This window comes from Pseudomonas sp. RIT-To-2, assembly GCF_029623465.1.
Lineage (GTDB): Bacteria > Pseudomonadota > Gammaproteobacteria > Pseudomonadales > Pseudomonadaceae > Aquipseudomonas > Aquipseudomonas silvicola.
Genome location: NZ_JAPYKM010000017.1, coordinates 1 through 111,835, shown reverse-complemented (window position 1 = coordinate 111,835; position 111,835 = coordinate 1). Strand labels below are relative to the sequence as shown.

112 protein-coding genes and 1 riboswitch (1 of these 113 cut by a window edge) are annotated in these 111,835 nt (G+C 62.8%); of the genes, 55 read left to right on the top strand and 57 right to left on the bottom strand.

Features of this window, described 5'->3' with window-relative positions:
• Positions 1–127, bottom strand: partial view of a 1-acyl-sn-glycerol-3-phosphate acyltransferase gene (locus QBK88_RS17055; RefSeq protein ID WP_268145483.1) — the 5' end (the start) only. Its footprint begins 1,040 nt before the window's first position; 127 of the gene's 1,167 nt are visible here — the first part of the coding sequence; the start codon lies at positions 125–127; its stop codon lies off the left edge, out of view.
• 102 nt (positions 128–229) lie between these two features.
• Between QBK88_RS17055 and QBK88_RS17050 the strand changes: the two genes are divergently transcribed.
• Genes QBK88_RS17050 through QBK88_RS17040 form a run of 3 tightly spaced genes read left to right on the top strand, consistent with a single transcriptional unit; the run spans position 230 to position 1,333 of the window.
• The gene (locus QBK88_RS17050; protein ID WP_268145481.1) at positions 230–418 is read left to right on the top strand and encodes a CPXCG motif-containing cysteine-rich protein; all 189 of its coding nucleotides are present in this window, start codon (positions 230–232) and stop codon (positions 416–418) included.
• The gene (locus tag QBK88_RS17045) at positions 418–678 is read left to right on the top strand and encodes a putative signal transducing protein (RefSeq protein ID WP_158153604.1); all 261 of its coding nucleotides are present in this window, start codon (positions 418–420) and stop codon (positions 676–678) included. The genes QBK88_RS17050 and QBK88_RS17045 overlap by 1 nt, the downstream gene beginning before the upstream one ends.
• Before the next feature lie 34 nt (positions 679–712).
• A complete protein-coding gene (locus QBK88_RS17040) occupies positions 713–1,333 on the top strand; it encodes an SOS response-associated peptidase (protein WP_268145478.1) in 621 nt (206 codons plus the stop codon).
• Positions 1,334–1,434: 101 nt separating this feature from the next.
• On the opposite strand, the gene QBK88_RS17035 is transcribed toward QBK88_RS17040, so the two are convergent.
• The 3 genes from QBK88_RS17035 to QBK88_RS17025 form a co-directional block, all read right to left on the bottom strand.
• Complete coding sequence (locus QBK88_RS17035) at positions 1,435–2,022, bottom strand: TMEM165/GDT1 family protein (RefSeq protein WP_268145477.1); 588 nt, start codon at positions 2,020–2,022, stop codon at positions 1,435–1,437.
• 88 nt (positions 2,023–2,110) lie between these two features.
• Positions 2,111–2,234, bottom strand: a riboswitch (yybP-ykoY riboswitch).
• 39 nt (positions 2,235–2,273) lie between these two features.
• Entirely contained in the window at positions 2,274–3,272 is a 999-nt protein-coding gene (locus QBK88_RS17030; RefSeq protein WP_277962956.1) for a class I SAM-dependent methyltransferase, read from the bottom strand.
• A 51-nt stretch (positions 3,273–3,323) separates the two neighbouring features.
• Complete coding sequence (locus QBK88_RS17025; protein WP_277962955.1) at positions 3,324–4,289, bottom strand: 2-hydroxyacid dehydrogenase; 966 nt, start codon at positions 4,287–4,289, stop codon at positions 3,324–3,326.
• 200 nt (positions 4,290–4,489) lie between these two features.
• On the opposite strand from QBK88_RS17025, the gene QBK88_RS17020 reads away from it, so the two are divergent.
• The 6 genes from QBK88_RS17020 (at position 4,490) to QBK88_RS16995 (ending at position 11,329) form a co-directional block, all read left to right on the top strand.
• Positions 4,490–5,854, top strand: coding sequence for a glutamine synthetase family protein (locus tag QBK88_RS17020; protein WP_277962954.1), 1,365 nt, complete (start codon positions 4,490–4,492; stop codon positions 5,852–5,854).
• Positions 5,855–5,961: 107 nt separating this feature from the next.
• Positions 5,962–6,591 carry a LysE family translocator gene (locus QBK88_RS17015; RefSeq protein WP_268145469.1) on the top strand — a complete coding sequence of 210 codons (630 nt, stop codon included), beginning with the start codon at positions 5,962–5,964 and terminating at the stop codon, positions 6,589–6,591.
• Between the two features lie 120 nt (positions 6,592–6,711).
• Positions 6,712–8,394 (top strand): fatty acid--CoA ligase, encoded by a 1,683-nt coding sequence (locus QBK88_RS17010; protein WP_277962953.1) that lies wholly within the window; start codon positions 6,712–6,714, stop codon positions 8,392–8,394.
• A 113-nt stretch (positions 8,395–8,507) separates the two neighbouring features.
• Positions 8,508–9,713, top strand: a complete 1,206-nt coding sequence (locus tag QBK88_RS17005) for a T6SS phospholipase effector Tle1-like catalytic domain-containing protein (protein ID WP_277962952.1) — start codon at positions 8,508–8,510, stop codon at positions 9,711–9,713.
• Between the two features lie 184 nt (positions 9,714–9,897).
• A complete protein-coding gene (locus QBK88_RS17000; protein WP_268145463.1) occupies positions 9,898–10,539 on the top strand; it encodes an MBL fold metallo-hydrolase in 642 nt (213 codons plus the stop codon).
• Between the two features lie 103 nt (positions 10,540–10,642).
• Complete coding sequence (locus QBK88_RS16995; protein ID WP_268145461.1) at positions 10,643–11,329, top strand: OmpA family protein; 687 nt, start codon at positions 10,643–10,645, stop codon at positions 11,327–11,329.
• Between the two features lie 36 nt (positions 11,330–11,365).
• Here QBK88_RS16995 and QBK88_RS16990 read toward each other — a convergent pair whose 3' ends face one another.
• The 3 genes from QBK88_RS16990 to QBK88_RS16980 are packed head-to-tail and all read right to left on the bottom strand — an operon-like array spanning position 11,366 to position 14,636.
• Complete coding sequence (locus tag QBK88_RS16990) at positions 11,366–12,253, bottom strand: acyltransferase (protein ID WP_277962951.1); 888 nt, start codon at positions 12,251–12,253, stop codon at positions 11,366–11,368.
• Positions 12,250–14,361, bottom strand: a complete 2,112-nt coding sequence (gene pta, locus QBK88_RS16985) for a phosphate acetyltransferase (RefSeq protein WP_277962950.1) — start codon at positions 14,359–14,361, stop codon at positions 12,250–12,252. Before pta ends, QBK88_RS16990 begins: the two co-directional genes overlap by 4 nt.
• Positions 14,362–14,420: 59 nt before the next feature.
• Complete coding sequence (locus QBK88_RS16980; protein WP_268145455.1) at positions 14,421–14,636, bottom strand: DUF3565 domain-containing protein; 216 nt, start codon at positions 14,634–14,636, stop codon at positions 14,421–14,423.
• A 91-nt stretch (positions 14,637–14,727) separates the two neighbouring features.
• On the opposite strand from QBK88_RS16980, the gene QBK88_RS16975 reads away from it, so the two are divergent.
• The 3 genes from QBK88_RS16975 (at position 14,728) to QBK88_RS16965 (ending at position 17,073) form a co-directional block, all read left to right on the top strand.
• On the top strand, positions 14,728–15,213 hold the full coding sequence (locus tag QBK88_RS16975) for an FKBP-type peptidyl-prolyl cis-trans isomerase (protein WP_268145453.1): 486 nt from the start codon (positions 14,728–14,730) through the stop codon (positions 15,211–15,213).
• Between the two features lie 159 nt (positions 15,214–15,372).
• A complete protein-coding gene (locus tag QBK88_RS16970; RefSeq protein WP_277962949.1) occupies positions 15,373–15,855 on the top strand; it encodes a glutathione peroxidase in 483 nt (160 codons plus the stop codon).
• A 114-nt stretch (positions 15,856–15,969) separates the two neighbouring features.
• The gene (locus QBK88_RS16965) at positions 15,970–17,073 is read left to right on the top strand and encodes an NADH:flavin oxidoreductase (protein ID WP_277962948.1); all 1,104 of its coding nucleotides are present in this window, start codon (positions 15,970–15,972) and stop codon (positions 17,071–17,073) included.
• Here the strand turns inward: QBK88_RS16965 and QBK88_RS16960 are convergent.
• Positions 17,042–18,244, bottom strand: a complete 1,203-nt coding sequence (locus QBK88_RS16960) for a glycosyltransferase family 4 protein (protein ID WP_277962947.1) — start codon at positions 18,242–18,244, stop codon at positions 17,042–17,044. The two genes, QBK88_RS16965 and QBK88_RS16960, sit on opposite strands and share 32 nt — an antisense overlap.
• Positions 18,245–18,367: 123 nt before the next feature.
• Here QBK88_RS16960 and QBK88_RS16955 point away from each other — a divergent pair, with 123 nt between their 5' ends.
• Entirely contained in the window at positions 18,368–18,943 is a 576-nt protein-coding gene (locus QBK88_RS16955) for a hypothetical protein (RefSeq protein WP_277962946.1), read from the top strand.
• A gap of 24 nt (positions 18,944–18,967) precedes the next feature.
• Here QBK88_RS16955 and cysZ read toward each other — a convergent pair whose 3' ends face one another.
• Positions 18,968–19,696: a sulfate transporter CysZ gene (cysZ, locus tag QBK88_RS16950; RefSeq protein ID WP_277962945.1), complete on the bottom strand. Its 729-nt coding sequence runs from the start codon at positions 19,694–19,696 to the stop codon at positions 18,968–18,970.
• Between the two features lie 235 nt (positions 19,697–19,931).
• Between cysZ and QBK88_RS16945 the strand changes: the two genes are divergently transcribed.
• Positions 19,932–20,531 carry a peroxiredoxin gene (locus QBK88_RS16945; RefSeq protein WP_158153622.1) on the top strand — a complete coding sequence of 200 codons (600 nt, stop codon included), beginning with the start codon at positions 19,932–19,934 and terminating at the stop codon, positions 20,529–20,531.
• 121 nt (positions 20,532–20,652) lie between these two features.
• Entirely contained in the window at positions 20,653–21,615 is a 963-nt protein-coding gene (gene trxB, locus QBK88_RS16940) for a thioredoxin-disulfide reductase (RefSeq protein ID WP_277962944.1), read from the top strand.
• Positions 21,616–21,702: 87 nt separating this feature from the next.
• Here trxB and QBK88_RS16935 read toward each other — a convergent pair whose 3' ends face one another.
• The 6 genes from QBK88_RS16935 to QBK88_RS16910 all read right to left on the bottom strand — a co-directional run bounded on the left by QBK88_RS16935 (position 21,703) and on the right by QBK88_RS16910 (position 24,686).
• A complete protein-coding gene (locus tag QBK88_RS16935) occupies positions 21,703–22,044 on the bottom strand; it encodes a HopJ type III effector protein (protein ID WP_268145438.1) in 342 nt (113 codons plus the stop codon).
• Positions 22,037–22,333, bottom strand: coding sequence for a DUF1244 domain-containing protein (locus QBK88_RS16930; RefSeq protein ID WP_268145436.1), 297 nt, complete (start codon positions 22,331–22,333; stop codon positions 22,037–22,039). The genes QBK88_RS16935 and QBK88_RS16930 overlap by 8 nt, the downstream gene beginning before the upstream one ends.
• An 11-nt stretch (positions 22,334–22,344) precedes the next feature.
• Positions 22,345–22,716 (bottom strand): dihydroneopterin triphosphate 2'-epimerase, encoded by a 372-nt coding sequence (gene folX / locus QBK88_RS16925; RefSeq protein WP_268145434.1) that lies wholly within the window; start codon positions 22,714–22,716, stop codon positions 22,345–22,347.
• A 2-nt stretch (positions 22,717–22,718) separates the two neighbouring features.
• Positions 22,719–23,279: a GTP cyclohydrolase I FolE gene (gene folE / locus QBK88_RS16920; RefSeq protein WP_277962943.1), complete on the bottom strand. Its 561-nt coding sequence runs from the start codon at positions 23,277–23,279 to the stop codon at positions 22,719–22,721.
• A gap of 26 nt (positions 23,280–23,305) precedes the next feature.
• Complete coding sequence (gene folM, locus QBK88_RS16915; RefSeq protein ID WP_277962942.1) at positions 23,306–24,010, bottom strand: dihydromonapterin reductase; 705 nt, start codon at positions 24,008–24,010, stop codon at positions 23,306–23,308.
• 118 nt (positions 24,011–24,128) lie between these two features.
• Positions 24,129–24,686 carry an antibiotic biosynthesis monooxygenase gene (locus QBK88_RS16910; RefSeq protein WP_277962941.1) on the bottom strand — a complete coding sequence of 186 codons (558 nt, stop codon included), beginning with the start codon at positions 24,684–24,686 and terminating at the stop codon, positions 24,129–24,131.
• Between the two features lie 215 nt (positions 24,687–24,901).
• Between QBK88_RS16910 and QBK88_RS16905 the strand changes: the two genes are divergently transcribed.
• Entirely contained in the window at positions 24,902–25,855 is a 954-nt protein-coding gene (locus QBK88_RS16905; protein WP_277962940.1) for a MerR family transcriptional regulator, read from the top strand.
• A gap of 6 nt (positions 25,856–25,861) precedes the next feature.
• Here QBK88_RS16905 and QBK88_RS16900 read toward each other — a convergent pair whose 3' ends face one another.
• Both QBK88_RS16900 and QBK88_RS16895 read right to left on the bottom strand, forming a co-directional pair.
• The gene (locus QBK88_RS16900) at positions 25,862–26,467 is read right to left on the bottom strand and encodes a PilZ domain-containing protein (RefSeq protein WP_277962939.1); all 606 of its coding nucleotides are present in this window, start codon (positions 26,465–26,467) and stop codon (positions 25,862–25,864) included.
• Between the two features lie 62 nt (positions 26,468–26,529).
• On the bottom strand, positions 26,530–26,988 hold the full coding sequence (locus QBK88_RS16895; RefSeq protein WP_277962938.1) for a PAS domain-containing protein: 459 nt from the start codon (positions 26,986–26,988) through the stop codon (positions 26,530–26,532).
• A gap of 156 nt (positions 26,989–27,144) precedes the next feature.
• On the opposite strand from QBK88_RS16895, the gene QBK88_RS16890 reads away from it, so the two are divergent.
• The 6 genes from QBK88_RS16890 (at position 27,145) to QBK88_RS16865 (ending at position 35,171) form a co-directional block, all read left to right on the top strand.
• On the top strand, positions 27,145–27,603 hold the full coding sequence (locus QBK88_RS16890; RefSeq protein ID WP_277962937.1) for a flavodoxin: 459 nt from the start codon (positions 27,145–27,147) through the stop codon (positions 27,601–27,603).
• A 257-nt stretch (positions 27,604–27,860) separates the two neighbouring features.
• Positions 27,861–28,754 (top strand): alpha/beta fold hydrolase, encoded by an 894-nt coding sequence (locus tag QBK88_RS16885; protein ID WP_277962966.1) that lies wholly within the window; start codon positions 27,861–27,863, stop codon positions 28,752–28,754.
• A 123-nt stretch (positions 28,755–28,877) separates the two neighbouring features.
• The gene (locus tag QBK88_RS16880; RefSeq protein WP_277962936.1) at positions 28,878–29,783 is read left to right on the top strand and encodes an SDR family oxidoreductase; all 906 of its coding nucleotides are present in this window, start codon (positions 28,878–28,880) and stop codon (positions 29,781–29,783) included.
• 391 nt (positions 29,784–30,174) lie between these two features.
• Positions 30,175–31,866, top strand: a complete 1,692-nt coding sequence (locus QBK88_RS16875; RefSeq protein ID WP_445764954.1) for a DUF1302 domain-containing protein — start codon at positions 30,175–30,177, stop codon at positions 31,864–31,866.
• Positions 31,867–32,016: 150 nt separating this feature from the next.
• Positions 32,017–34,758, top strand: a complete 2,742-nt coding sequence (locus tag QBK88_RS16870; RefSeq protein ID WP_277962934.1) for a hypothetical protein — start codon at positions 32,017–32,019, stop codon at positions 34,756–34,758.
• Positions 34,734–35,171, top strand: coding sequence for a hypothetical protein (locus tag QBK88_RS16865; protein WP_277962933.1), 438 nt, complete (start codon positions 34,734–34,736; stop codon positions 35,169–35,171). The genes QBK88_RS16870 and QBK88_RS16865 overlap by 25 nt, the downstream gene beginning before the upstream one ends.
• 27 nt (positions 35,172–35,198) lie before the next feature.
• Here QBK88_RS16865 and QBK88_RS16860 read toward each other — a convergent pair whose 3' ends face one another.
• On the bottom strand, positions 35,199–35,981 hold the full coding sequence (locus QBK88_RS16860) for an IclR family transcriptional regulator (RefSeq protein WP_277962932.1): 783 nt from the start codon (positions 35,979–35,981) through the stop codon (positions 35,199–35,201).
• A gap of 140 nt (positions 35,982–36,121) precedes the next feature.
• Between QBK88_RS16860 and hmgA the strand changes: the two genes are divergently transcribed.
• Genes hmgA through maiA form a run of 3 tightly spaced genes read left to right on the top strand, consistent with a single transcriptional unit; the run spans position 36,122 to position 39,352 of the window.
• Positions 36,122–37,432 carry a homogentisate 1,2-dioxygenase gene (gene hmgA / locus QBK88_RS16855; RefSeq protein ID WP_277962931.1) on the top strand — a complete coding sequence of 437 codons (1,311 nt, stop codon included), beginning with the start codon at positions 36,122–36,124 and terminating at the stop codon, positions 37,430–37,432.
• Positions 37,429–38,715, top strand: a complete 1,287-nt coding sequence (gene fahA / locus QBK88_RS16850; protein ID WP_277962930.1) for a fumarylacetoacetase — start codon at positions 37,429–37,431, stop codon at positions 38,713–38,715. Before hmgA ends, fahA begins: the two co-directional genes overlap by 4 nt.
• Positions 38,716–38,725: 10 nt before the next feature.
• Positions 38,726–39,352, top strand: a complete 627-nt coding sequence (gene maiA, locus QBK88_RS16845; protein ID WP_277962929.1) for a maleylacetoacetate isomerase — start codon at positions 38,726–38,728, stop codon at positions 39,350–39,352.
• Between the two features lie 2 nt (positions 39,353–39,354).
• Here maiA and QBK88_RS16840 read toward each other — a convergent pair whose 3' ends face one another.
• Positions 39,355–40,176 carry a transglutaminase family protein gene (locus tag QBK88_RS16840; protein WP_277962928.1) on the bottom strand — a complete coding sequence of 274 codons (822 nt, stop codon included), beginning with the start codon at positions 40,174–40,176 and terminating at the stop codon, positions 39,355–39,357.
• A gap of 116 nt (positions 40,177–40,292) precedes the next feature.
• Between QBK88_RS16840 and QBK88_RS16835 the strand changes: the two genes are divergently transcribed.
• From QBK88_RS16835 to QBK88_RS16820, 4 genes are all read left to right on the top strand, one after another.
• Complete coding sequence (locus QBK88_RS16835; RefSeq protein WP_277962927.1) at positions 40,293–41,312, top strand: Glu/Leu/Phe/Val dehydrogenase dimerization domain-containing protein; 1,020 nt, start codon at positions 40,293–40,295, stop codon at positions 41,310–41,312.
• Between the two features lie 103 nt (positions 41,313–41,415).
• Positions 41,416–42,513: a pyruvate dehydrogenase (acetyl-transferring) E1 component subunit alpha gene (gene pdhA / locus QBK88_RS16830; protein ID WP_277962926.1), complete on the top strand. Its 1,098-nt coding sequence runs from the start codon at positions 41,416–41,418 to the stop codon at positions 42,511–42,513.
• The gene (locus QBK88_RS16825; RefSeq protein WP_277962925.1) at positions 42,506–43,492 is read left to right on the top strand and encodes an alpha-ketoacid dehydrogenase subunit beta; all 987 of its coding nucleotides are present in this window, start codon (positions 42,506–42,508) and stop codon (positions 43,490–43,492) included. Before pdhA ends, QBK88_RS16825 begins: the two co-directional genes overlap by 8 nt.
• 10 nt (positions 43,493–43,502) lie before the next feature.
• Complete coding sequence (locus QBK88_RS16820) at positions 43,503–44,609, top strand: dihydrolipoamide acetyltransferase family protein (protein ID WP_277962924.1); 1,107 nt, start codon at positions 43,503–43,505, stop codon at positions 44,607–44,609.
• 101 nt (positions 44,610–44,710) lie between these two features.
• On the opposite strand, the gene QBK88_RS16815 is transcribed toward QBK88_RS16820, so the two are convergent.
• Positions 44,711–44,974: a YebG family protein gene (locus QBK88_RS16815; protein ID WP_158154560.1), complete on the bottom strand. Its 264-nt coding sequence runs from the start codon at positions 44,972–44,974 to the stop codon at positions 44,711–44,713.
• Between the two features lie 243 nt (positions 44,975–45,217).
• Here QBK88_RS16815 and QBK88_RS16810 point away from each other — a divergent pair, with 243 nt between their 5' ends.
• Complete coding sequence (locus QBK88_RS16810) at positions 45,218–45,706, top strand: phosphate-starvation-inducible protein PsiE (protein ID WP_268145402.1); 489 nt, start codon at positions 45,218–45,220, stop codon at positions 45,704–45,706.
• On the opposite strand, the gene QBK88_RS16805 is transcribed toward QBK88_RS16810, so the two are convergent.
• The 7 genes from QBK88_RS16805 to QBK88_RS16775 form a co-directional block, all read right to left on the bottom strand.
• Complete coding sequence (locus QBK88_RS16805; protein ID WP_268145400.1) at positions 45,703–45,987, bottom strand: immunity protein Tsi6 family protein; 285 nt, start codon at positions 45,985–45,987, stop codon at positions 45,703–45,705. The genes QBK88_RS16810 and QBK88_RS16805 overlap by 4 nt on opposite strands.
• Positions 45,984–47,453, bottom strand: a complete 1,470-nt coding sequence (locus tag QBK88_RS16800) for a polymorphic toxin type 46 domain-containing protein (protein ID WP_277962923.1) — start codon at positions 47,451–47,453, stop codon at positions 45,984–45,986. The genes QBK88_RS16805 and QBK88_RS16800 overlap by 4 nt, the downstream gene beginning before the upstream one ends.
• An 88-nt stretch (positions 47,454–47,541) precedes the next feature.
• Positions 47,542–47,862, bottom strand: coding sequence for a DUF3509 domain-containing protein (locus QBK88_RS16795; RefSeq protein WP_268145396.1), 321 nt, complete (start codon positions 47,860–47,862; stop codon positions 47,542–47,544).
• Positions 47,863–48,124: 262 nt separating this feature from the next.
• A complete protein-coding gene (locus tag QBK88_RS16790; RefSeq protein ID WP_268145394.1) occupies positions 48,125–48,529 on the bottom strand; it encodes an HPF/RaiA family ribosome-associated protein in 405 nt (134 codons plus the stop codon).
• Positions 48,530–48,723: 194 nt separating this feature from the next.
• Entirely contained in the window at positions 48,724–51,060 is a 2,337-nt protein-coding gene (gene fecA / locus QBK88_RS16785; RefSeq protein ID WP_277962922.1) for a TonB-dependent Fe(3+) dicitrate receptor FecA, read from the bottom strand.
• A gap of 98 nt (positions 51,061–51,158) precedes the next feature.
• Entirely contained in the window at positions 51,159–52,103 is a 945-nt protein-coding gene (locus QBK88_RS16780) for a FecR family protein (protein ID WP_277962921.1), read from the bottom strand.
• On the bottom strand, positions 52,100–52,603 hold the full coding sequence (locus QBK88_RS16775; RefSeq protein WP_445764953.1) for a sigma-70 family RNA polymerase sigma factor: 504 nt from the start codon (positions 52,601–52,603) through the stop codon (positions 52,100–52,102). Before QBK88_RS16775 ends, QBK88_RS16780 begins: the two co-directional genes overlap by 4 nt.
• Positions 52,604–52,778: 175 nt before the next feature.
• Here QBK88_RS16775 and QBK88_RS16770 point away from each other — a divergent pair, with 175 nt between their 5' ends.
• From QBK88_RS16770 to QBK88_RS16760, 3 genes are read left to right on the top strand one after another with little or no spacing between them, the layout of a single operon-like run.
• A complete protein-coding gene (locus QBK88_RS16770) occupies positions 52,779–53,081 on the top strand; it encodes a DUF3649 domain-containing protein (RefSeq protein WP_268145390.1) in 303 nt (100 codons plus the stop codon).
• On the top strand, positions 53,078–54,631 hold the full coding sequence (locus tag QBK88_RS16765; protein ID WP_277962920.1) for a PepSY-associated TM helix domain-containing protein: 1,554 nt from the start codon (positions 53,078–53,080) through the stop codon (positions 54,629–54,631). The genes QBK88_RS16770 and QBK88_RS16765 overlap by 4 nt, the downstream gene beginning before the upstream one ends.
• Positions 54,628–54,957: a DUF3325 domain-containing protein gene (locus QBK88_RS16760; protein ID WP_445764952.1), complete on the top strand. Its 330-nt coding sequence runs from the start codon at positions 54,628–54,630 to the stop codon at positions 54,955–54,957. The genes QBK88_RS16765 and QBK88_RS16760 overlap by 4 nt, the downstream gene beginning before the upstream one ends.
• A gap of 39 nt (positions 54,958–54,996) precedes the next feature.
• Here the strand turns inward: QBK88_RS16760 and QBK88_RS16755 are convergent, their stop codons facing one another.
• Together QBK88_RS16755 and QBK88_RS16750 are read right to left on the bottom strand one after the other, a co-directional pair.
• Positions 54,997–55,971 (bottom strand): 2-hydroxyacid dehydrogenase, encoded by a 975-nt coding sequence (locus tag QBK88_RS16755; protein WP_277962919.1) that lies wholly within the window; start codon positions 55,969–55,971, stop codon positions 54,997–54,999.
• Positions 55,972–56,099: 128 nt separating this feature from the next.
• On the bottom strand, positions 56,100–57,047 hold the full coding sequence (locus QBK88_RS16750; RefSeq protein WP_277962918.1) for a LysR family transcriptional regulator: 948 nt from the start codon (positions 57,045–57,047) through the stop codon (positions 56,100–56,102).
• A gap of 187 nt (positions 57,048–57,234) precedes the next feature.
• Between QBK88_RS16750 and QBK88_RS16745 the strand changes: the two genes are divergently transcribed.
• From QBK88_RS16745 to QBK88_RS16730, 4 genes are read left to right on the top strand one after another with little or no spacing between them, the layout of a single operon-like run.
• The gene (locus QBK88_RS16745) at positions 57,235–58,746 is read left to right on the top strand and encodes an efflux transporter outer membrane subunit (RefSeq protein ID WP_277962917.1); all 1,512 of its coding nucleotides are present in this window, start codon (positions 57,235–57,237) and stop codon (positions 58,744–58,746) included.
• Positions 58,747–58,756: 10 nt separating this feature from the next.
• Complete coding sequence (locus tag QBK88_RS16740; RefSeq protein WP_277962916.1) at positions 58,757–60,937, top strand: FUSC family protein; 2,181 nt, start codon at positions 58,757–58,759, stop codon at positions 60,935–60,937.
• Between the two features lie 3 nt (positions 60,938–60,940).
• Positions 60,941–61,141 (top strand): DUF1656 domain-containing protein, encoded by a 201-nt coding sequence (locus QBK88_RS16735; protein WP_268145378.1) that lies wholly within the window; start codon positions 60,941–60,943, stop codon positions 61,139–61,141.
• A gap of 10 nt (positions 61,142–61,151) precedes the next feature.
• On the top strand, positions 61,152–62,021 hold the full coding sequence (locus QBK88_RS16730; RefSeq protein ID WP_277962915.1) for an HlyD family secretion protein: 870 nt from the start codon (positions 61,152–61,154) through the stop codon (positions 62,019–62,021).
• Positions 62,022–62,114: 93 nt separating this feature from the next.
• Here QBK88_RS16730 and QBK88_RS16725 read toward each other — a convergent pair whose 3' ends face one another.
• The 17 genes from QBK88_RS16725 to yaaA form a co-directional block, all read right to left on the bottom strand.
• Positions 62,115–62,456, bottom strand: a complete 342-nt coding sequence (locus tag QBK88_RS16725; protein WP_277962914.1) for a type II toxin-antitoxin system HicB family antitoxin — start codon at positions 62,454–62,456, stop codon at positions 62,115–62,117.
• 96 nt (positions 62,457–62,552) lie between these two features.
• Entirely contained in the window at positions 62,553–63,365 is an 813-nt protein-coding gene (locus QBK88_RS16720; protein ID WP_277962913.1) for an SDR family oxidoreductase, read from the bottom strand.
• A 46-nt stretch (positions 63,366–63,411) separates the two neighbouring features.
• Positions 63,412–63,876 (bottom strand): multidrug transporter, encoded by a 465-nt coding sequence (locus tag QBK88_RS16715; RefSeq protein WP_277962912.1) that lies wholly within the window; start codon positions 63,874–63,876, stop codon positions 63,412–63,414.
• 135 nt (positions 63,877–64,011) lie between these two features.
• Complete coding sequence (locus QBK88_RS16710; RefSeq protein ID WP_277962911.1) at positions 64,012–64,536, bottom strand: hypothetical protein; 525 nt, start codon at positions 64,534–64,536, stop codon at positions 64,012–64,014.
• 207 nt (positions 64,537–64,743) lie between these two features.
• The gene (locus QBK88_RS16705; protein ID WP_268145367.1) at positions 64,744–66,195 is read right to left on the bottom strand and encodes a mannose-1-phosphate guanylyltransferase/mannose-6-phosphate isomerase; all 1,452 of its coding nucleotides are present in this window, start codon (positions 66,193–66,195) and stop codon (positions 64,744–64,746) included.
• A gap of 110 nt (positions 66,196–66,305) precedes the next feature.
• Entirely contained in the window at positions 66,306–66,956 is a 651-nt protein-coding gene (locus QBK88_RS16700) for an alginate O-acetyltransferase AlgF (RefSeq protein ID WP_268145365.1), read from the bottom strand.
• Positions 66,957–67,002: 46 nt separating this feature from the next.
• Positions 67,003–68,151 (bottom strand): alginate O-acetyltransferase, encoded by a 1,149-nt coding sequence (locus QBK88_RS16695; protein WP_277962910.1) that lies wholly within the window; start codon positions 68,149–68,151, stop codon positions 67,003–67,005.
• A gap of 11 nt (positions 68,152–68,162) precedes the next feature.
• Positions 68,163–69,713: an MBOAT family O-acyltransferase gene (locus QBK88_RS16690; protein WP_268145359.1), complete on the bottom strand. Its 1,551-nt coding sequence runs from the start codon at positions 69,711–69,713 to the stop codon at positions 68,163–68,165.
• 126 nt (positions 69,714–69,839) lie between these two features.
• On the bottom strand, positions 69,840–70,967 hold the full coding sequence (locus QBK88_RS16685; RefSeq protein WP_277962909.1) for a mannuronate-specific alginate lyase: 1,128 nt from the start codon (positions 70,965–70,967) through the stop codon (positions 69,840–69,842).
• Between the two features lie 8 nt (positions 70,968–70,975).
• Positions 70,976–72,424 carry an alginate O-acetyltransferase gene (locus QBK88_RS16680; RefSeq protein ID WP_277962908.1) on the bottom strand — a complete coding sequence of 483 codons (1,449 nt, stop codon included), beginning with the start codon at positions 72,422–72,424 and terminating at the stop codon, positions 70,976–70,978.
• An 11-nt stretch (positions 72,425–72,435) separates the two neighbouring features.
• A complete protein-coding gene (algG, locus tag QBK88_RS16675; protein WP_445764951.1) occupies positions 72,436–74,028 on the bottom strand; it encodes a mannuronan 5-epimerase AlgG in 1,593 nt (530 codons plus the stop codon).
• Positions 74,029–74,054: 26 nt separating this feature from the next.
• Positions 74,055–75,533 carry an alginate export family protein gene (locus QBK88_RS16670; RefSeq protein ID WP_277962907.1) on the bottom strand — a complete coding sequence of 493 codons (1,479 nt, stop codon included), beginning with the start codon at positions 75,531–75,533 and terminating at the stop codon, positions 74,055–74,057.
• Positions 75,530–76,948, bottom strand: coding sequence for an alginate biosynthesis TPR repeat lipoprotein AlgK (gene algK / locus QBK88_RS16665; protein ID WP_277962906.1), 1,419 nt, complete (start codon positions 76,946–76,948; stop codon positions 75,530–75,532). The genes QBK88_RS16670 and algK overlap by 4 nt, the downstream gene beginning before the upstream one ends.
• A gap of 22 nt (positions 76,949–76,970) precedes the next feature.
• Positions 76,971–78,134 (bottom strand): alginate biosynthesis protein Alg44, encoded by a 1,164-nt coding sequence (locus QBK88_RS16660; RefSeq protein ID WP_277962905.1) that lies wholly within the window; start codon positions 78,132–78,134, stop codon positions 76,971–76,973.
• Between the two features lie 35 nt (positions 78,135–78,169).
• The gene (gene alg8 / locus QBK88_RS16655; protein ID WP_445764950.1) at positions 78,170–79,651 is read right to left on the bottom strand and encodes a mannuronan synthase; all 1,482 of its coding nucleotides are present in this window, start codon (positions 79,649–79,651) and stop codon (positions 78,170–78,172) included.
• A 72-nt stretch (positions 79,652–79,723) separates the two neighbouring features.
• Positions 79,724–81,040 (bottom strand): UDP-glucose dehydrogenase family protein, encoded by a 1,317-nt coding sequence (locus QBK88_RS16650; RefSeq protein ID WP_277962904.1) that lies wholly within the window; start codon positions 81,038–81,040, stop codon positions 79,724–79,726.
• An 830-nt stretch (positions 81,041–81,870) separates the two neighbouring features.
• Positions 81,871–82,650: a peroxide stress protein YaaA gene (yaaA, locus tag QBK88_RS16645; RefSeq protein ID WP_277962903.1), complete on the bottom strand. Its 780-nt coding sequence runs from the start codon at positions 82,648–82,650 to the stop codon at positions 81,871–81,873.
• Positions 82,651–82,880: 230 nt separating this feature from the next.
• Here yaaA and QBK88_RS16640 point away from each other — a divergent pair, with 230 nt between their 5' ends.
• The 5 genes from QBK88_RS16640 (at position 82,881) to moaE (ending at position 87,042) form a co-directional block, all read left to right on the top strand.
• Entirely contained in the window at positions 82,881–84,005 is a 1,125-nt protein-coding gene (locus QBK88_RS16640) for a polysaccharide deacetylase family protein (RefSeq protein ID WP_277962902.1), read from the top strand.
• A 358-nt stretch (positions 84,006–84,363) separates the two neighbouring features.
• The gene (locus tag QBK88_RS16635; protein ID WP_277962901.1) at positions 84,364–85,758 is read left to right on the top strand and encodes a PhoH family protein; all 1,395 of its coding nucleotides are present in this window, start codon (positions 84,364–84,366) and stop codon (positions 85,756–85,758) included.
• Positions 85,759–85,868: 110 nt separating this feature from the next.
• Complete coding sequence (gene moaC / locus QBK88_RS16630) at positions 85,869–86,342, top strand: cyclic pyranopterin monophosphate synthase MoaC (RefSeq protein ID WP_277962900.1); 474 nt, start codon at positions 85,869–85,871, stop codon at positions 86,340–86,342.
• Positions 86,339–86,584 carry a molybdopterin converting factor subunit 1 gene (gene moaD / locus QBK88_RS16625; protein ID WP_277962899.1) on the top strand — a complete coding sequence of 82 codons (246 nt, stop codon included), beginning with the start codon at positions 86,339–86,341 and terminating at the stop codon, positions 86,582–86,584. Before moaC ends, moaD begins: the two co-directional genes overlap by 4 nt.
• Before the next feature lie 2 nt (positions 86,585–86,586).
• Positions 86,587–87,042, top strand: a complete 456-nt coding sequence (gene moaE / locus QBK88_RS16620) for a molybdopterin synthase catalytic subunit MoaE (RefSeq protein WP_277962898.1) — start codon at positions 86,587–86,589, stop codon at positions 87,040–87,042.
• Between the two features lie 84 nt (positions 87,043–87,126).
• On the opposite strand, the gene rhlB is transcribed toward moaE, so the two are convergent.
• A complete protein-coding gene (gene rhlB / locus QBK88_RS16615) occupies positions 87,127–88,593 on the bottom strand; it encodes an ATP-dependent RNA helicase RhlB (protein ID WP_277962897.1) in 1,467 nt (488 codons plus the stop codon).
• Between the two features lie 155 nt (positions 88,594–88,748).
• A complete protein-coding gene (locus QBK88_RS16610; protein WP_277962896.1) occupies positions 88,749–89,405 on the bottom strand; it encodes an alpha/beta hydrolase in 657 nt (218 codons plus the stop codon).
• A 477-nt stretch (positions 89,406–89,882) separates the two neighbouring features.
• Here QBK88_RS16610 and QBK88_RS16605 point away from each other — a divergent pair, with 477 nt between their 5' ends.
• The 7 genes from QBK88_RS16605 to QBK88_RS16575 all read left to right on the top strand — a co-directional run bounded on the left by QBK88_RS16605 (position 89,883) and on the right by QBK88_RS16575 (position 96,680).
• Positions 89,883–90,911 (top strand): amino acid ABC transporter substrate-binding protein, encoded by a 1,029-nt coding sequence (locus tag QBK88_RS16605; protein ID WP_268145333.1) that lies wholly within the window; start codon positions 89,883–89,885, stop codon positions 90,909–90,911.
• A gap of 69 nt (positions 90,912–90,980) precedes the next feature.
• Positions 90,981–92,159 (top strand): amino acid ABC transporter permease, encoded by a 1,179-nt coding sequence (locus tag QBK88_RS16600; protein ID WP_277962895.1) that lies wholly within the window; start codon positions 90,981–90,983, stop codon positions 92,157–92,159.
• A 10-nt stretch (positions 92,160–92,169) separates the two neighbouring features.
• Positions 92,170–93,270 carry an amino acid ABC transporter permease gene (locus QBK88_RS16595; RefSeq protein WP_277962894.1) on the top strand — a complete coding sequence of 367 codons (1,101 nt, stop codon included), beginning with the start codon at positions 92,170–92,172 and terminating at the stop codon, positions 93,268–93,270.
• A gap of 10 nt (positions 93,271–93,280) precedes the next feature.
• Positions 93,281–94,045: an amino acid ABC transporter ATP-binding protein gene (locus QBK88_RS16590; RefSeq protein ID WP_158157103.1), complete on the top strand. Its 765-nt coding sequence runs from the start codon at positions 93,281–93,283 to the stop codon at positions 94,043–94,045.
• Positions 94,046–94,203: 158 nt separating this feature from the next.
• Positions 94,204–94,860 (top strand): FadR/GntR family transcriptional regulator, encoded by a 657-nt coding sequence (locus QBK88_RS16585; protein ID WP_277962893.1) that lies wholly within the window; start codon positions 94,204–94,206, stop codon positions 94,858–94,860.
• A gap of 15 nt (positions 94,861–94,875) precedes the next feature.
• Positions 94,876–96,102, top strand: coding sequence for a CynX/NimT family MFS transporter (locus tag QBK88_RS16580; RefSeq protein WP_277962892.1), 1,227 nt, complete (start codon positions 94,876–94,878; stop codon positions 96,100–96,102).
• A gap of 104 nt (positions 96,103–96,206) precedes the next feature.
• Positions 96,207–96,680 carry a nuclear transport factor 2 family protein gene (locus QBK88_RS16575; RefSeq protein ID WP_277962891.1) on the top strand — a complete coding sequence of 158 codons (474 nt, stop codon included), beginning with the start codon at positions 96,207–96,209 and terminating at the stop codon, positions 96,678–96,680.
• Here the strand turns inward: QBK88_RS16575 and QBK88_RS16570 are convergent, their stop codons facing one another.
• Positions 96,681–97,592, bottom strand: a complete 912-nt coding sequence (locus QBK88_RS16570) for a hypothetical protein (RefSeq protein WP_277962890.1) — start codon at positions 97,590–97,592, stop codon at positions 96,681–96,683. It lies immediately after the preceding gene.
• Positions 97,593–97,792: 200 nt separating this feature from the next.
• On the opposite strand from QBK88_RS16570, the gene QBK88_RS16565 reads away from it, so the two are divergent.
• Together QBK88_RS16565 and QBK88_RS16560 are read left to right on the top strand one after the other, a co-directional pair.
• Complete coding sequence (locus QBK88_RS16565; RefSeq protein WP_277962889.1) at positions 97,793–98,104, top strand: GIY-YIG nuclease family protein; 312 nt, start codon at positions 97,793–97,795, stop codon at positions 98,102–98,104.
• Between the two features lie 64 nt (positions 98,105–98,168).
• Complete coding sequence (locus tag QBK88_RS16560; protein ID WP_277962888.1) at positions 98,169–99,104, top strand: glutathione S-transferase family protein; 936 nt, start codon at positions 98,169–98,171, stop codon at positions 99,102–99,104.
• A 173-nt stretch (positions 99,105–99,277) separates the two neighbouring features.
• Here QBK88_RS16560 and QBK88_RS16555 read toward each other — a convergent pair whose 3' ends face one another.
• From QBK88_RS16555 to yejK, 3 genes are all read right to left on the bottom strand, one after another.
• Positions 99,278–99,880 carry a hypothetical protein gene (locus QBK88_RS16555; RefSeq protein WP_277962887.1) on the bottom strand — a complete coding sequence of 201 codons (603 nt, stop codon included), beginning with the start codon at positions 99,878–99,880 and terminating at the stop codon, positions 99,278–99,280.
• Positions 99,881–100,116: 236 nt separating this feature from the next.
• Positions 100,117–100,470, bottom strand: a complete 354-nt coding sequence (locus QBK88_RS16550; protein WP_277962886.1) for a glutaredoxin family protein — start codon at positions 100,468–100,470, stop codon at positions 100,117–100,119.
• Positions 100,471–100,474: 4 nt separating this feature from the next.
• A complete protein-coding gene (yejK, locus tag QBK88_RS16545) occupies positions 100,475–101,482 on the bottom strand; it encodes a nucleoid-associated protein YejK (RefSeq protein WP_268145306.1) in 1,008 nt (335 codons plus the stop codon).
• A gap of 409 nt (positions 101,483–101,891) precedes the next feature.
• Here yejK and QBK88_RS16540 point away from each other — a divergent pair, with 409 nt between their 5' ends.
• The gene (locus QBK88_RS16540; protein ID WP_008371316.1) at positions 101,892–102,173 is read left to right on the top strand and encodes an HU family DNA-binding protein; all 282 of its coding nucleotides are present in this window, start codon (positions 101,892–101,894) and stop codon (positions 102,171–102,173) included.
• A gap of 162 nt (positions 102,174–102,335) precedes the next feature.
• Here QBK88_RS16540 and rlmF read toward each other — a convergent pair whose 3' ends face one another.
• The 5 genes from rlmF to QBK88_RS16515 all read right to left on the bottom strand — a co-directional run bounded on the left by rlmF (position 102,336) and on the right by QBK88_RS16515 (position 108,754).
• Positions 102,336–103,277 (bottom strand): 23S rRNA (adenine(1618)-N(6))-methyltransferase RlmF, encoded by a 942-nt coding sequence (gene rlmF / locus QBK88_RS16535; RefSeq protein ID WP_277962885.1) that lies wholly within the window; start codon positions 103,275–103,277, stop codon positions 102,336–102,338.
• Between the two features lie 127 nt (positions 103,278–103,404).
• Entirely contained in the window at positions 103,405–106,251 is a 2,847-nt protein-coding gene (locus QBK88_RS16530; RefSeq protein WP_277962884.1) for a valine--tRNA ligase, read from the bottom strand.
• A gap of 132 nt (positions 106,252–106,383) precedes the next feature.
• The gene (locus tag QBK88_RS16525; protein ID WP_277962883.1) at positions 106,384–106,764 is read right to left on the bottom strand and encodes a DNA polymerase III subunit chi; all 381 of its coding nucleotides are present in this window, start codon (positions 106,762–106,764) and stop codon (positions 106,384–106,386) included.
• Between the two features lie 7 nt (positions 106,765–106,771).
• Positions 106,772–107,200 (bottom strand): DNA polymerase III subunit chi, encoded by a 429-nt coding sequence (locus QBK88_RS16520; protein WP_277962882.1) that lies wholly within the window; start codon positions 107,198–107,200, stop codon positions 106,772–106,774.
• Between the two features lie 63 nt (positions 107,201–107,263).
• A complete protein-coding gene (locus tag QBK88_RS16515; RefSeq protein WP_277962881.1) occupies positions 107,264–108,754 on the bottom strand; it encodes a leucyl aminopeptidase in 1,491 nt (496 codons plus the stop codon).
• 306 nt (positions 108,755–109,060) lie between these two features.
• Between QBK88_RS16515 and lptF the strand changes: the two genes are divergently transcribed.
• The 3 genes from lptF to QBK88_RS16500 all read left to right on the top strand — a co-directional run.
• Entirely contained in the window at positions 109,061–110,176 is a 1,116-nt protein-coding gene (lptF, locus tag QBK88_RS16510) for an LPS export ABC transporter permease LptF (RefSeq protein ID WP_277962880.1), read from the top strand.
• Positions 110,169–111,230 (top strand): LPS export ABC transporter permease LptG, encoded by a 1,062-nt coding sequence (gene lptG, locus QBK88_RS16505; protein WP_268145292.1) that lies wholly within the window; start codon positions 110,169–110,171, stop codon positions 111,228–111,230. The genes lptF and lptG overlap by 8 nt, the downstream gene beginning before the upstream one ends.
• Before the next feature lie 363 nt (positions 111,231–111,593).
• On the top strand, positions 111,594–111,835 hold a 242-nt coding region (locus QBK88_RS16500), incomplete at its 3' end, for a hypothetical protein (protein WP_277962879.1).

Here is a 111,835-nt window from a genome sequence, read left to right as displayed (position 1 = left end):
CGGCCATGCGCGGAAAGCGGAAGTGGGTGAGGATATCGAGGAACGCCGGGTCGCTCAGCAGGCGTGCCAGAACGGCAGGGACCTCGGCGTCGTCGTACGGTCGGATGGCATCGAATTCGCCCATCATGCTCTCTTGTTGGAAACGGCTAGGGTAATAAGGTAAGGGTCTAGCGATAGCCCTTCAAATAGACCGGCGATTATACGCACAAGTCACCACGGGGAGACGGCCATGCTGTTTCAGGAAAGTGAAGACATCGAATGCCCATACTGTGGTGAAACGATTCCGGTGTTATTGGACCTGTCCGGCGGCGATCAGGAGTACATTGAAGATTGTTCGGTATGCTGCAAGCCGATCCGTTTCGTCTTGCAGGTGCACGACGATGAATGGATGCTGGATGTGAAAGGCGAGAACGATTGATGCAGAGAATCTACGACCCGGAGAGCCTGCTGGAAGCCGAAATGCTCATCGGCATGCTGGACAGCGAAGGCGTGGCGGCTCACCTGGTGGGGCGCGATCTGGTGGGCGGCATCGGTGACCTGCCAGCCATCGGCCTGCTGGGCCTGACCGTGGCCAATGACCAGGCCGATTACGCACGCCAGCTCATCGCCGCGTACAATGCCGCCTTGCCGCTGCCGGGCGAAGAACCGGAAAGTTTCCAGGGCGTGCTGGTCTGTTGAGCCATGCGCCCGTCATCTGAAGAGCTTTTGCCCCATGTGTGGACGTTATGCGCTGTTTCGCTGGTCGCCGTCTTTTGCCGCGCTGCCAGGCTTTCCTGCCGGCCAGCAGGCGCAATGGAATATTTCCCCCGGTGACTCGGTGCTGATCCAGCGTCACCTGGAGGGCCGCTTGCAGCTCGATCGCGCGCGCTGGGGGCTGACCCCACCGTGGTTGACCGACCTGTCGCGTACCCCTGCCCATGCCCGTGCCGAGACGGTGGCCGAACAGCCGATGTTTCGCGAGGCCCTGCGGTTGCGGCGTTGCCTGCTGCCGGCGAATGGTTTCTATGAATGGCGGGGCAATGTGCGCAAGCGGCCGTTCTGGCTGACGCCGGGGGAGGGTAGTTCGCTGTTCTTCGCGGCGGTATGGGAAGCCTACCCGGTGCAGGAGCAGGTGTGGCTGAGCACCGCGGTGGTCACCCAGCCGGCCATGAATCAGCGTCGCCCGCTGATCCTCGATGCGGCCGGCCAGCAAGCCTGGCTGGACCCTGAGACACCGTTGCCGGTGTTGCAGTCCTTGCTGGCCAGCAACCCTGTCGCGTTGCGCGAAAGGCCGCTGGCCAACCTGGTCAATGACCCGAAGCTCAATGCCCCGGAATGCCTGACCCCGGCATGACCCAACGCCCGTAGCCGCGGACCCGGCGCGTCGAGTGCGCCGCGCAGTAACAGGCACAGCGCAGGTGTCCCGACGCGGCCAGGTCCGCTGCTACGGCGCGGTCAGCCTACCCAGCCGCTGACCTGCATGGCCTTGTAAACGGCCACCACCGCCAGCACGAAGAACGCCGTGGCCGCCAGGCGACGAATCAGGGTCAACGGCAGTTTCTCGGCGGCGAAGTTGCCCGCCAGTACCACCGGCACGTTGGCCAGCAGCATGCCCAGGGTGGTACCCAGGATCACCAGCAGCAGGTGCGGGTATTGCGCCGCCAGCATCACCGTCGCCACTTGGGTCTTGTCACCGATTTCCGCCAGGAAAAAGGCGATCAGGGTGGTCAGGAACGGGCCGAATTTGCGCTTGGTGCTGGCTTCGTCGTCATCCATCTTGTCGGGCACCAGGGTCCACAATGCCGTCGCCGTGAAGCTTGCGGCCAGGATCCAGTGCAACGTCGCATCGGAAAAGAAACTGCCAAACCAGGCCCCCACCGCACCAGCGGCAGCGTGGTTGGCGAGCGTGGCGGCGATGATACCGGCGATGATTGGCCAGGGCTTGCGGAAGCGAGCGGCGAGGATCAGCGCGAGCAGTTGGGTCTTGTCGCCGATTTCCGCCAGGGCAACGATCGCGGTAGGGACAAGAAGTGATTCCAGCATCAGGGTTTCCTATGGGGGCGGGTCGACACGGCTATGACACGTACAGCCTCCCCGCCCCGGGTAAGGTGTGCGTGTCATAGGTCTTGTCAAACCCTGAGCCCGTCTGATGCGGACTGTGGGTCGCATGCGCCATGGTCTGTGGACCAAGTATGTTGACGCATGCCATGCGAGCAAGTGGCTCGGCGGGAGACTACTCCCCTAGGACGGAGCGGATTCTGCCTAGGGTTTTTCGTTTGGGCAAGCGAAGTTTTTCAGCCACGTTTGGCTCGGTAGATTCTGAAACCCTGCCCCTCGGCGCGTACCGCGCACACGCCCAGATGCTCTTCGATCAATGGCTGGTAGCGCAGGAAGCTGTTGGCGACGATTCGTAGTTCGCCACCTTTTCTCAGGTGCTTCGCCGCTTTTCGCAGCAGGTTTTCCGAAGCCTGATAGTTGGTGTGCACCCCCGTATGGAAGGGTGGGTTGCTGACAATGGCATCCAGATGAAGGGGCGCGGCGTCAATCCCGTCGCCGGTGATGACGTCGGCTTCCAGACCATTCGCCTCAAGGGTCATGCGACTGCTTGCCGCGGCAAAAGCGTCCACGTCAAGCAATGTCAGCTGGCTTTGAGGGTAGCGGCGCTTGAGGCTGGCACCCACTACCCCAGCACCGCAACCGAAGTCCAGGACCTGGCCGCCGGGCAGGCCGTCCAGGTGTTCCAGCAGCAATGCGGTGCCACGGTCCAGGCGGCCATGGCTGAACACGCCCGGCAGGCTGATGACGGTCAACGGGCCGTCGGCCAGGGCCAGTTCGTAGCGCTGGGCCAGGCTCGCCAGGGGCACGGCGGCAGGGGCGGAATCGACCGTGACCTGCCACAGCTGGCAATGGCGGGCGCTATCGAGTTTGCGCGGCTTGCCCAGGGTGTGCAGTTGCTTGGCCGCGCCCTCGATGCCGCCGCGTTTTTCGCCTACCAGGTACAGGTTCTTGCCCGCCAAACGCGAGGCCAGGGCATTGAGCAGGTAGTTGGCCAGCTCTCGGGACTTCGGCAGGAAGATCACCGCGGCGTCGAAATCCGCCTGTGGCGCTTCGGTGCCGAAGTGGCTGCGTTCACCAAAACGAGCCGCCAGGGCCTGCTGGTCCCCCGCATGCCAGCACCAACCCTGGGCTTCGGGCAATGTGCCCAGCAGGTCGTCGGCGGGCAGGCCTGCCAGCAGCAGGCGGCCCTGGAACAAGTCGGCCTGGCGAAGCAGCACTTCACTGCGCGGGTCCATGGTGGGGGCTCCTGGTCAAAAAAGCGCCCATTCTACCAGAGCCTCCGGCCCTCAGTTGACCTGGCGTACCGGCGTGCCGTTGAAATGCCCCTGGGCGTTCTCGGCCACCTGGGCGACGATGCGCTGGCGCGCCTCGCGGCTGCCCCAGGCACTGTGGGGCGTGACGATCAGGCGCGGAATGTCACCGGCCAGCAGCGGGTTACCGTTCACGGGGGGCTCGACGCTGAGCACATCGGTGGCCGCGCCGCCCAGGTGCCCGGCCCGCAACGCGTCGGCCAATGCCTGCTCATCCACCATGCCGCCGCGGGCGGTGTTGACCAGGAAGGCACCTGGTTTGAGCAACGCCAGTTCAGCGGCGCCGATCATGTTGCGGGTGCTGTCATTGAGCGGGCAGTGCAGGGTCAGGGCATCGACCTGGGGTAGCAACTGCGCCAGCGGGATACGATCTTCTCGCGGCGGCCTGCCGGGGACCTGGCCCAGCAGCACGCGCATGCCGAAGGCTTCGGCCAGGCGCGCCACCGCGCCGCCCAGCTCGCCATGGCCCAGCAGGCCCAGGGTCTTGCCTTCCAGCTCGACGATGGGAAAATCCAGCAGGCAGAACTGGCTGGAGCGCTGCCATTGGCCGGCGGCGATGGCTTTCTGGTAATCCGCCAGGCGCGTGGCCAGGGCCAGCAACAGCATCAAGGTGTGCTGGGCCACCGACGGTGTGCCGTAACCCTGGCAATTGCACACGGCGATACCGCGGGCGCGGGCGGCGGCCAGGTCGACGTTATTGGTGCCGGTGGCGGTGATCAGAATCAGTTGCAGCTGCGGGCAGGCGGCGATGGTGTCGGCGTCGACCACCACCTTGTTGGTGATGATGACCTGGGTATCGCGGCAGCGCTCGATCACTTGCTGCGCGGTGGTGGAGGCGTGCAGGTCCAGGGGGCTGAAGGCCTGGTGCAGCGGGCCAAGGTCGAGGTCACCCAGGTCCAGTGAGCTGTAATCGAGAAACACGGCGCGGCGCGGATCGGTCATCGGGGCAGACTCCTTGTGATTGGCGAAAAAGCCTACATGAAATTTGGGCGTGTGGGCGTCCTTCCGGCTTTCCTGGCCCGCCTCCATGCCCTGCACCAGGTGCGCGGGGTCCCCGGTTTCACTGCCGGTGCTACATTGGGTGCACCGGGCCGTGGTCCGTCAGTTGGCGCGCGCGCTTTGTCGTCTTTCAGGATTACACCATGAACAAGCAGTCTTCGAACTCCCCGGCCTACCCCGACCTGTTGAGTGAGGTCCGCGCCTTTCGCGCCGCCCACCCGCAGGTGCGTTACGTCGACCTGATCGCCCTGGACATTCCCGGGCATTTCTACGGCAAGCGTTACCCGGTCGAGATGCTCGAGAAAGTGGCCGCTGGCAGCCCCCTCAAACTGCCGCAGAACTGCGTCTTGCTCGGCGCCCAGGGTGGGCTGCACCCCATTGGCGACTACTGCTTCAACGATGGCGACCCGGACGCGCCACGGCGCTTGATACCTGGCACGCTCAAACCCGTGCGCTGGGAAGGCCAGCCGCTGGGGCAAATGCTGATCAGTTCGGACGGTACCGCCGCGCCCATCGAATTCGAGCCGCGTGAAGTGCTGGCGCGGGTGCTGGAGCGGCTGGCGCGGCGCGGCATCCGGCCGGTGGTGGCCTTCGAACTGGAGTTCTACCTGTTCGACCGCACGCTGGACAAAGGCCTGCCGCAGTTTCCCCGGGATGGTCTGAGCGGCGATGAAGATGACCAGCCCAACATGCACATCGAGCGCTTGTCACGTTTTTCCCCGGTGCTGCACGAAATGGTCGAGGCCGCCAATGAGCAGGGCGTGGAAGCCAACGTGATTACCGCGGAATTGGGCCCTGGCCAGTTCGAGATCAATTTTGCCCATTGCGACGACGGCCTGCGCGCTGCCGACTGGGCAGCACTGTTCTGCCGCAGTACCCGCGGCGTGGCGCTCAAGCACGGCCACCGCGCCAGTTTCATGAGCAAGCCCTACCTGAATGCCCCGGGCAGCGGCATGCATGTGCATGTCAGCCTGTACGACGAAGCCGGCCACAACGTTCTGGCCGCCGACGATCAGCGGCCGCTGCGCCACGCCGTCGCGGGCTGCCTGGCGTTGCTGCCCCACTGCATGCCGATCTTTGCCCCCAACCACAACGCGTTTCGCCGCTACGGGGCGATGGTCAACGCGGCCAGCCGTGCCAGCTGGGGGTTCGAGGACCGTGACGCCTGCATCCGAATTCCCGAGTCCGACCCGCGCAATTTGCGCATCGAACACCGCTTGGCCGGAGCCGATGCCAATCCTTACCTGGTGCTGGCGGCTATCCTGAGCGGTATGGAGCACGGCCTGGACACTGGCCTTGAGCCCATCGCCCCGCTCAACGAAAACCGCCACAGTGGCATCGACTTCCCCAAGGACATGCTCGAGGCCGTGCGGCACATGCAAGGCGACCCCGCGGTGCGCCAGGGGTTGGGTAGCGAGTTCGTGATGGTCTATTGCGAGAACAAGCGCCATGACCACCTGGCGTTCCTCGATGAAATCAGCGCCCGGGAGTATCGCTGGTTCCTCTGAACCTGAGCCTGCCGGGCTGGGCGAGCAGAAGCAACCCACACACCCCGCGCAGCTTTGGTAAGGTAAGCGTCTTGTAACTGCCAATGACAATGCCCTGGGAGGCGCCCATGTACTGGACGGAGTTCTTGACCGTTGCCCTGATTCACCTGCTCGCCGTGGCCAGCCCCGGCCCCGACTTTGCCGTGGTAGTGCGCGAAAGCGTGGCCCATGGCCGTCGCGCCGGCACATGGACCGCCTTGGGCGTGGGCACGGCCATTTTCCTGCATGTCGGGTATTCGCTGCTGGGCATCGGCCTGATCGTTTCCCAGTCCATCGTGCTGTTCAACGCCCTGAAATGGCTGGCCGCGGCTTACCTGCTGTACATCGGCTTCAAGGCCATTCGCGCCAGGCCAGCGGCGGCCGGCGCTGAAACCTTGAAGGCTGAACCGGTTGAGCGCACAGCCAAAGGTGCCTATGTGGCCGGTTTCATGACCAATGGCCTCAACCCCAAGGCCACGCTGTTCTTTTTGTCGCTGTTCACGGTGGTCATCAACCCGCACACGCCGCTGTGGGTACAGGCCAGTTATGGCCTATATCTGGCGTTCGCCACCGCCGCCTGGTTCTGCCTGGTGGCCATGCTGTTCAGCCAACACCGCGTGCGCGCGGGCTTTGCGCGCATGGGGCACTGGTTCGATCGCACCATGGGCGCCGTGCTGATCGCGTTGGGCGTAAAGATCGCTTTCACGGAAATGCATTGAGGATCAAAGGGTAACGGGGCTGGCAACATCGCAAATCATTTGTCCGATGAATGCTCTGCGCCAGAGGGTCTAAAGTGTGAAAGTATTTGCCATGCTTTTGCACTCATCAAAGGGATCCTCATGATGCAGACTCGCGTTATTCCGCCGGCCGAAGGTGCGTATCAATACCCTCTGTTGATCAAGCGGCTGCTGCTGTCGGGCAGCCGTTACGAGAAAACCCGCGAGATCGTCTACCGGGATCAGCTGCGCTACACCTATCCCACCCTGTCCGAGCGTATCGCGCGTCTGGCCAATGTGCTGACCGAGGCCGGGGTCAAGGCGGGAGATACCGTGGCAGTGATGGACTGGGACAGCCATCGCTACCTGGAAGCGATGTTTGCCATTCCAATGATTGGCGCGGTGGTGCACACGGTCAACGTCAGGCTTTCCCCGGAACAGATCCTGTTCACCATGAACCACGCCGACGACAAGCTGGTGCTGGTCAACAGCGATTTCGTCGGCCTGTACCAGGCCATCGCCCCGCACCTGACCACCGTCGAGAAGACCTTGCTGCTGACTGACGGGCCGCAGAAAACCGCGGAACTGCCCAACCTGGTGGGCGAGTATGAGCAATTGCTGGCCGCCGCCAGCCCTGCCTATGATTTCCCTGATTTCGACGAAAACTCCGTCGCCACCACTTTCTACACCACCGGTACTACCGGCAACCCCAAGGGGGTGTATTTCACCCACCGCCAACTGGTGCTGCACACCCTGAGCCTGGCCACTGTCACCGGCAGTGTCGACAGCACCCGCTTCATGGGCACCAATGACGTCTACATGCCCATCACCCCCATGTTCCATGTGCATGCCTGGGGTGTGCCCTATGTCGCCACCATGCTGGGCATCAAGCAGGTCTACCCAGGGCGCTACGAGCCGGACATGCTGGTGCAACTGTGGAAAACCGAGAAGGTTTCGTTCTCCCACTGCGTGCCGACCATCCTGCAGATGCTGCTCAACTGCAAGAACTCCCAAGGGGTGGATTTCAAGGGCTGGAAGATCATCATTGGCGGCAGTTCGCTGAACCGCGCCCTGTATGAGGCGGCCAAGGGTCACGGCATCCAGCTGACAGCCGCCTACGGCATGTCCGAGACCTGCCCGCTGATTTCCGCCGCCCACATCAACGAAGAGCTGCTGGCAGGCCTGGAGGACGACCGCACCACCTACCGCATCAAGGCCGGCGTGCCCGTGCCGCTGGTGGAGCCTGCGATCATCGACGCGGAGGGCAACTTCCTGCCCGCTGACGGTGAAACCCAGGGCGAACTGGTACTGCGCGCCCCGTGGTTGACCATGGGTTATTACCGCGAACCGGAGAAGGGCGCGGAACTGTGGAAGGGCGGTTGGTTGCACACCGGCGACGTGGCGACGCTGGACGGCAATGGCGCGATCGATATCCGCGACCGCATCAAGGACGTGATCAAGACCGGGGGCGAGTGGGTGTCGTCACTGGAGCTGGAAGACCTGGTCAGCCGCCATGCGGCCGTGCGCGAAGTGGCAGTGGTGGGCATCCCCGATGCCCAGTGGGGCGAGCGGCCTTTTGCCCTGCTGGTGGCACGCGAAGGGCAGAGCGTCGACGCACGGGGTATCAAGGCGCACCTGCAGCCATTTGTCGAGTTGGGCCATATCAACAAGTGGGCCATTCCGAGCCAGATCGCCGTCGTGAGCGAGATTCCCAAGACCAGCGTCGGCAAGCTCGACAAAAAGAAAATCCGCCTCGACATTGCCCAATGGCAGGCCGAGAACAGCAGCGTGCTGTCCAGCTTGTGACGCTCGGCTACAGCCTGCGCCCCTGAGGCCTACAGGTCAGGGGCGCGAGGCTGACATACGGCCGGGGGCGGCCAACCCTAGAGTGCATTTCTTTGCCAGGCAAAGGAATGCACATGACTCTTCAAACCACTCATCCCGCTCAGGCATTGCGCATTGGGCTGTTCTTCGACGGTACCGGCAACAATGCCGCCAACGCCCCCTTCGACGACGTCGCGGCGATGGAAAAAGGTGGCAGCCATGCATCGGCACTGACCAACGTCTACAAGCTGTATCAGCTCTATGGGGGCCCCCAGGGTAACGGCACGCTGGCCATTTATGTCCCAGGCATCGGCACCGAGGCGGGTGCAACCGATAGCCTGGTGGGCAGTGCCCTGGGCCGTGGGCGCACCGGGGTGCTCGCGCGGGTCGACTACGCGATTGCACGGGTACGCGAAGCCTTGATGGCCAACGGCGGGCAAGCCCCGATGACGGTCGACCTGTTCGGCTTCAGCCGCGGCGCGGCGGCGGCACGGCATTGCGCCAACCAGCTGCTGCGCCTGCCGGGCGTGCAGGTCGGCTTCATCGGTCTGTTCGACACCGTGGCTGCCGTGGCGGGCGCGGTCAAGCTGGATCTGGCCCTGGACCCCGCGCACTTCCCGCAGGTTGTGCACCTGGTGGCCCGGGACGAGCGACGGCGCAATTTTGCCTTGGCCCAGGTTCACCCCTTCCACACCGAAATCGAGTTGCCGGGAGCGCATGCGGACATAGGCGGCGGCTACCTGGGCCAGATGCGCGAGCAGGTGCTGGTCTGGCCGATGCAGGCCCTGACGGTGGCCAAGGGCGCCAAGGTGGAGACCACCTCCATCTACCAGCACGCCGAACAGGAACGGCAACTGTGGTTGGCCAGAGGCTGGCCTGGGGCGTGGCTGAAGATCGTGACCCCGGCCCCGACCCTGGTGATGGAGCGCACGCCGGTTCCACAGCAGCAGGTGTACGCCGCCCTGCAACTGGAACGGGACGTTCGCGGCGAGCTGTCGCGGGTCTACCTGCAGGTCATGCACGGATTGGCGCTGGCCCGAGGGGTACCGATGCTGCCGGTACCCGCCACCGGGGATTGCGCCCTGCCGGCCGAGCTTGAGCCACTGTGCCAACGGTTCCTGCAAGGCGATTACCGCGTCAGCCCCGAGGAGGACAGCCGTCTGCGGCTGGGATACATCCATGTGTCGGCCCACTGGACACCGCCTGAAGGGCTGCAGGGCAGCCAGCCACGGCTTGGCAGCCGGGTGCTGTACATCAACGCGCCGGCTGCCGATGGCGTGCGGGAACGCTATCGTTGCTGAGGCGCTTGCCATGGCACCGGCCGAGGCTCGAGAGTCGGCATCGCACAGCCACCGAGCGCGCGCGGTATTCCTTCCCCGAGCTTTGCCCGGTCCCGTAGCGGGCGCGCCTGCGTTTGCACGGGTCGCATTGGCGTGCCATTCGCACGACAATGGTGCCATTCATGATTGTTCAGGAGCTGATTCGATGACGGCGACCCCCACCCTCATCCGTGAAACCTTCCCCGTCGGCCCGCTGCAGTGCAACTGCACCATCATCGGCGACCCGGTCAGCAAGAAGGCCATCGTGGTCGACCCTGGCGGCAACCCCGAGCAGATTCTGGCGCGCCTGGAGGCCCATGGTCTCAAGGTGGTGAGCATCATCCATACCCATGCCCACCTCGACCACTTCCTGGCCTCTGGCAAGCTCAAGGAACTGACCGGTGCGACCCTGCACTTGCACAAGGAAGACCAGTTCCTGTGGGACAACCTGGAAATGCAGTGCCAGATGTTCGGCGTGCCTTACACGCCGGTGCCGCCGCCGGACCGCTGGCTGGCCGACGATGAAGAGCTGGCCTGTGGCTGTGGCGTGGCGCTGCACACGCCAGGGCACACCCCAGGGTCGATGAGTTTCTGGTTCGCCGAGGCCAAGTTGCTGGTGGCAGGCGACACGCTGTTTCGGCGGGGCATTGGCCGCACGGATTTGTGGGGTGGCGATCAGCGGACTATCGTTCGTTCTATCAAGGAACGGTTGTACCGCCTGGATGAAGACGCCACGGTGGTGACCGGCCATGGTCCGGACACTCGCCTGGGTGATGAGATGCGTGAAAATCCATTCGTTCGTAACTGAATGTATCTTCACTGAATTTCTGGCCGCGACGAGGTCTAATCGTCGCAGCAGTCCGTTCGCCAACAGCCGCTGCTTCACAACTGTAAGTACAGGAGTTTCCTGAATGTCGCGTCGTCTGATTATCGCCGCCACTGCCGTTGCCCTGCTGGCCGGCTGTGCGTCACAAAACCCCTATGACAACCAGGGCCAGGGCTCTGGTGTGAACAAGACCGCCACCTACGGTGGCCTGGGCGCCCTGGCGGGTGCCGTGGCTGGTGCCGCCATCGACCACAACAACCGTGGCAAGGGCGCGCTGATCGGCGCGGCACTGGGCGGTGCCGGCGGTGCCGGTTATGGCTACTACGCCGACAAGCAGGAAAAGGCCCTGCGTGCGTCGATGGCCAACACCGGTGTGCAGGTGCAGCGCGAGGGTGACCAGATCAAGCTGATCATGCCGGGCAACATCACCTTCGCTACCGACTCGTCAGCCATCGCACCCAGCTTCTACAGCCCGCTGAACAACCTGGCCGGCTCGTTCAAGCAGTACAACCAGAACCTGATCGAGATCGTCGGCTACACCGACAGCACCGGTAGCCGCCAGCACAACATGGACCTGTCCCAGGCCCGTGCGCAGAGCGTGGCCACCTACCTGACTTCCCAGGGCGTGGACCCGTCCCATGTATCGGTACGCGGTGCCGGTCCTGACCAGCCGATCGCCTCGAACGCCGACGCCAATGGCCGGGCCCAGAACCGCCGCGTGGAGGTGAACCTCAAGCCGTTGCCGGGTGCCACCTACCAGCAACAGCAGTAAGCACCCCGGCTCTGCAGCGGCCACGGCCGCTGCAGGTCAGCCTTTCATGTGGTCGAGCAGGCTATCCTTGGCCACCCACAGCTCGTTGACCCACTGCTGAAACTGCGCCCGATACTGCACGTCCTGGTCATAGCTGCGGCCAATGAACGCCGCCGGTATGGCAACCTCTTCGAACTGCACCACCACCTTGCGCACGCGCCCGCACAGCAGGTCCCAGAACCCTGGGCGGCCGTCGGGATAGTTGAGCGTCACGTTGACGATCGACTCCAGTTGCTCGCCCATGGCATCCAGCACAAAGGCAATGCCGCCGGCCTTGGGCTTGAGCAGGTGGCGGAAAGGCGACTGCTGCTGCGCGTGCTTGGCCGGGGTGAAGCGCGTGCCCTCGGCGAAGTTGAAGATGGCCGTGGGTTTGCCAGCGAATTTCGCGCAGGTGCGGCGGGTGGTTTCCAGGTCCTTGCCCTGTTTTTCGGGGTGCTTGGCCAGGTAGGCCTTGGAGTAGCGCTTCATGAAGGGGAACCCCAGGGCCCACCACGCCAGGCCGATCACCGGTACCCAGATCAGCTCCTGCTTGAGGAAGAATTTCAGCGGGCGGATGCGGCGGTTGAGCACGTACTGCAAGGCCAGGATATCGACCCAGCTCTGATGGTTGCTGGTCACCAGGTACGAGTGCTGGTAATCCAGGCCCTCGAGCCCCGAGACCTGCCAACGGGTACCCGTGAGCAGCTTCATCCAGCCTTTGTTCAATGTGATCCAGAGCTCGTGAATATGCCGCAGCAGCTCGTCACAGACCTTCTGCGCGGCGGGGAAGGGCAGGCACAGCTTGAACAGGCTGACGATGAACAGCGGGGTGCAACACAGTACGGTATTGCACGCCAACAGCAGCGAAGCGGTCACGCCTCGCAGTGGCGGTAAAAAGTCCTTCATGGGGTTTCCTGGTTGGCCACGCTTCGGTGAGCCTGAATGGCGGTGAGGGCGATGGTGTAGACGATATCGTCGACCTGGGCGCCACGGGGCAGGTCATTGACCGGTTTGCGCAGACCCTGCAGCATCGGGCCCAGGCTGACGCAGTCGGCGCTGCGCTGCACGGCCTTGTGGGTAGTGTTGCCGGTGTTGAGGTCGGGGAACACGAACACCGTGGCACGGCCGGCCACTTCACTGTCGGGCGCCAGTTGCCGGGCGATGGTTTCGTTGGCGGCGGCATCATACTGCAGCGGCCCGTCGATCAGCAGGCCCCGTTGGCTTTCGCGGGCCAGCTGGGTTGCCTCGCGCACCTTCTCCACGTCTTCGCCGCTGGCCGAATTACCGCTGGAATAGCTGATCATCGCCACCCGCGCCGGTATGCCGAACGCCTCGGCGGAGTCAGCGCTCTGGAGGGCGATTTCCGCCAGTTCCTCGGCGCTGGGGTGCGGGTTCATCACGCAGTCGCCGTATACCAGCACCTGGTCGGGAAACAGCATGAAGAACACCGACGACACCAGGCTGCAACCCGGTGCGGTCTTGATCAGTTGCAGGGCCGGGCGAATGGTATTGGCGGTGGAGTGCACCAGCCCCGAGACAAGGCCGTCGACCTCGTCCAGGGCCAGCATCACGGTACCGATCACTACCGGGTCTTCCAGTTGCTGCTCGGCCATGGGGGCGTTCAGGCTCTTGCTCTTGCGCAAGGCCACCATGGGTTCCACGTAGCGCTCGCGGATGACCTCCGGGTCCAGGATTTCCAGGCCTTCGGGCAACACGATGCCCTGGGCGCTGGCTACCGCATGGACGTCCTCGGGCTTGGCCAGCAATACGCAGCGGGCGATACCCCGCGCCTGGCAGATGGCTGCGGCCTGCACGGTCATGGGCTCGGCGCCTTCGGGCAGCACGATACGCTTGTTGGCTTGCTGGGCGCGCTGAATCAGCTGGTAGCGGAACACCGCTGGCGACAGGCGTAATTCGCGCGGTGAGCCACAGCGCTGGTGCAGCCAGTGCGCGTCCAGGTGGCTGGCGACGAAGTCAGTGATGATTTCCGCGCGCTCGCGGTCATCAATGGGAATTTCATTGTTCAGCTGGTTCAAGCGCGTGGCGGTGTCATAGGAACCGGTGCTCACCGACAGCACTGGCAGCCCGGCCTGCAGGGCGCCACGGCACAGCTCCATCAGGCGCGGGTCGGGCACCGTGTCGCTGGTCAGCAGCAGGCCGGCCAAGGGCACGCCGTTCAGGGCCGCCAGGCTCACGGCCAGAATGATGTCGTCGCGGTCGCCCGGGGTCACCACCAGCACGCCCGGCTTGAGCAGTTGCAGGGTGTTGAGCACGGTACGCGCGCAGATGATGATCTTCGACATGCGCCGGGTTTCGTAGTCCCCGGCGTTGATGACCTGCGCGCCCAGCAACTCGGCCACGTCACGGGTGCGCGGCGCGTTGAGGTCGGCTTGGTAGGGAATGCAGCCCAGCAGGCGGAAGTCGCCGCCACGCAGCAGCGGGGAGTGTTCCTTCAAGCGCGCGGCGAAGGTTTCCAGGCTCTCGTCGGTACGCACCTTGTTGAGGATCACGCCCAGCACCTTGGGGTCGCGCGGGCCGCCGAACAACTGTGCCTGCAACTCCACGCGGCCGGACAGCTCGGCCAGCACTTCGGTCTCGCTGGCCGCCGACACCAGGATCACATCGGCGTCCATGCTCTTGGCCAGGTGCTGGTTGACCCGCGCGGCGTAGCTGGCGTGGCGGGTGGGCACCATGCCTTCGACGATCAGCACGTCCTTGCCCACCGCAGCCTGCTGGTACAGGGTGATGATCTCTTCCAGCAACTCATCGAGCTGGCCGTCGCCGAGCATGCGCTCCACGTGTGCCAGGCCCAGCGGCTTGGGCGGGTTGAGGCCGTGGGTACGGGCCATCAGTTCGGTGGAGCGTTCCGGCCCGGTGTCGCCGGGGTGCGGCTGGGCAATGGGCTTGAAGAAACCCACGGTCAGGCCGGCACGCTCCAGGGTGCGCACCAGGCCCAGGCTGATGGAGGTAAGGCCGACGCCGAAATCAGTTGGCGCGATAAAAAATGTCTGCATGCGAGCTTCCCGAAGTGAGCACTGCAAGGGCCTCGGCCTATGGCTGGCCGATGACGAAATCAAGCGCCAAGGGTATCGTTAACCGCCCCTTGTGCGCACCAGCCACAGTGAAAGGTTTTGCCCACCATGGCGGCACGCCTGGCCGGGTCCAGCACCCAGGGGCGTGACTGCCAGGGCGGCTGATGGCGCAGGTGCTGGGTATGCCCGCACGCCAGCACGGCCACCCAGTGGCCGTGCTCGTCGCGGATGAAATCCTGGATGAAGGTGTTTGCCATCGGGTCCGTTTGTCCGGGTTGCGTTCGCTTTCGGGCGGCGCGTTGGTTACACTTGTTCGTTCTACATACTTATGCAAAAAGGTGTCGCCCCATGCCGATCGCTGCCAACAAGGCTGTCTCCATCGACTATACCCTGACCAACGACGCTGGTGAGGTCATCGACAGCTCCGCCGGCGGCGCGCCGCTGGTGTACCTGCAAGGCGCAGGTAACATCATTCCTGGCCTGGAAAAGGCCCTGGAAGGCAAGGACGTCGGTGAAGAACTGACCGTTGCCATCGAACCTGAAGAAGCCTATGGCGAGTACTCGGCTGAGCTGGTCAGCACCCTCAGCCGCAGCATGTTCGAAGGCGTCGACGAGCTGGAAGTGGGCATGCAGTTCCACGCTTCCGCGCCGGACGGCCAGATGCAAATCGTCACCATCCGTGACCTGGACGGCGACGACGTCACCGTCGACGGCAACCACCCGCTGGCCGGCCAGCGCCTGAACTTCCAGGTCAAGATCGTTGCCATCCGTGATGCCAGCCAGGAAGAAATCGCCCACGGCCACGTGCACGGCGAAGGTGGTCACCACCACTGATCGGAGCGCTTGAGCCCGGTTAGCCAAGGGGCGCCCGTTCAAGCAGGATGAAATCTCCACACGGGGATCATCTGGCTTGGACGGGCGCCTTTTTTGTCTGCTAGTGTTCCACTCGCAGAGCGCTTTCGCGCCACAGGGATATGGATAGGGGAGTCCGTCATGAGTATTTTCCACGACCTTAAACTGCAGGCGCTCGATGGCCAGGAATTGCCCCTGGCGCCCTTCAAGGGCAAGGTGGTGCTGGTGGTCAACGTGGCGTCCAAGTGCGGCCTGACGCCGCAATATGCCGCGCTGGAGAACCTGTATAACACCTACAAGGACAAGGGCTTCAGCGTGCTGGGCCTGCCTTGCAACCAGTTCGCCGGGCAGGAGCCTGGCAGCGAACAGGACATCCAGCAGTTCTGCAGCCTGAACTACGGGGTGACCTTTCCCTTGAGCAGCAAGCTTGAGGTCAACGGTCACGGCCGTCACCGCCTGTATCAATTGCTGGCGGGCGAGGGCGCCGAGTTCCCCGGCGATATCACCTGGAACTTTGAAAAGTTCCTGGTGGGCAAGGACGGCCGCGTACTGGCACGTTTCTCGCCGCGTACTGCCCCTGACGACCCCACTGTGGTGCACGCCATCGAAAAAGCCCTGGCCTGATCCAGGCTTCGCCGGGCCCTGCGCCCGGCATCACGCAAATCAATAGTGCTGGGCCGCGCCCTGCCGGCGTTTTATGCTGCGGATCTTTGAGCCAACCCTTCAGAGGATCTGCACATGTCGGTCAACGCTCTGTTCAAGCCATTTCAGTTGGGTGCCCTGCGGCTGCCGAGCCGCGTGGTCATGGCGCCCATGACCCGCTCGTTTTCTCCCGGTGGCATTCCTGCCGCCAAGGTCATCGAGTACTACCGCCGCCGTGCGGCCGCGGGTGTCGGCCTGATCATCACTGAGGGCACCACCGTGGGCCACAAGGCTGCCAATGGTTACCCCCATGTACCGCGTTTCTACGGCGTCGATGCCCTGGCCGGCTGGAAGAAGGTAGTGGATGCCGTGCATGCCGAGGGCGGCAGGATCGTCCCGCAGCTGTGGCACGTAGGCAATGTACGCCGCCTGGGCACCGAGCCCGATGGCAACGTCCCCGGCTATGGCCCGATGGCCAAGGTCAAGGATGGCAAGGAACTGGTCCATGGCATGAGCCATGAGGACATCGCCGAAGTGATCCAGGCGTTTGCCCAGGCGGCTGCCGACGCCAAGGCCATTGGCATGGACGGCGTGGAAATTCATGGCGCCCACGGCTACCTGGTCGACCAGTTTTTCTGGGAAGGCACCAACCAGCGTGACGACGAATACGGTGGCAGCCTGGCCAAGCGCTCGCGTTTTGCCATCGAGCTTATCCAGGCAGTGCGAGCGGCAGTGGGCGAGGGTTTCCCGATCATTTTCCGCTTCTCCCAGTGGAAACAGCAGGACTACAGCGCCCGCCTGGTGCAAACCCCCGAAGCGCTCGGGGAGTTCCTGCAACCGCTGGCCGATGCCGGCGTGGACATTTTCCACTGCTCCACCCGGCGCTTCTGGGAGCCGGAGTTCGAAGGCTCCGCCCTTAACCTGGCCGGTTGGACCCGCGAGCTGACCGGCAAGCCGACCATTACCGTGGGCAGCGTCGGCCTGGATGGCGAATTCCTGCAGTTCATGGTCGATACCGACAAAGTCGCGCAGCCGGCCAGCCTGGAAAACCTGCTCACGCGCCTGGAGAACGACGAGTTCGACCTGGTGGCTGTGGGCCGTGCGCTCCTGGTTGACCCGGACTGGGCCGCCAAGGTGCGTGACGGCCATGAGCAGGATATTCTGCCTTTCAGCCGGGAAGCGTTGACGACCCTGGTTTGAGACCAAAACCCCCCATGCGCTGTGCGGCGGCCTGGCAGGCGCCGCGCAGCTGGGTCTCGAACTGCTCGATGATCGCGCCCCAACCCTGGCGGCTGGCGTGCTGGCGGGCATTGAGGCGGATGCGGCGCAAGGTTTCGCTGTCCTCCAGCAGCCAGCCGGCGGCGTCGATGAACGCTTCTTCGTCGCCAGGCATGGCCAGTGCGCCGTTGTGGCCGTGGCGAATGTGCTGGCCGGCGGCAGCCTCGTCATAGGCCACAACCCCAAGCCCCGAAGCCAGGGCTTCGAGTACCACGTTGCCGAAGGTCTCGCTCAGGCTGGGAAACAGGAAGATATCGCCACTGGCGTAGTGCGCCGCCAGTTCTTCGCCGCGCCTGGCACCGCAGAAAATCGCCTCCGGCATCGATTGCTCCAGTTGCAGGCGCTGGGGCCCGTCACCGACGACAATCAACTTCAAGCGTTGCAGCGGATAGTGCAGTTGCAGGGTGGCCAGGGTCTGCTTGAGCAAACCGAGGTTTTTTTCCGGGGCCAGCCGGCCCACATGGATCAGGGCGATATCGTCGGGGTCCAGGCCCCAGCTGTCGCGCAGCGCCTGGTTGCGGCGGGCGGGGTGGAACAGTTGGCTGTCCACGCCCCGGGACAGCAGCGCCAAGCGCTCGAAGCCACGCCGCTCCAGACTGTGCCGCTGGGTCGCGCTGGGCACCAGTGTCAGTTGCGTGCGGTTGTGGAACCAGCGCAGGTAACCGGTCAGCACGCGCGTCAACAGGCCCAGGCCGTAGTCGCGGGTGTATTGCTGGAAGTTGGTGTGGAAACCGCTGACCACGGCGATTTTCAGGCGCCTTGCCGCGCGCAGGGCATTGAGCCCCAGCGGGCCTTCGGTCGCTATGTACAGCACGTCGGGCCGGGCCCGGCGCCAGCGCCGCAACAGCTTGTGCATCGACGCCTGGCCCCATTGCAGCCCCGGGTAGCCCGGCAGTGGCCAGCCGCGGCACAGCAGCAGTTGGTCGTCTGCCGCGCCGCGTTCGTCGGCGCTTTGCCGTGGGCGCACAATTTCTACCTGATGGCCTCGGGCGCGCAGGCCTTCGCTCAGGCGGCCAAGGGTATTGGCCACGCCGTTGATTTCGGATGGGAAGGTTTCGGTAACCAGGGTGATGCGTAGCGAGGGCTCTGTCATGGAACCAGTGTCGGATCAACCGATTGCGACTATGTGTCATAGCAATGACGAATTAATGACGCGCTCCGGGCCGCTGGAAATCGCCTACCGTAAAAGGACCACCTGCGCGCCTGGGTAATGGCCATGTCCGATAACCTCTACGCACCGCCTCAGGCGGACCTGCGTATGCCAGCGGTCAGGGAGCCCGCGTTCTACACCGTTTCAGAAGGAAAGTTCTTCACCTTGTTTTTCGCCAGTCTGGGCCTGTACCTGGTGTATTGGTCGTGGAAGCACTGGCGCCGTTACCGACAGTTCACCGGGGCGGATGTGTCGCCCCTGGCGCGGGGTTTGTTGCCGGTGTTCTTCACCCATGCCCTGTTGTTCTGTGCCCAGGACCTGCTGCACCAGCGCGGCCTGCATTACAGCGAGCCGCCCCAGCGCTGGGCGAACCGGTTCGTGCTGTCCACGGTGTTGGGGCTGGTGTTCAATGCCATGGCCCGCAACGACATTGGCTACCCACTGACCGACCTGGGTTGCCTGGCGATGCTGGTGGTGCAGGGGCTGGCGGCGTGCAAGGGCCAGCAGTTGCTCAACTTCGCCGCCGACGACCCGCTGGGGGAAAGCAATGCCCGGTTGGGCTGGGTGGACTACCTGTGCCTGGTACCAGGGTTGCTGGTGTGGGTATTCATCCTGCTGGTGTACTGGGCCGACGCGGCCTGACGGCCGCTGTCACCGGCCCCGCGCTCAACCCCGCTCACGCACCCAGAACAGCGTGGCGCCGGCCACGGCGGCGGGCATCATCAGCAGGTTGACCACCGGAATCAGCAGTACCAGGTAAACGATGCCGCCAAAGCCCAGGCTCTGCCAGCGCTTCTGCCGCAGCCAGGCCAGCATGTCGGGCCAGCTCATCTTGTGGTTGTCGGCCGGGTAGTCGATATACTGGATGGCCATCATCCAGACGCCGAACAGCAGCCATAACGGCGCGGCAATGACGTTGACCACGGGGATCAACGACAGCACGAACAACGCCAGCGTGCGCGGCAGGAAATACCCCAGCTTGCGCATCTCGCGGTTCAACGTGCGTGGCACTTCGCGGCTCAGCTCGCTCCACTTGAACGGTGGGAAATCGTCCTTGCCGCGCACCACAACTTCCACTTTTTCGGCCAGGAAACTGTTGAACGGCGCCGAGACGATGTTGGCCACCAGGGTGAAGCAGAAGAACACCATCAGCACCACCAGCGCCACGAACAGCGGCCAGAGGATGTAGCTGAGGAAGCTCAGCCACGACGGCAGCGTGGGCATCAGGTGGTTCACCCATTGGCTGAACGCGTGGCCGGCGAAGTAGATCAGCGCGGTGAACAACACCAGGTTGATCGCCAGCGGCAGCAGGACAAATAGCCGCAGGCCAGGGCTAAGGACCAGTTTGAGGCCTTCGCGCAGGTATTGCGGGCCGGACAGGACAGGGGCTTGCATGGTGTGCTCCGTGTAGAAAACCCGCCGACATTAGCGCCTTTGCCGCCTGCGGGAAAGTGAACCCTGCACGCCGAAATGCACTGTAACAAAGCCACTGATCGACACCGTGCATAGGGATAGAGGTGGCCTATGAGGTGGATTGTGAAACGATATTTCCTTACCCTTGGCCACCTCGCTACAGTGCGCACATCAAATTTCAAACCCTTCCCAAGTCTTCAGCTTCAAGGAGTTCCCCATGAGCATTCTGGTCAACAAGCAGGCCCCCGACTTCGACGCCCCGGCTGTGCTGGGTGATGGTTCGATCGTCGACAGCTTCAAGCTGTCCTCGCTGCATGGCAAATACGTGGTGCTGTTTTTCTGGCCACTGGACTTCACCTTCGTGTGCCCGTCCGAGATCATCGCCCACAACAACCGCATCGCCAAATTCCGCGAGCTGGGCGTTGAAGTCGTCGGCGTTTCCGTCGACTCGCAGTTCACTCACTACGCCTGGCGCAGCACGCCGGTGGAGAAGGGCGGTATCGGCGAGGTCGAATTCACCATGGTGGCCGACGTCAAGCACGAGATCACCCGTGCCTATGGCATCGAACATGAAGACGGCGTAGCCCTGCGTGCCTCGTTCCTGATCGACCAGAAAGGCGTTGTGCAGCACCAGGTGGTCAACAACCTGCCACTGGGCCGTGAAGTCGACGAGATGGTACGCCTGGTCGAGGCGCTACAATTCACCGAGCAGTATGGCGAAGTCTGCCCGGCGGGCTGGCGCCCAGGCCAGAAAGGCATGAAGGCCGACGCCAAGGGCGTGGCTGACTACCTGGCCGAGAACGCCACCAGCCTGTAACGGTTTCCAGGACGGGTGAGCAATAGCCTTCCCCAAGGTTTCAGCCGTCCTTTTTTAATTCCAGCCGGTTCGCCGGCACTGCGACCCTGGCGCTACAATGGCCGGTCCAAAGGAGTCAGCCATGTCTGAAGCACGTCATTCCCGAGTGATCATCCTCGGTTCCGGCCCTGCCGGTTACAGCGCAGCCGTCTACGCGGCCCGCGCCAACCTCAAGCCACTGCTGATCACCGGCATGCAGGCCGGCGGTCAACTGACCACCACCACCGAAGTCGACAACTGGCCGGGCGACGTCCATGGTCTGACCGGCCCGGTGCTGATGGAGCGCATGCGTGAGCACGCCGAGCGTTTCGAGACCGAGATTGTCTTCGACCACATCAACTCGGTTGATCTGGCCGGCAAACCGTTCTCGCTGACTGGCGACAGCGGCACCTACACGTGCGACGCGCTGATCATCGCCACAGGCGCCAGCGCCCGCTACCTGGGCTTGCCGTCGGAAGAAACCTTCATGGGCAAAGGCGTTTCGGCCTGCGCTACCTGCGACGGTTTCTTCTACCGCAACAAGCCGGTAGCCGTGGTGGGCGGTGGCAACACCGCCGTGGAAGAAGCACTGTACCTGGCCAACATCGCCAGCAAGGTGACCCTGGTGCACCGCCGCGAGACGTTCCGCGCCGAGAAGATCCTGATCGACAAGCTGCACGCCCGTGTCGCCGAAGGCAAGATCGAACTCAAGCTCAACGCCACCCTGGACGAAGTGCTGGGTGACAACATGGGCGTCACCGGTGCCCGCCTGAAGAACAACGATGGCAGCTTCGACGAGCTGAAAGTCGACGGCGTGTTCATCGCCATCGGCCACACGCCGAACACCGCTTTGTTCGAAGGCCAACTGGCACTGAAGGACGGCTACATGGTGGTCAGCGGCGGCCGTGAAGGTAACGCCACCGCCACCAGCGTGGAAGGTGTGTTCGCCGCCGGCGACGTGGCCGACCATGTTTACCGCCAGGCCATTACCTCGGCGGGCGCTGGCTGCATGGCGGCGCTGGACGTGGAACGCTACCTGGATGGCCTGCAGAACGCTTCGTTCTGATAGGCCTTGCATGGGCCCGGTCCTGCGAAGGACCGCGCCAGGCACAAAAAAACCGGCTACTCAGGCCGGTTTTTTTGTGCCTGGGTTTCAGGCCTTGCGGGTCAGTGGTTGCCCGGCAAACTTTACCCCGGCCAGGCCGTGGGCGATCAGGTTGCGGATGTTGCCGTGGTCAGTGCCCTCGGGGGTGGCCACCACCGAGCGGTAGTGCTCGCCGAACGCCAGCAGCACGTGCTGGTCGCTCAGGCCTTCCAGCACGGCCAGGCCGATGGTCTTGCAAGAGCCTTCGTTCTGGCCGGCGGCGTTTTCCACGTCACCGTTGGTGAAAGCCTGGGGCTGGTAGTCATAGTGCGCCGCCACGAACGCCAGGGTATCGGCGAACGCGTGTTCGCCGCTGTCGAGGCTGGCGCGCAGGGTGTTCAAGTCAGTCATGCTGTTTTCCTTTGGCGAACGCCGCTTGCTGGTCGGCGCTGGCTTCTTTCTGATAGAGATTTTTCCACTCGCTGTACGGCATGCCGTACACCACTTCGCGGGCGTCATCGAGGCTGACCTCGATCTGGCGCTCATCGGCCTCGGCCTTGTACCACTTGGACAGGCAGTTGCGGCAGAAGCCGGCCAGGTTCATCAGGTCGATGTTCTGCACGTCGGTGCGTTTGCCCAGGTGCTCCACCAGGCGGCGGAAGGCCGCGGCTTCGAGTTCCAGGCGTTGTTGCTCGTTCATGTTCATTCCTGTCAGCGGCGCCCGGCGAGGGTGATCGACACCGACTCGGCAAAGCGCAGGGCATGGGGTTTGTCGACTTCGACCTCGGCGTAGCGCACGGCTTCGTTGGCCATGACCAGGTCCAGCAACTCCTGGGTCAGGCGTTCGAGCAGGGCGAAGCGGTTGCCCTCGACATGCTGGATCACCGCCTTGGTGATGGTGCGGTAGTTCAGCGCGTGGTCGATGTCGTTGTCACGCACCGCTTCCTGGGCCGCGTAGAGGATGGTGAGGTTGATCAGCACATCCTGCTTGTTGAGGATCTCTTCCTCGTTGATTCCGATAAACGTGCGCAGGCGCAGGTCCTTGACCCGGATGCGCGCGGTTCCTGGCTCCAGTTGTGGCATTGCTACTTGCTCCGTCCAATCAATTGCAGGAATTCCTGGCGGGTAGTGCTCGAATCGCGGAAGGCGCCGAGCATGACCGAGGTGTTCATCACCGAGTTCTGTTTTTCCACGCCGCGCATCATCATGCACATGTGCTGGGCCTCGATCACCACGGCCACACCGGCGGCCTGGGTCACGTCACGCACTGCCTCGGCGATCTGGCGTGTCAGGTTCTCCTGAATCTGCAGGCGACGGGCGAACATGTCGACGATGCGCGCGATCTTCGACAGCCCCAGCACTTTGCCGGTGGGGATATAGGCCACCTGGGCCTTGCCGATGAAGGGCAGCAGGTGGTGCTCGCACAGGGAGTACAGTTCGATGTCCTTGACGATCACCATTTCGTCGTTGTCCGAGGCGAACAGGGCGCCGTTGACGATTTGTTCCAGTGTCTGGTCATAACCATGACACAGGTACTGCATGGCCTTGGCGGCACGCTTGGGCGTGTCCACCAGGCCTTCGCGGTCCGGGTCTTCACCCAGGTCCTTGAGGATTTCGCGGTAATGCTGCGGCAGGCTTGAACTCATGAAGGCTACTTCCTCGCGCCAAGCGCTTATTTTACGTGCCGGCCGCCGTTGACGGTCAAGGTAGTGCCGGTGACATAGGGGTTGTCTATGAGGTAACGCAGGCTCTGGTAGACCACCTGCGGTCCGGGCTCGATGCCCATGGCCGATTTGGCCAGGGTCTTGGCGCGGTACGCCGCGTCGTCGTCTTCGTTGAACATCAGCAGCGCTGGGGCGATGCCGTTGACCTTGATGCGCGGCGCGTATTTGGCTGCGAACGACAGCGTGAGGCTGTCCAGCCCTGCCTTGGTCGCGCAATAGGCGATGTGCTTGCTGCTGCCCTTGCGGGCCACGTCGTCGCTGATATGCACGATGTCGGCCTGCGGGCTTGCGTGCAGCAGGTCGGCGCAATGGAGGTTGATCAGGTACGGCGCCAGCATGTGCACGCTGACCATCTGCGCGAATGCCTGGGCCTCTTGCCCGGGCGTGTCGGCCTGCCAACTGGAAGCATTATGAACGATGGCGCGCAAGGCGTCGGTGTGTTTCTTCAGCACGGCGATGAACGCCAGAATGCCGGCCTCGTCGCTGAAGTCGGCGAACAGGGTCAGCGCGCCCCGTTCCCGCAGGCGCTCAAGGCCTTCGCGTTCGCTGCGGTAGCTGATGATCACCGGGTGGCCGTCGTCCAGCAGGCGTTCGGCGCAATGCAGGCCGACGCGCTGGCTGGCGCCGGTGATCAGAATGGGGGCTGTAGGCATGCGGAAGCTCGTGGCAGGGGGCTACCGGGAACTTATACCAGTGGGCCCTCAAGCACAACGCATCACCGGTGTGGGAGCTGGCTTGCCCGGAGCTGTCGCGGACCGCCAAGCGCCGAGTTCAGCGTGGCTGCGCGGCGAACGGGCGCTGAGGTGTCGCATGCAGCCACGGGTGCAACAGGCGCGTGGACAACGGAATGAAGAAATACACCATGATCGGCGTCAGGGCCAGGGTGCTGACAAAGATGCGCGGTAACAGGCTCAACTCGTTCAGAAGTGGTCCCAGCAGGAAGTTGAACAGCAATGAGACCGGGAAAAATGCGACCCAGATCGCCACTGCCTGCTTCCAGCGTGGCGGGCGAGCGTGGCTGGTGTCGCCGAACCAGCCGTCGATGCCGCTGACCCGATGCTCGTGGGGTTGGGCGAACAGGCCGCGGCCACGGGCAAGCCAGGCGCTGCGCGAGGCCGAATGTTCCCAGGCGTGCAGAGTGGTTTCGTCGACGAAGCGGAAGATGATCTGAAACTCATCATCATCGGGGGGCGGGGCCAGCACGCCCGAGCCCAGGTAACCGGGAAAGTCGGTGGCCAATTGTTCACCTTCACGCAGCCAGGCGATCAGGTCATGGTAGCGGCCGTGGGCGACGCGGCGCGCAACCATCAGGGTGACGGGAGCAGACATTGTATATCTCCGTGCAAAAACGGCTTCCCGGGTAGGGCATGCCTCTGAGATGCAGGCCGGGGTGTTGGTCTGCATGGAAGAACAAGCAAGGATTATTCCTGTTCGGCGAAATTACGCCAGCGTTGTTTTCGTGGCGCCATTTTTTCAACGCCTTGGGTGCTTGCCATCATGCGCGGTACACTATCGGGATATTCCCCAAGCCCCGGCAACCAACGATGTCAGATACCGTTCCAGCTTCCACCGCTGCCAGCGAGTTTTCGCGCCAGGAGCTGTTTCCCATTCGTGAAGTGGCGCGATTGACTGGCATCAACCCGGTAACGTTGCGTGCCTGGGAGCGCCGTTATGGGCTGGTCCAGCCCACGCGCACTGAAAGTGGGCACCGGCTCTATTCCCAGGCTGACATCGATGAGGTGCGCAGCATCCTTGGGTGGATCGAGCGCGGCGTGGCCGTCAGCAAGGTCGGCAAGATTCTGGCGCGCAGCCAGGCGTTGAAGGTGCAGGACGCGCCGGTGCAACGCCAGCCGGTCAGCAGTGAATGGGGAGAGTGGCAACAACAGGTACGGCGCGCCGTGAATGCGTTCGATGAGCGCCGGCTGGAACAGATCTACGGGCAGGTGTTCTCCAGCTACCCGATGGTGGTGGTGTTTCAGGACATATTGATGCCGGTGTGGCACGAGCTGCTGGTGCGCCAGGAGGCGTTCGGCCAGACCAGCGAATGGCTGCTGCTGGACAACTTCCTGCGGGCCCGCACGCTGCAGCGCCTGCAATTGGTGCAAGGTCAGGCGCAGGATTGCACGGTGTTGCTGGCGGCGGTGCCGGGGCAGTGCCGTGAGCTGGAGTTGCTGGTGGCGGGGTTGCTGATGGCCAGCAACGACATTGCCGTTCAGGTACTGGCTCTGGGGCAGCCGCTGGATGAATTGAGCCTGGTGGTCGAGAAGCGTGCGCCGCAAGCCGTGGTGCTCTATTCCAACCATCCGCCGGCCGTGGACATGCCCAGGCGCCTGCGCAAACTGGGCTTGGGCCTGGATTGCCCCTTGATGGTGGCCGGTGACGCCAGCGACCTGATCCAGGACGCCTTGGCCGGTAGTGAAATAGCCTGCCTGGGTAGCGAGGGGCGGCTCATGCAGCGCCGGTTGCAACAATACCTGGCCGGGCACCTGGACACCTGAGCAGGGTCAGGCGTGCATTTGCGGGTGCGTGCGGCGGTGCTGGGCGAGGATGTACTGGCGCAGCCGTTCGGTTTCCTGCAGGTTGTCCTGGCTCAACTGGTAGGCGTAGTGGCCTTGCTCGGTCTTGCGGCGCAGGGTGCCACGCAACGGCATGGGCTCATGGCCTGCCGGGCTGAACCACAGTGAAAAGCGCCGTGGCGGCCGCTGTCCGTTGCGCATTTCCAGCAGCACGCCTTCGAATGAGATTTCCCGCACCCAATAGTTGCTGATCTGGCCCTTGTCGTTTTCCAGCACCACCGGCTCATTGAGCGTCAAGCGCCAGGGGCGAACCATGGGGCCGTCTTCATAGATGCTCGGCGCACCGAGCTGCAAGTGCAGCGCGTGAAATTCGTCTTCCACCAATTGCAACGGGAAGCTCATCTGCTGATTCTCGAACTGAGCTTGGAGGGTGACCTGTTCATTGGCCGCCAGGCGAGTCAGCAGGTCGCGAACCTGGGTGCCGCCATTGACCAGCAGGCTCGCGGTAGTGTCGCGAACATTGAGCTGCGGGTTGTGCTGCATCGTTCGAATGAAGTCCAGCTCATCCTGGGTCAGGAGGGCATCAACTGGCATGATCGGGCTCGAGGTTTAAAAAAACGGTTGTTCGGAAGGTAGACCACGCAAAACCGCTTTAGTTACCGCCGTTGGTCGTTTTCCAGAGCAAGAATACGCGCCCGTGCTTCACCCAACTGCCGTTGCAACTCGGCCACGCGTTCCTGGGCTTCAACCTGCTCGGTGACATCCTTCTGGATGCCGATGAAATAGGTGAGCTTGTCCGTATCGTTGTACACCGGAGTGATCGACAGTTCGTTCCAGAACGGCGTGCCGTCCTTGCGGTAATTGCGCAGGCGTTGGCGGCACGGCTGGCCACTGGCGATGGCCTGGCGGATCAGTCGCAGCGCCGGCTCGTCACGATCGCCATTTTGCAGAAAACGGCAGTCCTGGTAGAGAATTTCATTGGAGCTGTAGCCCGTCAGGCGTTCAAACGCACTGTTGACGTAGATGAGGATGGTGTCATCGCCTTCCTGTTCGGCCACGACGATTCCGTCGTCTGAAGCGTCCACCATCCGTTGCAGCAGCTTGGCGTTGATCATTACTAGGTATTCCACGGCAGTCCAACTGCCATTCTAGAGCATCGCCAACCGTTGGCACATCCCTCTCAGTGGCAGTTTGCCATTGGGTGGCGCGACTGCGTGGTCGGCGCTTGCCTGATATCATCGGCCTTTCAAGCCATGCTCAGGATTCTCTCGATGAAAGTTGCCTTGCTATCAGGCTCCGTATACGGCACCGCCGAAGAAGTTGCTCGCCATGCCAGGCAACTGCTTGAGGACGAAGGTTTCGAGACCTTCTACAACCCCCGCGCCAGCCTTGATGAGCTGCTGAAGGCAGCGCCGCAGGCGTTGTTGGCGGTGACCTCGACCACCGGCATGGGCGAGTTGCCCGATAACCTCATGCCGCTGTATTCGCAGTTGCGTGACCAGCTGCCGGCGGCACTGCGCGGCCTGCCAGGCGCCGTCATCGGCCTGGGCGACGCCAGCTATGGGGATACGTTCTGCGGTGGCGGCGAGCAGGTACGCGAGTTGTTCGCGGAGTTGGGCGTCGACGAGGTGCAGGACATGCTGCGCCTGGATGCCAGCGAATCGGTCACGCCTGAAAAGGACGCCGAACCCTGGCTGGCCGAATTCAGCGGCCGCTTGCAGAAGCGTTGATTGCGGCGGGGTTGCGTATGGCGGGCTGATTGTTCATGCGTCTGACTCGCAAGGCCAATAAGCTGGCTGCCAATGCAATTACTCCCGAGCGAGGGGCTGGTTAGACTGCTCCCCAGAGAGCACGAGACAGTGCCGAGGGAATTACCGTGACCATAGCCCCTGTTCCGTCCACCGCCGTTGGCCTTGACCGGGTCCAGCGTACCGCCTGCGTGGCGCAGGTCGCGGACCCGGCGCTGGCACCTCGCCCAGCCACCTCGCTGAGTGAAATACCCCTGAGTGTGTGGCGCAGTCGTGGCCAGACCTTCGACTTCAAAGGCCATGCCATTCGCTACTGGGTGGCCGGGCAGGGCGAACCCTTGTTGCTGGTGCATGGTTTCCCCACTGCCAGTTGGGACTGGCATTACCTGTGGCAGCCCCTGGCGCGCCACTACCGGCTGATCGCCTGTGACATGCTCGGCTTCGGCGACTCCAGCAAACCGGTGCACCATACCTACAGTCTCCTGGAGCAGGCAGACCTGCAACAGGCGTTACTGGCGCACCTGCGGGTCGAGACCCCCGTGCATGTGCTGGCGCATGATTATGGCGACAGCGTAGCCCAGGAGCTGCTGGCGCGGCATCGCGACGGCCAGGCACGTATCGCCAGTTGTGTATTCCTCAACGGTGGCCTCTTCCCGGAGGCGCACCATGCAGTGCTGATCCAGAAGCTGTTGATCAGCCCCTTGGGCTGGCTGGCCGCCCGCACGTTCACTCGCGATACCCTGGTCAACAGCGTGGCCCTCATCTACGGGCCGGCCACCCGCCCCAGTGAAAGTGCGCTGGACGACTGCTGGAGCCTGATCCAGAGCAACCAGGGCACACGGGTGCTGCACCGGCTGGCTACGTACCTGATCGAGCGTCGCCTGCGGCGCGACCGCTGGGTGACCGCCATGCAGCATGCCGGCGTGCCCATGCGGTTCATCAATGGCGGGCTCGATCCCGTTTGCGGGAAGCCCATGCTGGTCCGCTACCGCGAACTCATCTACCGGGCCGACACGGTATTGCTGGCGGACATAGGCCATTACCCGCACACCGAGGCGCCGGTACAGGTGCTGCGCCATTACCTGGCCTTTCGTGCGGGGCTGCAGCCTGCGGCGATCTCGCACGCAGGTTGACGTACCGCCGGGTCATCATCCCAGGGCCTTATCACCCCTTATTCATCATCCAGCCCATGATTGTTCCCGGCAACGGCGTACCGGAAACTGCCCCCATGACCTAACCTGGCCGGGAGTTGCAGCATGAGCGATGCCATCCGTTTCGAAGATAAAGTGGTGATTGTCACGGGCGCTGGTGGCGGTCTGGGGCGGGCCCACGCGCTGTTGTTCGCCCGCCACGGCGCACGGGTGGTGGTCAATGACCTGGGCGGCGCGGCCAATGGCCAAGGTGCCAGCGCCTCGGCCGCCGATCAGGTGGTGGCGCAGATTCGCGAGGCCGGCGGTACGGCCGTGGCCAGCCATGACTCGGTGACTGCCGGCGACAAGATCGTCCAGCAGGCCCTCGACACCTTCGGCCGTGTCGACGTGCTGGTCAACAACGCCGGTATCCTGCGCGACAAGACCTTCCACAAGATGGATGACCATGACTGGGAGCAGGTCTATCAAGTGCACGTGCAGGGCGCTTACAAACTCACCCATGCGGCTTGGCCGCATTTGCGTGAACAGAACTTCGGCAGGGTGATCTTCACGTCGTCCACCTCTGGCATCTATGGCAACTTCGGCCAGTCCAACTATGCGATGGCCAAATTGGGCCTTTACGGGCTGACCCGCACGCTGGCCCTGGAAGGGCGCCGCCATGACATCCTGGTCAACGCCATTGCACCCACGGGGGGCACACGCATGACCGAAGGCCTGATGCCGCCCGAAGTCTTCGCGCTGCTCAAACCGGAACTGGTCAGCCCCTTGGTGGTGTACCTGGGCAGTGAACAGTGCCAGGACACTGGCGGCCTCTACGAAGTGGGCGGTGGCTGGGTGGGCAAAGTGCGTTGGGAGCGCAGCCTGGGCGTGGGGTTCGACCCGCACCAGGGCATGAGCGTCGAAGCAATTGCCAAAGAGTGGGCGAATATCGGCAACTTTGATGATGCAGTGCACCCGCGCGATAACGTGGAAGCCCTGGAACAAATGATGGTTAACCTGAAGAAATATTAAGATAATCGCTTCAACTGTCCAGGCAACTGTCTTGCGTGGCAGCTGGGGGCGCCGAGCGCCCACAGTACCTGTAGCCGTCCCGGCCGCCGCGGTAGGCTTGAGCCCCACGCGGCCGGCCCGTTGAGCAGGCATAAAAAAGGCCGCTGTAACACAGCGGCCAAATAAGACGTTAGATCAAGGAGCTTCAAATCAACGTCGGTGAACAGGGTGTCGCCAGGCCAGGCAGGCCGGGGATATGCAACGGACAGTACACAGTGAAGATTAACTCAACATTAACCTTTGGGGTTCAGGTTAGTTCCCTGGGCGACTGAATAAATAATAAGCGCCAGGTGTGGATTGAAAAATAGCAGTTTGCGACAATGACTATTACCGTCACTGTAATAGTCCTGACATGTTGCCTAATCGACCGCCGTTCAGTCCCCGCGTTCTCGCACTCATCGTGGCCGCTACCGTTGCCCTGCCCGGGGCGGCGTACGCGCTGCCCTTCAACGTAGGGGACGTGGAAGGGCAGATCGATACCTCGCTGACCTTCACCACCCAGTGGGGGACCGCCAAGCGTGATTCGCACCTGGTGGCCGCCGCCAACGGCGGCAGCGGCCAGTCCAGCCTGGGGGATGATGGGCGGCTGAATTTCGATCGGGGCCAGGCGTTCACCAAGCGGCTGCAGGGCGAGCATGCCCTGACCCTCACCTATGGTGACAGCGGCGCTTATGTACGTGGCCGCTACTGGTATGACTTCGCCGAGCAGGACGGCAGCCAGCATTTCAAGTCGATCAGCGACGATGGCCGCGACGAGGGCGCCCGCGCCGCTGGCGGTGAGTGGCTGGACGCCTACGTTTATCACCATTACGACGTCGGCGGGCAGCCCGGTACCGTGCGGGTCGGGCGCCAGGTGGTCAACTGGGGTGAAAGCCTGTTCATCGGCAACTCCATCAACAGCATCAACCCGGTGGACCTTTCCACGCTGAACCAACCCGCGCAAAAGGTCAGTGACAGCCTGCTGCCGACCAACCTTGTGTATGTGTCACAGGCGCTGGGCGACACCCTGACCCTGGACGCTTTCTACCAGTTGCAGTGGGATGCCTCCCAGGCGGAAAACTGCGGTACGTACTTCGCCGATGACGTTACCGCCCGAGGCTGCAGTGCCGGTTTCACGGTTGCGTCGCCGCTGTCGCCGCAGGCAGGGCAAGGCTACCAGGTCACTTCCGAGGGGGTAGTGGTTCCCCGTGGCCATGATCAGCGCGCCCGGGACGGTGGGCAATGGGGCACGGCATTGCACTGGCTGGCCGGGGATGTGGATTACGGGCTGTACTTCATGAATTACCACAGCCGCCAGGCCTTCCTGCAAACCCACGCGGCCAGTGCCGCGACCGTGGGCAGCCTGGCCGTCATCCCCGACCGTGCCGTGGCCGATGCCACCCTGCTGGGCGGGAGCAGTTACAACCTGCAGTACCCGCAGGACATCCAACTGTACGGGGCCAGCTTCTCTACCACGCTGGCGGGCGGCGCCCAGTGGCGGGGGGAGTTCAGCTACCGGCCCAATGCCCCTGTGCAACGCAACCTGGCAGAGTTGACCCAGGCGTTGCTCGCACCTGCGGCCGGTCAGATTGAAAACGGCTACGAGCGCAAGGCCATCAGCCAGTTGCAAAGCAGCCTGGCATGGAACTTCGACCAGGTGCTGGGCGCCGAACGCCTGACCCTGGCCGGTGAGGCGGCGTGGGTGCATGTAGACAGCGTTTCAGCCGACGACCGCCTGGGGCGCGACGCTGTGTATGGCACCACTGGCAACAAGGGTCATGTGACCCCGAACGCCTGGGGCTACCGCGCGAAGGCTGAGTTGAATTACCCCGATGTCTACGCCGGTGTGACGCTCAAACCCAGTGTGGCCTGGGCGCAGGACGTCAGCGGCTACGCGCCCAATGGCGAGTTCAACCAAGGGGCAAAAGCCGTGACCGTGGGACTTGGGGCGGACATGCAGGGTTTGTACAAAGTGACGTTGGCCTACACCGATTTTTTTGGGGGTCGCTATAACGTGATGACAGATCGGGACTACCTGACCCTGGCGTTGGGTGTGCAGTTTTGACCGCCGGCAGCGCCTGTACGCATGAATAGCGTATCCTGACATTTCCTTATAAATAATTATCGTGTTCCAACGGCCTGTAACTTGTCTGATGGCGTTCCTCTCTGCTGTAGCTGCAGAGTTGTTTTCGTTTAATTAGACAAGGATGCCTTTATGCGTGCACATCATGTTTCTCCAGCAGGTGCAGAGCTGGATCTGATCCAAAGTTTCACTTCTTTTACGGCGTTGATGTTATCAATGCCCGCCCCGTCGGAGCACCCACCGGGCGAATACGACGCTACCTTGAAATCGTTCTGGGCAGAGGACTGCCCGGCCATTGGGTCATTGCACACCGGTACGGCGCGCGAAGTATTTGCGAAGTTGCTGCGCGATAGCGTATTGGCCGAAGTGCAAGTATTGCGAAGCAACCGTGAAATGTCATGGGAGCAAGCCAGCGCGCTGGACACGCTGTTGGAAGACCGCCCCGATAGTCCTGCGTATGGGATTGCCTCACAGGTTGGCCAACAATATGTTTATTGGCCCTTTGATGTGCTGGTCACGGCGGCTGAGCGGCCGAGCGACCCGGCGCATGGGTACTGGGTGCTGTCCGCGGACAATGTCCTGCAACGGTTCGGCACGGACCGGGATGTGGTTCGGTCCATGCACTTGGCTTTTGCAGACCCCGATAAGCGGCAGGCCATCATCCGTCTGCTTCCTCACCCCCAACAAGCGCTGGTAAATACCTGGGTGCAGGGGGGCGCTGCACCTGAATTCGAACTGAGGGCCACCCCTGGAAACCTCTTTACCCGTCAGGTAAACCGCTTGCTGGAGGCGCAGGAACGCGAAGCGGCCAACCTGGCGCAGGGCAGCGGCGAAGCGAGCATTGCCACGCTTGGAGGGTTCACGGTCGCGCGCTCCATGAAGCTGGAGCAATGGCTGGGGCGCTTGCGCCGTTCCCGTACGCCGGACTGGTTGAAGGAGGCGGATGAACAAACCAGGCAAGATTTCGCCGCGCGCGGTACCTCCCTGGCGCAGTGCATCGGTTCGCTGGATAACCTGCTCAGTCCCTTGGGCACTTACCAGGCATTTGCCCAGGCCCATCTCAGAGAGGCATTGGGCTCACGCGGTATCGACCTTGACCCGGCCGAGATCGAAGTGACGCGTGATTGCAGCTTCAGGTTACAGGACAAATCGTTTTCGCACCTTGAGCGCCTGCCTTTGATCCAGCTTGCGTTTACTGGGCTGTTCGAGGGCCGGGATGGGCTTGGCGTCGAGCTCAGCGTGGATGAAACGACTAGCGCCGCGGGGCTGACGCCGCAATTGGTTGCGCAACTGCTCGGCAGCGCTGATCTGCGGGTCAGCTACACCCGGCAGTTGCGTGACCGGTATTTCAGCGCTCCGGTTTTGCAGGCCGTTGTCGATCTGGAGAGTGCGCGACTCGGCACCAGCCTGTTCGCCGCCAGCCATCAGGGTGTGCTCACTGCTTCCTTGCTGGCTGATCTGGACGGCTTGCGAAACGCCATGGACCGGCCCAATACCGCTGGGGTGAAGGCTTACAGTGTGGCGTTGGACAATGGCGGGTTCGTGCTGACCGATGTCCTGGTGTTGAGTTACCGGGATGACGGCAGTGAAAGTTTTCTGCTGTATGCTCCCCAATCCCCCACGGGCAGCGACTGGCTGAGGTGCGCAGGCAGCCGCCAGGTTCGCCATGAAATCGGCGGCTGGATCGCCAGCGAGCAAGGCCGTCATTATTTGCTGGACCAAGTCTCGGCGTCTCAACGTGAACCCCTGAGGCTGTTGCTCGAGCACCTGCGCAACAAAGCTCACCTTATCACCGAGCAAATGCTCGCCATCGAGGCGCAGCCCAGCACAACCTGGCGTGAGATGGTCAACGCCGTGGCGCTTCGACAGGTGGAGCGGCGCGTGGAAGCCAGCTGTATTCTCACACCCAACTGGTACGCTGCCGCGGCTGTGGAAGACCAGTGGCAGTTGGCTCGCCTGGATACTGAAATCGCCGCCATGACACGGGAATATCGGGCGATCGCCGACATACCGATATTTGCTGCCTTTTCCCGCAATCGTTTGCAGGCCTGGTTTGACAGTGCCCGCCCGCACGACCGGTCCCGGCGTAACGTGGACGATTACGCCGTGACACTGGACGGCCAGCGGCGCAGCCTTGTCTGGCTGGCGATGCACGGCGTGGACCGCGGTACGGACGTGAGCGCGCTCCCGGTCAGGGCGGGTCGTGCACTGTCCCAGGAGGAGGGCGAAATCGTTACCGACCTGATGGCCCGTTTTTTCGACGCCCACGATATCCCGACCGAGTTTACCCAGGCGTTGCAGGCATCGTTCCTGGCGCCGTCCAGCGATCAGAAAGCATGGCGCGAAACTCTGCATTTGCGTATCACCCAGTTGGAGATGCAGCGCGCCTGCCTGCAACTGAAGCTGGACCCTGTGGCGAGGAAAGCAGCCGGTCCCGGAACGGTTGCCGTGCTGGAACATATTGCCGACAACCTGAGCCTGCCCTACGGCGGCAACCGCACCTATGAGGGCTTCAACCAGAAAGGCCTCTACCACCTGCAGATCAAGGGCGAGAAACTACGAGGTGTGTACGTGTGCCGCAACATCGACAAGGGCAAGCCTGTCGACATGCTCTATACCCCCAGGCGCCCGATGGCATCTGGTACCGGCCTATCGAGCAGATTGGCGCAGCCATGCGGGACGGTGGCCTTGGCCCCTACCTGCGCGACCGCACCCCCTACAGTCACCTGCCCCGTTTCGACCGGTTTGTCGAGAAGCTCGAGGGCGCAGGGTATTCTGCGCAGTTCACGTCGAGCCGCGTGGGTGCCCACTCCCTGGTCAAGCATTTTTCGAAGGAACATGACGCACTCGTGCATGCCATCCTGGAGGATGTAGACGCCAGCACGGTAAGCAAGGCCGAGCGTTTGTCAGCCCTGATGATCGAACGTGGCCTGCAAGGGCTGAGCGTATTGACGTTGCTGTTCCCCCCCGCACGCCCTGTGGTGGGGGCACTTCAGGTATTCAAATCCCTGTATGAGGCCGCCGTATCCTATCGCGCCGGTGACAGCGCCCAGGCCGCCTGGCATTTCCTGGATGCCGCGCTAAAGGTCGCTTCGCTGACGGGTGTCGCGAGCAAACCGCAGGATGCGTTGCTCGCCAGCATTTTCAAGGGCCCGCCGCCGAAGCTGGCGGAAAAGATGATCGACAAGTTTTCCGACCGCTTGACGGGTGAGCTGGACAGTTACCTGCGCTCGGTGACGATTCCCGAGAAGGGCGACATGCCCAGCCATGGCTGGTTGAAGGGCTGATACCCGGTCATGGGCGTGCATTGATCATCATTGCTCGTAGCCCATGCGCCAGCTTATTGCCTTGCTGGTAGCCAACAGCTGCCTGGCCGCTGGCCCATGCGCGTCGGCGTGAAACATCGAGGTGGGGCCGACCACGGTCAACACCGCCACGATGCGGCCCAACGCGTCAAAGATGGGCGCAGACAACGCGTCGACGCCGGGCAGTAGCAGGCCGTGGACATAATGCAGGCCATTTTCGCGAATTTGCGCGAAGGTGGCCTGTACCTCATCGATGCGGGTCCGGCCTTTCTCGGCAATTTCCTCGTCTATCAGATCAAGGCATTCGCGCTCGGGCAGGTAAGCGCCGAATACCAGGCCGGTGGATGAGCTGAGCACAGGCAATACCGAACCCACCTGCGTGACCACCGTGACCGCGCGCACGGCTGTTTCGATCTGCACGACCGTTGCCCCACGGTTGCCCCACACCGCCAGGAAGCACGTCTCGTTGAGTACGTCGCGCAACTCCGACAGCGGCATGGCCGCCAGTTTCAGTACGTCCATGCTGCCGAGCGCCGCCAGGCCCACCCGCAATGCTTCGCGCCCCAACCCATAGTGGTTGGTGGCAGGGTTCTGTTCGGCGAAGCCACTGGCGATCAGCGCCTGCAGGTAGCGGTGCACCTTGCTGGCGGGCATTTGCACATGGTCGGCCAGGCGCGACAGCGACGTGGAGGGCGAGAGCTCGGCCAGTGCCTTGAGAATGTCGGTGCCGACCTCGGCCGAGCGGACTTTCTGCTTGTTGGTGCCTTCGGCGGGCGGGGTGGGGGCTCGCATGGTCGCGGGATCTCGGAAACAGGTGGGCGCCTTTATAGCTTGACGGCCTGGGGCAATCAAATTACGTTATTCGTAATTGGATTACGATAAAAATAATAGCAGCCTATTCTTTGATAAGGGCTGCGCAACTCGGAGGTTTCATGGACGTTGATCCTGGCACCGTCGCGCCCCGCTACCAGAGCGGCTTTGGCAACCAGTTCAGCAGCGAGGCGTTGCCTGGCGCGCTGCCGGTGGGGCAGAACTCCCCGCAGAAGGCCCCTTACGGGCTGTACGCCGAGCAATTTTCCGGTACTGCGTTCACCGTTCCGCGCCATGAGGCCCGGCGTACCTGGGTGTACCGAATCCGCCCATCGGCCTTGCATCCGCGCTTCGAACCCTTGGGGCGTCAGCTGCAAGGCGGTCCGCTGGGGGAGCCAACGCCCAATCGCCTGCGCTGGGACCCGCAACCCTTGCCTGCGACCCCCACCGACTTCATCGACGGCTGGGTGGCCATGGCGGCGAATGCCGCCCCCGACCAGCCGGCTGGCTGCAGCCTTTACCATTATGCCGCCAACCGTGATATGGCCCGGGTGTTCTACGACGCCGACGGCGAACTGCTGCTGGTGCCGGAACTGGGACGTTTGCGCCTGGTGACCGAGCTGGGGGTACTGGAGGTCGAACCGCTGGAAATCGCGGTAATCCCCCGCGGGCTGAAATTCAGTGTGCACCTGCCCGACGGTCAGGCCCGCGGTTACCTGGCGGAAAACCACGGCGTGGCGCTGCGCCTGCCCGACCTCGGGCCCATCGGCAGCAATGGCCTGGCCAACCCCCGGGACTTCCTGACGCCCGTGGCGCAGTACCAGGACAGCAGCGTGAGCACGGTTCTTGTGCAGAAATTCCTGGGCCGCCTGTGGGCCTGCGAGCTCGGGCATTCGCCCCTGGACGTGGTGGCCTGGCATGGCAACAACGTGCCGTACAAGTACGACCTGCGCCTGTTCAATACCCTGGGTACCGTCAGCTACGACCACCCGGACCCGTCGATCTTCACCGTGTTGACCTCACCTGGCGCCGTGCCCGGCATGGCCAACATGGATTTCGTGATCTTCCCGCCGCGCTGGATGGTGGCGGACAACACCTTCCGCCCGCCCTGGTTCCACCGCAACCTGATGAACGAATACATGGGGCTGATCCAGGGTGCCTACGATGCCAAGGCCGAAGGCTTCGTGCCTGGCGGCGCGTCACTGCACAGTTGCATGAGTGCCCATGGCCCCGACGCCGAGACCTGCGCCAAGGCGGTGGCGGCGAACCTGGCCCCCAGCCGTATCGAACAGAGCATGGCCTTCATGTTCGAGACCAGCCAGGTGCTTCGCCCCAGCCGCCACGCCCTTGAGTGCGCGCAATTGCAACCCCGCTATGACGCCTGCTGGGCGTCGCTGCCCAGCACCTTCGACCCGAACCGGAGAACACCATGAACGAGCAGCACAGCTGGGTTGCCAGCGCCAACGGACATGCCGATTTTCCCTTGCAGAACCTGCCGCTGGGTATCTTCAGCCCACCCGGTGGCCGGGCGCGTGCCGGGGTGGCCATTGGTGACGCAATCCTCGACCTGGAGGCGCTGCTGGCCACCGGCCTGTTGCAAGGCGACGCTGCTACCGCGGCGCTGGCCTGCGAGGGCGGCCAGCTCAATGGTTTCTTCGCCCTTGGCCGCCAGCCCCGCCTGGCCCTGCGCGAGCGGCTGACGGTGTTGTTGAAAGACGGTAGCGATGCCCATGCCGTGGTGCGTGACTGCCTGCACCTGGCCAGTGACTGCGAGATGGCGTTGCCAGCGAAAGTGGGGGATTACACCGACTTCTACGTGGGCATCGAGCACGCGAAAAACGTCGGCAAGTTGTTCCGGCCTGACAACCCCTTGCTGCCTAACTACAAGTACGTGCCCATCGGCTACCACGGCCGTGCGTCGACCCTGCGCCCTTCCGGCACCCCGGTGCGGCGCCCCAAGGGCCAGACCGCACCGAAGGCGCAGGGGGCAGGACCGGATTTCGGGCCCTGCGCACGTTTGGACTTCGAACTGGAACTGGGTATCTGGATCGGCCGCGGCAATACCCTGGGTGAATCCATCCCCATCGACCACGCCGACGAACACGTGGCGGGCTATTGCCTGCTCAATGACTGGTCGGCGCGCGACATGCAGGCCTGGGAATACCAGCCGCTAGGGCCGTTTCTATCCAAAAGCTTCATCACCAGCCTGTCCCCCTGGGTGGTCACGGCCGAAGCGCTGGAGCCGTTCCGCTGCGCCCAGGCGCCGCGCCCCGAAGGTGACCCGCAGCCGCTGCCCTACCTGTGGAGCGCGGCCGACCAGGCCGAAGGCGCGCTGGATATCCAACTGGAAGTGCTGCTGCAGACGCCGCGCATGCGTGAGCAGGGCCTGGAAGCCGAGCGCATTACCCTGAGCAATACGCGCAGCATGTACTGGACCGTGGCCCAACTGGTTGCCCACCACAGCGTCAATGGGTGCCAGTTGCAGCCAGGTGACCTGTTTGGCTCCGGCACGCTCTCGGGGGCGGCGCCTGGGCAGTTTGGCAGCCTGCTGGAGATCACCGAGGGTGGCAAGCAGCCACTTGTGCTGGCCTCTGGCGAAAGCCGGCGTTTCCTTGAAGATGGCGACGAGGTGGTGCTGCGCGCCCGGTGCGTGGCACCCGGCCAGGTTTCCATTGGCTTCGGCGAGTGCCGTGGCCGAGTCGTCGCCGCGCCGTGAGGGCCATACGATGCAGTTGTACACCTATTACCGCTCCACATCGTCCTACCGGGTACGCATTGCCCTGGCGCTGAAGGGGTTGGCGTATGACGCGGTGCCGGTCAACCTGCTGGCGGGCGAGCAGCGCCAGCCTCCTTACCTGGCGTTTGCCCCGCAGGGGCGGGTACCTGCGCTGCGTGTCGATGGCGGACCGGTGCTGACCCAGTCCGGCGCCATTCTCGAGTACCTGGAAGAACGCTACCCGCAGGTGCCCTTGCTGCCTGCCGAACCACTGGCACGGGCACGTGTGCGTGGGGTAGCGGCGCTGATAGGCTGTGATATTCACCCCTTGCACAATGTCAGCGTGCTGAACCACCTGCGTGGCCTGGGGCATGACGAGGGTGACATACAAGCCTGGATAGCCACCTGGATCGATCAGGGGCTGGCGGCGGTGGAAGCCTTGATCGGTGACGAGGGCTTCTGTTTTGGTCCGGAGCCGGGGTTGGCCGATGTCTACCTGATCGCGCAGGTCTACGCGGCCGAGCGTTTCGGGGTGTCGTTGCAGGCCTGGCCGCGCATACAGCGGGTCGTTGCCCTGGCGACGGCGCACCCGGCGTTTGCCCAGGCTCACCCCTCCTGCCAGGTCGATACGCCCTGAGTTCAATGCAGCGATGACGGCGGCAGCGGCAGTTCCTGCAGGCGGGTGGTCAGGCGCAGGCGCTGGACGGGGTCTTCACTGAGCAGCAAGGCATGCTCCAGGTCGAAGCGCTCACCGCGGGGGCATTCAAGGCGTTGGTAGATACCGGCGCGGGCCACATGGTCGGCGGCGCTGGGGGGTGCCAGTTGCAGCACCCGCTCGGCGTCCTTGAGGGCGGCGATGTCATCCTGATGGCTGCTATGCAGTTGGCGCAGGTTGCGCGAAAGGCGTTGCAGCATGTCCCTCGGGCTGGCCTGTGCCAGGTGCTCGGCGAGCAAAGGCACCTGAGGGCCGAACTGGCGGCCCAGCAGTTCACGGCAGTCGGCGGGGTACAGGCGCCTGCCGCCGCAAGGGTCCAGTTGGTGGTCTGCCCCTGGCACGCGCAACAGGAAATGGCCGGGGAAGTTCACCCCCACCAGGGGAATATCCAGGCGCCGGGCCATCTCCAACGCCAGCAGCGCCAGGGCCAGAGGTTGCCCGCGCTTGCGCTCCAGCACCTTGTTCAGCAGCGCGGCCTGAGGGCGCAGTGGGTGAAAGTCATCAGCTTGGTAGCCCAGTGAATTGATACGCCGCAGCAGCGGTTGCGCCAGTTCGTTGACCGGCAGCATCGGCAGGCCGACGCTGATCTGCAGTTGCAGCTCGCGCAGGGCCTCATCGCACTGCTGGGGGTGGAAACCGCTTTCGTGTTCGGCAGCGATCCACAACGCGGCGTCGAACGTCGCGGGCGGGCTTTGCTCAAGGCACCCCAGGCAGGCCTGGCGCGCAGCATCGAAGGTGGGCTTCATAGCTTCTCTTGTAGCCCTGACGCGCCGATCCGTCCAGTAAAGCCGAGCGGCCACAGCCGTCTGCCTGCACGGCCATCGACTACACTGGTTGAAATAACAAGATCGGGAGCCTGCCGATGTTCGCTCTCATGCAAAGCACCCGCACCCACGCCCTGCACCTGGCCGTCGACCCGGTGACCGGCCTGCGTGCGGTGGTGGCCATTCACGACTGCCGCGCCGGGCCGGCGCTGGGCGGGTGCCGTTACCTGGCCTACCCAGACGACGAAAGCGCCATGGTCGACGCCATTCGCCTGGCCCAGGGCATGAGTTTCAAGGCCGCGTTGGCCGGGTTGCCGTTCGGCGGGGGCAAGGCCGTGATCATCCGAAGCCCCCACGTGGAGAACCGCGCCGGCCTGTTCGAAGCCTTCGGTCGTTTCATCGAAAGCCTGGACGGCCGCTACATCACGGCGGTGGACAGCGGCACCTCTACTACCGACATGGACTGCGTGGCCCAGCAGACGCGCCATGTCACCAGCACCACTGCCGCCGGCGACCCCGCTCCCCATGCGGCCATGGGCGTGTTCGCCGGCATTCGCGCCACCGCCATGGCGCGCCTGGGCACCGACAACCTGGAGGGCCTGCGCATCGCCGTGCAGGGCCTGGGCAACGTCGGTTATGGGGTGGCTGAGCAACTGCATGCCGCCGGGGCCGAACTGCTGGTCAGTGACCTGGACCAGGGCAAGGTGCAACTGGCCATGGAACAGTTGGGCGCTCACCCGATAGAACCCAACGCCCTGCCCAGTACCCCGTGCGATATCTTCGCGCCCTGTGGCCTGGGCTCGATTCTCAATGGCCAGAGCGTATCGCAACTGCGCTGCGCGGCCGTGGCCGGCTCCGCCAACAACCAGCTCACCAGCCTGCAAGTGGCCGACCAGCTGGAAAAGCGCGGCATTCTCTACGCGCCGGATTACGTCATCAACTCTGGCGGCCTGATTTATGTGGCGCTCAAGCATCAGGGCGAAGCGGTGGGCACCATCACCGCGCACCTGGCGCGCATCGGCACCCGGCTCACCGAAGTGTATGCCCATGCCCAGGCCGAGAAGCGCTCCCCCGCGCGCGTGGCCGAAGCCCTCGCGGAGAAACTGATTTACGCCTGATAGCGAGCCGGCGCCTGACCGGCGCCAGCTCCGAAAAAAGCCTGCGGCCACAAGCGGCAGGTCAATGAAGCCACACCCACCCGGTGTGTTCAGGAGTTGTGCAATGACCTCAAACAAGATCGAGCTTGCCTACACGCGTTATTTGTCACCCGATGGCCGCCTCCTCGGCCCGTTGCCCGACTGGGCCGACGACTTCAACCTGCTGACCCGCCTGTACCGCCAAATGGTGCTGACCCGGCTGTTCGACCAGAAGGCCGTGGCCTTGCAACGCACCGGCCGCATCGGTACCTACGCGCCTACGCTGGGCCAGGAGGCCATCGGCGTGGCCATTGGCAGCCTGATGCAGCCACAGGACGTGCTGATCCCCTATTACCGTGACACCGCTGTGCAACTGATGCGTGGGGTGCGCATGGAAGAAATTCTGCTGTACTGGGGCGGCGACGAGCGTGGCAGCGATTACGCCGAGCCTGCCGTGGCCCAGGACTTTCCCTTGTGCGTGCCCATCGCCACCCAGGCCCTGCATGCCTGCGGTGTAGCCAGCGCCTTCAAGATTCGCGGCGAACACCGGGTAGCGGTGACCACCTGCGGTGATGGCGCCACCAGCAAGGGTGATTTCCTCGAAGCCTTGAATGTCGCCGGTGCCTGGCAGTTGCCGGTGGTCTTCGTGATCAACAACAACCAATGGGCCATCTCGGTGCCGCGGCGTATCCAGTGCGGCGCGCCGACCTTGGCGCAGAAGGCCATCGGTGCCGGCTTCCACGGTGAACAAGTGGACGGCAACGATATCCTCGCCGTCTACGACCGCATGGGCGTGGCCATCGAACGTGCCCGCCAGGGCAAGGGGCCCGTGCTGCTGGAATGCCTGAGCTACCGCCTGGGCGACCACACCACCGCCGACGATGCCACGCGCTACCGCAGTGCCGAAGAGGTCAAGCAGGCCTGGCAGGAGGAGCCGATCAAGCGCCTGCAGTCGTTCATGGCCGGGCAAGGCGTATGGGACGAGGGCCGCGAACAGGCACTGATCGGCGAATGCCAGGCGCTGGTGCAGCAATCGGTGGACAACTTCGAGGCCGCTGGCACCCAGGCGCCGGAGTCGGTGATGGACCATGTCTACGCCAAATGGCCTGCGGTGCTGGCCGATCAGCGTGAAGACTTTCTCGAACGGGTGGCACGCCGCGAGGGAGGGCAGGCCCATGAATAATGAAAAAGTCAGCCTGCTGGAAGCGGTGAACCTGGCTATGCACCGGGCCATGGCCGAAGACGACAACGTGGTGGTGCTGGGCGAGGACGTGGGCGTCAATGGTGGTGTATTTCGCGCCACTCAGGGCTTGCGCGACAGCTTCGGTTTCAAGCGCGTGATCGACTCGCCACTGGCCGAAACCATGCTGGGTGGGCTGGTGGTCGGGATGGCTGCCCAGGGCCTCAAGCCTGTCGTCGAAATCCAGTTCATGGGCTTTATCTACGCCACCATGGAACATCTGGTGTCCCACGCCAGCCGCCTGCGCAACCGAACTCGTGGCCGGCTCAGTTGCCCCATGGTCCTGCGCACGCCCATGGGCGCCGGCATCCGTGCCCCCGAGCACCACAGCGAAAGTACCGAGGCGTTGTTCGCTCACATTCCTGGCCTGCGGGTCGTCATTCCTTCTTCCCCGGCGCGCGCCTATGGGTTGTTGCTGGCGGCCATCGACGACCCGGACCCGGTGCTGTTCCTGGAGCCGACGCGCCTGTACCGAATGAACCCGCAGCCGCTGGTGGATGATGGCAAGCGCCTGCCCCTGGACACCTGCTTCACTCTGCGTGAAGGCAGTGACCTGACCCTGATCAGTTGGGGGGCCAGTGTCCATGAAACCCTGCAAGCGGCCGATGCCCTCGCCGAGCGCGGAGTGTCGGCGGAAGTCATCGATGTCGCCTGCGTAAAACCGCTGGACCTGGACACCCTGGAAGCGTCGGTGCGCAAGACCGGCCGCTGCGTCATCGTCCATGAAGCGCCGCGCTCCTGCGGCGTCGGCGCCGAAATCGCCGCAAGCTTGTATGAGCGGGCACTGCTGGATTTGCAGGCGCCCATTCAGCGCGTCACCGCCCCGGACATCCCGCCACCGCTGTACAAGCTTGAACAGCTCTATATTCCGGCTGTGACCGACATTCTCCACGCCTGCGACACCGTGCTGACATTCGCCTGAGGAGGCTGCGATGAAATATTTCAAACTGCCCGACCTGGGCGAAGGTTTGCAAGAAGCTGAAATCGTGCAATGGCACGTCAAGGCCGGCGACACGGTCAAGGCCGACCAACTGCTGGTGTCGGTGGAAACCGCCAAGGCCCTGGTGGACATTCCGGCGCCTTACGACGGCGTGGTCGCCAAGACCTTCGGCGGCGAAGGCGACCTGCTGCACGTGGGCGAACCTTTGCTGGGGTATGAAGGCGAGGCCGACGCGGGCACCGTGGTAGGCCGCCTGGAAGGTGGGGGCACTGCCAGCGCCGACCAATTCTTCGTCGGTGCGGCCCCTTCTACCCGCGAACACTTGGCCACCCGCGCCACCCCGGCGGTACGCCAATTGGCTCGGCAGGTGGGTGTGGACCTGACGGCGTTGTCCGGTTCAGGCAGCGACGGCCTGATCACCCGCGCTGACGTCGAGGCCGCCGCCCAGGGCGCCCAGGACCGTTTCGGCGGCGAGAAGCTGCGCGGCGTGCGCCGCAGCATGGCGTTGAACATGGCCAAGTCCCATGCCGAAGTGGTACCGGTAACCATTTTCGGCGACGCCGACCTGCACCGCTGGGGCCAAGCCCGCGACCCTTTGATCCGGTTAGGCAAAGCCATGGCGGCGGCGTGCAAGGTTGAGCCGGTGCTGAACAGTTGGTTCGATGGCCGCAGCCTGTCGATCCGCACCCATGAAACCCTGGACCTGGGCATCGCCGTCGATACCCCGGATGGCTTGTTCGTCCCGGTATTGCGCGACGTCGGCAACCGCAGCGCCGACGACCTCAGGGAGGGCATGAGCCGGCTGCGCGCCGATGTCAAGGCGCGCTCCATACCGCCACGGGAAATGATGGGGGCCACGATTACCTTGTCCAACTTCGGCACCTTGTTCGGGCGCTATGCCAACCCTGTGGTGGTACCGCCACAGGTGGCGATCATTGGCGCAGGGGGCATCCGTGAAGAACCGGTGGCGGTGGAAGGGAAGGTCGTGGTGCACCCGATACTGCCGCTGTCGCTGACCTTCGACCACCGGGCGGTGACAGGCGGGGAAGCGGCACGGTTCATGCGGGCGCTGGTGGAGGCATTGCAAGCGCCCGAGTGATGTGTAGCGGCGGACCTGGCCGCGTCACAAACGCCGCACGGCATCAGGCACACCGCATGCACCGCCGACGCGGCCAGGGCTGCTGTTACAGGCTCTGGCCGTTATTCGGCGCCTTCGCCGCTGATCAGCTCGTTCAATGCATCTGGCTGGCTCTTGAAGGCCTTGGCGAACACATCACGGTTCTTGGCCATGTAGATGCCCGCGTCTTCAACCTGCTGCTCACTCAGGGAAGGGACGGCCTTTTTCAGGACTTCTGCGAGCAGTTCAGCCAGCTCGAGCATTTTGTCATGACGGTCAGCTTCGGCTTTATCCATGAACAAACGCTCCAGATCTCGGCTGCTGCGGTATACCACTTCGACGGCCATTCACCACCTCACATGCCTTTACGATAGTTGTCGGTTACGACTACTGTGTGTTTATACAGTGAAAGGATAAGGGATTTCGTTGCCGCTGGATAGTGGCAATTTACCCAAGCCTTGTGACAGGGTGAGACAAATTGCCGTCACTGCAAGGTCAGGTGGCTGATGCACAATGACCTGGCCTTTTACCTGCATGCTCTGGCCTGTAGATGAAAGCATCCGTTACCCACGAGTCAAGGAACCTGCACCGTGAAAAACAATTGGGCTGATGCCATGCGCAAGAATGTCCACCACCTGGCCGGGTCGCTGGGCAACCTGCTGGTCGAGAGCTTTCACTACCTGGCGTTGTTCGCCATTGGTGCCATCACGGCGTGGGCGGCGGTGATGGCGTTTCTGGGCATGATGGAGAAGGGCAACATCACGGTCGATGACATCCTGCTGCTGTTCATCTACCTGGAGCTGGGTGCCATGGTGGGCATCTATTTCAAGACCAACCACATGCCCGTGCGCTTCCTGATCTACGTGGCGATTACCGCCCTGACGCGCTTGCTGATCTCCGACGTGTCCCACCACGGGCCCGCCGACCTGGGCGTGGTGTACCTGTCCGGCGCGATCCTGCTGCTGGCGTTCGCCATTCTGGTGGTGCGCTTTGCCTCTTCACGCTTCCCCTCGGCCAAGGTTCCGGACCCGGACGCCACGGTGAAGGGCGCCCTGACCGAAGAGAAGGGTGAGACCTAAGGCAACTGGACCTTGAGGCCCCGCGCTATCTGATCGGCGATATAGAACGCATCCTTGAGCGCTTCGCACAGTTCGGGGTCGGTCTCCTCGAACTCCTTGACGGCAATGGCGCCCAGGGTCAGGTCATGCAAACGTGCCTTGTCCGTTTCACGCTTTTCCAGGATGGCCTTGATGAAATAGAGTTGGTTGAGGACCGATGTGTATACCTCGAAAGCCGGGATTCGGCGGTACCGGTCCTGGGCGATGGCGATGGCTTTGTCGATGAAGTCTAGTGCGGTCATGGGGCTCCTGGGTTGAACAGGGTTTTCTGATTGGAGAACAGTTGCTGGGCGCCACCCTCGGCTGGGAAGGGCTGCCCCTTCACGGACCAGGTGTCGATCACTCTGGCCGAGGTACTGCGCAGCACCTGTATCTTGTCGGCGGTCTGGTAGCTGTTGAGCACCTTGGGCTCGATGATGTTCAGGGCGCGGTTGGTACCCATGGGGTTGATGCCCAGTTGCGTGGGTTGCACCGTGGGGCTCAGGGTGTACCAGTTGCCTTGCGGGGCGCCCGGTGACTGATATTGCCACAGGTTCTTGCTGCTGTTGATCGTCTGCACCTGCACGGGGTAGTTGAAGTCCAGGCCGTTCATGTACGCGGCGGCATCCTTCGCGTCATAGCCCTGCTCCTTGAAGAAGTTGGCCGCCACCTCGCGGTTGGCGCGAATGTTGATGTCGCGGTTTACATCCCCGGTGCGCTTGTAGCGCTGGTTCAGGTATTCACGGCGTGACAACGTCGGTTTCGCCGGCTCGGCCGGCGGTCGCGTCGGTTCCACGGCCTTGGCCGGCTCGGGTTTGGGTTGCAGGCGGACCGGCTCTTCGGCCTGCTTCACCGGGGCACTGGTGCGCGGTTGCAGCGAACGCTCTGCCAGCAGTTGCTGTTCATTGCGTGCCAGCCAATCGGCCAGGCGGCGCTCGCTGATCTGCTGTTGCAGCAGCGCCGAACGGGCAGCGATGCCTTCGGCGCTGCTGGTCAGGGCGCCTTTGACCTGCCCGCGGGTCAGGTAGGTGACGATCGCGGTCAGCAGCAGCATCACCAACTGCTCCTGGCCGCGGGCCAACTCACGGGCAGCCTGATCGATGCGCGCCTGGCGCGTGCTGGCGTGGCCACCGCCGGGTTCCAGCCGGCTACCGCTGGCCTTGTTGTCCACCCGCCATGCAGTGACGATACCGTTCTGCAGCGTTTCCAGGCAGGCGGGCAGGCCTTTGTAGAAGTATTCGGCAATGGCCGACAACCCGAGTCCCACCAGAATCAGATTGCCGATTTCCAGGCCAATCCCCGCCCCGGCCACCGCGCCCGGTGCCGCGCCGACGCCGGCACCCAGGACACCGCCGGCCACCCCGCCGGCGATGCTGCCCAAGGTCACGCTGCCACCCAGAATAAGGGCAACATTTTTCACCAGGTCGAGCAGCACATCGAGGATGTCCTCGATATGAATGCTGGCCCAGCGCTGGCTGAGGTCGTGGCGAATCAAGGGGTAGGATTGCTGCAATGCCTGGCGCACTGCGTCGATGCGCTGGCCGCCCAGTTCGGCGTAGATATGGCCAGCGCCCTGTTCCAGGCGCTGGCTGACGCCGTTCCAGCTAGCCTGCAGCCCGCTGCGGGCGCTGCTCAGGCCGTGGTCGAGGGTGTGGTGGAAATCGCTGAACTTGTGGTTCAGGTTGCGCTCGATCTCCGCCCAGCCGGGGATGTGGGTGGGTAAATCCATTGCCGTCGTGCTGTCCATGATGAGTTCGCAGGCCGAACCTCATCATGAACTGTTGTACGTTGCAACGCCTGCCAACAAAAAAACGGGTTCAGATACCCACTTGCAGCCCCGGTTTGTCGGTGAGCCAACCCTTTGTAGGCGGGGTAGGCAGATCGCCGTCGGTCATGGCAGCGAGAATCTCCATGGCACTGTGGCCCTGCTCGATGGCGATGCCGAACTTGATGCTGTCGATCAGGCGCTTGACCCGCTTGGGGTCATTGCGCTGGGCTGCGCTGATCATGCGTTTGGCCACGACCCCGGTTTCATTGGACAGGGTCAGCATGATGCTGCCGTCCAGACGCTCGATGCTGAGGTTGACCCGGTACTCGGGCTGGAAGGCATCACTGATCACTTGAAAGGGGTTTTCCATGGTGCGTCACCTGAAAATATAAGACCTGCATCAATTGACTGGGTTGGAACGTGTTAGTTCGACAACCCGGGCCACATGGATCAGTGCAAGCGCCATGCCGTAGTCTGCGAGGCTTGGCGTGTGCGGGCGTGTTTGCGGACGGGGGTGGGGGCGAGCTGGGAGGGCGCGCGGTGTCTGGGACGCGGCCAGGTCCGCGGCTACGGGAGGTTTGGGCATGAAAAAGGCGAGCCCGTGGCTCGCCTTCTTTTGTTACAGCGTATGTTCAGCTGTTCAAGACCTGCTCGTTTTCCAGGAATTCTTCCTGTAACAGGGCATCGGCCTCGCCCGTCGCACCATTCTGGCTATTGACTGCGCGCTTGCTGCGCAGCTTGCCGAACAAGTGCTCAAGGGCGTTGTGCAACTTGGTGGCGGCGCCATCCACTGCCTGATCCAGCGTGGCGGCCTTGTGGGTCACGGAAATCGGTTGGTGGCCTTTTGGCCGCGCTTCCATCTGGCAGCGTTTGTCATGGGGGCCGGGCTTGTCGCCGTTTTCATCGGCCAGGTGAACCTCGATGCGGGTGAGGTCTTCTTCATAGCGGTCGAGCGTGCTTTCTACGGTACTGCGTACCCACTCCTCCAGTCGGATGCTGCTTTGAATATGGTTGTCGCTATTGACTTGGATTTGCATAGTTCATCCCTTATTCAGCTAGCTCGCAAGAGATGCGCCGAGGGTGGAAATCAGCGCCTCTTGATTACAAGGTCGGGCAGTTGGGCGAACAATTCAACCCCTCGGCGAAGATAAATATTTCGCAACTAGTTCCCGCGCTGCCTGCAAGGCCGTTTACATCGCGCATCTGGGCCTGCAGGACCGGGCGTTGGGCGTCAGAATGCGACAGATGTCTGCAGGTAAACCGTGCGCGGCTCGCCCACGTATTTGCCCTTGTTGTTGTCATCGTAGGAGCGGGTGAAATACTCGTGGTTGAAGATATTTTTCACCCCTACCGCCACGTTCAGGTTCGACAGCTGTGGGCCGAAATCATACGCGGCGCGAGAATTGAACAGCACGTATCCCGGGATGCGTCCGGTGCTGCCGTCGGCGCTTTCGGCACGGGTGTTTTCGTTGTCGGCGAACTGGCTGCTCTGGTAGCTGCTGTCCAGGTTCAGCTTCCAGGGTCCCTCGGTATAACCCATACCCAGCGTGCCCTTGTGCCTGGACGAGAACGGCACCTGGTTGCCCTTGTTGGGGCCGTCTTCGCGGATGGTCGCGTCCACATAGGCGTAGGTGGCGTACACGTCAAAACCGGCCAGGGCGGGAGTCAAGCCGTCCAGGGCATAGTGCACGCTGGTCTCGACGCCCTGGTGGCGGGTCTTGCCACGGGCGATCACGGTGTCGTTGGTCTGGTTGCTGTCGTACTGGTTGTTGAAATTGATCAGGAACAGACCCAGCTCCGCGCGCAGGTTGCCGTTGTCATAGCGTGTACCCACTTCCCAGGTGCGGGCCTTTTCCGGTTTCACTTCGCCACCGGCCACGCGGTTGGGCATCTGGCTGTACTGCACGGCGCCAAACGAGCCTTCGGTGTTGGCGTACAGGTTCCAGTTCTCGGTGGCGTGGTACAGCACGTTCAACGCCGGCAGTGCCGTGTTGTAGTCGCCCTGGTATTTGACGTGGCTGAGGTTGTTGTTCTGCTGCGAATCAATCATTTCGTAGCGGATGCCCGGGGTGAAGGTCCACTTGCCTATGTCGATACGGTCGTCCAGCGAGAACGCATTGGCCGTGGTGCCGCCCCGGGTGTCGCGGTCATTGGTGCTGTCGGTGGTGGGCAATTGGCCGGCGCTGACGGGCACGCGGTAGCGCAGTTCGTGGCTGGCCTCGTTGATGTACCGGTACCCCAGGCCCACCTCGTGCCAGCTGTCGCCCAGCGCGAAGCCTTGGGAAAGGTGCGTTTCCAGCCCGCGAACCCAATACTCGCGTGGCGACAGTGACAGGAAGCTGCCCTGGTCCAGGTAACCACTGCGCAGGGTCTTGGTGAAGAAGGTATTGGCGGTGAACTCGCGGGCATCCTGCTGGTAACGGTAGCCAACGTTGAACATGCTACGCCGGCCCCAGAATTTGTCGCTGGGGCGTGTGGACTGGTAGGGGTTGGCGTCGTAGGCGGCACTGCTCAGGCCGCCGGGCATGTCCGCTTCGCCGTCGTAGTACTGGGCTTCGGCGTTCAGGCTGTTGGCCTCGTCGATCTGGTAGTTGCCCTTGAGGATCAGGTCGTCGATCCGGGTGTCGCTGTGCTCGCGCCAGTCACCGCCACGGGTACCGGAGTAGAGCAGGGCGCCGCCCAGGCCGTTGTCACTGGTGCCACCGGCCAGCAGGTTGGCGCTGGTCTTGAAGCCGTCATGGCTGGAGCGCGGGCTGGTCTCGGTCTGGAAGCCGCCCTTGACGCTGGCTTCCTGGGGAATGGCGCGGGTCACGAAGTTGACGATGCCGCCCACGTTCTGCGGGCCGTAGCGCACGGCACCGCCGCCACGCACCACGTCCACTGCGTCCATGTTGCCCATGCTGATCGGGGCGAATGACAGTTGCGGCTGGCCATAGGGGGCGAAGGGCACGGGAATGCCGTCCATCAGCACTGTGGAGCGGGTGGCCAGCCGCGGGTTGAGGCCACGGATACCGAAGTTCATGGCCATGTCATGGCTGCCGGTGCCGTTGTTGTCGGGGGCGTTCACGCCGGGAATGCGGTTGAGCACCTCACGGGCGCTGGTGGCGCCGGCACGCTCGAATTCCTCGCGGCGTACCACGTCCCGGCCGCCCGGGTGTTCGAAAACATTGCTGGCGTCAGCGGTGCCCAACCAGTCGCCGACCACGGCCGAGGTGCCAAGCTCCACGGTGCCTACCGGCGTGGCGGCCTCCAGGCTGTAGGCATTGTTGCCTTGCGCCTTGGCGCGCAGGCCAGTGCCTTGCAGCAGTGCCGCCAGGCCTTGTTCAACGCTGTAGCTGCCTTCAAGGCCGCGGCTGGTCAGGCCCTGGGTCACCTGTGAGCCGAACGAAACGAGGATTCCGGCTTCACGGCCAAACTGGTTCAGGGCGCTTTCCAGCGACTCTGGAGCGATGTGGTAGGTGCGCGCGGCTTGCGCGGCCATCGCCTCGGGCAAGGTGGCCAGGGTCAGGCTGGCGCCCAGCAGCAATTGGCGCAAGGTACGAGCCATGGGCGTGAGGTGCGAGGGCATGCGGGATCCTTCAGAGAGTCGGCAAGGGGGATTTACCCTCTCTGTCACGCGAGATCGGAAAACGGCTCATGTATTTTTCAACGGGGCGCAAATCGCCATCAGGCCCGTGCCTGCACTGTCACCCAGAAGCGTGTGAAGCGCCTTACCCGCACTGGCAGGGCCACTTCCAGCAAGTCGAGGATCCGTTCGCTGTCGGCCAGTGGGTAGCTGCCGGAAATCAGCAGGTCGGCGACCTCGTCTGCGCAGCTCAGCTCGCCCCGTCGGTACCGGGACAACTCGCCGAGGAAATCGGCCAGGCGCATGTGCGATGCCACCAGCATGCCGTCGGCCCAGGCACTGCTGTTGGCATCCATGGCCACGGGGGGGCGCCAATGGTGGTCGTCGAATTCCACCTGCTGGCCTTGCTCAAGGCTCAGTGGGTAACCCACCGACCGGCTGGGGGCAACTTGCGCGTTACCGCTGAGTACTGCTACCCGGGTACGGTGCTTGAGCTGGCGCACGTTCACCCGCCCGCCGTGTGCGGTGATCAGGCCCTGCGCTGTTTGCACCAGCAGGGGGCGGTGGCCTGGAGGGCTATCGAGTTGCAGCTCGCCTTCGAGCAGGCGCACCCGGCGTTGCCGCTCGTCGAAACTCAGGTTCACGGCGCTGGCTGTGTTGAGTTGCAACTGGCTGCCGTCGCTCAGGGACAGGTGCCGCCGCTCGCCCACCGGGCTGCGCAGGTCGGCCACCAACGGTGGCAGCATGTCCTGGCGGTCGAGTGCCAGCGCGACCGTGCCGCCCATGGCCACCACCAACAGGTATTTCAACGCCTGCCGCCGGCCTGCCAGGTGCGGCGCGTTCAGGGCCGCATGGGCCAAGGGTGCGTCGACTCCGCGCAGGCGGCGGTTGACGCCCTGGATATGTTCCCATGCCCGTCGATGCTCGCCATCGCTCGCCAGCCACCGTTCGAAGCGCTGCTGGCCCTCGGCTGCCAGAGGCGCCTCGTGCATCGCCAGCAGCCATTGCACCGCCTGTTCGGCGACTTGAGGATTGAACTGGCTCACAGGGCGAAGTAGCAGCGCATGGCTGCTCTGTTCAAGTGGCGTTTGACCGTGGCGATCGAGAGGCCTAGCTGTTCGCCGATCTCGGCGTAGCTTAGGCCGTCGACCTGTGCCAACAGGAATGCGCGGCGCACGGGGGAGGGCAGGCCATCGAGCAGGCGGTCCAGTTCCAACAGGGTCTCAAGGATGATTGCCTTGTGTTCTTCGCACGGCGCCACGGCCTCGGGCAATTGTGCGATTGCTTGCAGGTACGCCCGTTCAACGTCCTGGCGGCGGTAATGGTTGAACAGCACGCGCTTGGCAACGGTGGTCAGAAACGCCCGCGGTTCCTTGATGGCCGGTGTTTCACGCGCGGCGAGCAGGCGCAGGAAGGTGTCCTGGGCCAGGTCGGCGGCGCTGTCCGGGCAGCCCAGGCGACGGCGCAACCACTGGGTCAGCCAGCCCTGGTGGCTCAGGTACAGGCCCTCGATCAGGGGCAGTGAAGGGGGATTGGCGCGCGACACCGTGGGCTCTCCGGCGCTACAGGGTGCGCTACAGAATAAGAATTGTTCGCATTGTATGGTTGATGACACATAATGGGCAATCATTGCCGACACGATCAGTGCTTGCTTTGCGCATGAGAATATTTATCATTAAAAGTCGGATCCTGTCTTCCTCACTGTCGAGCCTGCCATCTTCATGAAAAGCGCCACCGTCGGTCTGCCGGTCGTCTACCGCCTCGGGGTCTGCTCGCGTATCGTCGCAGCCGCCCTGGGGGGCTATGTGCTTGCCTCGCTGACGGGGATCAGCCTGGCTGCGCTGGTGCCCCTGGCACGCGGGGAGGCCATGATCAGCGGCATGATGCTGTCGTTCCTGGTGTATGTGGTCGCGGTGCTGTGGTGCTTTGCCTGCCATTCGGCGTGGCGCGCCTGGTTGGGGCTGCTGGTGCCGAGCCTGGTGCTGGCGGCGGTCAACGGCGTGCTGCTGTGGGGGCACCCATGAAAGAGGGTTTTCGCCAGGCCATGGCCTGGTTGCACACCTGGGCCGGGCTGGTGTTTGGCTGGTTGCTGTTCGCCATTTTTCTCACGGGCACGCTCAGTTACTTCAAGGACGAGGTCAACCACTGGACCCACCCGGAGATCGCCAGCCACCCGCTCGACGACGCGGCTGCCCTGGACAAGGCCCAGCGTTACCTGGAACAGCACGCCGCAGGCATGAAGACGTGGTACATCAACCTGCCGGATGAGCGCCAGCCGTATATCCAGGTGATGTACCCCGGGCCTTCCGGGCGCTTTGCCAACCAGATCCTGGACGCCGGGAGTGGTCAGCTTGCAGCGGCGCGAGAGTCCATGGGCGGCGAGTTCTTTTACCAGTTCCACTATCAGCTGCAGCTTCCCTACCCGTGGGGCCGCTGGCTGGCCAGCCTGTGCGCGCTGGTGATGCTGGTGACCCTCATCAGCGGCATCATCACCCACAAGAAGATCTTCAAGGAGTTTTTCACCTTCCGCCCGCGCAAGGGCCAGCGTTCGTGGCTCGACGGCCATAACGCCGTGGGGGTACTGGTCTTGCCGTTCCATTTGATGATCACCTACAGCAGCCTGGTGATTTTCATGACCATGCTGCTGCCGGGCAACATTCTGGCCCAGTACGGCAAGCAGACCAGCGCCATCTACGATGACCTGATGCCGAGCAGGGGCGTGCCGGCCGCCGCCAACCAGCCGGCACCGCTGGTATCCCTGTCGGAGCTGTACCGGGACTTCCAGCAACAGGCTCCCGGTAGCCGTCTGGGGCTGATCGAAGTGGACCACCCCGGCGACGCCAATGCCTCGGTCGTGTTCGGCCGTCACGGTGGCGACCGCATCGTTCACCAGATCGGCTATGGGCGCGTGTACGACGGCGTTTCGGGGGCATTGCGTTTCGATCGTCAGGTCAGCTCGGTACCCATGATGATCGCCGGTGGTTTGTACGGTATGCACATGGGCCACTTCGCCGGGCCGGGGCTGCGCTGGCTGTATTTCCTGGCGGGTATCAGTGGTACCGCCATGATCGGTACCGGCCTGGTGATGTGGCTGGGCAAGCGCCAGCTCAAACATGCCAAGAGCGCCCGCCAGCCGTTCCACTTGCGCCTGGTGGCAGTGCTCAATGTGATGAGCATGGGCGGCCTGATGCTGGCGGTCATCGGTTTCTTCTACGCCAACCGCTTGCTGCCGTTTGAGCTGGCCGGGCGCAGCGGCCTGGAGGTACGGGTGTTTTTCTGGGTGTGGGCGTTGTCGGCGCTGCATGCGGCCCTGCGCCCCGCGCGCCAGGCCTGGCTCGAACAACTGGGGCTGGCGGCGCTGTTGTATGCCGGGCTGCCACTGCTCAACGCGGTGACCACAGGCCAGGGTCTGAACCGCTCCCTGGCCCAGGGTGACTGGGCCATGGCGGGGGTCGACCTCACCGCGCTAGCCTGGGGCCTGCTGCTGGCCTGGGCGGTGCGCAAGCTGTGGCGCAACGTGCCTGTGGTCAAGGCCCGTAAAGTAGCCATGAGCGCGGAGGGCGAACCCACATGATGCTGGTCGTTGGGTTGTTGTGCTATGCCGGCTTCGCCGGTTTGTGCCTGGGCATGGAGCGGCATTACCGCGACCTGGTCGGCCGGCCGCCACAGGCGCGAGTCAGCCTGGGGTTGCGCCTGGCCGGTAGCCTGTTGCTGGCGGCGGGCCTGTGGCTGGCGGTGGTGGTCGACGGGGGCTGGAGCATGGGGCTCGTGCACTGGTTCGCGGCGTTGATGGGCAGTGCGATGTTGCTGGTGTTCCTGATGCCGTATCGCCCGCGGTGGGCGGTTGGCCTGGCAGGCGCCGCCGGCGTGCTTGGCCCGGCGCTCGGGCTCGTCCTGTAGAAGGCTGGGCACCAGGGCGGCGCCCAGCCAGTCAGCCAGTCAGCCTTTGAACGACTGCGGGTTCACCAGGTCCTGAGGGCGCTGGCCTTTCAAGGCCGCAGTCAGGTTGCTGATGGCGCGGTTGGCCATGGCTTCGCGGGTTTCAGAGGTGGCTGAGCCGATATGCGGCAGGGTCACCGCGTTTTTCAGCTGGAACAGCGGCGATTCGGCCAGGGGTTCCTTCTCGTAGACGTCCAGGCCGGCACCGCGGATGGTGCCGTTCTGGAGCGCGTCGATCAGCGCCGGTTCGTCCACGATCGGCCCGCGGGCGATGTTCACCAGGATGGCCGACGGCTTCATCAGCGTCAGCTCGCGGCGGCTGATCAGGTGCTTGGTCTTCTCGCTCAATGGCACCACCAGGCAGACGAAGTCAGCCTCGGCCAGCAATTCGTCCAGGCTGCGGAACTGCGCGCCCAGCTCCTGTTCCAGGGCCGGCTTGCGGCTGTTGCCGCTGTACAGGATCGGCATGTTGAAGCCCAGGCGACCACGGCGGGCGATAGCCGCGCCAATATTGCCCATGCCGACGATACCCAGGGTTTTACCATGCACGTCGGTGCCGAAATGGTTCGGGCCGATGCTGGCTTTCCATTCCCCGGCCTTGGTCCAGGCATCCAGTTCGGCCACCCGACGGGCGCTGCTCATGATCAACGAGAATCCCAGGTCGGCAGTGCTCTCGGTGAGTACATCGGGGGTATTGGTGAGCATGATGCCGCGCTCGGTGAAGTAGGCCACGTCATAGTTGTCGTAACCCACCGAGACACTGGACACCACTTCCAGGTTGGCCGCGCTGGCCAATTGCTTGGCGCCCAGCGGACGACCGGCGCCGATCAGGCCATGGGCCCGGGGAAGGGCTTCGTCGAACTGGACAGCGATGTCGCCCTTTTTCGGATCGGGCACGATCACTTCGAAGTCCCGTTCCAGGCGCTCGATCATGGGGGGGGTGATGCGGCTGAAGGCCAGTACGGTCTTTTTCATTGGACTTGTTCTCCTGAGGGCAGCTTTTAAGCGACAGGCTGCAAGCTACAAGCTTCAAGTGGCGAGTCGCAAGACCCCACCTGCAATGCAATCAGCGTGAAGCTCGAAACCTGACGCTTATGGTTGCCTCACAGGGCCATGTTCAGCTCATGGGTCTTCAGGTCAGCCTCATGGGCCGCCAGAATGTCCGGCAACGACCCACGCAGGTATTCCACCCACGTCTTGATCTTGGCATCCAGGTACTGGCGCGACGGGTAGATGGCGTACAGGTTCAGTTCCTGCAACCGGTAGTCGGGCAACATGCGCACCAGGGTGCCGTTACGCAGGCCATCGATGGCCGCGTAGATCGGCAATACGCCCACGCCCATGCCGCTGATGATCGCGCTTTTCATCGCGTCGGCGGAATTGACCTGGAAGGGTGCATTGCTGATGTTGACCATCTCCTGGCCTTCGGGCCCGTCGAACAGCCATTTTTCCAGCTGCACAACCGGGCTGATCAAGCGCAGGCAGGCATGGGCCATCAGGTCGCTGGGCTTGCGCGCGGCGCCGTGGGCCTTCACGTACTCGGGTGAGGCGCAGACGATGCTGTAGGTGATGCCCAGCCGCTGGGACACGAAACCCGAGTCCGGCAGCTCGCTGGCCAGCACGATGGACACGTCATAGCCTTCATCCAGCAGGTCGGGCACGCGGTTTGCCAGTGTAAGGTCGAAGGTCACGTCCGGGTGCGTCTTGCGGTAGCGGGCGATGGCGTCGATGACGAAGTGCATGCCGATACCGGTCATGGTGTGCACTTTCAACTGCCCGGCCGGGCGGGCGTGAGCGTCGCTGGCCTCGGCCTCGGCTTCTTCGACGTAGGCCAGGATCTGCTCGCAGCGCATCAGGTAGCGCTTGCCCGCTTCGGTCAGGGCAATGCGCCGGGTGGTGCGGTTGAGCAGGCGGGTTTGCAGGTGCGCTTCAAGGTTGGAAACCGCCCGCGAGACGTTCGCGGTGGTGGTATCGAGCTGCACGGCGGCGGCAGTGAAACTGCCCGCTTCGGCCACGCAACTGAAAGCACGCATGTTTTGCAGGGTGTCCATGGGTCACTCTCTAAATAGACGGCAAATTGTCGCATGAAGTAACAATTGTCGTCTCGCAGCTTTACACCGATTATCGCTTTTTACGTAACAAAGAATCGCACGAATACCCGCTTATCGGCACCCGTTTCACCCCCTAGAATCGGCGCCTCAAGGTAATCCCCTCTCTTTCAGTCAGGAATTAGCAGCTGTGCCGCGTCGCCTATTTGCAAAGCTGAATGCTTTCAGCGTTTTGGCCTTAACTTTGACCATCAGCGGCTGCATCGGCACCGGAGGCATTGCCCCACAGGGCAAGACCCTGTCTGCCAACACCCTGGCCACCGACGAAGCCATCCAGGCCGCCGCCAAGGACGCCCACTGGCCTGCCAGCCAATGGTGGCGCGCCTATGGCGACGCGCAATTGAACCAGTGGGTGGACCTGGCGCTGCAAGGCAGCCCAACCCTGGCCATGGCTGCCGCCCGCGTGCGCCAGGCCAAGGCCGCCGCTGGCGTGGCGGAATCGGCCGAAGCGGTGCAAATCAACGGCAAGGGCTCCATGACCCGGCATAAATGGCCGACCGACAATTTCTATGGGCCGGGCGAACTGAGCGGCGTGACCGACTGGGACAACACCGCCGGGCTGGGCCTGAGCTATTCCCTGGACCTGTGGGGCCGCGAAAGCAACGCCACCGAACAGGCCGTGGACATGGCCCACATGAGTGTGGCCCAGGCGCGGCAGGCCCAACTGGAACTGACCAACAACATCGTCAAGGTGTACATCCAGTTATCCCTGCATTTCGCCCAGCGCGACATCGCCGAGGCCACCCTTGCCCAACAGGAGCAGATCCTGCAACTGGCCGAGAAACGCCTGGCCCATGGCATCGGTACCCAGTTCGAGGTCAGCCAGGCGCAGACGCCGCTGCCCGAAACCCACCGGCAGATCGACTCGCTGGATGAAGAGATAGCCCTGAGCCGCAACCAGCTGGCCGCCCTGGCCGGCAAAGGCCCCGGTGAGGGCGCGCACCTGCAACGGCCGACGCTGGCCCTGGGGGCGGCGTTGAAGCTGCCGTCGGCCCTGCCAGCCGAACTGCTGGGGCAGCGCCCGGACGTGGTCGCCAGCCGTTGGCAGGTAGCTGCCCAGGCCCGTGGCATCGACGTGGCGCATGCCGGCTTCTACCCCAATGTCGACCTCACCGCCAGCCTTGGCTACATGGCTACCGGGGGGACCATGCTCGGCTTCCTCAACGCCTCCAAGCTCAGCTACACCGTGGGCCCGGCCGTCAGCCTGCCGATTTTCGACGGTGGCCGCCTGCGCAGCCAATTGGGTGAAGCTTCGGCCGGCTACGACATCGCCGTGGCGCATTACAATCAGACCCTGGTCGAGGCGCTGAAAAGCATTTCCGATCAGTTGATCCGTCGCGAGTCCATGGACAAGCAACAGGTGTTCGCTGCCCAGTCCGTGGCCTCGGCGCAGAAAACCTATGACATTGCCCAAGTGGCATTCCAGCGTGGCCTGACCGACTTCCTCAATGTACTCAACGCCCAGACTCAGCTGTTCCACCAGCAGGAAATCCAGCAGCAGGTGCAGGCTGCGCGCCTGGCTGCTCAAGCTGAACTGGTGACCGCCCTGGGCGGCGGCCTTGGGGCCGGCAACGACGTGCCGACCGAGCAGCAGACCGTGGCGCCGAAAACCCCGGCGGCCCTGGCCATCCTCAACCACTGACGGAACGATCATGACTTCTCTGTCCGCACCGCTGCGCCGCCTCGGTGAACTGCAGTGGCGCCGTGGCTTCTTCGAATGGGCGCGCAGCGACGGCGTCACCTGGGTCTACATCTTCAAGACCCTGTTGGCCGCGTTCGTGACCCTGTGGCTGGCCATGCGCCTGGAATTGCCGCAGCCGCGCACCGCGATGATCACCGTGTTCATCGTCATGCAACTGCAAAGCGGCCACGTGTTCGCCAAAAGTTTCTACCGGTTCCTGGGCACCATCGCCGGGTCGGTGGTGACCGTGGCGCTGATTGCTCTGTTCGCCCAGAACACCGTGCTGTTCCTGCCCAGCCTGATGATCTGGTTCGGCATCTGCTCGGCCGGTGCGGTACGCCATCGCAACTTCAAGGGCTACGGTTTCGTGCTGGCCGGCTACACCGCGGCCTTCATCGGCCTGCCGGCCCTGGCGCACCCGGAAGGGGCGTTCATGGCCGCCATGTGGCGGGTGCTGGAAATTTCCCTGGGCCTGATCGTCTCCACGGCGGTGAGCGCCGCGATCCTACCGCAGTCGGCCAGTACCTCCATGCGCAATGCGCTGTACCAGCGCTTCGGCGTGTTTGCCGGCTTTGTCGCCCATGGCCTGCGGGGCGATAGCCAGCGTGACGCCTTTGAAAGCACCAACGTGCGCTTCATTTCCGAGGCCGTGGGCCTGGAAAGCCTGCGCGGCGTGGTGGCCTTCGAAGACCCGCACATGCGTCGGCGCAGCGGACGGGTCAGCCGCCTGAACAGCGAGTTCATGGCCATCACCACGCGCTTCAATGCCCTGCACCAGTTGCTCGAACGCATCCGTGCCCGCGGCCACGCCGAGGTGGTCACTGCCATCGAGCCCGGCCTGCAAGCCCTGGCCACGTTGCTGGACCGCTATGCCGGCCGAGCCCTTACCGATGCCGACGCCCACCAGTTGGCCGAGCAGATGGCACTGTACAAGGAAGAGCTGCCCTCCCATGTGCGCCGGTTGCGGGCGATCTTCGTGGAGAGCAACCCCAGTGAAGACGACCTGCTGGACTTTCACACCGCGTACGAGCTGTTGTACCGCTTCGTCGACGAGTTGCTCAGCTATGCCCAGACCCACGCCTCGTTGGCTGACCACAGCCATGCCCGGGAAAAGTGGGACGAGCCGTTCATGCCCCAGACCAGTTGGTGGGTGTCAGCGGCCGCTGCCTTGCGGGCCATGTCGGTGTTGGGCCTGCTGGGCAGCTACTGGGTCGCCACCGCCTGGCCCAGTGGCGCCACCATGACTCTGGTGGCCGCGGCCACGGTGGGCCTGTCGGCGGCCGCGCCGAACCCCAAGCGCATGTCGTTCCAGATGGCCTGCGGGACAATGCTGGGCGCGGTGGTGGGCTTTGCCGAAACCTTTTTCGTGTTCCCGTGGATCGACGGCTTCCCGCTGCTTTGCATGGTGCTGGCACCGGTGATCGTCTTCGGTGCTTTCCTGGCCTCGCGGCCCCAGTGGGCGGGTTACGGCCTGGGCCTGCTGATTTTCTTCAGCATCGGTTCGGTGCCTGACAACGTCACGGTGTACAACGCCTACGCCTTTATCAACGACTACATCGGCATGGTAATCGGCATGCTCGCCTGCGCTGCGGCGGGCGCCATCATCCTGCCGCCCAACAGCCGTTGGCTGTGGAGCCGCCTGGAGCACAATCTGCGTGAGCAGGTGGTGTTCGCCATCAGCGGCAAGCTGCGCGGCCTGGGTTCGGCGTTCGAAAGCCGCACCCGCGACGTGCTCAACCAGGCGTATGGCCTGGCGGCGGGCAAGCCCGAAGTGCAGCGCAATTTGCTGCGCTGGATGTTCGTGGTGCTTGAGGTGGGCCACGCCATCATCGAGTTGCGCCGCGAACAGGCCATCCTGCCCGTGCACCCGGTCTATGCCGAATCGCAGCCGTGGCGCCAGGCCATCCGGGTGATGGGCCGTTCGTTGATCCGCCTGTTCATCCAGCCCAGCCGCGCCAACCTCGAGCGCAGCCTGGCGGCGGTAGATCAGGCCATTTATTGCGTGCGCGACACCGACGAGCCGTTCGCCCGCCACTTCGATACCTCGGCGCTGCGCCGGGTGCAGAGCTACCTGCACTTCATCCGCAGCAGCCTGCTGGACCCGCAATCACCGCTCGCCGAGCTGGCGCCGCCGCGCCCGCCGAAGGACTGACCCATGCCTCGCGAAATAGCCTTTCATGGCGTGTACATGCCGACCATGACCCTGATGTTTCTTGTCGCCCTTGGGGTGGGCTGGGCCCTGGATCGCTTTATCAGTGGCCTGGACCTGTACCGCTTCTTCTGGCACCCGGCGCTGCTGCGCCTGAGCCTGTTCGTTTGCCTGTTCGGCGCCATGGCGCTGACCGTTTACCGTTGAGACTGACTTGATGAAAAAGTTTTTCAGCCTGATCGCCACCTTGCTGATCCTGGCCCTGGCCGTGTTCATCGGCCGCGAGCTGTGGGTGCACTACATGGAAACACCCTGGACCCGCGACGGCCGGGTGCGCGCCGACATCATCAACGTCGCCCCCGACGTGACCGGTTACGTGGTAGCTGTGCCGGTGCGTGACAACCAGTTGGTGAAAAAGGGCGACGTGCTGTTGCAGATCGACCCCGAGCACTACCAGATCGCCGTCAAACAGGCCCAGGCCCTGGTTGCTTCGCGCAAGGCCACGTGGGAGATGCGCAAGGTCAACGCCAGCCGCCGGGCCGACATGGATAACCTGGTGGTGTCCAAGGAAAGCCGCGAAGACGCGGGCAACATCGCCAGCAGCGCCGAGGCCGACTACCAGCAGGCCCTGGCTGCTCTGGATGCTGCGCAGTTGAACCTGTCGCGCACCAAGGTACTGGCCACGGTCGACGGCTACGTCACCAACCTCAACGTTCACGTAGGCGATTACGCCCGCACGGGTGAGGCAAAGATGGCCGTGGTGGACAAGAACTCGTTCTGGGTTTATGGGTTCTTCGAAGAGACCAAGCTGCCGAATGTGCACCTGGGCGACAAGGCTGATCTGCAGATGATGAGTGGTGAGGTCTTGAAGGGGCACGTCGAGAGTATTTCTCGTGGTATCTACGACCGAGACAACCCTGAAAGCCGTGAGCTGGTGGCGGACGTGAACCCGACGTTCAATTGGGTGAGACTGGCGCAGCGGGTGCCGGTGCGTATCCATATTGATGAGGTGCCGGACGGGTTTTTGCTGGCGGCGGGGACAACTTGCACGGTGGTGGTCAAGCAGGGGACGGCTGGCGCTCTGTAAGTTTTCTCGGCTTGGCAGCAGGTTGTGGGATGACTACCCGCTGCCAGGTAAAGATGTTGTGGCGCCCTCGAGATCAGGCGTTCTCAAAATGCTTCAACTCATCGAGAAGCGCGCTTCGCGCCTCAGCACATCTGCTACCCACTGGTTGATGCTCTTGTGGGCCAATTCGGCTTCGACCGCCACGCTTGCATGGAGACCAGGCTCCAGGCGCAAGCTCAATTTTCCGGAATAGGCCTTCTGGGGAGCGCGGCCCAGTTTTTTGCAGGTATCGAGATAGTCGATCACGGCCTCCTCAAAGGCAGCGCGTAACTCGCTGACGGATTCGCCATGGAACCCTACGACGCCCTTGATTCCTGCCAGGTGGCCGACCAACAGGCCATCTTCGTCGCTGTACTCGATGCGGGCCGTATAGCCCATGAAGTTCATCACATTCATGGTGTGACTCCTATCGGAGGAAGGTGATCGCTGCTGTGGGAAAAATTTGAGATTTCCCCCTGTCCCCCACAAGCGTCAACAAGGCCTCTGGAGCGTCTAGAGCACGCGATCCAACCCGAACCTGCGCTTCAACACCCCCTCCAGAACCCCCGCGGGTACCCACCGCGCTAGCCACGGCAACGCCCGGCTGCCATTGCCAATGCGCACCACCCGCGCCGGCAGCGGCTTTTCCACCGCCGCCAGCAACACCTGGGCAAACTCCAGCGCCGGTGTCGGCCGGTTCTGCGAGGCCTTGGCTCGCGCGCGGATCTGCGCTGCCAGCGGCCACCACGGCGAGCCCTCGGCGATGATCTGTTCGGCCTCGCGGCTGGCGTTGTTGGCAAATTGGGTGTCGATGGCCCCCGGCTGCACTTCCATCACCCGCACGCCAAACGGCGCCAGTTCCATGCGCAGCGCTTCGCTCAGGCCATGCACCGCAGCCTTGGAGGCGCAGTAGGCACCGGCGAACGGGGTGACCAGCACGCCGGAAACGCTGCCGATGTTCACCACCAGGCCGCGGCTGGCGCGCAGGTGCGGGAACAGGGCGCGGGTGATGCCGACGATGGAGAACACATTGGTTTCAAACTGCTGGCGAATGCTGGCCACGCCGCCGTCCAGCAGCGGGCCCATGGCGCCGTAGCCGGCGTTGTTGATCAGTATGTCCAGGTTCGGCAACTCGGTCGCCAGCGCGGCCACGGCGATTTCATCGTTGACGTCGAGCTGACGCGCCTGAAAGCCCTCGGCCGCCAGGCGGTCTACGTCCTGGGGCCGCCTGGCGGTTGCCCATACGCTGTGGCCTGCCTGCTTGAACGTGCGGGCAACGGCCAGGCCGATGCCGCTTGAGCAACCGGTGATGAGGGTGACAGGCATGTTGGTTCCCTTTCAGTCAGGTGGAATAGCGTTCCGGTTGCGCCACTCAGTTGGCGAAACTACCCTGCAACCGCTCCGCCCTGAACTCCAGCGTCTGCGCCCGGTACCCCGGCCGCAACGGCGGTAGTGGCAGGCAGTCGGCCCACTCGGCACCCGGCTGCAATTGCCCCGGCCCCCGATAGCGCGGGGCGTCGTAGTCGTCCTGCACCAGGTTCACGCTATCGCCCGGGGCGAAGGCGGCCAGGCGCCATTGCAGCTCTACCATCGGCACGCTGTTGCCATTTTTCATGCTCACCCGCACCGGCCGGTCGGCCGGGCATTGTTCGGTGTCGTACTTGAAGTGCAAGCCCATGCGCGCCAGCTGCGCCAGTTCGCGGTTGTCTTGCCACAGCACGCTGAGGCCGACCATGGCCAGGCCCGCCAGGGCGACCAGGGAAATGGGCAGGGCTTTTTTCGGGTAGCGCACCAGCAGGAACAGCCAGGCGATGATGAGGAGGGTGCCGATGAGCATGGCTTTGATCGCACGTGATAGACAAGCTTGTCATCCTATCGCGAATAGGCAACGTGAGCCACGCACCCGGCGGTGCTCAAACGCTCATTGGACCTCACCGAACCAGGAGGACTGCCGACCACCTGCGGGCAGTGTTTACGAGTGAGTTAGGCGATCATTGGGGCCGGGAAACAGCGACAATGAAAAAGCGCCCGTGAAATCGATTCGTTCCGTCGGCACCCTGAATATGAACTGGCCTTCGAACCTGTTCTTTGCGGTGTCAATGTTGACGGTGACCTCGCCGCTGGCGTCGTAAATTTGAACCAGCGGAATATCGCTCCCTGGCGGTAGCGAACGCAGCAAATGCATATCGAGTATCGGATTCCCAGACTGTAATGTGTCATGCAGTACCAGGTTGTAGGTGTTCGATTGAATACGGAAGATTATAGAAAATAACGTGTTGTCGAAAATGTTTCCCAGGCTTCCGGCCATTTGCCAATACGATTGTGTCGGTGTGGCTTCCTCACTGTAAGCCGTAACGGCACGTGCCGAGGTGTAGTCGGTTTCGCTGTCCTTCCAACGAAAGACACCGCTGTTATTGGGCGAGGGGGCAGGAGACAACGCGAGCAAGGTAATGGGATCAAAGAGTTTGAAAACGACGGCATCGGATTGTTTGATCATGGCAACTTCCTCCGGGATGAACTCGAAGTGTTTTCTTCATGGGCAATGCCGTCAACTGTCAAAACTAACAGTGCGTGTTCATTTCAACTTTCGAGTAGCTGTAAGCCATGTTTCACCGGTTCCCTGAGCAAAAAAGCCCCTGCCTCACTGGCTGCGGATAGGGGACGCAGCGAATGAGGCAGGGGCTTTCATGCCAACGGTGAAACCTTACTGCGCGATGGTTTTCACCGACACGCCGCGCTCGATCGGAGTGGAACGACCGTAGATGTCCTCGAAGCGCTCGATGTCGTCTTCACCCAGGTAGCTGCCCGACTGCACTTCGATGATTTCCAGCGGGATCTTGCCCGGGTTGCGCAGGCGGTGCACCGAGGCGATCGGGATATAGGTGGACTGGTTTTCGGTGAGCAGGAACACGTTCTCGTCACAGGTGACTTCGGCGGTGCCCGAAACCACGATCCAGTGTTCGGCGCGGTGGTGGTGCATCTGCAGGCTCAGGCAGGCGCCCGGCTTGACCGAGATGTGCTTGACCTGGAAGCGGCCACCCATGTCGACCGAGTCGTACGAACCCCACGGGCGGTACACTTCGCAGTGGTTCTGGGTTTCGCTGCGGCCCTGTTCGTTGAGGGTGGCGACCATCTGCTTCACGCCCTGGACCTTGTCCTTGTGGGCAATCATCATGGCGTCCTTGGTTTCCACCACCACGATGTTTTCCAGGCCGATCACCGACACCAGTTTGCCGTTGCCGTGGATCATGCAGTTGCGGCTGTCCTGTACCACCACATCGCCCTTGGTGACGTTGCCGTTGCTGTCTTTCTCGTGCACGTCCCACAGCGACGACCAGCAGCCCACGTCGCTCCAGCCGGCAGTCAGCGGCACCACGCAGGCGCGCTGGGTTTTTTCCATCACCGCGTAGTCGATGGAGTTGTCCGGGCAGCAGGCGAAGGTGGCTTCGTCGATCTCGATGTTGTCGCCGTCTTTCACGCTGCGCTCAAGGGTCAGCATGCAGGTGTCGTAGATGTCCGGGTCGTGCTTTTTCAGCTCTTCCAGGAAGCGGCTGGCGCGGAACAGGAACATGCCGCTGTTCCAGAAGTAGCCCCCGGCCTGGACGAATTCGGTGGCGCGTTTTTCGTCCGGTTTCTCGACGAAGTGCGACACGCGGCTGACGCCTTCAGGCAGCAGGGCATCGTTGCTGGACTTGATGTAGCCATAGCCGGTTTCCGGCTTGGTAGCCGGCACGCCGAACAGCACCATCTCGCCACGTTCGGCAGCCACTGTGGCCAGGGCCAGGGCGCGTTGCAGAGCTTTCTGGTCGTCGATGACGTGGTCGGCCGGCAACACCAGCATCAGTTCGTCGCGGCCTTCGTTGACCAGCTTCATGGCGGTCAGGGCTACTGCTGGCGCGGTGTTGCGGCCGAAGGGTTCCATGAGGATGCCCTGGGTTTCCAGCTTCAGGTTGCTCAGCTGTTCATTGACGATGAAACGGTGGTCTTTGTTGCAGACCACGATAGGGGTGTCCATGCCTTCGAACACCAGGCGCTCCAGGGTTTGCTGGAACAGGGTGTGCTCGCCGGTCAGGGCCAGGAATTGCTTGGGGAACTGCTTGCGCGAAAGCGGCCACAGACGAGAGCCACTACCACCTGACAAGATCACCGGAATCATGTTGTTTCTCCAATAAACGAATGGTTGTTAGACGTTTGCGTTGCCGTTTCTGTCTTGTTTTTGTTCCCTGTCAGCCGCCCGTTTCGGGCGGGCGGCCAACTCGATTCTTCTCAGCGAGTGGAGACCGGGCGCTGTACCCACACTGGCGACAGGCTGGTGCCTTCGCCGGTCACGTACAGCACGGCGGCTTCGCCGCGCTCCAGGGCCACAGGCTTGAGGTCGCTGACTTTCTTGTCGCCTTCGTACAGCGCCAGGCTGACTTTCACCGGGTTGATCTCGCGCTCACCGGTACCCTTGGCGGCCACGTCCTTGACCACGTCGGTCTTGCCGTCGGCGGTCTTCAGGGTCAGGGGCTTGTCGCTGAGGTTCTGCACGCGTACCAGCGACTTCTGCTTGTTCTTGAACGGTGGTTCCTCAACCAGCTGCGGGTTGCCGTTGGTGTTGTTGACCACGGTGTAGTAGTGGTCCGAAGCCAGTTTCACCGGCAGGGTCTTGGCGCCTACCTTGGCGCTGTAGTCGCCCTGGGGCAGGAAGCTGAAATCGCTGCTGGCCAGCGGTGCGACTTCGTTGAGGTTGGTGTTGCCGACGCTGGCGCTGACTTCCTGGTTGCTGGCGTTGTAGACGCGAACGAACGCGGAGCCTTTTGGCGCGGTAGGGCCGTAGAGCGCGGCGTCGCCACCGGCGAACGCCTGGGTGGAGAGCAGGCCGGCAGCGGCGATGACAGCGGCGGCGAGACGGGTTTTAACGGTACGTGCGGTCATGTGCGATTCCTCTTTGCTTGTAAGGTCGAGCGCTCTTGACGAAGGCTCAGTTGGATTGGCCCACAGCCAGGTTCTGGTTGGTGTTCGGGTCTTTTTTCAGCTCGGCGATCCAGTTCGGATCGAAGTCGCTGAGGTCGTTTTTCATCGGCAGATATCGTTCCGGGAATTCCCAGATCAGCACTTGTGGCGGGCTGCTCTTGAATGCGTCGGTTTGCAGGTACTTGAGCATCGGCAGGATCGGGCCATGGCCGTCCTCGGCGTAATTGACCACGTCGCTATGCAGCGACTGCTGCAGGGCGCCCAGGAAGTTCCAGTGCGGGTTGGCGCTGTAGCTGGTGCCCACCAGGGCCACTGGAATTTCGCTGCCACCGAACAGGGCGTCACCGCTGGCGGCCTTGTCACCGGCCTGGGTGGTGGTGCGCTGGGCCAGTTCATCGGGCTTGGGCAGCAGGTTGCTGAACAGCGGGTCCAGGGGCAGGAAGTTGGTCAGGTCGCCCTTGTAGGGCTTGGCCTGTTCGCTGGCGGTGACGAAGGTCTGCGGGTCGCCGCTCAGCGGCGCCTTCTGGGCAATGGCGGTGCTCAGGTTGTGCGCCACCACTTCGGCGCCCATGGGCGTCCAGTGGGTGTCGGTGCGCAGGAACACCTGGCCCTGGGCCTTGGCCTGTTGCAGCGGGGCCAGCAGGTCGGGGGCGAGGATACCGGCGGCCGCGGCCTGGGCATGGAACTGCTGGTACAGGTCCTTGTGCAGTTCGGCCGGTGCGGTGGCACCGATGTGCTCGGGGTACAGGCGGGCCTTGGCCGGAACGATGGCCAGTACCAGTTGCACACCGTGTTGCTTGAGCTGGTCACGCACGCCTTTGATCAGGGCGAAGTTGTCGGCTTCGATCTGCTGGCCGCCGGCCACCGGGTCGAACTCCTCGTCGCTGTACAGCCACTGGTCGCGGCCCAGCACCACGCCGGGACGGCCTTCGTTGAACAGCTTGAAGTCCACCGCGGCCCACAGGTTGGTGCCCAGGCGCTTGATCGGGAACTGGTCGTCGTAGTGGGTTTCCACCGCCTTGGTGAACTTGCCGTTGAGCACGGTCATCTGCGCGGTGCGGTTGAAGCTGGCGAAGCTCCACAACGACCAGATGCCCAGGCCCAGCAGCACGGCCAGGAACAGCAGGATATAGAGAATGCGTAATGATCGGGTCATGGTCGGCTCGCTCAAAACTGGAAGTAAAGGAATGGCGAGAAGCTCTGCGCCGACAGCTTCAGGATCGACGCCACGAACAGCAGCAGCACCAGGGCGCGCATCAGGTACCGGCTCCAGTCCACGGTCCAGTACGAGGCTTGCACCTGATGGCCATGGGCATGGGCCGCCAGGGCTGCCGGGTTGTCGCCCGGGGTGGCGCGGTACAGGCCAGGTTGCGCGGTAGCCGGGCCATTGGCTTCGGCCACCGGCGCCTTGGCCTTGGGCTTGGGCGGGTTGCTGTACAGGTCACGCAGGCCGAAGAACGCCAGGGTGAGGTAAGCGACCACCAGGGTGGCGACTTGCAGGCCGGTGAGGCTGGCGGCGTTGAGTTCCGACAGGTGCCAGTCGCCGAAGCTGAACATGGCGCCGTACATGCGGTAGGCCACGTGCAGGTTCTCGGCGCGGAAGATCACCCAGCCCATGATCACCAGCAGGAAGGTCAACACCCAGCGGATGGGGTTCAGCGAGCGTGGTGTGGTGTTGATGCCCAGCAGCCGCTCGATGGCCAGCCAGGCGCCATGCCAGGCACCCCAGATGATGTAGGTGAAATTCGCGCCGTGCCACAGGCCGCCCAGCAGCATGGTCAGGAACAGGTTGCGGTAGGTGGCCAGGGTGCCTTTGCGGTTGCCACCCAAGGTGATGTACAGGTAGTCGCGCAGCCAGGTCGACAGGCTGATGTGCCAGCGGCGCCAGAACTCGGTGATCGACTGGCTGATGTAGGGCTGCTTGAAGTTTTCCATGAAGCGGAAACCCATCATCAAGCCCAGGCCGATGGCCATGTCGCTGTAGCCGGAGAAGTCGAAGTACAGTTGCGCGGTATAGGACAGGGCACCCAGCCAGGCGTCGCCGGTGGTGGGGTTGGTCAGCGCGAAGCAGTGGTCCGAGACGGTGGCCAGGGTGTCGGCGATGAACACCTTCTTGATGAAGCCCTGCATGAAGCGGGTGGCGCCTTCGCTGAACTTGTCCAGGGTGTGGGTGCGGTTGTTGAACTGGTCCACCAGGTCGGCGAAGCGCAATACCGGCCCTGCGATCAGGTGCGGGAAGATGGCCACGAACGCGGCGAAGTCGATCAGGTTGCGCGTGGCCGGGGTGTCGCCACGGTACACGTCGATGATGTAGCTGATCGATTCGAAAATGTAGAACGAGATGCCGATGGGCAGCAGCACGTGGGTAAGAATGAACGGCTGCATGCCGAACGAGGTAATGATGGCGTTGATGCTTTCCACGCCGAAGTTGGCGTACTTGAAGTAGCCCAGCACGCACAGGTCCACGGCCACGCCCAGCAGCAGCCAGCGTTGCGCGGGTTTGGTGCGGATGCCGGCGGCGCCTACGCGCAGGCCGATCCAGTAGTTCCACAGGGTGACCGCGGCGAACAGCGCCAGGAAATCCACCCGCCACCAGGCGTAGAACACATAGCTGGCGACCAATAACAGCAGGTTGCGGTAACGATTGCCGCACAGGTAGTACAAGCCGAGAAAGACCGGCAAGAACAGGAACAGGAACACGTTAGATGAGAAAACCATCCCGATCTCTCCTTGTTTGATCCATACACAAGGGCCGAAGCCCCCCCAAACCCCCCATTTATTCCAGGGGGTGATTACGTCCGGTTACCGCCTGTAGCCGCTGCCTGACGGCAGCGGCTACAAGTGCTACGAGCCCTTGTTACCTTTCTCGTGCTCGGGGTCGTAGACCTTGGTCAGGTCGCCGCCCAGGCGGAAGGTCTTGAACGGCTGGCCTTCATGCTTGCGCTGCAACGCATCGGGTGGGCAGCTGTAAAGGCTGCACCAGGGTTCGAGCCAGGCGAATTTGCTGTCCACCTTCAGGTCGGTCATGTCCTGGTCCTTGCCGTTCTTCGCTTCGAAGATGCTCGGGTCTTTCACCCCTGCCAGCACCTTGTCGCCCAGGCGCTTGAGGGCACCGTTGTTTTCCTGGCGCAGGTCCACACCGTTGGCCTGGGCAAAGCTGGCGATCATCGACAGCGGTGGCAGGGCGTAGTTGTGGTAGGCCAGGGCGCGCTGCTGGCGCTTGACTTCGTTGGGCAGGAAACCGTCGGCATCGACCTGGTTGGCGCCGATCTTGTATTCCTTCACCGACCAGTCGAACAGGTCGCGGCGGTCCAGGGCCACGGAGGCGGCCATCACCGACCAGGCTGCCCAGTACGAATGGTTGTTGGTGTGGTCCAGCGGCAGGTTGTTCCAGTCGCTCACCACCTGGTCGGCCAGGCGCCCGAACCAGGCTTCGATCACCTGGGTCTGCTGCTGGTGGTTGGCCAGTGGGTGCGAATCGGAAAACTTCAAGCGCACGTAGGCCGAGGCCATGCTGCCCAGTGCCCATTTGCGCATGGACTTGCCGGTGTGGTTGAAGTCCTTGGACATCAGCGCGTCGGCCTGGGCCCAGGCGGTCAGCCAGTTCAAGGTGCAGTCCAGCTCCTGCGGGTTGCCGTCGCGCATGTACACCATCACCTGCTTGCTGATGCCGCGCTCCATGTTGGTGATGTCTTTGGTGGCATCACGGAAGGCTTTATCGGACGAGGCATTGAAGGTCGAACGGGTCTTGTCCGAACCTTCGTACTTGCTGCGAAACTGCAGGCTCTGGGTGTAGGGCGCCGGCATGGCCTGGCAGCCCTGGTCGTTGGGGCTGGTCTTGAACTTGTCCACGGCCGCCAGGTAACCCTGCGGCGGGTGCAAGGGTGCGGCAGCCTGGGCGTTGGCGGCGAACATGGCCAGGCCCAACAGGGTCGGGGCCAGCAGGTGCTTGAGTACGTTGGCGCGGTTCATGATTGACCTCACAGTCCGGCTTGGGCGTTCTGTTGTTTCGGTGATTGCTGAACGCCGGGGAAGACGTTGCGCTTGCACACGGTGGCTTCGACTTTCTGCGGTGCCTGCCCGGCGTCCGGGCCTTGCACCTCAAGGGCCAGCAGGTTCTGCGAAGCCCAGTCCTCGTCGTTGCGCAACTCGAAGGCAAAACGCCCGTCGGTTTCGGATGTTTCGGGTTTCTCGATTTTCAGGTCCTCGTGGCGGCCGTTCAGGTACCAGAGGGTGGCGTGCAGGGTCTTGACCGAGGTGTCGGCGAACCGGATGTCGATCTGGTGGTTGCCGTTGTGCAGGTCCTTGATGCCGTTGCGCCCGTTCACCAGCAGTTCGTTCTTGCCGGTTTTCAGCGTGGCACTGGCTTGCAGTTCGGCTGGCTTGCCTTCGCAGCCGTTGTCCAGCATCGACATCATCTGCCGGTAGATGGTCTCCTGGTCCAGGCGGTACAGCGGCGAGAATTCCCAGATGAGGATTTTCGGCGGGTGCTTCTGGAAGTCGTCGCTACCCAGGTACTGCAGCATCGAGCCTTCCAGGCCGCCGCCGGGGAAGGCGACGTTGAGGATGTCGGCGCCGATGCTCTGTTCCAGAAAGCCCGAGAAGTTGTAGTTCTTGCCACTGTGGCTGGTGCCCACCAGGGTGATCTGCGGGGTACCGGCATCGCTGAACAGGTCGCTGTCGGAGGCCTCGCCCTTGGGCTCGGTGGTGAACTGGTCCATGTACTGAATGGCGTAGCTGGTGCCGCACAGCTGGCCAGCCATGTTGTGCAGGGTGCCAGTCTTGCCCATGCGCCCGGACAGGTGGGTTTCGAATTCACGCTTGGGCACGTTGGCGAAGGCGGGCATCTTTTTCACGGTCTCGGCCACGATCTTGGCGGTGCGCTGGGCGCCATACGGGGTCCAGTGCTGGTCGCCGCGGAAGTAGAAGTCGTGGGCCTGCTGTTCGTTGGTCAACGGCGACAGGTCCGGCACGTTATAGCCCATGCTGGCGAAGCGCTTGAGCATGGCCTGGTAGTTTTTCAGCGCCTTGTCGTAGTCGAACTTGTCGCGGTCGGCCGGGAACAGTTTGTTGCGGTCCACCAGGCCACGGGTAGGCTGGTACACCAGCACCAGTTCGATGCCCTTGCTCTTGAATGCATCGTGCAACTGCTGCAGGCGGCGGTAGCCTTCGGGGGTGGTGTCGAACTCGGTACGCAGGTCTTCCTGGGTACGGAACAGCCAGTCGCCCTGGGCCTGTACCAGGGTGGTGAAGTTCTGCTGGTAGCGGGTCACATAGTTTTTGGCGTCATGGGCGGCCGGGCACAGGCTGCAGCAGGGGGCGGCTTCGTACTTGGGCGCGGCGAAGTCCTGGGCCTTGGCGCCGTTGGCGGCCAGCATCGCGGCGGCGAGGCCCGACAGGCTGAGCAGCTTGATCAATGTGGGGTGCATGAAATTCATCCTCAGTCCTGCATTTCGGTCTGGCGTTCGACGGGGTCGATCAGCACGGCTTTTTGTTGGCGTACCATCAGGTCCATGATTTCCGCCTGGCGGTCACCCAGGATGCCGGTGAAGCTGATGCCGCTGGATTTGGTCGGCGCGAGCATCGACACCCGGTACAGCTCCACCGACAGGGGCGAGTCGATGGACAGCGGCCCTGTGCCGTTGCCGGCCAGTTCGCCACCCACCAGGATCAGCGAGACCTGGGCGTCGAACGGGTCGAGCTTGATGTTGCGGTCGGTGTTGCTCAGGTCCTTGATGTGCCCGTACACACCGGTCAGGCCGTTGGCCAGCGCCTTGTTTTCGTAGAGGCGGATGTTGGTGCTGTTGCGCACGCGAATACCGTGGCGCTTGTTGCCCAGCAGCTCGTTGCCCCACAGCAGGTTGTCGGCGCTCTCGTACAGGGTGATGCCGTCGGTGTGGTTCTTGTAGATCTTGTTGTAGGCCACCAGGTTGCCCACGCTGTTACGGTCGATCACCACGCCCGAGAGGTGGTTGTCGTAGCTGCGGTTGTTGATGATGAAGCTGTCGTTCACTTCCCGCGACACGATGATGCCGTGCTTCTTCTTCGTCCCGTACACGGTGTTGTCGGCGATGATCAGGCCGTGGGAACGGTCGTGGGGGTCGATGCCGTAGATGATGTTGTCGTGGTAGGTGTTGCTCTTGACCACGAAGTCGCGGGTTTCATAGCAGTAGAAGCCGTACCACATGTCCGAGAAGGTGCTGCCGATGATCCAGCCGGTTGGCTGGCCGCGGCCCATCTGCGCGCTCATGTTCGGGGTGTACTGGGAAATACTCACGCCATAGGACTTGGACTGGTTGTAGCCCATGCTCGCCATCACCGTGTTGACCATGTAGGTCTCGGTGCCACCCCAGGACAGCAGGAACGGGCGGAACTCCTTGGGCTGGCGGAAGGTGGACGGGCCGTTGTCGGCCTCGCGCCAGCCCAGCACACGGGTGTCGCGCAGGAACAGCTTGCCGTCGTTGACGATGAATGCGCCGCCCTCCTGGGACAGGCGCAGTTCCTTGGTCTGCTTGTCGACTTCGAACACGCCGTTGTGGCCGACCACGATAGGCAAGCGGGCCAGGTAAACACCCGGCGCGGTTTCGCGGATGTACTGCTTGGGCAGCTTTTTGGTCAGCTCGGTGAGGTTGACGTAGCCGTCCTCGACGAAGATGGCCTGGGGAATACCGTGCTGGCGGTTCACCCACTCTGCCATCTTGTTGTCGCCGCCGATGAATTCCTTCAGCACGTCTTCCTGCAGCATGCGCTTGACCATGACCTTGCCCGGCTTGCGGCGGTCGATCTTGGCCGCCACTGCCTGTGCGGTGTAGCCGGTCAGGTCGGGCAGTTTCGGCGCGGCCAGTTCCAGCGACTCCGGCGGTGCGGTGGTCACGGTGTAGGTCTTGGCCTGTTGCAGGGTCTTGGCTTCGTCCTGCGCCGGGGCCGCTGCCGGGTGTGCGGCCGGGGCACTGGCCAGGGCGGCGCCGCTGGCCAGCAGCAGGGCGGTGGCCAGCAAGGCTGTTGGCAACGGTGATCTGTCGCTGTTCATCATGTCATCGCACTCCCTTCGCAGTCGCATCAGAAGCGCCAGATCACGTCGATAAAGGCGCGGTGCATGTAGTTGTCCACCTGGTTGCCATAGGCCGAGCCGGGTTTGAACACACCGGCGCGCAGGCGCACCAGGGCCGACGGCTCGTCCAGGGATTGGCTGAGGGCCGCAGGCAACAGGCCTTGCTTGAAGTACTTGGACACCACCAGATCCATTTCCTGACCCAGGTCTTTGTCACCGTCGGACAACGGCAGCGAGCTGATGGAGGTGATATCGGTCGGGTTTTCCGGGTCGAAGGTGGTGTTCACCGCATCCAGGGTGCTGGTGCCGATGCCCTGGTTGCCGTCCACCCGCCAGAACTTGTGGTAGATCAGGCTGGCGTCGTATTCGTCGCGCAGCTGCCAGGAAGCGAACAGCGACGCGGTCTGGGTGTTGGCCATCTCGGCCTGGTAGGCCTCGCCGAAGCGGGCGACGCGGGCACGGGTGCCGGTCCAGGTCGAGCGGTTGCTTTGCAGGCCATTCTGTTCGTAGTCGCGGCTGGCACGCGAGTAGGCGCCGCCCACTTGCCAGTTCGGGTCCAGGTGCACGCGCAGGCCCAGGTCGGTGGCCCAGCCGTTGACGTGCCCGCTGCTCTTGTCGCCTGCCACGGTCTGGCCGTCGACCACGTTGCTGCCAATACTGTCGCGGTTGCCGGACATGAACGTCAGGCTGCTCCAGTAGTTGATGGTGTTGAGGTTCTCGTGGTTGTACGCATCGCTGTCGGCTTCCAGGCCCAGCCAGGTCAGGTCGCCCGTGCTGCTCTTGTCCGAATCGTCGATGGCCTCGCCGGTATGGGGCAGGCTGCCGCTGTCATGAGTATGGTGGGCGCGCAGGCCGACCCACTGGCCAGGGGTCCACTGGTACGACACATCGCCATAGGCGTGGAGCACGTCCTTGTCGCTGGCCGACAGCTCGGTGAGGTCGGTGCGGTATTCGCTGAAACGTTCGGCAACACCTGCGTGGGCGCGCAGCAGGGTGGTGTCGAAGTCCCAGTTCAGCGCTTCGATGTTGGTGTCTTTCCATTCGCCGTCGTCATTGCGCAGGCGCTGGCGGCCGAACTTGAGGATCTCGCCGGGGTAGGGCGTGAAACCGCTGTAGCCGACCCAGAATTCGCGCATGGCCAGGTAGTTGCGTTTCTGCTCGCGGCCGCTGGCGGTGCTGTCGCTGCTGACATCGGACTCTTGCAGGGTGTCGGTCTGGATGGTGTCGGTGGCGGTCACCAACTGGCCCATGGCATAGGCGCTCCAGTTGCCCCACTGACCGTACAGCCAAGGGCGCAGGTCCAGGCCCAGGCCGTTGACGTCGCCGCCGGAGCGGGTGCCCAGGTCGCGGTCGTCTTCGGACTGCAGGGTGCCTTTGACTTCAAGGCCGAAATTCTGGTCGGCGGTCAGGGCCGCCAATGTCGGGCAGGACCACAGGGCGGCGAAGCCGAGGCCGATACCGGCCTTCATCCATTGGTTCAACTTCATAGCGATTTGTCCTCACCGTCTTCGTCTTCCAGCGTCTGCAGGGCAATGCTGCTGTTCTGGTTCATGGCACCGCGCACTCGCTGTTCTTGCTGCAGCAGTTGCTGGGCCTGGGCGCGCTGGTCAGGTGACAGGGTGGTTTCCAGTTGCGTGGCCAGGTCCAGCACCGGCTGGGCCGGTTCGGGCTGGGCTTTGGCCAGTTGCACGAACAGGTAGGCGTACACCGGGTTCGGCTGGGTGCCGCGGCCGCCCGAATACAGCTGGGCCAAGGCGAAGTCGGCGCTGGCCTGGCCACCGCGGGCCGCTACCAGCAGGTTGTCCACGGCCTTCTGTGGCTCGGGTTCGCCCAGGTAGCCACGGCGGTAGATCTGGCCCAGGTAGTAATGAGCGCTGACCTGGGTGGGTGCGGCAGCCTTGAGGTGCTGCTCGGCCTTTTTCGCGTCCGGCAGCACCAGCTTGCCTTCGTAGTAGACCTTGCCCAGCAGCAGCTCGGCACGGGGTTGGTCGGCGTTACGGCCTTTGTCCAGGTATTCCATCATCTTGTCGACGTCACCCAGCTCCGGGAAGTCGTACAGCAACTGCGCCAGGCTGACCCACGAGGCCGGGTACACCGGGGCGATCTTTTCCAGCATCGCCTGGGCGGTTTTCTCGTCGGTCTGGCCCAGGCTGGCGTCACCCAGCACGCGTGCCACGGCGTCCACGCGCATGGCTGGTACGGCGCCTTTGGCATAGGCAGCCTGCAACTGTGCGAGCAGGGCTTGCTGGCGGTCGGTCTGCTGGCGCTTCTGGTACACGGTGGCCAATTCCACGTAGCACACATCGGCCACGTTCAAGGCCTTGCGGCACAGGTTTTCGACGTCGTCCAAGTGCTGGTCGTAGGTGCCCTGGATGCGGTACACCAGTACTTGCGCCAGGTTCGCCTCGGCGTAGCCGGCGGCCTGCCACTGGTTGATCTTTTCCTGGGCGTTCACGCCCGGGAAGGTGTTGGGGTATTGCAGGTAGAGCATGGCCAGCGGCGTCAGGGTGTTGCCCTCGCCATTGGCGAACGCTTTCTTCAGCAGGCCTTCGGCTTCACGCTGTTCGGCCTCGGTGGGGTGCGGCTTGAGGGCCAGCAGGCGCCCCAGGCGGGCCTGGGCCCGCGGTGAGGTATCGGCCGCGGCGCGGTAGGTGGCCTCGGCCTGGCGCAGCTGCTCGGGGTCGCGGGTTCCCACCTGGATATCGGCCAGGCCCACCTGGGCTTCGGTGTAGCCCAGGTCTGCCAGTTGCTGATAGTTCTGCTGGGCCAGCGCCGTGTCGCCACGCTTCAAGGCTTCGTTGGCCAGACGCTGGTCCGGCAGGCCCGCGCAACCGGCCAGGCCGATCGCGACGGCCAGGCCCAACAGCGCCGATCCTGGCAATATTCTTAGAGTGCTAGCCACAGGTGTTCTCCTCGATTCCGGCTTACTGGCCAGCGGCCATGGCTTTGTCCATCAGCCAGTTCAGCGACGGCCCACGGTCGCTGCTGACGTCGACGGCACGGCCGGTGAGGTTGCTGTTCAGAGGCTCATTCGGCTGGATCTGCACACGCAGGTCCGAGGACAGGTCCAGCGGGTTGATGCTGGTGGCGTTGACCACCTTGCCCTGGCGCACGGTGGTGTCGCCGGCCACCTGGAAGTTCACCGCGGTGCCCGGGGTGATGTCGCCGAACTGGCGGTAGGCGAAGCGCGCTTCGACGTTGGCGGTGGTGTTGCGCGGTACCAGGGTGAAGATCACGTCGCCCTTGCTGGCGTACTGGCCGTCGGCGACCAGTTGCTGGCCCACGGTGCAGTCGCAGGGGGAGGTGAGGGTGCCGGTCATTTGCTTGCCGAACAGTTCGGTGATTTTCTCGGGTTGCAGTTGGTCTGGGTCCAGGTTGCCTTTCAGCACGTCGAGCATGCTGGTGCTGAAGGTCGCCAGTGGCGCGCCCTTGGGTGCCACGCCGTCTGCACCCACCAGGCTTTGCACGGTACCGTCGCGCGGCATGGTGATGTTCATCGAGGGCGCCGACACCAGGCCCGCCTGGGCATGGGTGACGAAATACAGGCCGTACACCGACTTGAGCACGAAGCCGAAGGCGGCCAGGCCTACCACGAACACGCCGGCGCTGAAGGTCACGGCACGCAGGCGGGCCATGGCCGACTGGCCGCCGACTTTCTTGTCGCGGCGCGCCTTGGTGAAGTTGTCACGCTGCAGGGTGCCCAGCACGTCGCCGACGCTGATGATCTCGCCGCTCAGGTGCGAGGTGATCAGGTGGCGCATGGTGGCGATGTCCTGCTGTTCCAGGTTCTGGAATTGGCAACCCACACGGCCAGTGGCGTCGTTGAACGAACGCACCTGGAATTCGATGTCCATGCCCAGGCCCAGGGTATCGATGACAAACATCAGGCGCCCGCGGTGCACTTCGCCTTCTTTCAACGGCTTGGGGGCGGTGAACGCCAAGCCACCCGCCGACAGGTCTTCGATGCGAACCTCGATGGTTTCGCGGTTGGGCCCCTGGTAGCGAAGCTTGGCGGGCAGCTTGACTCGAGCATGCTGGCGCTGGGCTTCGGATTCATGCACAACGTTCACGTTCACGGCATTATTCATGGCGGTATTTCCTACTTAATCCATTAGTGTCCGGCTCACACGATCACGAACAGCACAGCGACGAAGATGCTGGCGGCCGAGAACGTCATGGTCCGGGAAGACCAGGTGTTGAACCATTGTTGAAAGCTGGCGAGATCACGTTTGAGCACGGTGGGCTGGCGAGTCCAGGACTGCTTGTCGAGGCGGAAGAAGACATAGATCTTCATCAGTGCGCCGACGATCTGGTTGTAATACAGGATCACCGGATAGGCAGGCCCCACGGAGTGCCCCGAACACAACAGCATGATGGTCAGGATCAATCGGGTGATGCCGATCCACAGCAGGTAACCCAGCAGGAACGCGATATTGAATTTCAGCGTGGCGATGATGGCCACGGTCAGGCCCAGCAGGCTGGTCCACATGGACACGCGCTGGTCGAACAACACGATGCTGGTGAACACGCCCAGGCGGCGCACGCCCAGGCCCAGGGCGCGGGAGTTCTGGCGCAGGTTGTTGCCATACCAGCGGTACATCAGTTTGCGGCTGGCCTTGAGGAAGCTCTTCTCGGGCGGGTGTTCCACCGTGTTGATGGCGGCGTCAGGCACGTAGAAGGTGTCGTAACCCAGGCGCATCAGGCTGAACCAGCTGGACTTGTCGTCGCCGGTCAGGAACTTGAAGCGGCCCAGGCGCCAGTGTTCAAGCGAGTCGCTTTCCACATCGGCGATGAATTCGGGATTGGTGACCACGGTGGCGCGGAACACCGACATACGCCCGGTCATGGTCAGCACGCGCTTGGACAGGGCCATGGAGCACATGTTGATGTGGCGCTGGGCGAAACGCAGCTTGTGCCATTCGCTCATGATGTAGCCGCCGCGTACTTCGCAGAATTCGTTGGTGGTCAGGCCGCCGACGTTTTCATAAAGCTTGAACCAGGGCACGGTCTTGCGCACGCAGCCTTCGGCCAGCACGGTGTCGCCGTCGATCACCGCCACCACTGCGTTGTCGTCGGGCAAGTGGCGGGAGATGGCACGGAAACCGAACGCCAGGCCGTCGCGCTTACCGGTGCCGGCGATGCGCACGAAGTCCAGGGAGACGCGGTCAGGCGGGGCCATCTTGGCCCACAAGGCCTTGACCAGCAGTTCATCGGACATTTCCACCAGCGAACAGACCACAGTGGTGGGATAGCCACACTCGATGGCCTCGCGGATCACCGAGCTGTATACCTGGGCGGTGGTCAGGGCGTCGATGCGAAAACTGGTGACCATCAGGAATACGTGGCTGGGGGCGGCGGCGTCGCCCAGTTTCTGCACCTTGCGGCGCAGGCGCGGGTAGACCACATACAGGAACAGCATGCCCCGCACGAAGTGCGTGGCGCCCATGGAGTAGCGCCAGATACCCACGGCGCCCACCAGGAAAATGAAGTCTTTCGACTGGGAGTCGAAAAGAGTCGTCGGCAACGCCAGGGCGATTGCCATCAGCAATGTCAGGTAGAACAACCATCCGGCGGCCTGGAGAAGACCGTGTTTTAGCCTGTGCATGATCTGCGTCCGTATCGATTGTCGGGCAAGGGGTGGAGCGGGCCTGCCGGCGGACCGGCAGGCCCCGCGGCCTTACCAGCAGATGCCTTCGGTGCGAGCTTCCGGGCAGGTTGTGTTGGGCATGAAGCCCACCAGGTCGATGACCTGCTTGCCGTGCGGCACGGCTTCGACCAGCGAACGGAATTTCTCGTCGCGGTTACCCAGGATGATCACGTCGGAGTTGTTGATCACGCCGTCGAAGTCCGAATCCAGCAGCGAGGAAACGTGCGGGATCTTCGATTCGATGTAGTCCTTGTTGGCACCGTGGACGCGGGCGTACTCGACATTGCTGTCGTAGATCTTCAGGTCGAAACCCTTGCCGATCAGCATCTCGGCCAGTTCGACCAGCGGGCTTTCGCGCAGGTCATCGGTGCCGGCCTTGAAGCTCAGGCCCAGCAGGGCGACCTTGCGCTTGTCGTGGCTGGAGATGATGTCGAAGGCGTTCTGTACCTGGGACACGTTGCTGCGCATCAGCGAGTTGAGCAGCGGGGCATCCACGTCCAGGGAGCTGGCGCGGTAGGTCAGTGCGCGCACGTCCTTGGGCAGGCACGAGCCGCCGAAGGCGAAGCCTGGGCGCATGTAGTACTGGGACAGGTTCAGGGCCTTGTCCTGGCACACCACGTCCATCACTTCACGGCCATCGACGCCCACGGCCTTGGCGATGTTGCCGATCTCGTTGGCGAAGGTCACCTTGGTGGCGTGCCACACGTTACAGGTGTACTTGATCATCTCGGCCACTTCGATGTCCTTGCGGATGATCGGTGCGTCGAGTTCTTCGTACAGCGATTGCAGGGCATCGCCAGAGGCCTGGTCGAACTCGCCGATGACGGTCATCGGTGGGTGGTCGTAGTCCTTGATGGCGGTGGATTCACGCAGGAACTCAGGGTTTACGGCCACGCCAAAGTCGACGCCGGCTTTCTTGCCCGAGCAGTCTTCAAGGATCGGGATGACCACGTTCTTGACGGTGCCTGGCAGCACGGTGCTGCGCACCACGATGGTGTGGCGCGAGGTCTTTTCGCGCAGCACGAAACCGATTTCACGGCACACCGATTCGATGTAGTTGAGTTCCAGGTCGCCGTTCTTTTTGCTGGGGGTACCGACGCAGAGCATCGACAGGTCAGTGGCGCGAATTGCCTCCGAGAAGTCCGTGGTACCGCGCAGGCGGCCGCTCTGAATCCCTTGTGCCAGAAGTGCTTCCAGGCCCGGTTCGACAATAGGCGATTTACCGTTGTTGATTAGGTCAATCTTGGCCTTGGAAATATCCACGCCAACAACGTCGTGACCGCGTGCAGACAGGCAACCGGCACAGACTGCACCGACATAACCCAAACCGAAGATGCTGATACGCATCGCATTCACCTCATGTGTTATCGCGCCGACTCAACAAGTAAGAGCCGGACCGGGTTTTAATTAACCAGCAGTATTCGCGCACTCGGAAACGTGACAGTTAGCTGTCATGGTCCCGCTTGCAGGCATATTTAAATATTGAGTGCGCACAATAATGCACTCAACAAGAGCAGCGCTTGGCCGTTTAGTGGGCGTGTGCCCTGATGTGTAGCCAGCCTGTATTACAAAGACGACTTCCTAGCTTGCAGTGCCGACTGCGATCTTGGCGTGACGCCAATGAAATCAAGCACTAAGACGCTTTGCAGGAGCTCGGTATACGAGGCTCTGGCCTGGCCAATTCGAAGACTACTTTTGGTGCGTTCTCTCCTGAGATCAACTTTGGGTCATCCACACTAGGTTTAATCAAAGTTTCACGAGCTCCATGCTCAAAACCAATTCCTGTTTCCCTGTAGGTCATCTCTCACATAGCGCTCGAGAATCGTTACGGGTGGTATGAGCAGTGGAATTTGCGATTAGTTCCTGAGGGGGGTCACGCCTGATGACAAATTCTTCAACAATTTCATCTCTACAAATGCTTGCACAGTGATAGCACAGGGAGGTTTTGCCCTTTGGATCAGGGGAGTTGCGCGAGCGTCATATTTTTGTGCCAGCATTCAAAAAAAAGTCGTCAAAAAAAGCGAAGTTTCCTGAACAGAAGCTGAATAGCGGACGGCAATCATCTAATTTGACGACTTGTTGGCGCCAAAATAATGACCAGTAGTGGCAATCTGTACTTTTTTGTGAGGGGCGCGGTGCGCGTTTTGTAGGACAAAAACACGCACCGAAAAGAGGCTTCAGTCGGCGGGATGGTCGCGCAGGAACACGAGGTTGTCTGGTTTCGAATGGTCGGCGCTGTAGTAATAGCCTTGGGCATCGAATTGCTTCAGGGCGTCGGGGGTGTCGACGCGTTCCTGAATGACGAACCGGCTCATCATGCCGCGGGCTTTCTTGGCGTAGAAGCTGATGATCTTGTACTGACCGTTCTTCAGGTCCCTGAACTCGGTATTGATGATGCGGGCCTTGAGGGCCGTGCGTTTCACTGCCGAAAAGTACTCGTTCGAGGCCAGGTTCAGCAGCAGGTCGTCGCCTTGTTCGGCCAGGGCTTCGTTCAGCCACTCGCTGATGCGGGTGCCCCAGAAGGCGTACAGGTCCTTGCCGCGGGCATTGGCTAGCTTGGTGCCCATTTCCAGGCGGTATGGCTGCATCAGGTCCAGGGGGCGCAGCAGCCCATACAGGCCGGATAGCATGCGCAGGTGGTCCTGGGCGTAGCTGAAATCGGCCTCGGCCAGCGTGGTGGCGTCCAGCCCGGTATACACATCTCCCTTGAACGCGAGCAGCGCCTGCTTGGCGTTGTCCGGGGTGAAGGCCGGGTTCCAGCTGCCGAACCGCGCGGCGTTCAAGCCGGCCAGTTTGTCGGACAGGTGCATCAGTTCGCTGATCTGCGCCGGGGCCAGCTCTCGCAGTATCTGGATAAGCTCCTGGCTGTGGTCCAGGTACTGGGGCTGGGTGAAGCGGTCGGTTACCGGGGGTGTTTCGTAATCCAGGGTCTTGGCGGGGGAAATCACCGTCAGCATGAAATCGTCTCCTTTTATCGTGAGCGCGATTTTAGGCGGTGGGGGCGGGGAACTCCATCTATTAGGGTGATAGCGGGATGGGTGGCGGGGGGGGGCGAGCATTCTGCCGAGCAGACAAGGCTGGACCCGGATCCTTGTTGGGCTCAGAAGTGCTCACTGAAGATCGCAGAATGTGCGCGGGGCCGAATGGTTTATGATCCCCCCCACCCCCGACCATGGAGCGTTCGCCATTGCGCCTAGCCAGCCTGTTCTTTGCCGCCCTCGCCAGCTTCCAGGCCCAGGCCGCCGTGCCGCCCCCCGTGGCCACCATCGACCGCAGTACCTGGCCGGAAACCCTCAGCTCGCCGGCTTTGTTCGACGTGGCTTCGCGGGCCGAGATTCTCATGTTCGCGCATATCCTGCTGCAGTCCGAAGCCCTGGATGAAACCGCCCTGGCCGACCGCCTGGACCTGCGCACGGTGAACCTGGTGGCGATCAACGAGCTGCGCCAACAGCTGTGGCAGCGCTTGTGGCAGAACTACAACCAGGCTCAGCAAAGCTGCGAGCAGGATGCCTCGTTCTGTTTCGCCGTGGACAGCCTGGACGACCTGCGCACTCAAGCCAACAACTTCACCGTGGCGCCTGATTCCTTCTATGCCAACTGGGGCGCTCCGGCGCGGGTATTCGACCAGATCTACGTGGATGAATTGCTGCGCAAGGCGGCCCTGTCCCCCCAGATCAGCAGTGAAGTACTGAAGGTCAGCCCGGACGAACTCAATGGCAGCGCTTTCAACGACCGGGTCTTTCTGTTGACCTTCGACAGTGGCCCCAGCATCGCAGTGGGCAGTACTGAGTGGGTCGCCGATTTCCTGCGCAAGCAGAACATCAACGCTACGTTCTTCGTGCTGGGGCAGAACTTCGCCGGGCGCCGCGAAAAGGGCGAGCCGGGCAGCCTGACGGCGCTGTACAAGGACCAATGCGTGGGGGTACAGGGCTGGCAGTATCGCTCCCATGCCGACTGGAACGATTGGGAAGGCTCGATCACCCGTACCACCACGGTGGTTGAAAACGAATTGCCCGACAATTACGTGCCCCTGTTCCGCCCGCCGTATGGCACCCGCCGGCCAGACGCAGGTGTGTTCCTGAGTACGCAACAGATGAAAGTGGCGCTATGGGACATCGACTCGCAGGACAGCAACAGCCAGCTGACGGCCGACGAGAGTGCCCAGCGGGTGCTGACATTGATGCTGTTATGGCGCCATGGGGTCATCGCGTTCCACGATACCCAGGCCAAAGTGCAGACGGCATTGCCCTGGCTGCTCAAGCAGACGGCGCAAGCGGGAATCGGTTGGCAGGACTGTCGGCAATTCCAGTGAACGCCGGTGAACGTCCAGAAAAAAGAGAGTGACGGGCTGTATTGGAAAGGATTTGAAACACGATCGGGGCGGGGTGGACTTTTGACTTTACCGGTGCTTTCCCCCTGCGCCAAGCGTTATTCGTCATGCAGAAAAATAAACTTCAAAAAAGCGTCAAAGTGCTTTTTAACGTCATGGGTTTTGCGGTATTACGAAGACAGATCGCCGAACCCTGCAGCACAGGTGGCGTCACCCGGCCCACCGTCCATTGCAGTTCCGTTCGTCCACAGCCCTCTGGGTCGTGCGGAAACGGCGGTCACTTCGCGGCGCAGCACCGTTCAGGTATTGCGTCGAACGGCTCTCTCAAAGGTGACCGAGTATGGATGATCAAGGACGCACCATTTCTTCCGACAAGCCAATCCTTTATGTGCTCGATACCAATGTACTGATCCACGATCCAAACGCGTTGCTGAATTTCGAAGAACACCATGTCGCCATTCCCATGACCGTGCTGGAGGAACTGGACAAGCTTAAAAGTGGCAAGCAATCGGTGGCTGCCGAATGCCGTCAGGCCATTCGCCTGATTGACCAGACCCTGGGCGATGCCAGCCCGGCGGACGTCGAGCTGGGCGTGCCCATCCAGCGCGGCAAGGGTGCCCCCAAGGGGTTCCTGTCCATTCTCATGACCAAGGGCGGCCCACCCACCACGGTGCTGCCGGGTAACCTCAACGACAACATCATCATCAACCAGCTGGTTGACCTGCACGAGCGCAAGAAGGACTGGGACGTGGTCCTGGTCACCAAAGACATCAACATGCGCCTCAAGGCCCGTGCCTGCGGTATCGCGGCCGAGGACTACAGCACTGACCAATTGGTGGACGACGTCTCGCTGCTGTCGCGTGGCTACCACGAGATGACCGGCTCGTTCTGGGACCGCGTCAGCAAGGTCGAGACGCGTCAGGACCACGGTCGCACCTGGCACCGGGTACAACTGCTGGAGCCATTGCCGGCGGTGCACATCAACGAATTCATCATCGACGAACAGGGGTTCGTCGGCTGGATCAAGGGCGTCAAGGACGACGAACTGATGCTGCTCGACCTGCACCAGGAGCCGTTGCTGCACCAGGAAGCCTGGGGCCTGAAACCACGTGACGTTCATCAGGCGCTGGCGCTGTTTGCCTTGCTGGACCCGGATATCCACCTGGTCAACCTGACGGGCGCGGCAGGTTCGGGCAAGACCATTCTGGCCTTGGCCGCGGCCATCGAGCAGACCATGGTCAGCAAGCGCTACCGGCGCATCATCGCCACCCGCAGTGTGCAGGGGCTGGACCAGGAGATCGGCTTCCTGCCGGGTACCGAGGCCGAGAAGATGGAGCCTTGGCTCGGCGCCATCACCGACAACCTCGAAGCGCTGCACATGGATGACGAAAACACCCACGGCAGTGTTGATTACATCCTCAGCAAGGTGCCGCTGCAGTTCAAATCCCTGAACTACATCCGCGGTCGCTCGTTCCAGCAGAGCCTGATCCTGATCGACGAATGCCAGAACCTGACCCCGCACCAGATGAAAACCATCATTACCCGTGCCGGTGCCGGTTCCAAGGTGATCTGCCTGGGCAACCTGGCGCAGATCGATACCCCGTACCTGTCGGCGCCCAGCTCGGGCCTTACGTACCTGACCGAGCGCTTCAAGGACTTCCCCAACGGTGTGCACATCACCCTGCAAGGGGTGCCGCGCTCGGTGCTGGCCGAGTACGCGGAATCCCATTTGTAAGGGTAGCCAAACGCGTCAAGCTGCAAGCCGACCGCTTGCAGCTTGAAGCGTGAAACTCCCAACTCCGCAAAGGGGTTACAATTGCTTTCCCCCGCAAAGGAGCAAGGCAATTGCTGACCCATCTCGATTCCCAGGGCCGTGCCAATATGGTTGATGTCACCGACAAGGCGGTGACGTCCCGTGAAGCCGTGGCCGAGGCGAGGGTGCGGATGCGCCCGCAAACCCTGAAAATGATCGTCGACGGCGAGCACCCCAAGGGCGACGTGTTCGCCGTGGCGCGTATCGCCGGCATCCAGGCGGCAAAGAAGACCAGTGACCTGATTCCCCTGTGCCATCCGCTGATGCTCACCAGCGTCAAGGTCGAGCTGAGCGCCGACGGCGAAGACGCCGTGCTGATCCGCGCCCGCTGCAAGCTCGCCGGGCAGACCGGGGTGGAAATGGAGGCGTTGACGGCCGCCAGCATCGCCGCGTTGACGATCTATGACATGTGCAAGGCCGTGGACAAGGGCATGGTCATCGAAACCGTGCGGCTGCTGGAAAAGCTCGGCGGCAAGAGCGGCCACTACCAGGCGGGCCCGGCATGAACATCAAGGTGGTGTACTTTGCTCGTTACCGGGAAGCCATGGGCATGGATGGCGAGGAATTGGTGGGTACTTTCGCTACCCTGGCGGACGTGCGCCAGGAGTTGCTGGAGCGTGGCGGCAACTGGAGCGTGCTGGGCGATAGCAATGTGATGTGCGCCCGCAACCAGGACCTGTGCAAGCTCGATGAGCCAGTGGCTGACGGCGACGAAGTGGCGTTCTTTCCACCCGTGACCGGAGGCTGACCATGGCCGTGCGAGTTCAGCCAGGCGCATTCGACCCCGGGGCCGAGGTCAATGCCATGCACGCAGCCAACGTCGGCGTGGGCGCGGTAGTGAGTTTCGTGGGGTATGTGCGGGACTTCAACGATGGGCTGGAGGTGTCAGGGATGTTTCTGGAACACTACCCGGGCATGACCGAGAAGGCCCTGGGCAAGATCATCATCGAGGCCGAGCAGCGCTGGCCGTTGCTCAAGGTGGAGGTGCTGCACCGCATCGGCGCCCTCGAGCCTGGGGAGCCGATCGTGTTCGTCGGCGTGGCCAGTGCTCATCGGCAGGCTGCGTTCGATGCTTGCAATTTCATCATGGATTACCTGAAGACCCGCGCGCCGTTCTGGAAGAAAGAAAAGACCGCTCAAGGTGAGCGTTGGGTAGACGGCAAGGCCAGCGACAACCAGGCGGCCGACCGCTGGCAAAGGCGGTGACTGGTTCCCGAGCTTCGCCCGGCCCTGCAGGAGACCTCGATCTCCTGCAGGGCCGGGCGAAGCTCGGGAAGCAGACGTCGTGGTTCAGGAATGCTTGCGCTGCACCGGCCGCAACAGTTCGGTCGGTGGCATTTCGCAGCTGATCTTGCGGCCCAGCAGCGTCTCGATCGACGGCAACTGGTAGGAATCATCCTCGCCGGCAAAGCTGATCGATACACCGTTGGCGCCCGCCCGGCCCGTGCGGCCAATGCGGTGCACGTAGTCGTCCGGGTCTTCCGGCAGGGTGAAGTTGATCACGTGGCTGATGCCATCGATGTGGATGCCGCGCCCCGCCACGTCGGTGGCCACCAGCACGCGGATCTTGCCTTCGCGGAAACCTTCCAGGGTCTTGATGCGCTTGTGCTGCGGCACGTCGCCTGACAGTTGCGCGGCATTGACGCCATCGCGCACCAGTTTTTCCTCGATGCGCCGTACCTCGTCCTTGCGGTTGGCGAACACCATCACCCGCTCCCAGCCATTGTCGTTGACCAGGTTGTACAGCAGCTTGTACTTGTCACTGCCGGCCACGGCGTAGACGTGCTGCTCCACGGTTTCGCTGGCGACGTTCTCCGGCTCGATCTCGACGATGGCAGGGTCTGTGGTCCATTGCTTGGCCAGGTTCATCACGTCTTCGGTGAAGGTGGCGGAGAACAGCAAGGTCTGGCGTTCGCTTTTCGGCGGGGTCTGGCGAATGATCTGGCGCACCTGGGGAATGAAGCCCATGTCCAGCATGCGGTCGGCTTCGTCCAGCACCATCACTTCGACCATGTCCAGGTGCACCTCGCCGCGCTGGTTGAAGTCCAGCAGGCGACCAGGGGTCGCGACGAGAATGTCGCAGTGGCGGGCTTCAAGCTGCTTGAGCTGCTTGTCGAAGTCCATGCCGCCGACGAAGGTCATCACGTTCAGGCCGGTGTACTTGGTCAACGCCGCGGCGTCCTTGGCGATCTGCACCACCAGTTCGCGGGTCGGGGCGATGATCAGTGCCCGTGGCTCACCCATGTAGCGTTCCTTGGGCGGCGGGGTCTGCTGCAATTGGGTGATGATCGAGATCAGGAACGCAGCGGTCTTGCCGGTACCGGTCTGGGCCCGGCCGATCGCGTCCTTGCCCTTGAGGGTAAAGCCAAGCACCTGCGCCTGGATCGGCGTGCAGTAGGGGAACCCCAGGTCATGAATGGCATGCATCAGGTCGGCGGAGAGCTTGAAGTCATGGAACCGGGTCTTGCCTTCCTGCGGCTCGACCTTGAAGTCTTCCAGTTTCCACAGGGCGCGCGCAGGCTTGGGCTTGCGCTCGCGAGGGGAGGGCTTGACCCGCTCGGCTTCCGGGGTTGGCTGGTGGGCAGCGGCGGCTGCTTCCCGAGCTTCCACCGGTGCCACAGGGGCCGGCAGTTCTGGCTCTGCCGGTTGGGGGATGGCCGTTTCCCGAGCCGGGCTCGGTGCCACAGGAGCAGTCATTTCGGCTGCGAGCGGCTCAGCCTCGCTTTTTCCGAACAGGTTCTTGAGTGCTTTGAGCACGGTCTTCTCATTAATTGGTTAAGGAATGTACGCCGGGCAGTGTAATGCAAGAATCGGGCGCGGTGTAGCAGCCGCCGCAAGGCCGCGTCACAAGCGCCCAGGTTACCAGGCGAGGCGCGGGGCGCCGGGCGCAGCCGGGCGGCAGCTGCGACGGATCACGCCAGTTTTTTGCCCAGCCAGGTGGCGATATCGCGAATTTCGTCGATCACTACCTCATGCCCCATCGGGTACTCACACCATTCCACCACCACGCCTTTGCGGTCAAGGAAGTCATGGGCCGCGCGCCCCATGGCGTGGAGTACCACCTCGTCCTCCGTACCGTGCAGGCATAGTACCGGCGTGGCCTTCTGAGCTGCACTGGGTTGCACCCCATCGTGAAACCCTGGCGCATAGGTGGACAGGGCCAGCACGCCACCCAAAGTATCGGCGTAGCGGGAAAACGCCGTGTGGTAGACCACGGCGCCGCCCTGGGAGAACCCCGCGATAAAAATCCGCGAGGCGGGGACGCCCGCGGCCACTTGCGCTTCGATCAAGCCCTTGACCATATCGGCCGACTCATCCAATTGGTCGGCATCTATGGCCCGCGCCGGGGTCATGGCCTTGATGTCATACCAGCTCGGCATCTCGTAGCCGCCATTGATGGTCACCGGCCGGGTGGGGGCCTGGGGCAGGATGAAACGGGCATTTGGCAGGCTTGTCTGCAGGGCTTCGGCCACCGGCAGGAAGTCGTAGCGGTCGGCGCCCAGCCCATGCAACCAGATCACACAGGCGTCGGCAGGCTGGGTAGGTTCAAGAATCATCGGGTTGCTCATGGCTGCTCCAAAAAAGTGCGAACGCTCCCATAAAGTGCGTTGCAAAGGGGCGTATCAGGGCGATACGGGAAAAAGATGTCGCAAGGTGGCAAGTTTTCCCATTGACGGGGGCTGAAACGCTTGTGCGCTGTAACGTGGTACGCGCTTTGCTATGTATCCGCCAAGTGGAAGGATTTACTCATCCGGTAACACTATCAGGCTGTGAGCCGGGTAGCCAAAGCGGTTCCAACCGCGAATGAGTGGTTCACCTTCCACGGGTCATGCGAAACGACAGGGGCGAAGCATAACGCCTCATCTGTTCGACCGATCAAGGAGCCGTGAGTTTGCAAAACGCCAAGAGGCGGCCTGCGCTCACACAATCAAAAAATGAGTCCTGCAACGCTTGACCCAAAACCAAGCCGGCACGGGGTCGAAATCGCCTCAAAAGGGTGCGACAGGACACACGCTCTACACAACAAGAGCAATTTGGAGGTTTGAATGAAAATGCTGAAATCCACCCTGGCTGTCCTGACTGCCGCCACCGTTCTGGGGGTGAGCGGTTTCGCCCAGGCAGGCGCCACTCTGGACGCGATTCAGAAGAAAGGTTTCATTCAGTGCGGCGTCAGTGATGGCCTGCCTGGCTTCTCCGTTCCGGACTCCACCGGCAAGATCCAGGGTATCGACGCCGACGTCTGCCGCGCCGTGGCCGCTGCCGTGTTCGGTGACGCCACCAAGGTCAAGTTCAGCCAGCTGAATGCCAAGGAACGCTTCACCGCCCTGCAGTCCGGCGAAATCGACGTGCTGTCGCGTAACACCACCTGGACCAGCTCCCGTGACGCAGGCATGGGCCTGATGTTCACCGGTGTCACCTATTACGACGGCGTAGGCTTCCTTGCCAACAAGAAACTGGGCGTCAAGAGCGCCAAGGAACTGGACGGTGCAACCATCTGCATCCAGGCCGGTACTACCACCGAGCTGAACGTATCGGACTATTTCCGCGCCAATGGCCTGAAATACACCCCGATCACCTTCGACACCTCCGATGAAAGCGCCAAGTCCCTGGAAAGCGGCCGTTGCGACGTGCTCACCTCCGACAAGTCGCAACTGTACGCACAGCGCTCCAAGCTGGCCGCCCCGGGCGACTACGTGGTACTGCCGGAAACCATCTCCAAGGAGCCCCTGGGCCCGGTCGTGCGCAAGGGCGATGAGGAGTGGTTCAGCATCGTCAAGTGGACGCTGTTCGCCATGCTCAACGCTGAAGAGGCAGGCATCACTTCCAAGAACGTCGTTGAAGAAGCCAAGTCCACCAAGAACCCTGACGTGGCACGCCTGCTGGGCGGCGACGGCGAGTACGGCAAGGACCTGAAGCTGCCGAAGGACTGGGTAGTGAAGATCGTTTCGCAGGTGGGCAACTACGGCGAAGTGTTCGAGAAAAACCTGGGCAAGAGCACCCCGCTGGCCATTGACCGTGGCCTGAATGCCTTGTGGAACAACGGCGGCATCCAGTACGCACCACCCGTACGTTAAGCCGGCCCCGCGCCTGGCGGCCCGTATGCCGCCAGGCGCTGTTACATTCCCTTTCTACCGGGGCACTTCATGCAAAATCAAATCGGCGCACCCAAAGGGTTTTCCCTGACCGATCCACGTGTGCGTGCGTGGCTATTCCAGATCATTACCATTGTGGTGGTGGTCGGCCTGGGCTGGTACCTGTTTCACAACACCCAGACCAACCTGCAACATCGCGGCATCACTTCCGGTTTCGACTTCCTTGAACGCAGTGCCGGGTTCGGTATCGCCCAGCACCTGATCGACTACACCGAGTCGGACAGTTACGCGCGGGTGTTCGTCATCGGCTTGCTCAACACCCTGCTGGTGACCTTCATCGGCGTCATCCTGGCGACGTTGCTGGGCTTTGTCATCGGCGTGGCGCGCCTGTCGCCCAACTGGATGATCAACAAGCTGGCCACTGTGTATGTGGAGACCTTCCGCAACATTCCGCCGCTGCTGCAGATCCTGTTCTGGTACTTCGCCGTGTTCCTGACCATGCCAGGGCCACGGGGCAGCCATAACCTGTGGAACATGTTCTACGTCAGCAACCGCGGGCTGAACATGCCGGCCGCCCTCAAGGCCGATGGCATGTGGCCGTTCCTGATTGCCGTGCTGGTGGCGTTCGTGGCCATTGGCGTGATGGTCAAGTGGGCCAACAAGCGTTTCGAAGACACCGGCGTGCCGTTCCACAAGTTCTGGGCCGGCCTGGGTTTGCTGGTGGTCATTCCGGCGTTGAGCGTACTGGTGTTCGGCAGCCCCGTGCATTGGGAAATGCCAGAGCTGCGCGGCTTCAACTTCGTCGGTGGCTGGGTCATGATCCCCGAGCTGCTGGCCCTGACCCTGGCCCTGACGGTGTACACCGCGGCGTTCATCGCCGAGATCGTGCGCTCGGGCATCAAGTCGGTGAGCCACGGCCAGACCGAGGCTGCCCGCTCCCTGGGCCTGCGCCCCGGGCCTACCCTGCGCAAGGTGATCATTCCCCAGGCGCTGCGGGTGATCATCCCGCCATTGACCAGCCAATACCTGAACCTGGCGAAGAACTCTTCCCTGGCCGCCGGTATCGGTTACCCGGAAATGGTTTCGCTCTTCGCCGGCACAGTGCTCAACCAGACCGGCCAGGCCATCGAAGTCATCGCCATTACCATGAGCGTGTACCTGGCGATCAGCATCAGCATTTCCCTGCTGATGAACTGGTACAACAAGCGCATTGCGCTGATCGAGCGGTGAGGAAACGCCCATGACGACGTCGCATGTATTCAAACCCAATATGCCCCCGCCCAACATGGCGGTCGGCCCTGTCGCCTGGATGCGCACCAACCTGTTTTCCAGCTGGTTCAACACCCTGTTGACCCTGCTGGCGCTATACCTGATCTACCTGATCGTGCCACCGCTGCTGAGCTGGGCGTTCCTGGACGCCAACTGGGTAGGCACCACCCGCGAAGACTGCACCAAGGCGGGCGCCTGCTGGGTGTTCATCGAACAGCGCTTTGGCCAGTTCATGTACGGTTACTACCCGCCGCAACTGCGCTGGCGCGTGGACCTGACCGTGTGGCTGGCCGTGCTGGGCGCCGCGCCGCTGTTCATCCCGCGCATCCCGCGCAAGGTGGTGTACGGCCTGAGCTTCCTGGTGGTCTACCCGATCGTTGCCTTCATCCTGTTGCGTGGCGGCTTCTTCGGCCTGGAAAACGTGGCCACCAGCCAATGGGGCGGCCTGATGCTGACCCTGGTCATCGCCACCGTGGGCATCGCCGGCGCCTTGCCATTGGGCATCCTGCTGGCCCTGGGGCGGCGCTCGAAGATGCCGGCGGTAAAGGTGGTATGTGTCACGTTCATCGAGTTCTGGCGCGGTGTGCCACTGATTACCGTGCTGTTCATGTCGTCGGTGATGCTGCCGTTGTTCCTGCCTGAAGGCATGAGCTTCGACAAACTGCTGCGGGCGCTGATCGGCGTGATCATGTTCCAGTCGGCCTACGTGGCCGAGGTAGTGCGTGGCGGCCTTCAGGCGATTCCCAAGGGCCAGTACGAAGCCGCTTCGGCCATGGGCCTGGGTTACTGGCGCAGCATGGGCCTGGTGATTCTGCCGCAAGCGCTCAAGCTGGTGATTCCGGGTATCGTCAACACCCTGATCGCGTTGTTCAAGGACACCAGCCTGGTGATCATCATCGGCCTGTTCGACCTGCTCAACAGCGTCAAGCAAGCCGCCGCCGACCCCAAATGGCTGGGCATGGCCACCGAAGGCTATGTGTTCGCCGCCGTCGTTTTCTGGATTTTCTGTTTCAGTATGTCCCGCTACTCCGTGCACCTGGAGCGCAAGCTGGACACTGGCCACAAGCGTTAGGAGTGTCATCATGAGCGAAGCAATCAAACAGCCTGTGGGCGCCGATGGCATTATCCAGATGCAGGGCGTGAACAAGTGGTATGGCCAGTTCCACGTACTGAAAGACATCAACCTGAACGTCAAGCAGGGCGAACGCATCGTGCTGTGCGGCCCGTCGGGCTCGGGCAAGTCCACCACCATCCGCTGCCTCAACCGCCTGGAAGAGCACCAGCAGGGCCGCATCGTGGTCGATGGCGTGGAGCTGACCAACGACCTCAAGCAGATCGAAGCGATCCGCCGGGAAGTGGGCATGGTGTTCCAGCACTTCAACCTGTTCCCGCACCTGACCATTCTGCAGAACTGCACCCTGGCCCCCATGTGGGTGCGCAAGATGCCCAAGCGCAAGGCCGAGGAAATCGCCATGCATTACCTGGAGCGCGTGCGCATCCCGGAGCAGGCGAACAAGTTTCCGGGCCAGCTCTCCGGTGGTCAGCAGCAGCGCGTGGCCATCGCCCGGGCCCTGTGCATGAAGCCCAAGATCATGCTCTTCGACGAGCCGACCTCGGCGCTGGACCCGGAAATGGTGAAAGAAGTACTCGACACCATGATCGGCCTGGCCGAAGACGGCATGACCATGCTGTGCGTGACCCACGAGATGGGCTTCGCCCGCACCGTGGCCAACCGCGTGATCTTCATGGACAAGGGTGAGATCGTCGAGCAGGCAGCGCCCAATGACTTCTTCGACAACCCGCAGAACGAGCGGACGAAGTTGTTCTTGAGTCAGATTCTGCACTGACCTCCCCCCCCAGAACCCGGCCACGTGCCGGGTTTTTTATCCCCGCGATCCGGTAGCAGCGGACTCTCCTGCCGACAAATGGCTAGCAATTTGTCTTGCCTAGCTATGCCCCGTTCTTTACCCTACCTATCTATTTAAATTCATCGGATGATTGGACGATGTCCACCCTGATCAAGCGCTCCCTGGTCGACCAGGCCCTCGACCAGTTACGCGACCGCATTACCCGCGGCCACTGGGCCGTAGGCCAGCGCCTGCCCACCGAGCCGGAGCTTGCCCTGGAATTGGGCATTAGCCGCAACACCGTACGTGAAGCCATGCGCGTGCTGGCCTTCAGCGGCATGATCGAGATCCGGCAGGGTGATGGCAGCTACCTGCGCGGCAGCGTCGACCCGTTCGATACGCTGAAGGCGCTGTCCAACTGCTCCATCGAACAGGCCCGGGAAACCCGGCGCATCATCGAGGTGGAAGCCATCGGCCTGGCCGCCCGGCGGCGTACTGAGCAAGACCTGCAAGCGCTGCATGCCGCGCTCAAGCACAGTGGCGCCCACTACCACACTGACCTCGACAGCTACATTGCCTGCGACCTGGTGTTTCACCGCTTGCTGGTGGACGCCGCGCACAACCCCACGTTGAGTCAGCTGTACCGGTTTTTCTCCAGCGTTGTCGGCGAGGCGATTCTGCATTCGCTCAACCACACCCCCCGCAATACTCACGTATTCGACTTGCACGGCGAGCTGCTGGCCGCCATTGAAGCAAGCGACCCGGAACGGGCCATGTCGATCTGCCGCGCGCTGATCGACTGCCCGGACCTTTGATCGAGGAACTGTCTTATGTCCACTCCAACCACCGAGGCGCTGAAGATGCCTGCCGATCAAACTGCCGCCGTGCCGCGGCCCTGGCTGTTGCTGCTGGGCCTGGTGCTGGTGGCCCTGAACCTGCGCCCGGCGCTCTCGAGCATGGCGCCGTTGCTGGGGCAGGTGTCCCATGACCTGGGCCTCAGTGGTTCAACCGCGGGGCTTTTGACCACGCTGCCCGTGTTGTGCCTGGGATTGTTCGCGCCGTTGGCGCCCATGCTGTCCCGGCGTTTTGGCGCCGAACGCGTGGTGTTGGGCATCCTGCTGGTGCTGGCGGCGGGCATCGCCCTGCGTAGCCAGCTGGGGGTGGTCGGCCTGTTCGCCGGCAGTATTCTGTCCGGGGCCAGTATTGGCATCATTGGTGTGCTGTTGCCGGGTATCGTCAAGCGGGACTTTGCCAAGCAGGCAGGCACCATGACGGGCGTTTACACCATGGCGCTGTGCCTTGGCGCGGCGCTGGCCGCTGGCGCCAGCGTGCCCCTGGCCGAGGCCTTCGGCCACCGCTGGGCCATGGGGCTGGGGTTCTGGGTAGTGCCCGCGCTGCTGGCTGCGGTGTTCTGGTTGCCCCAGACGCGGGCCCGGCATGGCGCCCACCATGCGCGCTACCGGGTGCGTGGCCTGTTCCGTGACCGGCTGGCGTGGCAGGTGACCCTGTTCATGGGGTTGCAGTCGTCGTTGGCCTACATCGTGTTTGGCTGGTTGCCGTCGATGTTGATGGGGCGCGGCCTGGATGCTGCCGAAGCGGGGCTGGTGCTGTCGTTCTCCATCCTTATACAGCTGGGCAGCTCATTGATCGCACCGTGGTTGGCCACCCGCGGCCGTGACCAGCGCGTCGCTATCGTTACCGTGATGGGCTTGACCCTGGCGGGCTTGTTCGGCTGCCTCTACGCGCCGCTGGGCGGGCTGTGGTTCTGGGCCGTGGTGCTGGGGCTGGGGCAGGGCGCCATGTTCGCCGTAGCCCTGACCTTGATCGTACTGCGCGCCAGCGATGCCCACGTGGCGGCCAACCTGTCGAGCATGGCCCAGGGTGTCGGTTACACGCTGGCCTCCATGGGGCCGCTGGCCGTGGGCCTGGTGCATGACTGGAGTGGCGGCTGGGACGCGGTGGGCTGGATCTTCGCGGTGATCGGCACCCTGGCGATCGTCGCGGGCATGGGCGCTGGCCGGTCGCTGCACGTGAACGTCACCAGCGAAAAGATCTGAAACCGACATGCCCTGGTCCTGCATCTGAAAGGGCATGAGGCGCGATGCGGTGCATTGCCGGGCGGAACTGCTAGGATGGCAGGACTTCAACCAGAGTCCTGCCCATGAGCGAAGCCAACGCAGCCCTGATCACCCGTTTCTACCTGGCTTTCCAGCGCCTGGACGCCGAAGCCATGGCCGCCAGTTACACCGACGATGTGGTGTTCAGTGACCCGGCTTTCGGAACGCTGCGCGGCAAGGATGCGGGCGACATGTGGCGCATGCTCGCAGCGCGGGCCAAGGACTTTTCGTTGACCTTCGACCATGTCCACGCCGGCGACCACCACGGCAGTGCCAATTGGACCGCCACATACCTGTTCAGCCAGACCGGCCGCACGGTGGTGAACCACATCCATGCCCGCTTCGTTTTCCGTGACGGCAAGATCTGCGAACACCACGATCACTTCGATTTCTGGCGCTGGTCGCGCCAGGCCCTGGGTACCCCCGGCCTGCTGCTGGGCTGGACACCGTTGCTCAAGGGCAAGGTGCGGCAGCAGGCGCTCAAGGGGCTGCGCGCCTTCCAGGCGGCAACGGCCTGATCAGCGCGGCACCAGAGGGTGCTGATCCTGCTCGCGGTACGTGAACCTGGCCGCTTCCAGCCGGGAGGGCAAGCGGATACCGATCACTGGAATGAATGTGCCGGTCTTGTCGTGCCACTGCTTCTGCACTTTCTGCGCATCGCCCAGGCCGCCCTTGCCTTCGATGTGGAAGAACGACTGGATCGGCAACTCGGCGAACTTCGTTTGGTCCCAGGCCTGGATCATGACCTCATTCCACGCGAAGGGCCGGTCGTTCATCAATTGCATCACCCGCACGCTCTGGTAGAAGTACTCGGCATTACGGCGCAGGTCCTTGCTGCGCACGTCGAAAGCACACTGGCTGGCGTAGCGGTAGTCGGGGTTGCCTGCCCAGCGATCTTCCACCAGCGGGTCCGGTGATTCGCGGTAATGGCTGACCCACTGCTCGGCGGTGGTGATACCGAGCTTGTCGCACAAGGCTTCGGTTATTTCGGGGGTGCGCTTGTTGTCGCCGCAACCGCTTTTATCGCGTTTCCAGCTGTCCCCGTCGGTGGGGTAGGCACACATCACCTTGTACCCCAGGTTGCCAGCAGGTTTGTAGTCGGCAGGGAACAGGGTGTAGCCACTGCGTCCGCTTTCGGCCAGCCGGTCAAAGGCCGCGTCAGCGCGCAGGTAGGAAAACGATGCTGCCTGCTTCTGCAGGGTGCCAGGGCTATGGTCCCAGGTGAAGTAATGGTCTGAGGGGGTGGTGGCGCGCAGCAACAGCCCGGAGCACCTGAACGCCGGCTTTTCGTTGCAGTGCTCAGGTGTGTCGTTGTAGTAGGTTGTCATCGCCTGGGCAGTATCATCGCCAACATTCGCCAGGGCGAAGGGCGCCAGTGTCAGGCTTGCCAGGCACGCCAGCAGGTGGCGTGGGGTCAGGGTGTTTTTCATGGTAAAGGCCTCGTGAGGGATGAGCCACCCACACTATTTTTCTGCCTCGCCGCGGTATGTCGCCCAATGGCTGTCCGCAGGCCTGAAAGCACGACGGTGTCCCGCTGGAGGCCCCCTCGGTGCCGTAGGAACCGTGAGAAAGGGTAACCTTCCCTGTCAGAATGGGTAGAATTCATCGTCTTCAGCATGGTCTTGCCGGTGTGAACGAACCTACAGTCCCTTCGCCAGGCAAACCCTGGTATGTCTACCTGGTCCGCGCGGCCAATGGTTCGCTGTATTGCGGGATCAGCGACAACCCCCGGCGCCGTTTCAGCCAGCACCAGAGCGGCAAGGGCGCGCGTTTCTTCAGTTCCAGCCCCGCCGTGGCGCTGGTGTACGTGGAGTGCTGGCCGGACAAGGGCGAGGCCTTGCGCCAGGAGCGCTTGATCAAGCGCCTGCGCAAAAGCGCCAAGGAGCGCCTGGTGGCGTCCTGGGTGCCAATTGATCCGGTTGATGAGCCACTATCGGCCTGAGTGGCTAGGCCCTGTCTGGGAGCGGGAGTAAGCTTGAGTTTTTAGCCCTGCGGCGGAGCCGAAGATGACCGAGCTGATCCTTCACCACTACCCCACGTCCCCGTTCGCCGAAAAGACTCGCCTGATGCTGGGTTTCAAGGGCCTGTCCTGGCGTTCCGTGCTGATCTCACCGGTCATGCCCAAGCCTGACCTGGTAGCGCTCACCGGTGGCTACCGCAAGACCCCTGTGCTTCAGGTAGGCGCGGACATCTACTGCGACACCGCGCTGATCGCTCGCCGCCTGGATCAGGAGAAAGCCCTGCCGGCGTTTTTCCCGGAGGGCCAGGAAATGACCGTGGCCACGTTCGCCGCCTGGGCCGATTCGGAATTGTTCAGGCACGCGGTGAGCCTGGTGTTCCAGCCCGAGTCCGTGGCTGTGCGCTTCGCGCGCCTGCCCCCGGAAGCGGTGAAGGCCTTCATCGCCGACCGTGCGCAGTTGTTCAGCGGTGGCTCGGCCACGCGCGTCCCGTTGGAACAGGCCAAGCACCAGTGGCCGGTGTTCATGGCGCGGCTGGAACAGCAACTGCAACGCGAGGTGGGTGATTACCTGTTCGGCGAGCCGTCGGTTGCCGACTTCGCGCTGGCTCATCCCCTGTGGTTCCTCAAAGGCACACCGGTGACTTCGCCCCTGGTCGACGAATACCCCGCGGTGCACGCCTGGCTGGGCCGGGTGCTGGGCTTCGGTCATGGCGCCTACAGTGAGTTGAGCGCCGAGGAGGCGTTGACGGTGGCACGCACCAGTGTGCCGGCGCCGTTGCCGGTCGATGACTTCATCGACCTCAACGGTTTCAAGCCAGGGGACCAGGTGACCGTCGCCGCCGTCGACTATGGCGTCGACCCGGTAGCGGGCGAGCTCTTGTTCGCGGGGCGTGAGGAATTGATCGTGCGCAGGGACGATCCGCGTGCGGGGACGGTGCATGTGCACTTCCCGCGGCTGGGTTTCAAACTCGACAAACACTGATGCGAGGCGCTTCACAGGCTGCTTGTCATAGCCAGTGGGGTGTGTTTATTGGGGAGCAGGCTGGTCGGCGCCGACGCAGGTTAGGGGCTATTCGGTGAAGTCCGGCTGCGCCTGCAATGAGCCAGGGAAGTCACGGTCAAGTTGCCAGACCTTAACTTCCCTGCATGCATTCACTATAGATCAACAATGATATCAACTTTGGTCTCAAGGCTGAGACGTATGTAAGGCAAGTTGCTGGCGCCGAACGCTACGTCCGATAACCAGCCTGCCGGGATCGTACCTTGGGTGACCGGTCCTTTCTTGACCAGCGCAACGCCTCCTTCTTCCCAGCTTGCTATCAGATGACCCACTTGCCATCCCGACGCAGCGTCCAGAGTTTGAACATCGGAGACCCCATAGTAGTATTGAGGATCATCGAAGTGTTTCAGTAGTATCCTGAAGAATATGCCTCGAACAGGGGTCGCATAGTCGATACTACTGGGAATGTATTCCCCAAGATAGTTTCGATTGACGACTTGCAGTGGCAGCCTGTCAACACGGATGAAGGTCTTGCGCTGCAGTGGCGCGAGTGATTGAAAAAGATGTACGTCATCTTCGGTCGCCCTGTTGATGGTGATGCTTGCAGGAGGAGAGACTGAGATCACATTCACGCTCGATCCCGATGCATAACTTGCAGCGCCTTCAAGAGCGGGCTCGCCGATGAAGGGGTGGCCGTGATGCCCTGCAGTTACTGACTCAAGGGTGACTACGCGGCCGGGAACAAATTGCTTTGTCATGTTGAACCTCATGAATTGTAATTGGGCGTGCCCAGTAAGTTCGTTCGGTTGTGCGAGGCAGAGTGCCGTCGGCAGGGGCGATGGTAGCCGGGAGAGGTAGGCGTGAATACTGGTATATTTGACAGTAAATGAAGTGTTGAAGGTGTGAAGTTATGAAAGTTTCAATCGTTGTTTGTTGAATAGATTTGTTCGAGTTTTTGCATGGCTGATCAGGGACGCCCGAAGGCCTCGCTTTGCTACGGTTGCAAAGCCTTGAGTATCTGCCCCTCGTCATACTGACGCAGCAGCACGCCATTCACATCCAGCATGGGAATACCTCGCCCGCCCAGCGCTTCATAGCGCTGGCGCGCCTGGGTGTCCTTGTCGATGTCGAATTCCTGGTAGGCCACCCCCTGGCGATCCAGAAACCGGCGAAAGTCCTTGCAGTACCCACACCAGCGCGTCGAATACAGTGTGACCTGGGCGTGAGCCCTGGCTTGTGCGGTGAGTTGCGAGGTGGGGCTGAAAAACGCTTCGATCTTGCCCCACTGCTGGGCGATCACCACGACCAGCAATATCGGCAGCACGCGCTTGAGTGTCTTGTTCAGCACCCGCTCAGTCCTTGCGGCGCTTGAGCTGGTCGGTGAGCTGGGTGGGCAGGCCCTTGATGATCAGGGTACCGGCTTCTTCGTCGTACTCGATCTTGGAGCCCAGCAGGTGCGCTTCGAAGCTGATGGACAGGCCTTCGGCGCGGCCGGTGAAACGGCGGAACTGGTTGAGGGTGCGCTTGTCCGCCGGGATCTCCGGGGACAGGCCATAGTCCTTGTTTCGGATGTGGTCGTAGAAGGCCCGTGGGCGGTCCTCATCGATCAGCCCGGAAAGCTCTTCCAGGGCCACGGGCTCGCCATGCTTGGTCTGGCTGGTGGCGTAGTCCACCAGTGCCTGGGTCTTCTCCCGGGCGGCTTCCTCGGGCAGGTCTTCGCTTTCGACGAAGTCGCTGAAGGCCTTGAGCAGGGTGCGGGTCTCGCCCGGGCCGTCGACGCCTTCCTGGCAGCCGATGAAATCACGGAAGTATTCCGAGACTTTCTTGCCGTTCTTGCCCTTGATGAACGAGATGTATTGCTTGGAGTTCTTGTTGTTCTGCCACTCGGAGATATTGATTCGCGCGGCCAGGTGCAACTGGCCCAGGTCCAGGTGGCGCGAGGGCGTCACGTCCAGCTCGGCATTCACCGCCACGCCTTCGCTGTGGTGCAGCAGGGCGATGGCCAGGTAGTCGGTCATGCCTTGCTGGTAATGCGCGAACAGCACGTGGCCACCGGTGGACAGGTTGGACTCCTCCATCAGCTTCTGCAGGTGCTCGACGGCCTGGCGGCTGAACGCGGTGAAATCCTGCTCGGCATCCAGGTACTGCTTCAACCAGCCACTGAAGGGGTGGGCACCGGACTCTGCATGGAACAGCCCCCAGGCCTTGCCTTGCTTGGCGTTGTAGTTGTCATTGAGGTCGGCCAGCAGGTTTTCGATGGCCTGGGACTCGCCCAGTTCCGAATCACGGGCGTGCAGCACGGCAGGGGTGCCGTCGGGTTTCTTTTCGATCAAATGGACAATGCTGTGACGGATCGGCATGGGCTTCTCGGTGCGTCGAAAGGGGAAGGCCAAGGGCGAGCGTGTCGGCCTTGTGCAAAGGCGCCAAGTGTAACGCAACTGGGGGTTTGGCGGCCCGGCGCGGTCATTTCAGGCCGTGAAATCGAGACTTTTGTCTATTTTTCAATCAATCGGGCGATAAACCTGAACAAATGGCCAGGTAGTGGCGGATATTTCTGTTTCTGTGTGCTAGTTTTGCCCGGTCTTGCGCTCCATAAGGGCGCATCGCCCGCAGATAGCTGCCGTCAGGTCGAACCAAATACCGATTTGTGCATCTACATTCGCGATTGGCGTGGCTGTAGACCGATTGCCGAACCCTGGGGGTTACGGCGTTTTTGACTGATGTTGCACTCTGCAATCCAACTGAATTTGATAGGGAAGGAACACCACCATGGCATTGACCAAAGACCAACTGATCGCCGACATCGCTGAAGCCATCGACGCGCCAAAAACCACCGCGCGCAATGCTCTCGAGCAACTGGGCCAGATCGTTGCCGACCAGCTGGAAAATGGCAGCGAAATCACTCTGCCAGGCATTGGCAAGCTGAAAATCACCGAGCGTCCAGCTCGTACCGGCCGCAACCCTTCGACTGGCGCCCCGATCGAAATCGCCGCCAAGAAAGTCGTCAAGTTTGTTCCAGCCAAAGTGCTGACTGATTCGGTTAACAAGTAATTTTGTAACCAGTCGTTAAAAAGCCGTGACCGGGGCGACCCGGTCACGGCTTTTTTTGTGCCTGCAGAGTCTTCATCGACACTGCCGGCCTCATCGCGAGCAAGCTTTGCTCCCACGGTGTTTACCGCAACCCTGTGGGGGCAAAGCTTGCTCGCGATGGCGTCAGGGTTTGAACCAGGCTTGCTGCTGCGCTTCAGTCTGAAAGGTCCAGGCCACGAAACGGCTCTGTTTTTGCCCCTGGCCCATTTCCACCACGCGCACCTGCACGGCACCGGCCTTTTTCAGCGCCACCTGGATCGGTGGCACATTGGTAGCCTTGGACACCAGGGTGCTGAACCACAGCACCTGTTGGCCTACCGCCACGCTTTCGCTGATCAACTGGGTGACGAAACGAATTTCCCCACCCTCGCACCACAGCTCATTGTTCTGCCCACCGAAGTTGAGCACCGGCAGCTTGCGCTTGGGGTCGGCCTTGCCCAGCGCGCGCCATTTGCGTTGGCTGCCGCGTGTGGCCTCTTCCAGCGAGGCATGGAAGGGTGGGTTGCACAAGGTAAGGTCGAAGCGGTCGTCAGCCTTCAGCAGGCCGCTGAGGATGTGCTTGGTATTGCCCTGCTGGCGCAAGCTGATGCCCTTGTCGAGCTTGTTGGCCTGGACGATGGCCTTGGCCGACGCCAGGGCTACCTTGTCGATGTCAGAGCCCACGAACTGCCAACGGTAGTCGGCATGGCCCAGCAGCGGGTAGATGCAGTTGGCACCCACGCCGATGTCCAGTGCGCGCACTGAGGCGCCGCGTGGTATTTCGCCGCCGTTGAGTTCGGCCAGCAGGTCGGCGGCAGCGTGGATGTAATCGGCGCGCCCGGGGATGGGCGGGCAGAGGTAGCCGTCGGGGATGTTCCAGTGCTGGATGCCGTACAGCGCCTTGAGCAGGGCGCGGTTGAACACCTTCACCGCCGCCGGGTTGGCGAAGTCGATGCTTTCCTTGCCGTAGGGGTTGAGGATCACGAACTGGCCCAGCTCGGGGCTGGTCTTGATCAACTGGGGGAAGTCGTAACGGCCCTGATGGCGGTTGCGGGGGTGGAAGCCGGGTTTGCTGGGGGCGGACATGTGCGCGCTCCGGTAGAAGTGAATGTGGGACCGGGCGAAGCTCGGGAAAAGAGCGCCGCGGTATATCTGCTATACCGCGGCGCCCCCTTCCCGAGCTCCGCCCGGTCCCACATGGGCCCGCTGAGAATTACAGGCTGGCGATGCGCGCGTGCTGTTCGGCGAGCTTGCCCAGGGCCTGCTCGGCTTCAGCCAGCTTGGCGCGTTCCTTGTCGATGACCGCCGGCGGTGCCTTGTCGACGAAGGCGGCGTTGGACAGCTTGCCGCCCACCCGTTGCACTTCACCTTGCAGGCGCTGGATTTCCTTGTCCAGGCGCGCCAGTTCCGCGTCCTTGTCGATCAGGCCGGCCATCGGTACCAGCACTTCCAGCTCGCCCACCAGTGCGGTCGCGCTCAGCGGTGCTTCGGCGCCGGCTTGCAGCACGGTGATGGATTCGAGCTTGGCCAGCTTCTTGAGCAGGGTCTCGTTTTCCACCAGGCGGCGCTGGTCTTCGGCGTTGGCGTTTTTCAGGAACAGCGCCAGGGGCTTGCCCGGGCCGATGTTCATTTCGCCACGAATGTTGCGCACGCCCAGCATCAGGCCCTTGAGCCATTCGATGTCGTCCTCCGCCGCCTGGTCGATGCGCGCTTCCACAGCCACTGGCCACGGTTGCAGCATGATGGTCTTGCCTTCGGCACCGACCAGCGGCGCCAGGCGCTGCCAGATTTCCTCGGTGATGAACGGCATGAACGGGTGCGCCAGGCGCATGGCCACTTCCAGTACGCGCACCAGGGTGCGACGGGTGCCGCGCTGACGCTCGACCGGCGCGTTCTCGTCCCACAGCACAGGCTTGGACAGTTCCAGGTACCAGTCGCAGTACTGGTTCCAGATGAACTCGTACAGGGCCTGGGCTGCCAGGTCGAAGCGGAACTGGTCCAGCTGGCGGGTCACTTCGGCTTCGGTGCGCTGCAGCTGCGAAATGATCCAGCGGTCAGCCAGGGACAGTTCGTAGGCTTCCCCGTTCTGGCCGCAGTCTTCGCCCTTGTCCAGCACGTAGCGCGCCGCGTTCCAGATCTTGTTGCAGAAGTTGCGGTAGCCTTCGACGCGGCCCATGTCGAACTTGATGTCGCGGCCAGTGGAAGCCAGCGAGCAGAACGTGAAGCGCAGGGCGTCGGTGCCGTAGCTGGCGATGCCGTCGGCGAATTCGGCGCGGGTCTGCTTCTCGATGGCTTTCTGCAGCTTGGGCTGCATCAGGCCGGTGGTGCGCTTCTGCACCAGGGCTTCGAGTTCGATGCCGTCGATGATGTCCAGGGGGTCAAGCACATTGCCCTTGGACTTGGACATCTTCTGGCCCTGGCCGTCGCGCACCAGGCCGTGCACGTAAACGGTCTTGAACGGTACTTGCGGTGTGCCGTCCTCGTCTTTCACCAGGTGCATGGTCAGCATGATCATCCGGGCGACCCAGAAGAAAATGATGTCGAAACCGGTGACCAGCACGTCGGTGGAGTGGAATTTCTTCAGGAACTCGGTCTGTTCCGGCCAGCCCAGGGTGGAGAAGGTCCACAGGCCCGAGCTGAACCAGGTGTCCAGTACGTCGTTGTCCTGGTTCAGGACCACGTCGGCGCCCAGGCCGTGCCTGGCGCGCACTTCCTCTTCGCTGCGGCCTACGTAGACCTTGCCGGCCTCGTCGTACCAGGCTGGAATGCGGTGGCCCCACCACAGCTGACGGCTGATGCACCAGTCCTGGATGTCACGCATCCACGAGAAGTACATGTTTTCGTACTGCTTGGGGACGAACTGGATGCGGCCGTCTTCGACAGCTGCGATCGCAGGCTCGGCCAGTGGTTTGGTGGACACGTACCACTGGTCGGTCAGCCACGGCTCGATGATGGTACCCGAGCGGTCGCCCTTCGGCACTTTCAGCGCGTGGTCGTCGACACTGACCAACAGGCCGGCAGCGTCGAAGGCGGCGACGATCTGCTTGCGCGCCTCGAAGCGGTCCAGGCCGGCATATTCGGCCGGGATCTTTCCGTCGATGCTTTCGTTCAGCGTACCGTCCAAGTTGAACACCTGGCAGGCCGGCAGCACGGCAGCATTCTTGTCGAAGATATTCAGCAGCGGCAGGTTGTGGCGCTTGCCGACTTCGTAGTCGTTGAAGTCGTGGGCCGGGGTGATCTTCACACAGCCGGTACCGAACTCAGGGTCGCAGTAATCGTCGGCGATGATCGGGATGCGCCGGCCCACCAGGGGCAGCTCGACGAACTGGCCGATCAGGGCCTTGTAGCGCTCATCGTTCGGGTTCACGGCCACGGCGGCGTCGCCGAGCATGGTTTCCGGACGGGTGGTGGCGACGATCAGGTAATCCAGACCTTCAGCGGTCTTGGCGCCGTCGGCCAGCGGGTAGCGCAGGTTCCACAGCGAGCCTTTCTCGTCGTGGTTTTCCACTTCCAGGTCGGAAATGGCGGTGTGCAGCTTGGTGTCCCAGTTGACCAGGCGCTTGCCGCGGTAGATCAGGCCGTCTTCATGCAGGCGAACGAAGGCTTCCTTGACCGCTTCCGACAGGCCGTCGTCCATGGTGAAACGCTCGCGGCTCCAGTCCACGGACGAGCCCAGGCGGCGGATCTGGCGGCTGATATTGCCACCGGACTGGTCCTTCCATTCCCAGACCTTCTCCAGGAATTTCTCGCGGCCCAGGTCGTGGCGGTTCTGCCCCTGGGCTTCGAGCTGGCGCTCTACCAGCATCTGGGTGGCGATACCGGCGTGGTCGGTGCCCGGCTGCCACAGGGTGTCGCGGCCCTGCATGCGGCGGAAACGGATCAGGGCGTCCATGATCGCGTTGTTGAAACCATGGCCCATGTGCAGGCTGCCGGTGACGTTCGGCGGCGGGATCATGATGGTGTACGAGTCGCCCGCGCCTTGCGGAGCGAAATAGTTCTCGGACTCCCAGGTCTGGTACCAGGAAGTTTCAATGGCGTGCGGCTGGTAGGTCTTATCCATGCTCGGCGGGACCCTAATAGGCATTTATTCAGGAAAGCCGATTAGTATAGCGGCAGCTGCAAGCTTCAAGCTACCAGCTGCAAGAAGGTCCGGGCCATTCTTCTCTCGCACCTTCCAACCTGCCGCTTGCCGCTATGGCTGCTGCAGCAGCCGTTCCATCCGGGCTTCGAGGCGGCGCTTGATTTCGGTTTCGATGTGCGGCGCGAAGTCGTCGATCACGTCCTGCATGATCAACTGGGCGGCAGCGCGCAGTTCGGCGTCCAGGTGCAGCAGGGTGTCCTGGCGGTTCTGTGCCGGGGTGGGTGGTTCAGGGGCTGGCTTCATGGCGGCGGCCTCGGCCTCGGCCTGGGTCTGTGCTTCGAGCTGGTCGAAGAGCAGGGGGATCTGTTCGTCGCTGACCACGGTCTCGGTCAGCAGCGGCGGTTGCAGGGTGTCGTCGCCGAGCAGCTTGCGGATCGATTCGAGGTCATCCAGCAGGTGCGCGGACTTGGGCATTTTTTTCGCAGTGTCCATCGTTGGCTCAGAGTCGCTGTAAGCGGTGATCTTGCAGAGGATAGCCCTGTTCGCGGTAGAAACGGAAACTCTCCCGTGCCGCCTGACGAATAGCAGGGTCTTCGACCACCACTTCGGCCACGCGGGCGAAGCGGCCGGCGAAGGCGGGCACCTTGAGGTCCAGGTTCACCAGCAGGTCCTGGTGGGACGCGGGGGCGTCGGCCAGGCCCAGGGCGATCACTGCCTCGGGGTCTTCCTCTGCCAGGCTGTGGGGCACGAAACTTTCGCCCTTGAAGGCCCACAGGCGCGCATCGAGCTGTTCGCGCTGCGCGGCGTCGCTGCAGTGCAGATACACCCGGTGGCCCAGGCGCCAGGCCTTTTCCACCAGCTTGCAGGCGAAATCCAGCCGCGCCGCAGGCAGCGGGCTGGGCAGAATATAGAAATCGACTTTGGTCATTTCGGTCCTATCACACGTGGGGCCGGACTGCCCGGTCCTGCCGGGGCAGTCCGGCCAGGTGTGTCAAACGCCGGCGCGGTCCAGCAGGTACTGGGTCAGCAGGGGCACCGGGCGGCCGCTGGCGCCTTTGTCCTTGCCGCCGCTGACCCAGGCGGTGCCAGCGATGTCCAGGTGTGCCCAGTGGTAGCTCTTGGCGAAGCGCGACAGGAAGCAGCCTGCGGTGATGGCGCCGCCTTTGGGGCCGCCGATGTTGGCGATGTCGGCGAACGGCGAATCCAGCTGTTCCTGATACTCATCGAACAGCGGCAGTTGCCAGGCGCGGTCGTCGGCGGCCTTGCCAGCTTCCAGCAATTGTTCCACCAGTTCGTCGTTGTTGCCCATCAGGCCCGAGGTGTGCGCACCCAGGGCTACCATGCAGGCGCCGGTCAGGGTGGCGATGTCGATCACCGCCTGGGGCTTGAAGCGCTCGGCGTAGGTCAGGGTGTCGCACAGCACCAGGCGGCCTTCGGCGTCGGTATTGAGGATTTCCACGGTCTGGCCGCTCATGGTGCTGACGATGTCGCCCGGGCGAGTGGCACTGCCGCTGGGCATGTTCTCCGCGCAGGCCAGCAGGCACACCAGGTTGACCGGCAGCTTGAGTTCCAGCACGGCACGCAGAGTACCGAACACGCTGGCGGCGCCGCACATGTCGTATTTCATCTCGTCCATGCCGGCCGCAGGCTTGATGCTGATGCCACCGGTGTCGAACGTGATGCCCTTGCCCACCAGCACGTACGGCTTCTCGGACTTCTTCGCGCCCTGGTAGTTGAGCACGATCAGGCGCGGTGGCTGTTCGCTGCCCTGAGCCACGGCCAGGAAAGCGCCCATGCCCAGTTCCTTGAGTTTCTTCTCGTCGTGGATCTCGACCTTGAGGTTCTTGTGCTCCTTGCCCAGTTCCTTGGCCTGCTCGGCAAGGAACGTAGGGTGGCACAGGTTGGGCGGCAGGTTGCCCAGGTCGCGAGTGAAGCTCATGCCGGTGGCGATGGCGCTGGCGTGGGCCACGGCGCGCTCTACGTCAGCCTGGCTGGCCTTGTCGGTCAGCAGGGTGACTTTCTTGAGGGCGCGAGGCTCGGCCTTTTTGCTCTTGAACCGGTCGAACACGTATTCGCCGTCCTGCAGGGTCTCGGCCAGCAGGCGCGCCTTGCCGTAGGCATCGCGGCCTTTGACCCCCAGTTCGTCCAGCGCCAGCACGGCGTCGGTGCCGCCCAGGTTCTTCAGCGCACCCAGCACGGCGGCGCCCAGTTTGCGCCAGGCGCGGTCGCCCAGCAGCTCGTCGGCACCGGTGCCCACCAGCAACACGCGTTCGGCCTTGAGGCCGGGCAGGCTGTGCAGCAACAGGGTCTGGCCCGGCTTGCCGGTCAGGTCACCGCGCTTGAGCACGGTGGTCAGGGCGCCGCCGCTGAGTTCGTCGACTTTCTTGCCGACATTGCCCAGTACACGACCTTCGCCAACGGCGACGACCAGGGTCGCGGTCTTCAGGCTTTCAGCGCTTACGCTTTTTACAACCAATTCCATTTCCGGGTCCCCTAATGAACTGTCGGTGTGCGCGGCCTCTAATGGGATGCGCCAAAGTGAAACTGCCTGGCTCGACCCTGTGGCGGCCAGGCCAAAGTCCCCAGTTTGAGCCTTGCCGACGCGCCCTGACAACCCTTGGGCGCGGGTTTGCGCAACTGTATGCGCACGCGAAGTGACAGGCAGGCCCAATCACAGGATAATGCGCCGACTTTTTCCACGGTTCGCCCTGCGCGCGCCTGCCACCGGAGTGGCCGCTATGTATCCCTTGTTCGGCCGTCTGAGCCTGACAACCCTGGAGTGTCTGGTTTGATCGTCTTCCGCTATCTGTCCCGTGAAGTCATGCTCACCCTCAGTGCCGTCAGCGCGGTACTGCTGGTGATCATCATGAGCGGGCGCTTCGTCAAGTACCTGGCCCAGGCCGCCTCGGGCGCCCTGGACCCAGGCGTGCTGTTCCTGATCATGGGCTATCGCCTGCCGGGTTTCCTGCAGTTGATCCTGCCCCTTGGCCTGTTCCTGGGTATCTTGCTGGCCTATGGCCGCTTGTACCTGGAAAGTGAAATGACCGTGCTGGCCGCCACTGGCATGAGCCAGCAGCGCCTGCTGGCCTACACCATGGCCCCGGCCACGGTGGTGGCCATCCTCGTCGCCTGGCTTAGCCTGAGCCTGGCGCCCCTGGGTGCGCAGCAGTTTTCCCAGGTGCTCAACCAGCAGGACGCCATGACCGAGTTCGACACCCTCGAGCCTGGCCGTTTCCAGGCCTTGCGCGATGAGAGCCGGGTGACCTACACCGAGACCATGAGTGACGACCGCATCAACCTGGGAGGCGTGTTCATTTCGCAGAAGCGCCTGGGCCAGGACGCCAAGGACCGCGGCATCACCCTGCTGTTGGGTGAGAAGGGCCGTCAGGAGCGCCGCCCCGATGGCAGCCGCTACCTGATCCTGGACAACGGCTACCGTTACGATGGCATCCCCGGCCAGGCCGACTACCGCGCCATTCAGTACCAGACCTACGGCGTGATGCTGCCCAAGCCCGAAGTCAGTGAAGAAGTCACCGACCGTGACGCCATTCCCAGCAGCAAGCTGTTCAGCGGCGAGTCCGACGACAAGGCCGAGCTGCAATGGCGCCTGTCGCTGCCGCTGCTGGTGTTCATCGTGACCCTGATGGCGGTCCCGCTGGCACGGGTCAACCCGCGCCAGGGTCGTTTCCTCAAGCTGCTGCCGGCGATTCTTCTGTATATGGCCTACCTCACCGTCCTGATTTCCGCCCGTGGCGCCATGGAGAAGGGCAGGCTGCATTCGGCCTTGGGGCTGTGGTGGGTGCACGGGCTGTTCCTGATCATCGGCCTTGGGCTGATGTACTGGGAGCCGCTGCGCCTGAAACTGGCCAGCCGTCGCGCGGCGACGGAGGTGGCCCATGGTTAAGCTCGACCGCCACATCGGCAGCAGTGTGCTGATGGCCATCCTGGCCGTGCTGGGGGTTATCCTCGGCCTGGCCACGCTGTTCGCGTTCATCGACGAGATGAGTGACATCAGCGCTACCTATGGCCTGCTGGACATTTCCTGGTATGTGCTGCTGACCGCCCCACGCCGGCTTTACGACATGTTGCCGATGGCAGCGTTGATTGGCTGCCTGATCGGCCTGGGCAGCCTCGCCAGCAACAGTGAGCTGACCATCATCCGCGCAGCGGGTGTGTCCATCGCACGTATCGTCTGGGCGGTGATGAAGCCTATGCTGGTGCTGATGGTGTGCGGCCTGCTGATCGGTGAATACGTGGCGCCCGTCACGGAAGCCAAGGCCCAGGCAGATCGTTCCCTGGCCCAGGGCATCGGCGACGCGCAAAGCGGCCGCCATGGCCTGTGGCACCGCGAGGGCCAGCAGTTCATTCACATCAACACCGTGCAGCCGGCTGGCCTGCTGTATGGCGTGACCCGCTACACCTTCGATGACGAGCGCCACATCAAGACCGCCAGTTTCGCCAGGAAGGCCCAGTACACCGATGGCCACTGGAACCTGTCCGACGTGGCCACCACCGTGTTCCATGGTGACCGCACCGAGGTGGTCAACACGCCTGCGGAACAGTGGGATGTGTCGGTGACTCCGCAGTTGCTGAGCACCGTGATCATGGCGCCCGAGTCACTGTCGATCAGTGGTCTGTGGGGCTACATTCACTACCTGTCGGACCAGGGCCTGAACAACACCAAGTACTGGCTGGCGTTCTGGACCAAGATCCTGCAGCCGTTGGTGACCGCGGCGTTGGTGCTGATGGCGATCTCGTTCATCTTCGGTCCGCTGCGTTCGGTTACCCTTGGGCAGCGGGTGTTCACTGGCGTGCTGGTGGGCTTTACCTTCCGTATCGTGCAGGACTTGCTCGGGCCGTCGAGCCTGGTGTTCGGGTTTCCGCCGTTGCTGGCGGTGGTGATTCCGTCGTTGGTGTGTGCGGTGCTTGGGTGGTGGTTGCTGCGCAGGGCGGGTTAAGTTCAGCGACTAGAGAAAGCCGACCTCAGGGTCGGTTTTTTTTTGCGCTGGGGGCTGTGGGCTATGTACTCAGGTTGAAAAGCCACGCTTCTAAAGCCACGCTTCTAAGGGGATCGCACACATATCCAATGGGTTGGGCGCGACCACCGGCGGTTCCGGCCTTACGCCGGGTCACTTTTTGGCAGTCGCCCCAAAAAGTAACCAAAAAGGGCTCGCCCCTGCTGGGGCCCTGCGCTGCGCTCCGGGTACCCACCTTCCGACGCCGACCAGGGGGCAAACGACCCCGGCTATAGAAGCTTGCCGGGGCCGTTCCTCGGCTGAAGCCTCGGGCCCTGCGGGCAGCCCCCCGGTCGACGCCGGAAGGTGGCCCAGGCGCTTAAAGGGGCGGTAGATCAACAGCAAGATCAAAAGCCACAGCAAAAGCAAAAGCCACAGCAGAAGCTGACGCTGCGCTGCGAGGGCGGCCGCGCCCTGGCTTTTGATTCCGTTTTTGATCTTGCTTTTGCTTTTGCTTTTGCTTTTGCTTTTGATGTGCCGCCCCATAAAGCGCCTGGGCCTTCTTCCGGTGTCGACCAGAGGGCAGCCGCAGGGCCCGAGGCTTTAGC

Coding starts and splice junctions, on each gene's coding strand:
- QBK88_RS17050 (WP_268145481.1), top strand. CDS start 230: ATGCTGTTTCAGGAAAGTGAAGACATCGAATGCCCATACTGTGGTGAA.
- QBK88_RS17045 (WP_158153604.1), top strand. CDS start 418: ATGCAGAGAATCTACGACCCGGAGAGCCTGCTGGAAGCCGAAATGCTC.
- QBK88_RS17040 (WP_268145478.1), top strand. CDS start 713: ATGTGTGGACGTTATGCGCTGTTTCGCTGGTCGCCGTCTTTTGCCGCG.
- QBK88_RS17035 (WP_268145477.1), bottom strand. CDS start 2,022: ATGCTGGAATCACTTCTTGTCCCTACCGCGATCGTTGCCCTGGCGGAA.
- QBK88_RS17030 (WP_277962956.1), bottom strand. CDS start 3,272: ATGGACCCGCGCAGTGAAGTGCTGCTTCGCCAGGCCGACTTGTTCCAG.
- QBK88_RS17025 (WP_277962955.1), bottom strand. CDS start 4,289: ATGACCGATCCGCGCCGCGCCGTGTTTCTCGATTACAGCTCACTGGAC.
- QBK88_RS17020 (WP_277962954.1), top strand. CDS start 4,490: ATGAACAAGCAGTCTTCGAACTCCCCGGCCTACCCCGACCTGTTGAGT.
- QBK88_RS17015 (WP_268145469.1), top strand. CDS start 5,962: ATGTACTGGACGGAGTTCTTGACCGTTGCCCTGATTCACCTGCTCGCC.
- QBK88_RS17010 (WP_277962953.1), top strand. CDS start 6,712: ATGATGCAGACTCGCGTTATTCCGCCGGCCGAAGGTGCGTATCAATAC.
- QBK88_RS17005 (WP_277962952.1), top strand. CDS start 8,508: ATGACTCTTCAAACCACTCATCCCGCTCAGGCATTGCGCATTGGGCTG.
- QBK88_RS17000 (WP_268145463.1), top strand. CDS start 9,898: ATGACGGCGACCCCCACCCTCATCCGTGAAACCTTCCCCGTCGGCCCG.
- QBK88_RS16995 (WP_268145461.1), top strand. CDS start 10,643: ATGTCGCGTCGTCTGATTATCGCCGCCACTGCCGTTGCCCTGCTGGCC.
- QBK88_RS16990 (WP_277962951.1), bottom strand. CDS start 12,253: ATGAAGGACTTTTTACCGCCACTGCGAGGCGTGACCGCTTCGCTGCTG.
- pta (WP_277962950.1), bottom strand. CDS start 14,361: ATGCAGACATTTTTTATCGCGCCAACTGATTTCGGCGTCGGCCTTACC.
- QBK88_RS16980 (WP_268145455.1), bottom strand. CDS start 14,636: ATGGCAAACACCTTCATCCAGGATTTCATCCGCGACGAGCACGGCCAC.
- QBK88_RS16975 (WP_268145453.1), top strand. CDS start 14,728: ATGCCGATCGCTGCCAACAAGGCTGTCTCCATCGACTATACCCTGACC.
- QBK88_RS16970 (WP_277962949.1), top strand. CDS start 15,373: ATGAGTATTTTCCACGACCTTAAACTGCAGGCGCTCGATGGCCAGGAA.
- QBK88_RS16965 (WP_277962948.1), top strand. CDS start 15,970: ATGTCGGTCAACGCTCTGTTCAAGCCATTTCAGTTGGGTGCCCTGCGG.
- QBK88_RS16960 (WP_277962947.1), bottom strand. CDS start 18,244: ATGACAGAGCCCTCGCTACGCATCACCCTGGTTACCGAAACCTTCCCA.
- QBK88_RS16955 (WP_277962946.1), top strand. CDS start 18,368: ATGTCCGATAACCTCTACGCACCGCCTCAGGCGGACCTGCGTATGCCA.
- cysZ (WP_277962945.1), bottom strand. CDS start 19,696: ATGCAAGCCCCTGTCCTGTCCGGCCCGCAATACCTGCGCGAAGGCCTC.
- QBK88_RS16945 (WP_158153622.1), top strand. CDS start 19,932: ATGAGCATTCTGGTCAACAAGCAGGCCCCCGACTTCGACGCCCCGGCT.
- trxB (WP_277962944.1), top strand. CDS start 20,653: ATGTCTGAAGCACGTCATTCCCGAGTGATCATCCTCGGTTCCGGCCCT.
- QBK88_RS16935 (WP_268145438.1), bottom strand. CDS start 22,044: ATGACTGACTTGAACACCCTGCGCGCCAGCCTCGACAGCGGCGAACAC.
- QBK88_RS16930 (WP_268145436.1), bottom strand. CDS start 22,333: ATGAACGAGCAACAACGCCTGGAACTCGAAGCCGCGGCCTTCCGCCGC.
- folX (WP_268145434.1), bottom strand. CDS start 22,716: ATGCCACAACTGGAGCCAGGAACCGCGCGCATCCGGGTCAAGGACCTG.
- folE (WP_277962943.1), bottom strand. CDS start 23,279: ATGAGTTCAAGCCTGCCGCAGCATTACCGCGAAATCCTCAAGGACCTG.
- folM (WP_277962942.1), bottom strand. CDS start 24,010: ATGCCTACAGCCCCCATTCTGATCACCGGCGCCAGCCAGCGCGTCGGC.
- QBK88_RS16910 (WP_277962941.1), bottom strand. CDS start 24,686: ATGTCTGCTCCCGTCACCCTGATGGTTGCGCGCCGCGTCGCCCACGGC.
- QBK88_RS16905 (WP_277962940.1), top strand. CDS start 24,902: ATGTCAGATACCGTTCCAGCTTCCACCGCTGCCAGCGAGTTTTCGCGC.
- QBK88_RS16900 (WP_277962939.1), bottom strand. CDS start 26,467: ATGCCAGTTGATGCCCTCCTGACCCAGGATGAGCTGGACTTCATTCGA.
- QBK88_RS16895 (WP_277962938.1), bottom strand. CDS start 26,988: ATGATCAACGCCAAGCTGCTGCAACGGATGGTGGACGCTTCAGACGAC.
- QBK88_RS16890 (WP_277962937.1), top strand. CDS start 27,145: ATGAAAGTTGCCTTGCTATCAGGCTCCGTATACGGCACCGCCGAAGAA.
- QBK88_RS16880 (WP_277962936.1), top strand. CDS start 28,878: ATGAGCGATGCCATCCGTTTCGAAGATAAAGTGGTGATTGTCACGGGC.
- QBK88_RS16875 (WP_445764954.1), top strand. CDS start 30,175: ATGTTGCCTAATCGACCGCCGTTCAGTCCCCGCGTTCTCGCACTCATC.
- QBK88_RS16870 (WP_277962934.1), top strand. CDS start 32,017: ATGCGTGCACATCATGTTTCTCCAGCAGGTGCAGAGCTGGATCTGATC.
- QBK88_RS16860 (WP_277962932.1), bottom strand. CDS start 35,981: ATGCGAGCCCCCACCCCGCCCGCCGAAGGCACCAACAAGCAGAAAGTC.
- hmgA (WP_277962931.1), top strand. CDS start 36,122: ATGGACGTTGATCCTGGCACCGTCGCGCCCCGCTACCAGAGCGGCTTT.
- fahA (WP_277962930.1), top strand. CDS start 37,429: ATGAACGAGCAGCACAGCTGGGTTGCCAGCGCCAACGGACATGCCGAT.
- maiA (WP_277962929.1), top strand. CDS start 38,726: ATGCAGTTGTACACCTATTACCGCTCCACATCGTCCTACCGGGTACGC.
- QBK88_RS16840 (WP_277962928.1), bottom strand. CDS start 40,176: ATGAAGCCCACCTTCGATGCTGCGCGCCAGGCCTGCCTGGGGTGCCTT.
- QBK88_RS16835 (WP_277962927.1), top strand. CDS start 40,293: ATGTTCGCTCTCATGCAAAGCACCCGCACCCACGCCCTGCACCTGGCC.
- pdhA (WP_277962926.1), top strand. CDS start 41,416: ATGACCTCAAACAAGATCGAGCTTGCCTACACGCGTTATTTGTCACCC.
- QBK88_RS16825 (WP_277962925.1), top strand. CDS start 42,506: ATGAATAATGAAAAAGTCAGCCTGCTGGAAGCGGTGAACCTGGCTATG.
- QBK88_RS16820 (WP_277962924.1), top strand. CDS start 43,503: ATGAAATATTTCAAACTGCCCGACCTGGGCGAAGGTTTGCAAGAAGCT.
- QBK88_RS16815 (WP_158154560.1), bottom strand. CDS start 44,974: ATGGCCGTCGAAGTGGTATACCGCAGCAGCCGAGATCTGGAGCGTTTG.
- QBK88_RS16805 (WP_268145400.1), bottom strand. CDS start 45,987: ATGACCGCACTAGACTTCATCGACAAAGCCATCGCCATCGCCCAGGAC.
- QBK88_RS16800 (WP_277962923.1), bottom strand. CDS start 47,453: ATGGATTTACCCACCCACATCCCCGGCTGGGCGGAGATCGAGCGCAAC.
- QBK88_RS16795 (WP_268145396.1), bottom strand. CDS start 47,862: ATGGAAAACCCCTTTCAAGTGATCAGTGATGCCTTCCAGCCCGAGTAC.
- QBK88_RS16790 (WP_268145394.1), bottom strand. CDS start 48,529: ATGCAAATCCAAGTCAATAGCGACAACCATATTCAAAGCAGCATCCGA.
- fecA (WP_277962922.1), bottom strand. CDS start 51,060: ATGCCCTCGCACCTCACGCCCATGGCTCGTACCTTGCGCCAATTGCTG.
- QBK88_RS16770 (WP_268145390.1), top strand. CDS start 52,779: ATGAAAAGCGCCACCGTCGGTCTGCCGGTCGTCTACCGCCTCGGGGTC.
- QBK88_RS16765 (WP_277962920.1), top strand. CDS start 53,078: ATGAAAGAGGGTTTTCGCCAGGCCATGGCCTGGTTGCACACCTGGGCC.
- QBK88_RS16760 (WP_445764952.1), top strand. CDS start 54,628: ATGATGCTGGTCGTTGGGTTGTTGTGCTATGCCGGCTTCGCCGGTTTG.
- QBK88_RS16755 (WP_277962919.1), bottom strand. CDS start 55,971: ATGAAAAAGACCGTACTGGCCTTCAGCCGCATCACCCCCCCCATGATC.
- QBK88_RS16750 (WP_277962918.1), bottom strand. CDS start 57,047: ATGGACACCCTGCAAAACATGCGTGCTTTCAGTTGCGTGGCCGAAGCG.
- QBK88_RS16740 (WP_277962916.1), top strand. CDS start 58,757: ATGACTTCTCTGTCCGCACCGCTGCGCCGCCTCGGTGAACTGCAGTGG.
- QBK88_RS16735 (WP_268145378.1), top strand. CDS start 60,941: ATGCCTCGCGAAATAGCCTTTCATGGCGTGTACATGCCGACCATGACC.
- QBK88_RS16730 (WP_277962915.1), top strand. CDS start 61,152: ATGAAAAAGTTTTTCAGCCTGATCGCCACCTTGCTGATCCTGGCCCTG.
- QBK88_RS16725 (WP_277962914.1), bottom strand. CDS start 62,456: ATGAATGTGATGAACTTCATGGGCTATACGGCCCGCATCGAGTACAGC.
- QBK88_RS16720 (WP_277962913.1), bottom strand. CDS start 63,365: ATGCCTGTCACCCTCATCACCGGTTGCTCAAGCGGCATCGGCCTGGCC.
- QBK88_RS16715 (WP_277962912.1), bottom strand. CDS start 63,876: ATGCTCATCGGCACCCTCCTCATCATCGCCTGGCTGTTCCTGCTGGTG.
- QBK88_RS16710 (WP_277962911.1), bottom strand. CDS start 64,536: ATGATCAAACAATCCGATGCCGTCGTTTTCAAACTCTTTGATCCCATT.
- QBK88_RS16705 (WP_268145367.1), bottom strand. CDS start 66,195: ATGATTCCGGTGATCTTGTCAGGTGGTAGTGGCTCTCGTCTGTGGCCG.
- QBK88_RS16700 (WP_268145365.1), bottom strand. CDS start 66,956: ATGACCGCACGTACCGTTAAAACCCGTCTCGCCGCCGCTGTCATCGCC.
- QBK88_RS16695 (WP_277962910.1), bottom strand. CDS start 68,151: ATGACCCGATCATTACGCATTCTCTATATCCTGCTGTTCCTGGCCGTG.
- QBK88_RS16690 (WP_268145359.1), bottom strand. CDS start 69,713: ATGGTTTTCTCATCTAACGTGTTCCTGTTCCTGTTCTTGCCGGTCTTT.
- QBK88_RS16685 (WP_277962909.1), bottom strand. CDS start 70,967: ATGAACCGCGCCAACGTACTCAAGCACCTGCTGGCCCCGACCCTGTTG.
- QBK88_RS16680 (WP_277962908.1), bottom strand. CDS start 72,424: ATGCACCCCACATTGATCAAGCTGCTCAGCCTGTCGGGCCTCGCCGCC.
- algG (WP_445764951.1), bottom strand. CDS start 74,028: ATGATGAACAGCGACAGATCACCGTTGCCAACAGCCTTGCTGGCCACC.
- QBK88_RS16670 (WP_277962907.1), bottom strand. CDS start 75,533: ATGAAGTTGAACCAATGGATGAAGGCCGGTATCGGCCTCGGCTTCGCC.
- QBK88_RS16660 (WP_277962905.1), bottom strand. CDS start 78,134: ATGAATAATGCCGTGAACGTGAACGTTGTGCATGAATCCGAAGCCCAG.
- alg8 (WP_445764950.1), bottom strand. CDS start 79,651: ATGCACAGGCTAAAACACGGTCTTCTCCAGGCCGCCGGATGGTTGTTC.
- QBK88_RS16650 (WP_277962904.1), bottom strand. CDS start 81,040: ATGCGTATCAGCATCTTCGGTTTGGGTTATGTCGGTGCAGTCTGTGCC.
- yaaA (WP_277962903.1), bottom strand. CDS start 82,650: ATGCTGACGGTGATTTCCCCCGCCAAGACCCTGGATTACGAAACACCC.
- QBK88_RS16635 (WP_277962901.1), top strand. CDS start 84,364: ATGGATGATCAAGGACGCACCATTTCTTCCGACAAGCCAATCCTTTAT.
- moaD (WP_277962899.1), top strand. CDS start 86,339: ATGAACATCAAGGTGGTGTACTTTGCTCGTTACCGGGAAGCCATGGGC.
- moaE (WP_277962898.1), top strand. CDS start 86,587: ATGGCCGTGCGAGTTCAGCCAGGCGCATTCGACCCCGGGGCCGAGGTC.
- QBK88_RS16610 (WP_277962896.1), bottom strand. CDS start 89,405: ATGAGCAACCCGATGATTCTTGAACCTACCCAGCCTGCCGACGCCTGT.
- QBK88_RS16605 (WP_268145333.1), top strand. CDS start 89,883: ATGAAAATGCTGAAATCCACCCTGGCTGTCCTGACTGCCGCCACCGTT.
- QBK88_RS16600 (WP_277962895.1), top strand. CDS start 90,981: ATGCAAAATCAAATCGGCGCACCCAAAGGGTTTTCCCTGACCGATCCA.
- QBK88_RS16595 (WP_277962894.1), top strand. CDS start 92,170: ATGACGACGTCGCATGTATTCAAACCCAATATGCCCCCGCCCAACATG.
- QBK88_RS16590 (WP_158157103.1), top strand. CDS start 93,281: ATGAGCGAAGCAATCAAACAGCCTGTGGGCGCCGATGGCATTATCCAG.
- QBK88_RS16585 (WP_277962893.1), top strand. CDS start 94,204: ATGTCCACCCTGATCAAGCGCTCCCTGGTCGACCAGGCCCTCGACCAG.
- QBK88_RS16580 (WP_277962892.1), top strand. CDS start 94,876: ATGTCCACTCCAACCACCGAGGCGCTGAAGATGCCTGCCGATCAAACT.
- QBK88_RS16575 (WP_277962891.1), top strand. CDS start 96,207: ATGAGCGAAGCCAACGCAGCCCTGATCACCCGTTTCTACCTGGCTTTC.
- QBK88_RS16570 (WP_277962890.1), bottom strand. CDS start 97,592: ATGAAAAACACCCTGACCCCACGCCACCTGCTGGCGTGCCTGGCAAGC.
- QBK88_RS16560 (WP_277962888.1), top strand. CDS start 98,169: ATGACCGAGCTGATCCTTCACCACTACCCCACGTCCCCGTTCGCCGAA.
- QBK88_RS16555 (WP_277962887.1), bottom strand. CDS start 99,880: ATGACAAAGCAATTTGTTCCCGGCCGCGTAGTCACCCTTGAGTCAGTA.
- yejK (WP_268145306.1), bottom strand. CDS start 101,482: ATGCCGATCCGTCACAGCATTGTCCATTTGATCGAAAAGAAACCCGAC.
- QBK88_RS16540 (WP_008371316.1), top strand. CDS start 101,892: ATGGCATTGACCAAAGACCAACTGATCGCCGACATCGCTGAAGCCATC.
- rlmF (WP_277962885.1), bottom strand. CDS start 103,277: ATGTCCGCCCCCAGCAAACCCGGCTTCCACCCCCGCAACCGCCATCAG.
- QBK88_RS16530 (WP_277962884.1), bottom strand. CDS start 106,251: ATGGATAAGACCTACCAGCCGCACGCCATTGAAACTTCCTGGTACCAG.
- QBK88_RS16525 (WP_277962883.1), bottom strand. CDS start 106,764: ATGGACACTGCGAAAAAAATGCCCAAGTCCGCGCACCTGCTGGATGAC.
- QBK88_RS16520 (WP_277962882.1), bottom strand. CDS start 107,200: ATGACCAAAGTCGATTTCTATATTCTGCCCAGCCCGCTGCCTGCGGCG.
- QBK88_RS16515 (WP_277962881.1), bottom strand. CDS start 108,754: ATGGAATTGGTTGTAAAAAGCGTAAGCGCTGAAAGCCTGAAGACCGCG.
- lptG (WP_268145292.1), top strand. CDS start 110,169: ATGGTTAAGCTCGACCGCCACATCGGCAGCAGTGTGCTGATGGCCATC.